This window comes from Nitrospirillum iridis, from assembly GCF_014205765.1.
Lineage (GTDB): Bacteria > Pseudomonadota > Alphaproteobacteria > Azospirillales > Azospirillaceae > Nitrospirillum > Nitrospirillum iridis.
In genome coordinates, this window is record NZ_JACIIZ010000004.1 from 1 (window position 1) to 114535 (window position 114535).

At 68.3% G+C, this 114535-nt stretch carries 100 protein-coding genes and 1 tRNA gene (1 of these 101 cut by a window edge); 59 read left to right on the top strand and 42 right to left on the bottom strand.

Features of this window, described 5'->3' with window-relative positions; translation table 11 throughout:
- Positions 1–76 precede the first annotated feature (76 nt).
- Positions 77–1069, bottom strand: a complete 993-nt coding sequence (locus FHS74_RS07650; protein WP_184799148.1) for a LysR family transcriptional regulator — start codon at positions 1067–1069, stop codon at positions 77–79.
- Complete coding sequence (locus FHS74_RS07655; RefSeq protein ID WP_184799150.1) at positions 1063–2010, bottom strand: LysR family transcriptional regulator; 948 nt, start codon at positions 2008–2010, stop codon at positions 1063–1065. The genes FHS74_RS07650 and FHS74_RS07655 overlap by 7 nt, the downstream gene beginning before the upstream one ends.
- 200 nt (positions 2011–2210) lie before the next feature.
- On the opposite strand from FHS74_RS07655, the gene FHS74_RS07660 reads away from it, so the two are divergent.
- The 10 genes from FHS74_RS07660 to FHS74_RS07705 all read left to right on the top strand — a co-directional run bounded on the left by FHS74_RS07660 (position 2211) and on the right by FHS74_RS07705 (position 14580).
- On the top strand, positions 2211–3320 hold the full coding sequence (locus tag FHS74_RS07660; RefSeq protein WP_184799152.1) for an S-(hydroxymethyl)glutathione dehydrogenase/class III alcohol dehydrogenase: 1110 nt from the start codon (positions 2211–2213) through the stop codon (positions 3318–3320).
- A 212-nt stretch (positions 3321–3532) separates the two neighbouring features.
- A complete protein-coding gene (gene fghA / locus FHS74_RS07665; RefSeq protein WP_184799154.1) occupies positions 3533–4381 on the top strand; it encodes an S-formylglutathione hydrolase in 849 nt (282 codons plus the stop codon).
- A gap of 184 nt (positions 4382–4565) precedes the next feature.
- Complete coding sequence (locus FHS74_RS07670; protein ID WP_184799156.1) at positions 4566–5315, top strand: DUF72 domain-containing protein; 750 nt, start codon at positions 4566–4568, stop codon at positions 5313–5315.
- Positions 5316–5319: 4 nt separating this feature from the next.
- Positions 5320–5973, top strand: a complete 654-nt coding sequence (gene alkB / locus FHS74_RS07675; RefSeq protein ID WP_184799158.1) for a DNA oxidative demethylase AlkB — start codon at positions 5320–5322, stop codon at positions 5971–5973.
- A gap of 269 nt (positions 5974–6242) precedes the next feature.
- Entirely contained in the window at positions 6243–7583 is a 1341-nt protein-coding gene (gene hisD / locus FHS74_RS07680) for a histidinol dehydrogenase (RefSeq protein ID WP_184799160.1), read from the top strand.
- A 3-nt stretch (positions 7584–7586) separates the two neighbouring features.
- A complete protein-coding gene (locus FHS74_RS07685; RefSeq protein ID WP_184799161.1) occupies positions 7587–8354 on the top strand; it encodes an SDR family NAD(P)-dependent oxidoreductase in 768 nt (255 codons plus the stop codon).
- Between the two features lie 31 nt (positions 8355–8385).
- Entirely contained in the window at positions 8386–9387 is a 1002-nt protein-coding gene (locus tag FHS74_RS07690; protein ID WP_184799163.1) for a fumarylacetoacetate hydrolase family protein, read from the top strand.
- Positions 9388–9511: 124 nt separating this feature from the next.
- On the top strand, positions 9512–10489 hold the full coding sequence (locus tag FHS74_RS07695) for an NAD-dependent epimerase/dehydratase family protein (protein WP_184799165.1): 978 nt from the start codon (positions 9512–9514) through the stop codon (positions 10487–10489).
- Between the two features lie 53 nt (positions 10490–10542).
- Positions 10543–11592 carry a substrate-binding domain-containing protein gene (locus tag FHS74_RS07700; protein WP_211106176.1) on the top strand — a complete coding sequence of 350 codons (1050 nt, stop codon included), beginning with the start codon at positions 10543–10545 and terminating at the stop codon, positions 11590–11592.
- A 366-nt stretch (positions 11593–11958) separates the two neighbouring features.
- A complete protein-coding gene (locus tag FHS74_RS07705) occupies positions 11959–14580 on the top strand; it encodes a TonB-dependent receptor (RefSeq protein ID WP_211106177.1) in 2622 nt (873 codons plus the stop codon).
- A gap of 189 nt (positions 14581–14769) precedes the next feature.
- Here FHS74_RS07705 and FHS74_RS07710 read toward each other — a convergent pair whose 3' ends face one another.
- From FHS74_RS07710 to FHS74_RS07765, 12 genes are all read right to left on the bottom strand, one after another.
- Positions 14770–15108 (bottom strand): NIPSNAP family protein, encoded by a 339-nt coding sequence (locus FHS74_RS07710; protein ID WP_211106178.1) that lies wholly within the window; start codon positions 15106–15108, stop codon positions 14770–14772.
- A gap of 30 nt (positions 15109–15138) precedes the next feature.
- Positions 15139–17544, bottom strand: coding sequence for a glycoside hydrolase family 2 TIM barrel-domain containing protein (locus FHS74_RS07715; protein WP_184799167.1), 2406 nt, complete (start codon positions 17542–17544; stop codon positions 15139–15141).
- Positions 17544–18932, bottom strand: coding sequence for a glycoside hydrolase family 53 protein (locus FHS74_RS07720; RefSeq protein WP_184799169.1), 1389 nt, complete (start codon positions 18930–18932; stop codon positions 17544–17546). The genes FHS74_RS07715 and FHS74_RS07720 overlap by 1 nt, the downstream gene beginning before the upstream one ends.
- Before the next feature lie 199 nt (positions 18933–19131).
- Positions 19132–20850 carry an alpha-keto acid decarboxylase family protein gene (locus tag FHS74_RS07725; RefSeq protein WP_184799171.1) on the bottom strand — a complete coding sequence of 573 codons (1719 nt, stop codon included), beginning with the start codon at positions 20848–20850 and terminating at the stop codon, positions 19132–19134.
- 82 nt (positions 20851–20932) lie between these two features.
- Positions 20933–22654: a flavin monoamine oxidase family protein gene (locus FHS74_RS07730; protein WP_184799174.1), complete on the bottom strand. Its 1722-nt coding sequence runs from the start codon at positions 22652–22654 to the stop codon at positions 20933–20935.
- A 110-nt stretch (positions 22655–22764) separates the two neighbouring features.
- The gene (locus tag FHS74_RS07735; RefSeq protein WP_184799175.1) at positions 22765–24228 is read right to left on the bottom strand and encodes an MFS transporter; all 1464 of its coding nucleotides are present in this window, start codon (positions 24226–24228) and stop codon (positions 22765–22767) included.
- 134 nt (positions 24229–24362) lie between these two features.
- Positions 24363–25730 carry a multicopper oxidase family protein gene (locus tag FHS74_RS07740; protein ID WP_184799177.1) on the bottom strand — a complete coding sequence of 456 codons (1368 nt, stop codon included), beginning with the start codon at positions 25728–25730 and terminating at the stop codon, positions 24363–24365.
- Positions 25727–27121 (bottom strand): TolC family protein, encoded by a 1395-nt coding sequence (locus FHS74_RS07745; protein ID WP_184799179.1) that lies wholly within the window; start codon positions 27119–27121, stop codon positions 25727–25729. The genes FHS74_RS07740 and FHS74_RS07745 overlap by 4 nt, the downstream gene beginning before the upstream one ends.
- Positions 27118–27363, bottom strand: coding sequence for a hypothetical protein (locus tag FHS74_RS07750; RefSeq protein ID WP_184799181.1), 246 nt, complete (start codon positions 27361–27363; stop codon positions 27118–27120). Before FHS74_RS07750 ends, FHS74_RS07745 begins: the two co-directional genes overlap by 4 nt.
- A 74-nt stretch (positions 27364–27437) precedes the next feature.
- Positions 27438–27812: a hypothetical protein gene (locus FHS74_RS07755; RefSeq protein ID WP_184799183.1), complete on the bottom strand. Its 375-nt coding sequence runs from the start codon at positions 27810–27812 to the stop codon at positions 27438–27440.
- Positions 27813–27879: 67 nt separating this feature from the next.
- Positions 27880–28068 carry a DUF3008 family protein gene (locus FHS74_RS07760; RefSeq protein WP_184799185.1) on the bottom strand — a complete coding sequence of 63 codons (189 nt, stop codon included), beginning with the start codon at positions 28066–28068 and terminating at the stop codon, positions 27880–27882.
- Between the two features lie 19 nt (positions 28069–28087).
- Positions 28088–28471 carry a hypothetical protein gene (locus FHS74_RS07765; protein WP_184799187.1) on the bottom strand — a complete coding sequence of 128 codons (384 nt, stop codon included), beginning with the start codon at positions 28469–28471 and terminating at the stop codon, positions 28088–28090.
- 327 nt (positions 28472–28798) lie between these two features.
- On the opposite strand from FHS74_RS07765, the gene FHS74_RS07770 reads away from it, so the two are divergent.
- From FHS74_RS07770 to FHS74_RS07785, 4 genes are all read left to right on the top strand, one after another.
- Positions 28799–29056: a hypothetical protein gene (locus tag FHS74_RS07770; RefSeq protein ID WP_184799189.1), complete on the top strand. Its 258-nt coding sequence runs from the start codon at positions 28799–28801 to the stop codon at positions 29054–29056.
- A 244-nt stretch (positions 29057–29300) separates the two neighbouring features.
- Complete coding sequence (gene egtB / locus FHS74_RS07775) at positions 29301–30587, top strand: ergothioneine biosynthesis protein EgtB (RefSeq protein WP_343066881.1); 1287 nt, start codon at positions 29301–29303, stop codon at positions 30585–30587.
- Positions 30584–31555 (top strand): L-histidine N(alpha)-methyltransferase, encoded by a 972-nt coding sequence (gene egtD, locus FHS74_RS07780; RefSeq protein ID WP_184799191.1) that lies wholly within the window; start codon positions 30584–30586, stop codon positions 31553–31555. Before egtB ends, egtD begins: the two co-directional genes overlap by 4 nt.
- A 151-nt stretch (positions 31556–31706) precedes the next feature.
- Positions 31707–33023 carry a GntT/GntP/DsdX family permease gene (locus FHS74_RS07785; RefSeq protein WP_211106179.1) on the top strand — a complete coding sequence of 439 codons (1317 nt, stop codon included), beginning with the start codon at positions 31707–31709 and terminating at the stop codon, positions 33021–33023.
- Positions 33024–33044: 21 nt separating this feature from the next.
- Here the strand turns inward: FHS74_RS07785 and FHS74_RS07790 are convergent, their stop codons facing one another.
- Positions 33045–35102 (bottom strand): M3 family metallopeptidase, encoded by a 2058-nt coding sequence (locus FHS74_RS07790; protein WP_184799194.1) that lies wholly within the window; start codon positions 35100–35102, stop codon positions 33045–33047.
- A 451-nt stretch (positions 35103–35553) separates the two neighbouring features.
- Between FHS74_RS07790 and FHS74_RS07795 the strand changes: the two genes are divergently transcribed.
- The 9 genes from FHS74_RS07795 to FHS74_RS07835 all read left to right on the top strand — a co-directional run bounded on the left by FHS74_RS07795 (position 35554) and on the right by FHS74_RS07835 (position 49629).
- Positions 35554–37344 (top strand): response regulator, encoded by a 1791-nt coding sequence (locus FHS74_RS07795; protein WP_184799197.1) that lies wholly within the window; start codon positions 35554–35556, stop codon positions 37342–37344.
- On the top strand, positions 37344–39398 hold the full coding sequence (locus FHS74_RS07800; RefSeq protein ID WP_184799199.1) for a response regulator: 2055 nt from the start codon (positions 37344–37346) through the stop codon (positions 39396–39398). Before FHS74_RS07795 ends, FHS74_RS07800 begins: the two co-directional genes overlap by 1 nt.
- Positions 39391–39942 (top strand): chemotaxis protein CheW, encoded by a 552-nt coding sequence (locus tag FHS74_RS07805; protein ID WP_184799201.1) that lies wholly within the window; start codon positions 39391–39393, stop codon positions 39940–39942. The genes FHS74_RS07800 and FHS74_RS07805 overlap by 8 nt, the downstream gene beginning before the upstream one ends.
- Entirely contained in the window at positions 39923–41404 is a 1482-nt protein-coding gene (locus FHS74_RS07810; RefSeq protein ID WP_184799203.1) for a CheR family methyltransferase, read from the top strand. The genes FHS74_RS07805 and FHS74_RS07810 overlap by 20 nt, the downstream gene beginning before the upstream one ends.
- A gap of 3 nt (positions 41405–41407) precedes the next feature.
- Entirely contained in the window at positions 41408–42052 is a 645-nt protein-coding gene (locus tag FHS74_RS07815) for a chemotaxis protein CheW (protein WP_184799205.1), read from the top strand.
- Between the two features lie 89 nt (positions 42053–42141).
- Positions 42142–43740 (top strand): methyl-accepting chemotaxis protein, encoded by a 1599-nt coding sequence (locus FHS74_RS07820; RefSeq protein ID WP_211106180.1) that lies wholly within the window; start codon positions 42142–42144, stop codon positions 43738–43740.
- 10 nt (positions 43741–43750) lie between these two features.
- Positions 43751–46003: a hybrid sensor histidine kinase/response regulator gene (locus FHS74_RS07825; RefSeq protein WP_184799207.1), complete on the top strand. Its 2253-nt coding sequence runs from the start codon at positions 43751–43753 to the stop codon at positions 46001–46003.
- 12 nt (positions 46004–46015) lie between these two features.
- Positions 46016–47077 carry a chemotaxis-specific protein-glutamate methyltransferase CheB gene (cheB, locus tag FHS74_RS07830; RefSeq protein WP_184799209.1) on the top strand — a complete coding sequence of 354 codons (1062 nt, stop codon included), beginning with the start codon at positions 46016–46018 and terminating at the stop codon, positions 47075–47077.
- Positions 47078–47079: 2 nt separating this feature from the next.
- Positions 47080–49629 (top strand): EAL domain-containing response regulator, encoded by a 2550-nt coding sequence (locus FHS74_RS07835; protein WP_184799211.1) that lies wholly within the window; start codon positions 47080–47082, stop codon positions 49627–49629.
- On the opposite strand, the gene FHS74_RS07840 is transcribed toward FHS74_RS07835, so the two are convergent.
- The gene (locus FHS74_RS07840; RefSeq protein WP_184799212.1) at positions 49622–50650 is read right to left on the bottom strand and encodes an AraC family transcriptional regulator; all 1029 of its coding nucleotides are present in this window, start codon (positions 50648–50650) and stop codon (positions 49622–49624) included. The genes FHS74_RS07835 and FHS74_RS07840 overlap by 8 nt on opposite strands.
- Positions 50651–50784: 134 nt before the next feature.
- On the opposite strand from FHS74_RS07840, the gene FHS74_RS07845 reads away from it, so the two are divergent.
- The 3 genes from FHS74_RS07845 to FHS74_RS07855 are packed head-to-tail and all read left to right on the top strand — an operon-like array spanning position 50785 to position 53614.
- Positions 50785–51912 carry an acyl-CoA dehydrogenase family protein gene (locus FHS74_RS07845; RefSeq protein WP_184799214.1) on the top strand — a complete coding sequence of 376 codons (1128 nt, stop codon included), beginning with the start codon at positions 50785–50787 and terminating at the stop codon, positions 51910–51912.
- Positions 51913–51923: 11 nt separating this feature from the next.
- Positions 51924–52673, top strand: coding sequence for an electron transfer flavoprotein subunit beta/FixA family protein (locus FHS74_RS07850; protein WP_184799216.1), 750 nt, complete (start codon positions 51924–51926; stop codon positions 52671–52673).
- 2 nt (positions 52674–52675) lie between these two features.
- Positions 52676–53614, top strand: coding sequence for an electron transfer flavoprotein subunit alpha/FixB family protein (locus FHS74_RS07855; RefSeq protein ID WP_184799218.1), 939 nt, complete (start codon positions 52676–52678; stop codon positions 53612–53614).
- Between the two features lie 64 nt (positions 53615–53678).
- Here FHS74_RS07855 and FHS74_RS07860 read toward each other — a convergent pair whose 3' ends face one another.
- The 7 genes from FHS74_RS07860 to FHS74_RS07890 all read right to left on the bottom strand — a co-directional run bounded on the left by FHS74_RS07860 (position 53679) and on the right by FHS74_RS07890 (position 58597).
- Complete coding sequence (locus FHS74_RS07860) at positions 53679–54098, bottom strand: hypothetical protein (RefSeq protein WP_184799220.1); 420 nt, start codon at positions 54096–54098, stop codon at positions 53679–53681.
- 12 nt (positions 54099–54110) lie between these two features.
- Positions 54111–54500, bottom strand: a complete 390-nt coding sequence (locus FHS74_RS07865; RefSeq protein WP_184799222.1) for an ACT domain-containing protein — start codon at positions 54498–54500, stop codon at positions 54111–54113.
- Between the two features lie 119 nt (positions 54501–54619).
- Positions 54620–54919: a putative quinol monooxygenase gene (locus FHS74_RS07870; RefSeq protein ID WP_184799224.1), complete on the bottom strand. Its 300-nt coding sequence runs from the start codon at positions 54917–54919 to the stop codon at positions 54620–54622.
- Positions 54920–54931: 12 nt separating this feature from the next.
- Complete coding sequence (locus tag FHS74_RS07875; protein ID WP_184799226.1) at positions 54932–56032, bottom strand: NADH:flavin oxidoreductase/NADH oxidase; 1101 nt, start codon at positions 56030–56032, stop codon at positions 54932–54934.
- 29 nt (positions 56033–56061) lie between these two features.
- Positions 56062–56742, bottom strand: a complete 681-nt coding sequence (locus FHS74_RS07880; protein ID WP_184799228.1) for a type 1 glutamine amidotransferase domain-containing protein — start codon at positions 56740–56742, stop codon at positions 56062–56064.
- 112 nt (positions 56743–56854) lie between these two features.
- On the bottom strand, positions 56855–57490 hold the full coding sequence (locus tag FHS74_RS07885; protein ID WP_184799230.1) for a TetR/AcrR family transcriptional regulator: 636 nt from the start codon (positions 57488–57490) through the stop codon (positions 56855–56857).
- Between the two features lie 93 nt (positions 57491–57583).
- A complete protein-coding gene (locus FHS74_RS07890) occupies positions 57584–58597 on the bottom strand; it encodes an NADPH:quinone oxidoreductase family protein (RefSeq protein ID WP_184799231.1) in 1014 nt (337 codons plus the stop codon).
- A gap of 208 nt (positions 58598–58805) precedes the next feature.
- Between FHS74_RS07890 and mce the strand changes: the two genes are divergently transcribed.
- Complete coding sequence (mce, locus tag FHS74_RS07895; RefSeq protein ID WP_184799233.1) at positions 58806–59222, top strand: methylmalonyl-CoA epimerase; 417 nt, start codon at positions 58806–58808, stop codon at positions 59220–59222.
- 22 nt (positions 59223–59244) lie between these two features.
- Here the strand turns inward: mce and FHS74_RS07900 are convergent, their stop codons facing one another.
- On the bottom strand, positions 59245–59778 hold the full coding sequence (locus FHS74_RS07900) for a methylated-DNA--[protein]-cysteine S-methyltransferase (protein ID WP_184799235.1): 534 nt from the start codon (positions 59776–59778) through the stop codon (positions 59245–59247).
- A gap of 438 nt (positions 59779–60216) precedes the next feature.
- Here FHS74_RS07900 and FHS74_RS31395 point away from each other — a divergent pair, with 438 nt between their 5' ends.
- The 6 genes from FHS74_RS31395 (at position 60217) to FHS74_RS07925 (ending at position 66957) form a co-directional block, all read left to right on the top strand.
- Entirely contained in the window at positions 60217–60810 is a 594-nt protein-coding gene (locus FHS74_RS31395; protein ID WP_484549471.1) for a hypothetical protein, read from the top strand.
- Between the two features lie 12 nt (positions 60811–60822).
- Complete coding sequence (gene fdnG / locus FHS74_RS07905; RefSeq protein ID WP_484549472.1) at positions 60823–63345, top strand: formate dehydrogenase-N subunit alpha; 2523 nt, start codon at positions 60823–60825, stop codon at positions 63343–63345.
- Positions 63345–64259, top strand: coding sequence for a formate dehydrogenase subunit beta (fdxH, locus tag FHS74_RS07910; protein ID WP_184799239.1), 915 nt, complete (start codon positions 63345–63347; stop codon positions 64257–64259). Before fdnG ends, fdxH begins: the two co-directional genes overlap by 1 nt.
- Positions 64256–64930, top strand: a complete 675-nt coding sequence (locus tag FHS74_RS07915) for a formate dehydrogenase subunit gamma (RefSeq protein WP_184799241.1) — start codon at positions 64256–64258, stop codon at positions 64928–64930. The genes fdxH and FHS74_RS07915 overlap by 4 nt, the downstream gene beginning before the upstream one ends.
- A gap of 78 nt (positions 64931–65008) precedes the next feature.
- Positions 65009–65935 carry a formate dehydrogenase accessory protein FdhE gene (fdhE, locus tag FHS74_RS07920; RefSeq protein ID WP_184799243.1) on the top strand — a complete coding sequence of 309 codons (927 nt, stop codon included), beginning with the start codon at positions 65009–65011 and terminating at the stop codon, positions 65933–65935.
- 107 nt (positions 65936–66042) lie between these two features.
- Positions 66043–66957, top strand: a complete 915-nt coding sequence (locus FHS74_RS07925; RefSeq protein ID WP_184799245.1) for an alpha/beta fold hydrolase — start codon at positions 66043–66045, stop codon at positions 66955–66957.
- Positions 66958–67032: 75 nt separating this feature from the next.
- On the opposite strand, the gene FHS74_RS07930 is transcribed toward FHS74_RS07925, so the two are convergent.
- Positions 67033–68085 (bottom strand): permease, encoded by a 1053-nt coding sequence (locus FHS74_RS07930; RefSeq protein WP_184799247.1) that lies wholly within the window; start codon positions 68083–68085, stop codon positions 67033–67035.
- 270 nt (positions 68086–68355) lie between these two features.
- Between FHS74_RS07930 and selD the strand changes: the two genes are divergently transcribed.
- A complete protein-coding gene (gene selD, locus FHS74_RS07935) occupies positions 68356–69402 on the top strand; it encodes a selenide, water dikinase SelD (RefSeq protein ID WP_184799249.1) in 1047 nt (348 codons plus the stop codon).
- A 230-nt stretch (positions 69403–69632) separates the two neighbouring features.
- On the opposite strand, the gene FHS74_RS07940 is transcribed toward selD, so the two are convergent.
- The 12 genes from FHS74_RS07940 to FHS74_RS07995 all read right to left on the bottom strand — a co-directional run bounded on the left by FHS74_RS07940 (position 69633) and on the right by FHS74_RS07995 (position 83778).
- Positions 69633–69911: a type II toxin-antitoxin system prevent-host-death family antitoxin gene (locus FHS74_RS07940; protein ID WP_184799251.1), complete on the bottom strand. Its 279-nt coding sequence runs from the start codon at positions 69909–69911 to the stop codon at positions 69633–69635.
- A 116-nt stretch (positions 69912–70027) separates the two neighbouring features.
- A tRNA-Sec gene (locus FHS74_RS07945) sits at positions 70028–70123 on the bottom strand.
- A 13-nt stretch (positions 70124–70136) separates the two neighbouring features.
- Positions 70137–72089, bottom strand: a complete 1953-nt coding sequence (gene selB / locus FHS74_RS07950; RefSeq protein WP_184799253.1) for a selenocysteine-specific translation elongation factor — start codon at positions 72087–72089, stop codon at positions 70137–70139.
- Entirely contained in the window at positions 72086–73456 is a 1371-nt protein-coding gene (gene selA / locus FHS74_RS07955; RefSeq protein WP_343066883.1) for an L-seryl-tRNA(Sec) selenium transferase, read from the bottom strand. Before selA ends, selB begins: the two co-directional genes overlap by 4 nt.
- 523 nt (positions 73457–73979) lie before the next feature.
- Entirely contained in the window at positions 73980–74714 is a 735-nt protein-coding gene (locus FHS74_RS07960) for a SapC family protein (protein ID WP_184799257.1), read from the bottom strand.
- Between the two features lie 271 nt (positions 74715–74985).
- Positions 74986–76329: an LLM class flavin-dependent oxidoreductase gene (locus FHS74_RS07965; protein ID WP_184799259.1), complete on the bottom strand. Its 1344-nt coding sequence runs from the start codon at positions 76327–76329 to the stop codon at positions 74986–74988.
- Positions 76330–76347: 18 nt separating this feature from the next.
- A complete protein-coding gene (locus FHS74_RS07970; RefSeq protein WP_184799261.1) occupies positions 76348–76704 on the bottom strand; it encodes a 4Fe-4S dicluster domain-containing protein in 357 nt (118 codons plus the stop codon).
- Positions 76705–76718: 14 nt separating this feature from the next.
- On the bottom strand, positions 76719–78341 hold the full coding sequence (locus FHS74_RS07975; protein WP_184799263.1) for an FAD-dependent oxidoreductase: 1623 nt from the start codon (positions 78339–78341) through the stop codon (positions 76719–76721).
- Positions 78342–78366: 25 nt separating this feature from the next.
- Positions 78367–79254, bottom strand: a complete 888-nt coding sequence (locus FHS74_RS07980; protein WP_184799265.1) for an NADPH-dependent oxidoreductase — start codon at positions 79252–79254, stop codon at positions 78367–78369.
- A 34-nt stretch (positions 79255–79288) separates the two neighbouring features.
- Positions 79289–80227, bottom strand: coding sequence for an ABC transporter substrate-binding protein (locus FHS74_RS07985; RefSeq protein ID WP_184799267.1), 939 nt, complete (start codon positions 80225–80227; stop codon positions 79289–79291).
- A complete protein-coding gene (locus tag FHS74_RS07990; protein ID WP_184799269.1) occupies positions 80214–81104 on the bottom strand; it encodes a TauD/TfdA dioxygenase family protein in 891 nt (296 codons plus the stop codon). The genes FHS74_RS07985 and FHS74_RS07990 overlap by 14 nt, the downstream gene beginning before the upstream one ends.
- Positions 81105–81258: 154 nt before the next feature.
- Positions 81259–83778: a TonB-dependent receptor plug domain-containing protein gene (locus FHS74_RS07995; RefSeq protein WP_184799271.1), complete on the bottom strand. Its 2520-nt coding sequence runs from the start codon at positions 83776–83778 to the stop codon at positions 81259–81261.
- A gap of 343 nt (positions 83779–84121) precedes the next feature.
- Here FHS74_RS07995 and FHS74_RS08000 point away from each other — a divergent pair, with 343 nt between their 5' ends.
- On the top strand, positions 84122–85006 hold the full coding sequence (locus tag FHS74_RS08000; RefSeq protein ID WP_184799273.1) for a LysR family transcriptional regulator: 885 nt from the start codon (positions 84122–84124) through the stop codon (positions 85004–85006).
- A gap of 85 nt (positions 85007–85091) precedes the next feature.
- Here FHS74_RS08000 and FHS74_RS08005 read toward each other — a convergent pair whose 3' ends face one another.
- Entirely contained in the window at positions 85092–85883 is a 792-nt protein-coding gene (locus FHS74_RS08005) for a class II aldolase/adducin family protein (protein WP_184799275.1), read from the bottom strand.
- Positions 85884–86123: 240 nt separating this feature from the next.
- Between FHS74_RS08005 and FHS74_RS08010 the strand changes: the two genes are divergently transcribed.
- The gene (locus FHS74_RS08010) at positions 86124–87089 is read left to right on the top strand and encodes an ABC transporter substrate-binding protein (protein ID WP_184799277.1); all 966 of its coding nucleotides are present in this window, start codon (positions 86124–86126) and stop codon (positions 87087–87089) included.
- A gap of 2 nt (positions 87090–87091) precedes the next feature.
- Here the strand turns inward: FHS74_RS08010 and FHS74_RS08015 are convergent, their stop codons facing one another.
- Positions 87092–88648, bottom strand: coding sequence for a sigma 54-interacting transcriptional regulator (locus tag FHS74_RS08015; protein ID WP_184799279.1), 1557 nt, complete (start codon positions 88646–88648; stop codon positions 87092–87094).
- 190 nt (positions 88649–88838) lie between these two features.
- Between FHS74_RS08015 and FHS74_RS08020 the strand changes: the two genes are divergently transcribed.
- Positions 88839–91055: a serine/threonine-protein kinase gene (locus tag FHS74_RS08020; RefSeq protein WP_184799281.1), complete on the top strand. Its 2217-nt coding sequence runs from the start codon at positions 88839–88841 to the stop codon at positions 91053–91055.
- A complete protein-coding gene (locus FHS74_RS08025; RefSeq protein WP_184799283.1) occupies positions 91045–91782 on the top strand; it encodes a hypothetical protein in 738 nt (245 codons plus the stop codon). The genes FHS74_RS08020 and FHS74_RS08025 overlap by 11 nt, the downstream gene beginning before the upstream one ends.
- Before the next feature lie 244 nt (positions 91783–92026).
- Here the strand turns inward: FHS74_RS08025 and FHS74_RS08030 are convergent, their stop codons facing one another.
- Together FHS74_RS08030 and FHS74_RS08035 are read right to left on the bottom strand one after the other, a co-directional pair.
- Positions 92027–92866: a glycosyl hydrolase family 18 protein gene (locus FHS74_RS08030; protein WP_184799284.1), complete on the bottom strand. Its 840-nt coding sequence runs from the start codon at positions 92864–92866 to the stop codon at positions 92027–92029.
- Positions 92867–92947: 81 nt separating this feature from the next.
- Positions 92948–93424 carry a hypothetical protein gene (locus FHS74_RS08035; RefSeq protein WP_184799286.1) on the bottom strand — a complete coding sequence of 159 codons (477 nt, stop codon included), beginning with the start codon at positions 93422–93424 and terminating at the stop codon, positions 92948–92950.
- 412 nt (positions 93425–93836) lie between these two features.
- Between FHS74_RS08035 and FHS74_RS08040 the strand changes: the two genes are divergently transcribed.
- The 11 genes from FHS74_RS08040 (at position 93837) to FHS74_RS08090 (ending at position 107253) form a co-directional block, all read left to right on the top strand.
- A complete protein-coding gene (locus tag FHS74_RS08040) occupies positions 93837–94697 on the top strand; it encodes an ABC transporter permease (RefSeq protein ID WP_246462992.1) in 861 nt (286 codons plus the stop codon).
- A 3-nt stretch (positions 94698–94700) separates the two neighbouring features.
- Positions 94701–95648 (top strand): ABC transporter ATP-binding protein, encoded by a 948-nt coding sequence (locus FHS74_RS08045; protein ID WP_184799287.1) that lies wholly within the window; start codon positions 94701–94703, stop codon positions 95646–95648.
- Positions 95648–96847 (top strand): acyl-CoA dehydrogenase family protein, encoded by a 1200-nt coding sequence (locus tag FHS74_RS08050; RefSeq protein WP_184799289.1) that lies wholly within the window; start codon positions 95648–95650, stop codon positions 96845–96847. Before FHS74_RS08045 ends, FHS74_RS08050 begins: the two co-directional genes overlap by 1 nt.
- A gap of 45 nt (positions 96848–96892) precedes the next feature.
- Entirely contained in the window at positions 96893–98008 is a 1116-nt protein-coding gene (locus tag FHS74_RS08055) for an LLM class flavin-dependent oxidoreductase (protein WP_184799292.1), read from the top strand.
- Positions 98005–98970 (top strand): D-isomer specific 2-hydroxyacid dehydrogenase family protein, encoded by a 966-nt coding sequence (locus FHS74_RS08060; protein WP_184799294.1) that lies wholly within the window; start codon positions 98005–98007, stop codon positions 98968–98970. The genes FHS74_RS08055 and FHS74_RS08060 overlap by 4 nt, the downstream gene beginning before the upstream one ends.
- Positions 98971–98986: 16 nt before the next feature.
- Positions 98987–99976: an ABC transporter substrate-binding protein gene (locus FHS74_RS08065; RefSeq protein ID WP_184799296.1), complete on the top strand. Its 990-nt coding sequence runs from the start codon at positions 98987–98989 to the stop codon at positions 99974–99976.
- A 230-nt stretch (positions 99977–100206) separates the two neighbouring features.
- Positions 100207–101112 carry an NADP-dependent oxidoreductase gene (locus FHS74_RS08070; protein WP_184799807.1) on the top strand — a complete coding sequence of 302 codons (906 nt, stop codon included), beginning with the start codon at positions 100207–100209 and terminating at the stop codon, positions 101110–101112.
- 134 nt (positions 101113–101246) lie between these two features.
- Positions 101247–101726, top strand: coding sequence for a carboxymuconolactone decarboxylase family protein (locus FHS74_RS08075; RefSeq protein WP_184799298.1), 480 nt, complete (start codon positions 101247–101249; stop codon positions 101724–101726).
- Positions 101726–102634 carry an RNA polymerase sigma factor SigJ gene (locus tag FHS74_RS08080; RefSeq protein ID WP_184799300.1) on the top strand — a complete coding sequence of 303 codons (909 nt, stop codon included), beginning with the start codon at positions 101726–101728 and terminating at the stop codon, positions 102632–102634. Before FHS74_RS08075 ends, FHS74_RS08080 begins: the two co-directional genes overlap by 1 nt.
- A gap of 165 nt (positions 102635–102799) precedes the next feature.
- On the top strand, positions 102800–104824 hold the full coding sequence (locus FHS74_RS08085) for a type II and III secretion system protein (RefSeq protein WP_184799302.1): 2025 nt from the start codon (positions 102800–102802) through the stop codon (positions 104822–104824).
- A 188-nt stretch (positions 104825–105012) separates the two neighbouring features.
- Complete coding sequence (locus FHS74_RS08090) at positions 105013–107253, top strand: TonB-dependent receptor (RefSeq protein ID WP_184799304.1); 2241 nt, start codon at positions 105013–105015, stop codon at positions 107251–107253.
- Here FHS74_RS08090 and FHS74_RS08095 read toward each other — a convergent pair.
- Positions 107250–107807 (bottom strand): RNA 2'-phosphotransferase, encoded by a 558-nt coding sequence (locus tag FHS74_RS08095; RefSeq protein ID WP_184799306.1) that lies wholly within the window; start codon positions 107805–107807, stop codon positions 107250–107252. The genes FHS74_RS08090 and FHS74_RS08095 overlap by 4 nt on opposite strands.
- Positions 107808–107916: 109 nt before the next feature.
- Between FHS74_RS08095 and FHS74_RS08100 the strand changes: the two genes are divergently transcribed.
- The 10 genes from FHS74_RS08100 to FHS74_RS08145 form a co-directional block, all read left to right on the top strand.
- The gene (locus FHS74_RS08100; RefSeq protein ID WP_211106181.1) at positions 107917–108063 is read left to right on the top strand and encodes an AbrB/MazE/SpoVT family DNA-binding domain-containing protein; all 147 of its coding nucleotides are present in this window, start codon (positions 107917–107919) and stop codon (positions 108061–108063) included.
- A gap of 230 nt (positions 108064–108293) precedes the next feature.
- Positions 108294–108770 (top strand): rubrerythrin family protein, encoded by a 477-nt coding sequence (locus FHS74_RS08105; protein WP_184799308.1) that lies wholly within the window; start codon positions 108294–108296, stop codon positions 108768–108770.
- Between the two features lie 24 nt (positions 108771–108794).
- The gene (locus tag FHS74_RS08110) at positions 108795–109085 is read left to right on the top strand and encodes a PepSY domain-containing protein (RefSeq protein ID WP_184799310.1); all 291 of its coding nucleotides are present in this window, start codon (positions 108795–108797) and stop codon (positions 109083–109085) included.
- A 16-nt stretch (positions 109086–109101) separates the two neighbouring features.
- A complete protein-coding gene (locus FHS74_RS08115) occupies positions 109102–109650 on the top strand; it encodes a cytochrome b/b6 domain-containing protein (RefSeq protein WP_246462993.1) in 549 nt (182 codons plus the stop codon).
- Between the two features lie 11 nt (positions 109651–109661).
- Positions 109662–109967, top strand: a complete 306-nt coding sequence (locus FHS74_RS08120; RefSeq protein WP_184799312.1) for a PepSY domain-containing protein — start codon at positions 109662–109664, stop codon at positions 109965–109967.
- On the top strand, positions 109967–110626 hold the full coding sequence (locus tag FHS74_RS08125; protein ID WP_184799314.1) for a response regulator transcription factor: 660 nt from the start codon (positions 109967–109969) through the stop codon (positions 110624–110626). The genes FHS74_RS08120 and FHS74_RS08125 overlap by 1 nt, the downstream gene beginning before the upstream one ends.
- Positions 110623–111981 carry an ATP-binding protein gene (locus FHS74_RS08130; RefSeq protein WP_211106182.1) on the top strand — a complete coding sequence of 453 codons (1359 nt, stop codon included), beginning with the start codon at positions 110623–110625 and terminating at the stop codon, positions 111979–111981. Before FHS74_RS08125 ends, FHS74_RS08130 begins: the two co-directional genes overlap by 4 nt.
- Positions 111982–112003: 22 nt before the next feature.
- The gene (locus tag FHS74_RS08135; RefSeq protein ID WP_184799316.1) at positions 112004–112699 is read left to right on the top strand and encodes a VIT1/CCC1 transporter family protein; all 696 of its coding nucleotides are present in this window, start codon (positions 112004–112006) and stop codon (positions 112697–112699) included.
- A 123-nt stretch (positions 112700–112822) separates the two neighbouring features.
- Entirely contained in the window at positions 112823–113467 is a 645-nt protein-coding gene (locus FHS74_RS08140; RefSeq protein WP_184799318.1) for a cysteine dioxygenase family protein, read from the top strand.
- A protein-coding gene (locus FHS74_RS08145; protein WP_184799320.1) for a rhodanese-like domain-containing protein crosses the window boundary here: on the top strand, positions 113467–114535 show its 5' portion. Its footprint extends 572 nt past the window's final position; only the first 1069 of its 1641 coding nucleotides appear in the window; its start codon is at positions 113467–113469; its stop codon lies beyond the right edge, outside the window. The genes FHS74_RS08140 and FHS74_RS08145 overlap by 1 nt, the downstream gene beginning before the upstream one ends.

Below are 114535 nucleotides of genomic sequence, written 5' to 3' on the forward strand. Positions count from 1 at the left end.
AACTCCATCAAACCCCACCAGAGGTGGCATGGCCACACCGGCCCCCGCGGGGGCCGGTGTGGCCGGGACTGTCAGGTCAATACTCTCTCAGCACACCCTGATAGCCGCCACTTGCCTTGTCTCTCGCGGCAGTGCCAATAATCGTCGGCTCACTCGCCACCGCCCAGCACGGATCGGCCTTCAGTTCCGCCGACAGGAAATCCAGGAAAGCGCGCAGCTTGGCGGCGGTGTGGCGGCCGGCGGGGTAGACGGCCTGGATGGCCGGGGCGGGGGAGCGGTACTTGGGCAGCAGGCCCTTGAGGCGGCCGGCGGCCAGGTCGTCGCCGATGTCCCAGACGGATTTCAGCGCGATACCGGAGCCGGCCAGCGCGGCGGCGAGCCCGACCTCGCCGTCGTTGGTCTGGATCAGGGGGCGGATTTCCACGGCGATGGGATCCGCGTCGGCTTCGCGGCACTGGAAGCGCCAGGTCGCCATGGGCGGATCGCCCAGAACGATGCAGTGGTGGCGCAGCAGGTCCTGGGGCGTCTCTGGCTCCCCATGCTGGGCCAGATAGCTGGGCGCGGCGCAGGGGACGCGGTAGTTGGGTGCCAGCCGGCGCACCATCAGGGTGCTGTCGGGCAGAGCCGCCTGGCGGATGGCGACGTCGATGCCGGCGTCCACCAGATCCAGCACCGTGTCGGTGACCAGCACGTGCACCCGCACGTCCGGGTATTGGGCGTGGAAGCGGGGCAGGCGGGGGGCGATGTGGCGGCGGGCGAAGGCGGCGGTGGCCGTCACCCGCAACAGGCCGGTGGCGGTCCGCCGACGGCTGGCCACCAGATCCTGCGCCTCCTCCAGGTCAGCGACGATGCGCACGCAGCGCTCGTGGAACTCCACCCCCTCGTCCGTCAGGCTGAAGCGCCGGGTGGTGCGGTTGGCCAGGCGCACGCCCAGCCGTTCCTCCAGCCGGGCCAGGCGCTTGGACACCACCGCCAGCGACAGGTCCAGTTCCCGCGCCGCCGCCGACAGGCTGCCGGTGGCGACCACGCGGATGAAGATGGTGATGTCGGTGAGGTTCTCGATCAGCATGAATGCAGCCCCGTGCCGACGCGCCGCGCGCCCACCGTATCGGGTGGCGCGTCGTCGTCGCCGGCGGCGCCCTCCTCCAGCTGGTTGCGCAGGAACTCGATCAGCAGGCTGACCTTGGGCGACAGGTGGCGCCGGTGGGGATAGACGGCCCAGACCCCCTCGTCGGGGGGGCGCAGCCCGTCCAGCAGGGGCACCAGCCGCCCCGCCGCCAGGTGATCGGCGACGTAGAAGTCCGGCAGTTGGCAGATGCCCAGGCCCTGCAGGGCGGCGTCGACCACGGCCAGGCCGCTGTTGCAACGCCAGCTGCCCTGCGGCCGGATGTCGACGTCCTGCCCGCCGGCGCGGAACTGCCACACCTCGGTCGTGCCCACCAGGCAGCGATGATGGGCCAGATCGTCCAGGCTCTCCGGCATGCCGTGGCGGGCGAGATAGGCGGGGGCGGCGCAAAGATGGCGGGTGCGTGACGCCAGGCGGGTGGCGATCAGCCGGCTGTCGTGCAGGTTGCCGGTGCGCACCGCCAGGTCGAAGCCTTCGCCCACCAGATCCACCACCCGGTTGCTGAGGTCTATGGTGACGGCCAACTGCGGGTGGTCGGCGGCGAAGCGGTTGACCAGCGGCACGATGTAGCGCTCGCCATAGGCGATGGAGCAGGTGAGGCGCAGATGGCCCTTGGGCGCGCCATCCTGCTCGCTGACGGCGGCGTACATGTCCTCGCGTTCATCCACCAGGCGGCGGCAGCGGTCGAGGAAGGCGCGGCCGGCGTCGGTCAGGCTGACATGGCGTGTGGTGCGGTACAGCAGCCTTACCTGCAGCCTGTCCTCCAGCCGCGCCACCTCGCGGCTGACGTGCGAGGTGGAGATGCCCAGCCGACGGGCCGCGCGCGAGAAGCTTTCCGTTTCCCCCACGGCGATGAACTCGTCGATCCCGTCCCAGCGTGCCATCGCAAAGGCGCCCTTTGATTGTTGCCTGCCAACAACAATCATTTGCCGACTGGGGCCGGCCATTGCCAGGAAAATCGATACTATAGTCGCGCGGACGGGGCCGCCCCGCCTGTCGTAAGGTGGCGGCTCACGGGCCGGAAGAGCCGCCTCAAGGGCGGGGATTCCGGCTGACAATCCTGCACCAGATAGGAAACGCACCCATGAAGACCCGTGCCGCCGTGGCGTTTGAGGCGAAGAAGCCGCTAGAGATCGTGGAAGTGGACCTGGAAGGCCCGAAGACGGGCGAGGTTCTGGTCGAGATCATGGCCACGGGCATCTGCCACACCGATGCCTACACGCTGGATGGCCTGGACAGCGAAGGGCTGTTCCCGTCCATCCTGGGCCATGAGGGCGCCGGCATCGTGCGCGAGGTGGGGCCGGGCGTCACCAGCCTGAAGCCGGGCGACCATGTCATCCCCCTGTACACGCCGGAATGCCGCCAGTGTAAATCCTGCCTGTCGGGCAAGACCAACCTGTGCACGGCCATCCGCGCCACCCAGGGCAAGGGCCTGATGCCCGACGGCACCAGCCGCTTCAGCTACAAGGGCCAGCCGATTTTCCATTACATGGGCTGCTCCACCTTCTCCAACTTCACGGTGCTGCCGGAAATCGCGCTGGCCAAGATCCGGGATGACGCGCCCTTCAACACCTCCTGCTACATCGGCTGCGGCGTGACCACGGGCGTGGGCGCGGTGGTGAAGACGGCGAAGGTGGAACCAGGATCCAACGTCATCATCTTCGGCCTGGGCGGCATCGGCCTGAACGTCATCCAGGGGGCCCGCATGGTGGGCGCCGACAAGATCGTCGGCGTCGACATCAATGACAGCAAGGAGGAATGGGGCCGCCGTTTCGGCATGACCCATTTCGTGAACCCCAAGAAGGTCGAGGGCGATATCGTCCAGCACCTCGTGGCCCTGACCGACGGCGGCGCCGACTACACCTTCGACTGCACCGGCAACACCGTGGTGATGCGCCAGGCGCTGGAAGCCTGCCATCGTGGCTGGGGCGTGTCCGTCGTCATCGGCGTGGCCGAGGCTGGCAAGGAAATCTCCACCCGTCCCTTCCAGCTGGTGACGGGCCGCGTGTGGAAGGGTTCCGCCTTCGGCGGCGCCAAGGGCCGGACCGACGTGCCGAAGATCGTCGACTGGTACATGAACGGCAAGATCCAGATCGACCCGATGATCACCCACACCCTCAGCCTGGAGGAGATCAACAAGGGCTTCGATCTCATGCACGCCGGCGAAAGCATCCGGTCGGTGGTGGTGTACTGATCATCCTCGCACAGGACCGGGCGCGGCCGTCGCGCCCGGTCCTGTGACGCGGCATTTGAAATGCCCCCTCAGACGCCGGGCGTCGCCATCCGGCGACTTGGCTTCCTCGCGTTTCAGTCCGCTGACGCTCCCCAAAACGCTGCGGCGGACGCGGTCGCGTCCTACAGCGGCATGACTCATGCCGCCGTTACCAACTTTGTCTGGAGCCAGCCATGACCCATGAGACCGTATCGACCAGCCGCAGCCACGGCGGGACCCAGGGCGTCTACCGCCATGCCTCGGCGGAGACCGGCACGCCCATGGTGTTCAGCGTCTTCCTGCCGCCTCAGGCGATGGAGGGGGACGGCGCCAAGCTGCCCGTGGTCTGGTACCTGTCGGGCCTGACCTGCACCCATGCCAACGTGACCGACAAGGGTGAGTTCCGGCAGGCGGCGGCCGAGCTGGGCCTGATCATCGTCTGCCCCGACACCAGCCCGCGCGGCGAGGGCGTGGCCGATGATCCCGCCTGGGACATGGGCCAGGGGGCGGGCTTCTATGTCGACGCGACGGAGGCGCCGTGGGCGCCGCACTTCCGCATGTGGTCCTACGTGACCAAGGAACTGCCGGAGGTGGTGGCCGCCAACTTCCCGGTGGACATGGACCGCCAGGGCATCACCGGCCATTCCATGGGCGGGCACGGTGCCTTGACCGTGGCGTTGCGCCATCCCGGCCGCTTCAAGTCCGTCTCCGCCTTCGCGCCCATCGTGGCGCCCACCCAGGTGCCCTGGGGGCAGAAGGCCCTGCCGGGCTATCTGGGAGAGAACCCGGCCGCCTGGCGCCAGCACGACACCGTGGCCCTGATCGAGGGTGGCGCCCGCGTGCCCGACCTGCTGGTGGACCAGGGGACGGCTGATAATTTCCTGGAGAACCAGCTGCGGCCGGAGCTGCTGCGCCAGGCCTGCGCCGACGCCGGCATTCCCCTGACCCTGCGGCTGCAGCAGGGCTATGACCACTCCTACTACTTCATCTCCACCTTCATGCGCGACCATCTGGAATGGCACGCGGAGCGTCTGAAGGCGTAAGGCGCTTTCCTTTCCAGCGGCCTCCCTGGCCGACCCGACAGTCGCCGTGACCGGCGGTTGACGGGAAGCCGGGCGTGCCCCACCTATGGCGGGCCGCCCGGCTTTGATGCCGGGAAACGGGAGGCCGGGCGAGCCTGGAGCCGCCAGGATCATCGGCCTTGGAAATGGGAGGGGAGGTCGTTCGATGGCGAAGCAGGGTCGCATCCGCGTGGGCATCGGCGGTTGGACGTATGAGCCTTGGCGGGGCACCTTCTACCCCGACGGCCTGACGCAGAAGCGCGAGCTGGAATATGCCAGCGGCAAGCTCAGCTCCATTGAGATCAATGGCACCTACTACGGCTCCCAGAAGCCGGAGAGCTTCGCCAAATGGCATGACGAGACGCCGGACGACTTCGTCTTCTCGCTCAAGGGCCCCCGCTTCACCACCAACCGCCGCGTGCTGGCGGAGGCGGCGGAGTCGGTGCAGCGCTTCATCGACGGCGGCCTGCTGGAACTGAAGGACAAGCTGGGCCCCATCAATTGGCAGTTCATGCCCACCAAGAAGTTCGATCCTGAGGATTTCGGCGCCTTCCTGGCGGCCCTGCCGGCCACGGCGGGCGGTCGCGCCCTGCGCCACGCGGTGGAGGTGCGGCACGACAGTTTCCGGGCGCCGGAGTTCACCGATCTGGCGCGGAAGCACGGCGTGGCCGTCATCCACGCCGCTGACAGCGACTATCCGGAGATCGAGGTCGATACCGCCCCGTTCACCTACGCCCGCATCATGGGGACGACGGAGGGGCACGAGAAGGGCTACAGCGAGGCGGCCCTGGACGCCTGGGCCCGGAAGGCCAAGGACTGGGCAGCGGGGGGCAAGGACGTCTATCTCTACGTCATCAGCGGCCACAAGGTGCGCAACCCCGCCGCCGCCATGGCGCTGATCGAGCGGCTGGCCTGACATCATGACGGGCGACCTGCTGGCCGGGTTGGCGCCGCCCCCGCCAACGCGGGAGGAGATAGGGCCCGGCGCCGTGCGGCTGCGCGGCTGGGCCCTGCCGCGCGCCGTTGAGCTGCTGGCCGCGGTGGAGGCGATCGCGGCCGCCGCGCCCTTCCGGCACATGGTGACGCCCGGCGGCTTCGAAATGTCGGTCGCCATGACCAATTGCGGCGCCGCCGGCTGGGTCACGGACCGCGCCGGCTATCGCTATGCCCCCGACGATCCGCTGACGGGCCGGCCCTGGCCGCCCTTGCCGGTGGCGTTCGGCGACCTGGCCCAGGCGGCGGCGGGGGCGGCGGGCTACAGGGACTTCCAGCCGGACGCCTGCCTGATCAACCGCTACGAGCCCAGGGCGCGTCTGACCCTGCACCAGGACAGGGATGAGCGGGACAAGGGCCACCCCATCGTCTCGCTCTCCCTGGGCCTGCCGGCGATCTTCCAGTTCGGTGGGCTGAAGCGGGCCGACCCTGTGCGCCGGGTGACGCTGCTGCATGGCGACGTCGTCGTCTGGGGTGGGGCCGCCCGTCTGTTCCATCACGGCGTCCTGCCGCTGAAGGACGGGACGCACCCGCTGCTCGGCAAGCGGCGGGTCAACCTGACCCTGCGCCGCGCCTGGTAGCCGCCCAGGCGGCGGCGAGACGGCAATAATTTGCATAGGTATGAATTCGAATTCATTCTGGATTCAAGGTCGGTCGAGATGGTCGGCTCCGCGATTGTGCTCAAGCGTTAGCCGACATTTTTTGACATGGGCGGTGTTTTGGCTTTTGGCCGCGCGTGGGGTGCACGAGACGTCTTGACGGGGTTCTGCATTCGCATGCATATAGTGGCGCATTCGAATTCATCGGCGGGCCCGCCTGGGGTCAGGCCGCGATAAGGGAGGGGATCAAGATGGCGCAATGGCTGAAGCGCGGCGCGGACGCGGCCGTGGTCGCGGAGACCGATCGCAAGGTCCGGGACGCGGTGGAAGGTATCCTGGCGGACATCCAGGCGCGCGGCGACGCCGCGGTGCGTGACCTTTCGATCAAGTTCGACAGGTGGGATCGCGACAGCTATCGCCTGACCGACGCGGAAATCCAGGCCTGCATCGACAGCCTTTCCCCGCAGGACATCAAGGATATCGAATTCGCGCAAACCCAGGTGCGCAACTTCGCCCAGCACCAGCGCGACGCGCTGCGGGATGTGGAGGTGGAGACCATTCCGGGCGTGGTCCTGGGTCACAGGAACGTGCCCGTCAACGCCGCCGGCTGCTATGTCCCGGGTGGGAAGTACCCGTTGCTGGCGTCGGCGCACATGTCGGTGCTGACGGCCAAGGTGGCGGGGGTGAAGCGCGTGGTGACCTGCGCCCCGCCCTTCCACGGCAAGCCGGCGCCCGCCATTGTCGCGGCCCAGGCCATGGCCGGGGCGGATGAGATTTACTGTCTGGGCGGCATCCAGGCGGTGGGCGCCATGGCGCTGGGCACGCAGAGCATCGCGCCGGTGGACATGCTGGTCGGTCCCGGCAACGCCTATGTGGCGGAGGCCAAGCGCCAGCTGTTCGGCCGGGTTGGCATCGACCTGTTCGCCGGCCCGACGGAGACCCTGGTCATCGCCGATGAGACGGTGGACGGCGAACTGTGCGCCACCGACCTGCTGGGCCAGGCGGAGCATGGCCCCGACAGCCCGGCCGTGCTGCTGACCACCTCGGAAAAGCTGGCGCGCGAGACGATGGCGGAGGTGGAGCGCCTATTGGGTATCCTGCCCACGGCCGACATCGCGCGTCAGGCCTGGGCGCGCTATGGTGAGGTCATCGTGGCCGACAGCGATGAGGAAATGGTGCGTATCGCCGATCAGATCGCCTCTGAACACGTTCAGGTCATGACCCGTGATCCGGACTATTTCCTGACCCACATGACCAACTACGGCGCCCTGTTCCTCGGGCCGCGCACCAACGTTTCCTTTGGCGACAAGGTCATCGGCACCAATCACACCCTGCCGACCAAGAAGTCGGCCCGGTACACCGGCGGTCTGTGGGTGGGCAAGTTCATCAAAACCTGCACCTATCAGCGGGTGCTGACGGACGAGGCCTCCGCGCTGGTGGGTGAGTATTGTTCGCGCCTGTGCGCGCTGGAGGGCTTCGCCGGCCATGGCGAGCAGGCCAACATCCGCGTGCGCCGCTACGGGCACCGCAACGTGCCCTACGCCGGCGCGGCGCAGCCCCTTCCCCTGTCCGAAGCGTCGGTGGCGGAGTAAGCCATGGTCACCCTGCCGCGCACGCCCGCGTTTTCCCTGGAGGGCAAGCGCGCCTTGGTCACCGGCGGCGGCCGGGGCATCGGCGCCGCCTGCGCCGCCGCCCTGGCCCAGGCGGGCGCCCATGTCATCGTCTCCGCCCGTTCCATGGCGGAGATCGAGGCCGTGGCAGCCGCCATCCGGGAGGAGGGCGGGTCGGCCGAGGCCCTGGCGCTGGATGTGGGCGACGCGCCGGGCACCCGCGCCGCCCTGGCCGGCATCCCGTCCGTCGACATCCTGGTCAACAACGCCGGCACCAACCGGCCCAAGCCCTTCACCCAGGTGACGGAGGAGGACTACGACGCCGTCCTGGGCCTGAACCTGCGGGCGGCCTTCTTCGTGGCCCAGGCGGTGGCGGAGGGCATGGTCGCGGCCGGCCGGGGCGGGTCGTTGATCCACATGTCCTCGCAGATGGGGCATGTGGGCGGGCCCAACCGCACGCTCTACTGCGCCTCGAAATGGGGGCTGGAGGGCCTGAACAAGGCCATGGCGCTGGACCTCGCCCCCCACGGCATCCGCAGCAACACCATCTGCCCCACCTTCATCGAGACGCCCCTGACCCGGCCCTTCTTTGAGAACCCGGACTTCCTGGCCAGCGTGCTGGCCAAGATCAAGCTGGGGCGCCTGGGTCGGGTGGAGGACCTGATGGGGGCGGTGGTCTTCCTGGCCTCCGACGCCTCCTCCCTCATGACCGGCACCTCGATGGTGATCGATGGCGGCTGGACCGCCGATTGAGCGTGTCCGCCGTTCCAGAAGGAGCATATCCATGAAGCTCGCAACCTATTCGTCGGCGGACAGCCGTGACGGCCGCCTTCTGGTGGTGTCGCGCGACCTTGCCCGCGCCGCCGACGCCACCACCATCGTTCCCACCCTGCAGGCGGCGCTGGATCGCTGGGACGCGGTGGCTCCCCGCCTGGCCTCCCTCTATGACGCGCTGAACGCGGGCGACCTGGACGGGACCTTCCCCTTCGACCCGGTGCTGGCGGAATCGCCTCTCCCGCGCGCGTATCAATGGCTGGACGGTTCCTCCTACCTGGCGCACGGTCGCTTGCTGGACCGGGCTTTCAACATCCCGCCCATTCCCCAGGCGGACGTCATCCCCATCATGTACCAGGGCGGGTCGGATGATTTCCTGCCGCCCCACGGCGACGCGCCTTTCGCCAGTGACGAGGACGGCATCGATTTCGAGGCGGAGTTCGCCATCGTGGTGGGCGACGTCCCGATGGGCGCCGATGAGGCCACGGCCCGGGATTCCGTGAAGCTGGTGCTGCTGGCCAATGACTGGAGCCTGCGCGCCCTGCAACCATGGGAGATGAAGCGCGGCTTCGGCCTCATCCACTCCAAGCCGTCCACGGCCTTCGCGCCGGTGGCGGTGACGCCGGACGAGCTGGGCGGCGCCTGGCGGGACGGCATCATCGACCTGCGCGTGCTGACGGCCTGGAACGGCCAGCCGTTCGGCCGGCCCAGCGGCGGGGCGATGGACTACCGCTACGCCCAGCTGCTGACCCACGCCGCCCGCACCCGCCGTTTGCGCGCCGGCACCATCGTGGGTTTCGGCACCACCTCGGAAGGCCAGCCGGATGTCGTGGGCTCCGCCTGCATCACCGAGCGGCGGGGGTTCGAGATCATTCAGGAGGGGGCGCCCAAAACCCCGTTCATGAAGTTCGGCGACACCGTGAAGATCGAGGTGCTGGACGCCGATGGCCGTTCGGTGTTTGGGAGCATCGAACAGCGGGTGGTGCCGGCGCAAGGGGCTGCGACACCCTGACCGTTGGGCGCCCCCGACCGTTCGATGCCGTCAATACCACGCCTCCGCCCTATCGCTTATGCGCGCCGGCGGGGGCGGGCTATCGTGGCCGGCCCAGAAGACCTAAGCAGGAAAGACACGCCCCATGAGGATCATCCTGACCGGCGCCGGCGGCTTCGTCGGCCGGCACCTCGCCCACCGGCTGTTGTCCCCGGGACCGAATGGGGGGCTGAACGGCCGGCCGGTGACGCGGCTGGTGCTGGCCGACCTGGAACTGGCCGACCCGGAATTGGCCGCCTTCGATGACGCCCGCGTCGTGCGGGTGGCGGGCGATCTGTCGGATGCCGACGTGCGCGCCCGGCTGGTGGCGGGGGGCGCCGATGTGCTGTTCCATCTGGCGGCCCTGCCGGGCGGGGCGGCGGCCCGTGACCCCGGCCTGTCGCGCAAGGTGAACCTGGATGGCACCCTGGACTTGGTGGAGGCGTTCGCCGCGGCCAAGGATGCCGCGGCGCCCCCCCCGCGCGTGGTCTACACCAGCACCATCGCCGTGCTGGGCCACCCCATGCCGGCGACGGTGGACGACGCGACCCCCCTGCGGCCCGCCATGACCTATGGCGCGCACAAGCTGATGGTCGAACTGGCGCTGGCCGACTATCGCCGCCGGGGCCTGGTGGATCCCGTGGCCATCCGCTTGTCCGGCATCCTGGCCCGGCCGGGCGGCGCCACCGGCCTTAAGTCCGCCTTCATGAGCGACGTGTTCCACGCCCTGGTGGCGCGGCGGCCCTACACCTGTCCAGTCTCGCCGGCGGCCACCATCTGGGCCATGTCGCTGGATCGCTGCGTCGACAACCTTGTGCACGCCGCCGTGATGGAGTCCGGCCTGATGCCGGCGGGCGGGGCCGTCACCCTTCCGGCCCTGTGCTTTTCGATGGAGTCCCTGGTGGGGGCGATCGCCCGCCTGGCCGGGGCTGACCCCGCCCTGGTGAGCTATGCGCCTGATGCCGGACTGGAAGCCGCGTTCGGTGCCCATCCGCCATTGGAGACGCCGGCGGCCGACGCGGCGGGCTTCCGCCACGACGGGACGGTGGACGCCCTGGTGGAATCCGCGCTGGCAACCCTATAAGGTCGGGGCCGCGACCGGGGATCGGGCCCCGGCGGAACGGCGTTGGGGGCAGCGTGGCGAAGCAGCCAGGTCGGGGGTTCGAGGGGGTGGCGCTGCCCACCGCCTATGATGTCGCGACGCGGGCGGGGGTATCCCAGTCCGCCGTGTCGCGGGCCTTCACCGAAGGCGCCAGCATCGCCCCGGCCACCCGCCAGCGCATCCTGAAGGCGGCGACGGAACTGGGCTACCGCCCCAACAACATCGCCCGCTCCCTGATCACCCGGCAGTCCAAGACCATCGGCGTGGTGGTCGGCTATCTGGAAAACCAGTTCTATCCCCAGCTGCTGCAGGCGCTGTCCTACGCCTTCCAGGCGGAAGGCTACCGCCTGCTGCTGTTCACCAATCCCCCCGGCGGCGCCCCTGGCGGTGACGAGCCGGTGGTGGAGGACATGCTGAACTATCGGGTGGACGCGGTCATCCTGGCCTCGGTCATGCTGTCCTCCCATTTCGCCGACGAATGCCGGGCCGCCGGCATTCCGGTGCTGTTGCTGAACCGCAAGACGGACAGCCCGGCGGTGTCCAGCGTCACCGGTGACAATGAGGCGGGCCCCCGGGCCATCGCCAACTATCTGCTGGCCATGGGGCACCGTCGCTTTGGCTATGTCGCCGGGCTGGAAAGCTCCTCCACCAGCCGCGACCGCGAGGCGGCGTTCCGCGCCGTGTTGGAGCCCCAGGGCTTCCAGGTCGTCCGCGCCGTCGGACATTACGACTTCGCCGCCGCCAAACTGGCCACCCGCGCCCTGCTGGCCAGCGGCCAGGCGCCGGACGCCATCTTCTACGCCAACGACCACATGGCCCTGGCGGGGCTGGAGGCGGCGCGGTTCGAGTTTGGCCTGGTCCCGGGCCAGGATCTGTCCATCGTCGGCTTCGACAATGTGGGCGCCGCCGCGTGGTCCAGCTTCGACCTCACGACATATTCCCAGCCCATCGACCGTATGGTGCCGATCGTCGTCCGCGCCGTCCTGGACCAGATGGCCAATCCCCAGGGCGAGCCGGTGCGCGCGGTTGTGGAGGGTGGGCTGATCATTCGCGGCAGTAGCCGGGGCCCCAAGCCCCGGGCTTGAGCCATAGGCCTGATTTTCCAACACGATTCAGCACCCTTCATTCGTTTCGCCGACAGGCCTGCCACCGCCCGCGCACAGCGTCGCGGGCGGTGGCGCCCTTTCCTGCGACCGTCCCGCGCAAGCGCGCAAATCCGCATGGAATTTTCTGTGACGGAAGCCTTGACGATGATTAAGACTATTAATATGATAAAAACATCACGCGACGGTTTGCCCGTCCGACGGCTCGTATCCCCATCCGCCTTTTCGCGGTTTGGTCCGGGCCGGAGGAGTGGCGCCGTCACCTGACGGGGGCGAAGGGGAAACACCCGCGCTCACCAAAGGTGGTCCGGACAGGACCCGCCAAAAGAACGCAAAAGGGGGAGGGATATGCAGAAGCAAATCCAGAGAGTCCATTTCCGTCCATACAGCGCCCGCATGCGCGGCGGCGTCAGCGCCGTGGCCCTGTGCGCGTTGGCCGCCCTGCTCGCCCCCGGTGCCGCCCGGGCGCAGAGCGCGGCCGCCAACGATGATTTGCAGGAAATCGTCGTCACCGGCCTGCGCGCCAGCCTGCGCGACGCGCTTGATCAGAAGCGCAGCACCGACGTGGTGTCGGAGGCCATCTCCGCCAAGGATATCGGCCAGTTGCCGGACGTCACCATCGCGGAGGCGCTGGTGCGCCTGCCCGGCATGAACGGCACCCGCGACCGCGGCAATGAAAGCCAGGCGGTCATCCGTGGCCTGGGTCCGCGCCTGGCCTTCGGCACGGTCGACGGGCGTGAGGTCGCGTCCAGCGAGCCTGACCGCAATATCCGTTATGAACAGTATCCGTCGGAACTGCTGACCGGGGTGCAGGTCTACAAGGCGCAGTCCGCCGACCTGATCGCCGGTGGCATCGCCGGCACGGTCAACCTTCAGACCATCCAGCCGCTGGATTACACCGGGCCCCAGTTCGTCGGCCGTTTCGGCGCCGTCTACTACGGTGCCGCCGCCGATCTGCCCAGCTACAGCCCGGTGGGCTATCGCGGCAGCGCCACCTATGTCGGCAAGATCAACGACAAGGTGGCCTTCGCGCTGGGCGGCACGGTGCAGCAGCAGAAGAACGGCTACGCCTCCATCCAGGGCTGGGGCTACAACTCCGGCGCCGATGCCGGCGACCTGAACGGCGATGGCGTCAAGGACCCCACGCCGTGGGGCGCCCAGACCGCCGTCACCCGCATCGACGAGCTGCGCAAGGGCGCGTTGGGCGTGCTGCAACTGCGGCCCACCGACAGCCTGGAAATCAAGATCGACGCCTTCTATTCCAAGTTCCACATCGTCGAGAACCAGAACCAGCAATGGTTCCAGAACTGGGGCAACTGGGACAATTCCAACGCCGGCAACTACAGCAACGTCAAGTATGAGAACGGCGACGTCGCCGGTGGCACGGTTGCCTGGAACTATCTGCGCAACGTCATCGCCCGCTACGACCAGGACAACTCCGTCTTCAACACCGGCACCAACGTCAAGTGGACGGCGGACAAGTGGACGGTCACGGGGGACGTCTCCTATAGCTACGCCAGCCGCGACAACGTCTGGAACGCGCTGTACATCGACAGCACCAGCCCGGTCACCAGCACCTTCGACTTCCGCTCCGGCGTGACGCCGTCGCTGTCGGTCGTCGGCAGCCCGCTGGCCAATGGCCAGCTGTCGGTGGCCCAGGGCAACAACACTGGCCCGGACCACCTGCGTGACAGCCTGGGCGCCGGCCGCCTGGACGTCAGCCGGGACATCGACAGCAGTGTGCTGAGGTCGTTGGATTTCGGCGTCCGCGTCGCCAACCGCACCAAATGGTACAGCGCCTACAACTGGACGCAGAGCCCGACCAGCACCACCATCCCCGCCAGCATGCTCAGCACCTTCACCGTGCCGGGCTACACCATGCCGGCGCTGCTGGACGGCGACTTCGACAGCCTGGTCAAGCAGACCCTGGGTGGTCTGAACAGTAGCCTGGCGACGCAGGACCTGTCGCAGAAGTGGCATGTCAACGAGAAGACGGAGGAGGGCTACGCCAAGCTGCGCTATGACACCGCGCTGTTCGGCGTGCCGGTCAGCGGCAATGTCGGCGTGCGGGTCATCCATGTGGACACCGACAGCGGCGCCTTCCAGTCGGTCAATGGCGGCCCCTACAGCCCGGTCAGCGTCGATAACAGCTATACCGAGCCGTTGCCCAGCCTGAACATGAACTTCCAGCTGGCCCCGGACCAGACCCTGCGCCTGGGCCTGTCGCAGGCCATTTCCCGCCCGCCGCTGGATGAGCTGCGCGCCAGCCGCAGCCTCGACACCACCGGCAACACCCCCACCGGCAGCGGCGGCAACCCGAAACTGCAGCCCTACAAGGCCAAGCAGGTCGACCTGTCCTACGAATGGTACTTCCGGCCGGAGGCGCTGGTCGCCGTCGCCGGCTACTACAAGTTCCTGGACAGCAATGTCGGTTACAAGACCGACACCCAGGTCATCAACGGCGTCGCCTATCAGATGATCAGCCCGTTCAATGGCAGCGGCGGCTTCATCCGCGGCACGGAGCTGACCTTCCAGACGCCGTTCTTCTTCCTGCCCGAAGCCTTCCAGAACTTCGGCATCTACTCCAACTATGCCTATGTCGACAGCAATGTTCATGAGTACGCGCCGGTGAACAACCCGCTGGCGGCCAACGGCCTGGCCAAGCACACGGCGACGGTGGACCTCTGGTACAACCATGCCGGCATCGAGGCGCGGCTGGGCTACAAGTACCACAGCCGCTTCACCACCATTTACGGCTGGGACGCCACCCAGCTGACGACGCTGGAGGCGGAGAGCACGCTGGACTTCAGCGCCGCCTATCAGCTGAACGACAATTTGGGCTTCCGCTTCCAGGTCAACAACCTGACGAACGAACCGCTGCGCCTCTACTTCGACAACATGCCGGACCGCCTGGCCCGGTATGAGAAGTATGGCCAGCGCTACTCCTTCGACGTGACGTTCAAGTACTGAGTTTTTTCCCGCTCACCGTTCCGCTTCTCTCTACTCCCTCCCGGCCGGGGCTTCTCACCGCCCCGGCCGTTTTTTTGTTCGCCAGCGCCGTGGGGCTGCTCGTGGATAGACTCATCTATAGCCGGCTGTGGTTCCGGTTAAACGCCGCCGGCGATAGAGGGGAAGGCTGGGGTGGCGGTGACGTGGTCTTCAGTCCAGCACCGGGCGCATGAAGCTGCGCTCATAGCTCAGGATGCTGCGATTGCCCGCCTCCAGCGCGAAGGCGGCCTGGCAATCGGGGTCCTCGGCCGATTGGCGGCGGTACTCTTCGTAAGCGGCCAGGCTGGGGAAACTGAACAGCGCCACCGCGATGTTGTTCGCCCCTTCCGACGGCAGGAAATAGCCATGGTGGGTGCCGCCCATACGGTTCACCAACGGGATCCATAGGCGGGCGTATTCCTCGAACGCCGCCAGCTTGTAGGGATCGAGAACATAGCGGATGTGGCAGGTGATCACGCGATAACTCCTGGCCTGGGGAACACGCGCCATACTTCGCCCCAGTGCCCCCGGTGTCCAGCCTCACCGAACGGGCATGCTCACCGCCGCCAGGCCGGCACCATCCGCCGTGATGGTGGCGCCCGTCAGGCTGTCGCCGATGCGGATGAGGAAGCTGGCGGTGCCGGCCTCCGTCTGCACATGGTCGGGGCTCATCAGGGCGATGTCGCCGGACGACGCCAGGTGGATGTCGGTGCCCGTAGTGGGCACCGTGGTGCCGTTCGCGTCCACCAGGCGGGCGCGGACGAACAGCACGTCGTTGTGGCCGGTGGCGGGCGCCACGCCTTGGGTGTCCAGCGACAGGTCCAGGTGATGGGCGGCACCGGGGGTGCGGACCTGCTGGCGGGCCACGGCGCGATCGCCGACATAGGCCACGGCCTCCAGCGTTCCGGCCTCGAAACGATCCAGTTTGAACGTGAAGGGCGGGTGGCGCAGATGGGTGGATAGGCGATCCCGGTCCGGCGCCTGGCGGGCGATCAGCCGGCCGTTCAGGCGCAGTTCCACCGCCTCCGCGTTGCTGAACACCCGCACGGACGGGCTGCTGTCTGCGGTCCAGCGGGTGGCGACATGGACCAGGGCGCCGGTGCTGTCGGCCTTCATGTCGCGCTGGCTCATGAAGAAGAAGGCGGCCTCCTTGGGCAGCCGGTCGATGCTGTGGACGCCTGAGGTTTCCAGGTCCGGGGCGTAGCCGCGGTTGTAATCGAACATGGCCCAATAGCCGTCGCCCACGGCGGGCAGGGCCAGATTGTCGTTGTGGGCCTCCTGCACATTGGTCGCCTGTTGCAGCAGGCCCTTTTCCGGACCGCCCAGGTCCTGGCGGCTGCTGCGCTCCTGCGGTAGCAGGTCACCCCATCGGCCCTGCTGGAAGCCGGCGTTCATGGCGTAATATTCCCAGTCGCCATATTCCGAGACGATCAGGGGCTTGTCCGGTGCCGCGGCCGGCGCCTCCTTGCCCGTCTCCGGCAGGCGGTGCTGGCGGGCCTGAAGGTAGACATCATAGGCGCGCGGCATCCAGCCGGCGGAATAGACCCCCGGGCCCGGCAATTCCTCGTGCACGGCGGCGTGCAGCGCGTCCACCAGGCTGTCGGCCATGGGGGATTCGTTGAGGGAGCATTCCCAGGCCAGCACGGAGGGATGGTTGCGGTCGCGGCGGATCATGTCGCGGCAGGTGCGCACCACCTGGGCGGCGAAGGCGGGGTCCTGGGGCGCATACTGCCAGCCGGGGATGCCATCCAGCACCAGCAGGCCCACTTCGTCCGCCGCGTCCAGGAAGGCCGGGTCCTGGGGGTAATGCGACAGGCGGATATAGTCGAAGCCGGCCGCCTTGATCAGGCGGGCCTCACGCCGGCTGGCTTCCGGTGACAGGGCATAGCCGACATAGGGGTATTCCTGGTGGCGGTTGACGCCGCGCAGGAAGGTCTTGGCGCCATTCAGCCACAGGCCGTCCCTGGTCATGACGATGTCGCGCAGGCCGATGCGGGTGCGGCGGCTGTCCACGGTTTCGTCGTCGGCCGCCACCGCCGTCTCCAGATCATAGAGGGCGGGGTCGTCCAGGGACCATAGATGGGGCTGGGCCACCGTCAGTTCCTGGGGCAGCGACAGCGCCGCGCCGGCCTCCAGGGTGATGGGCTTGCTCCTCACTTGCGTTACCGCCTTGCCGTCGCGCAGCAGGCGCTGGGTGAGGGTGAAGCGCCGGGCGGCGGGGCCGTCGTTGCGCACCTCCGTCGTCACCGTCAGGTCGGCGCGGTCGTGGTCCACCCGCGTCTGACGCACGACGATGCCGCCGCCAGCCACATGGCCGGCCAGCATCTCATCGCTGATGTGCAAGGGGGGCCGGACACTGAGGGTGGCGCCGCGGTACAGGCCGCCATAGGTATTGAAATCCAAATCCTTCAGTGGCTTCGGGCCGGTCACCGCGTTGTCGCGGTTGTCCAGGTGCACCACCACCTCGTTCTCGTCGTCCGGCTTCAACCCGTCCGTCAGGTCCAGGGTGAAGGGCAGGAAGCCGCCCAGATGGGTGGTCAGGTGCCGGCCGTTCAGCCAGACGTCGGCCACGTTCATCGCCGCCTCGAACCGCAGGGTCACCCGCTGGCCCGCCCAGGCCGGCTTGGTCCTGAAGCGCTTCACATAGAAGGCGTCGCCCTGCCACTGGGCCTTGCCGTCGGCCTGGACGATGCGGGCCTCCACCTTCGTGGTGTGGGGCAGGCGCACCGCCTCCCAACTCCAGCCCGCCAGGGGCAGGGCCTCATGCCCCAAGGGGCCCCCGCTTTCCACCCGATGGAACCGCCAGTCATCGTTGAAGGGCAGATCGGCGAAGGGCAGATCGGCGGCGCCTGCGGACAGGGCGAGGGCGGAGGCGGTGGCGGCCAGCAGGGCGCCCAGGCGGAATCGGGCGCGACAGGGGGCGCGGAACGGGGCGGGCAGGCGCATCAGGGGCGGGCTTTCATCTCGATGGTGGCGGGTTGGGCCACGGCGCGCTCGACCAGACCGTCGCGGCCGCCGGCCAGCAGGGGCTTAGACAGGTCGGGTCCGTCGAACAGCTGGAAACGCAGCGGCATGTCGGCCTGGACGGTGGTGTGGATCTCAACGGCGCCGCCGTTGTTCCGCACCGGAAAGGCGCCATCGCCATTGTCCAGGTTTTCCGCCCAAAAATAGGGCTTGGCCCCCGGCGGCACGGTGAACCGCAGGGTGACGGGCACCGGGGCCGGATAGCGCTGGCCCAGATAGTCCAGTCCCGGCAGCGCCGCGTGTTGGGCGTCATAGGCGAACAAGGCGGCGTTGCCCCAGGTGCTGCCCTGGCCCCACCGGGTGCGGCATCGGGTGGAGACCCAGTCCGGCGCCCAGTAGACCATGCCGATGCCGCCATTCTCGATGACCGTGCGCGTCACGTCGATCAGATAGGCCCGCTGTCCGGCCGGCGAGGCGGGATAGGCGGCGTCCAGGCTATCCTCGCCCAATACGCTGGGGGAGGCGCTGCTGGGCTCCAGCGTCCAGGGGTAGGCCGTCTCCACCAGCAGCACCTGCTTGTCGAAGCGGGTGGCCATGCGGTTCACGGTGCGCCCCATCACCGCCATCGGCTGGCGGGACCATTTGCGGTAATAGCTGAAGCCGATGATGTCGAAGTCGGTGACGCCGGCGGCCTCCGCGTCGGCGAACCAGGCCTCCAGGTTCTCCGGCTGGGCGACGTGCAGCATGATGCGGATGGGGTGGCCGGTGGCCGCCGCCGCCTCCCGCACCGCCCGGATGCCGGCGTTCAGCAGTCCGGCGTTACGGGCCCACTGGATGGGTTTGCCCTCGGTCTTCGCCGCCCGCAGGATGTCGCCGTTGGTCTCGTTGCCCACCTGCACCATGTCCGGGGCCAGGCCCTCGGCCGCCAGCGTCGCCAGGGTGTCGCGGGTGAAGTCGTGCAGCGCCTGTTCCAGATGCGCCTGGTCCAGCCCCGCCCAGGCCTTGGGGATCACCTGGTTGTCGCCATCCGCCCAATCGTCGGAATAGTGGAAATCCAGCAGCACCCGCAGGCCGGCCTCATGCGCCTGGCGGATGCTTTTCTTCACGTCCGCCAGTGTGCTGTAGGTCGTCCAGTCGGGGTTGTTCCACAGGCGGATGCGGGCCAGGTTGCCGCCATGGCGGCGCAGGATTTGAAAGGGGTTGGCTGCCTCCCCGCCATCGGTGTAGACGGCGCCGCAATCGGCCATCTCATTGGCGAAGGACAGGTCGGCGCCCAGATAGGGCCCCTGCGGCGGCGGCGGTGCCGCCATCGCCGCGGACGACGACAGGGCGACCGCCAGGGCGGCAGGGATCAGGCGGGACAGGCGCATGGCGAACAGCCTCACTTCCGGGCTTGGGAACCCCCCTCCCAGGGGTGCTCATTCTTCTAAGGCCCGGCACGGGGCGCGGGCATCCCGCTCAGGGGACGCCTTTTTATCATATAAATAAGTTCGTCCTGTCAATCGCCGTGGCACCCCAACGGAAACGGGGCGGACATCGCTGCCCGCCCCGTCCCAACGCGCCGTGTCGTCACTCCCCCGGCGTCGGCGGGGTATTGGTGGCCAACCGCAGGATTTCCGAGGGGATGTCGCGTTCCGGCAGCACCACCTGCACCAGCCAGACGCTCTCCCGGTCCGCCTTCACCTCGGCCAGCACCGTATCCAGATGCTCCAGCGTCGAGACACGGGCGGCCTTTGCGCCCAGGGCGCGGGCGAACGCCGCATAGTCCCACTTGGGGATCTTGTTATAGGCGTTGAAGGGTTCGTCATCGGTATAGGTGGCGGAGTTGGTCAGCGCCTGCTCGATGCCATAGATGGCGTTCTCCATGACGAAGACGACCGGGTTGCGGCCGTAATGCGCCATGCTGGACACCGTCTGCGCCACCATCTGGAAGCCGCCGTCGCCGGCGAAGACCACCGGCCGGGCGTTGGGATCGGCCACCGACAGGCCGAAGCCAGCGGCCGAGGCATAGCCGATGGCCCCCCAGGCCGCCTGGCTGACGAAGCCGTTGGCCCGGTTCACCGGGATGTTGCAGCTGACATACATGCTGCTGCTTTCGTCCGGCACCAGGGTCATGTCAGCGTCCACCCAGGTCTCCATGCGCTGGAAGAAACGGGCGTAGGTGACAAGCTCCGGCGGGAAGGGCTTGTAGTCCGGGTCGATGGTGGCGGGGCCCTTGGTGGCCCAGGGCTCCCGTGCCGGCTGGTCCTTCAGCGCGTCGGCCAGGGCCGTCAGGAAGGCCGCCAGCGGCACCGCGCTGTAGGTGGCGGCACCGATGCGCACCGTGTCGTCATAGGCGACGATCATGGTGTCGAAGTCCGCCTCGACGATGCCCTCATAGTCGTCGGTGAGCAGGTCGCCCGTCACCAGCAGCAGGTCGGCCGAGCCCACCGTCTGGTATGTCGTATAGTCCGACGACGGGCCGGTATAGGTACCGACGAAGCCCTCCGCCGTTTCCGGCAGCACGCTCTTGGCCAGCAGGCTGGTGACGTAGGGCAGGCCCGTCTGGTCGCGCAGGGCCTTGAAGGCGTCCTGCAGGCCGAAGCGCTGCAGTTCGATGCCGGCCCAGAACAGGGGCTGCTTTGCGGCCTTGATGGCGGATGCCGCCGCCGCTGCGGCCTGGGTCACCGCTGCCTGGTCGGTGGCCAGCTTCGGGACGGCCAGGGCGCCTTGCGGCCGGGCGCATTCCGCGTCCCACAGGTTGCGCCAGAACTCCAGATAGATCGGCCGCTTGTGGGCCAGCGCCAGGCCCAGGGCGCGGTCGATCTCCGCCGGGGCGTGGGCGGCGTCGCGGATGATCTCCGCCGCCACGGTGATGTGCTGGTAGGCGTCGCGGTCGGCGCGATAGTTGCCGGTGGCGTGATGCAGCAGGATCTTGTAGGTGCGGGCGAAGGGCCGGTCGGTGGATGACGTGCCCGGGCTACCGGAAATGGCCACCACCGGCAACCGCTCCACATAGGAGCCCGCCACCGGGTTGACCAGGGAAAAGGCGCCGACACCATAGGTGACGGCGGCGCAGCCCACGCCGCGCAGGCGGGTGTAGGCGTCGGCGGCGTACCCGGCCTCCAGTTCCGACCGGCAGCCGATGCGGGTCAGGGGCGTGTCGGGATTGCGGGCCTTGTCGTCGATATAGTCGAACCAGCGGGCGACATAGTCGCCGGGCACGGTGAAGACGTCGCGCAGGCCCACCTCATACAGGCGCTGGATCAGATAGTCGCTGACGGTGAAATGATCGGGCAACGGGCTCATGGCTTGATGCTCCCGGATGGAGAGGGCGGGCAGGGGAAAGGGGCCGCGGGCGTGGCGCCGGCGGCCCCGGTGCGCCATGGGGTCAGGGGCCGAGGACCTTTTCCGGCGGCAGGCCGGTCAGATATGTTGGCCATGGCAGCTTGAACTTGTCGCGCAGGACGTGTTCGGCCGTTTGCAGGCAGCCTTCCACCCAGCCCTGGTTGTTGGAATAGGCCTCGCCACAGATGTAGACCTTCTCCGCCGCCAGCGGCTGACGGATCTTGGGCATCAGCAGGTTGTAGCGGAAGCCGGCCTTCCATTCGTGCCAGCCGCCGCCGTAGGGGTCGCCCGACCAATCCTGATAGATGGCGGAATAGGGCTTATCCACGTCCACCAGGCCGTGCACCTCCAGGATCTGCTGGTGGGCGCTGGCCACCATGGCGTCGGTGGCGACACAGTCGGCCAGGGGCACGACGCGCTGGTCGTCGCCGGTGGCGCCGGCCTCCTCCTTGGCCAGGGGCTGCACGTCCTTGGGACGGCGACCGACGAAGGGCGGGCCATGCTCCAGGCCCTTCCAGAAGGGCACGGTGGTGATGTCGTTGTATGACGCCATCATCAGCGACCGGGTGTTGCCCTTCTCCCCGCCCGGTTGGTCCTCCTCCGTCCCGAAATAATAGACCTGGCGGACGGGCAGGTCGGTGATGGAACGGCCGGCGACCAGGTTCATCGCCCGCCACCAGGGATAGTCATAGGCCAGCAGCAGCTTGAAGGCGTCCTGGATCAGGACGCTGGACAGCATCTCCTTGACCTCTTTCTGTTCCCAGCCTTCCCAGTCGATCAATTCCAGCGAGCGGCGGGGCAGGCCCAGGATGATGTCGCGGGCGTGGACGATTTCGGGCGGCGCCCCGTCCTTGTCCTTGGTCTCCTCATGCACGCCGCCGAAGGTGGTGTCGACCAGGCGGGTCTCGGTGACGATGAAGGTCAGCTTGTAGAGGCCGTCGGCGCCCTTCTCGATCTTGGCCAGGCGCCGGTTCATGTGGATCTGGGCGCCCTGCTCGGCCGCCTGCCGCGCCAGGGTCAGGGGTAGGCGCTGATAGCCGCCGGTGATGGCGCGGAAGCCGTCGGTGTTGGCGTATTCCGTGGCCGGCAATTGGGCCACGGCGTTGGCGTTGGCGACGTTGGCGTCATAGCCGCCGGCGTCCTTCATGAACTGGTAGGCCTCGGAACTCAGCGTCTGCGACATCAGGTTCCAGAAGCCATAGGTGTACAGCGGGTGGCCGTAGACCTTGGTGTCCATCCACTGTTCCAGCGAGAGGTTCTGGTTGTTGGGCACCAGCAGGTTCATGGCGAAGACCTGCAGGTCGTTCACCGTCTTGCCCCGCTCGTTCCAGCTGAGGTTGTAGGGCACCTGGGCGGGGTCGGACTGCTGCTTCACCAGCAGGTGCTTGCCCCGCAGGTACAGGATGTTCTCTTTCTCGCCGATGGGCTTGCCATCCGCCCCCGGTTCGGGATTGCCCATGAGGAAGACGTGGCTGGGCAGATCCAGGGCCTCGATCAGGTTGCTGACCATGGGCTGGTTGGAGGTGGGGTCGTCCTTCTCCGGGATGATGTAGCGCATGCCGCCCAGCTCCGCCGCCACATTGGGCATGCCGGGAAACGTCTTGGTGTAAAGCCGGCCGCCGATGCGATCGCTGTATTCGAACAGGGCCACGCGCTTGTCGGCCCCGCCGTCCGCGGTCAGGCCCTGCGGCCCGGTCAGGCGCCATGCGCAGTAGGTGCCGGCGACGCCGCCGCCGATCACCGCCACGTCCAGGATTTTGCTCATCGGATCATTCTCCCCAAGGGCGCCGGCTGTCGTTGCGCGCCGGCGAACCGTTGGGGAAGATACTCGTTATACGCGTGCAATGTTAATAAACGCTTCATTAACGCGCAAATTTAATCTTTGTGATCATTCCTGATGGTTTTGGATCCCGGGATCCGCTGGTGGCCGCTGACCGCCTGTCCGGCGTCGGGGGCCAGTTTCCAGGCGTCGGCCAGGCTGACCAGGACCAGGGCGCCCATCACCAGGAAGGCGTTGCGAAAGTCGATGAGGTCGGGGCTGCCCTGGGCGTGACCCCGGATGAAGGCGCCCAGGTTCAGCGCCAGCGCCCCGGCCACCACGCCCAGGCCCGATGTCAGCTGCCCCAGCATGGCGGCCAGGGTGTTGGCGGCCGACACCTCGTTCTGGGGCACGTCGGCGAACTGGATGGTGCCCAGGCTGGTGAACTGCATGGACCGGAAGGCGCCGCCCAGGAACAGCAGGGCGGCGATCACCGCCTTGGGCGTGTCGACCGTGAACAGGGCGCAGGCCGCCAGCGACAGCGCGACCGCCGTGCCGTTGACCACCAGCACCCGGCGGAAGCCGAAGCGGCGCAGCACCTGGTTCGTCACCAGTTTCATCAGCAGGTTGCCGGCGAAGATCCACAGCACCAGGGACCCCGCGGTGACGGCGCTCATCCCCAGCACCGTCTGGAACAGCAAGGGCGTCAGGAAGGGAACGGTGCCGATGGCCACCCGCTGCACCGATCCGCCCCAGACGGTGACGGCATAGGTGGGCAGGCGCAGCGCATCCAGGCGGAACAGTGGCTGGGGATGGCGGCGGCAGTGGCGCACGGTCAGGGCCGCCAGCGCCAGGCCCAGGGCGATGCCACCCAAGGCCTGCCCCGCTGTCGCCGCCCCCTGGCCCAGCGTGTCCAGACCGTAGACCAGCGCCACCAGCGCGCCGCCTGACAGCAGGAAGCCGGTGACGTCCAAGGGGCGCGCCCCGGCCGGCCGGTCATTGGGAACCCAGGCGATGGTCAGGGCCAGGGCGATCAGCCCCAAGGGCAGGTTCAGGAAGAAGATCCAGGGCCAGGAGGCGTAGGTCACCAGCAGGCCGCCCAGGGGCGGGCCCAGCACCGGGGCCACCAGCCCGGGCCAGACCGTGGTGCCCAGGGCCCGCATCAGGTCCTTCTTCTCGGTGATGCGCAGGATGATCAGGCGTCCCACCGGCACCATGGCGGCGCCGCCCAGGCCTTGCAGCACGCGGGCGGCGGTGAAACTCCACAGGCCGGGGCTCAGCGCGCAGAGCAGGGAGGATAGGGTGAACAGGGCGATGGCGCCGCCGAAGACGGTGCGCGGCCCCAACCGGTCGGCCACCCAGCCGCTGATGGGGATGAAGACGGCCAGCGCCAGCAGGTAGGCGGTCATGCCGATGTTCATGTCCACCGGCGCCACGCCGAAGGATCGCGCCATCTGCGGCATGGCGGTGGCGATGACCGTGCCGTCCAGCAACTCCATGAAAAAGGCGCCGGCGACCAGATAGGTGACGGCGCGGCTCTGCCAGGCGGTGCGGGGGCGGGCGGGGAGTGTGTCGGGCATGGGCCGGCTGACGGTGCGGGGGAAGGGGGCCGGGGCGACTATGGCCGCTCACCCCGGTCCCCGTCCCGCGCAAAGGCGGGGCATCAACTATCCGTGCGCCTTTGGACGGTTTCCCCCGCGCCCCCCGTTCCGCCTCAGCCCACGCGCCAGGCCAGGGTGCCCTTGGGCGCCTGGTACCAGCCGGGGTCGCGGTAATCATCGGCCAGCGAGTCGCGCACCTTGATCACCGTCACCATCCCGCCCATGTCCAGGCCGCCATAGGGGCCGGTACCGGTCATCATCGGCGGCGTGTTGCGGGGGCCGGGCATCATGCCGGCCATCTCGGCCATGGCGCCCATCCCCGTTTCCCCCATCGGCATGTAGCCCGGCAGTTGCGCCGCCAGGCGTTGGGCCACGTCCTGCTGGCCGACACCCAGGAAGTTGGGGATGTCATGGCCCATGGTGTTCATGGCGTGATGGCTCTTGTGGCAGTGGAAGGCCCAGTCGCCGGGGTTGTCGGCCACGAACTCCACCGTGCGGGTCGTGCCCACCGGCACCTGGATGGTCGTCTCCGGCCAGCGGGCGCTGTCCGGCAGCATGCCGCCGTCGGTGCCCGTCACCCACATGTGGTGGCCATGGATGTGCATGGGGTGTTCGTGCATGGAGACGTTGCCGATACGCAGGCGCACCCGCTGGCCCGTCTTCACCACCAGATGTTCCACGGCGGGGAAGACGCGGCCGTTGATGGTCCAGGTGTCATGCTCCAGCATCACCGCCGGGTCGGGGCGTGAGGTGCCCGGGTGGATGGCCCAGGCGTGCAGCATCATGGTGTAGTCGCGGTCCACGCGATGCGCGTCCGCGTCCCGGGGGTGGATGATGAACATGCCCATCATGCCCACCGCCATTTGCAGCATCTCGTCATAATGCGGGTGGTACATCTGGGTCCCGTGCTGGCGCAGCGTGAACTCGTACGCCCAGGTTTCGCCCGGCGGGATAGGGGGGGCTGACAGCCCGCTGACCCCGTCCATGCCCGACGGCAGCAGCACGCCATGCCAATGGATGCTGGTCGCCTCCGGCAGCTTGTTGGTCACCAGGATGCGCACCCGGTCGCCTTCCACCGCCTCGATGGTGGGGCCGGGGCTGCTGCCGTTGTAGCCCCAGACCTTGACCTTGAAGCCGGGGGCGAACTCCTGCTCGAACTCATGCGCCGTCAGGTGGAACTCCTTGACCCCGTCTTTCATGACGAAGGGCAGGGTGGTGCCGTTCAGCGTGATGGTGGCCGGCCGGTTGGTGCCGGGCACCAGCCGGGTGGGGCGCGGCGGGGTGACGCCGGCGGCCACCACCTTCTTGTCCCCGCCCGCCATGGCGGGGGGCATGGCCGGGCGGGTGGGGGTGGGTGACGCGGCGGCATGCGCGTGCTCCTGCGCCGCCGCCGGCCGGCCGGCCAGCAGGGCGCCGGCCCCGCCCAGCAAGGCGGCCGACTTGAGGATTTGGCGTCGGGCCCAAGGCGTGGATGCGGTCATGATTGGCCTCCCGGCCGGGTGGTTTCCATCATCGGGGCGTGACCGCCGGCCAGGCGGTCCAGGTCGCCGGCGGCCAGCCAATAGTCGCGCACCGTGGCGATGTAGCGGCGGTAGGCGGCGCTCTCCGCCTGGCGGGCGGCCAGCACCTCGAACGGGCTGGTCAGCATGTAGTTGTATTCGGCCATGCCCAACCGCACGACGCGTTGCTGCAGGGGGATGACCGTTTCACGGTAGTGCTGGGCCAGGTCGTGGGCGCGGACCAGGCGGTCGCGCGCTTCCCGCGCCTGGCTGCGCAGGTCGATGGCCAGTCGCTGGGCCCGCCGCGCCTCCTGCCGGTATTCCGCCGCCGCCTTGGCCACGGCCGGCTGGCCCTGGTCGAACAGCGGCAGGGCCAGTTCCAGCGACGGGCCCAGCAGCCAGGATCGGTCCGTCTCCCGCTCCCCGCTGACGCCGGTGCTGATGTCGGACCACAGCCGGCTCGCATCCGTCAGCCCCAGGTCCGAGGCCTTGGCCGCGACGGCCTGGCGGGCCGCCGCCAGCTTCAGGTTGCCGGCGATGACCGCCGTTTCCACAGCGCCCAGATCCGGTTCCTGCGGCGGGACGGGGGGCAGGGTGTCCGCCACCGTCCAGGCGGCCTGGTCGCCCCAGACGCCCATGAGGCGGGTCAGCGTCTCCCGCGTCGCCACCACCTCGCCCTCGGCGTCAGCCTGTTCAAGCCGGGCGTCTTCCAGGGCCGCCTGTTCCATGGCCAGGCGCCGTTCGTTGACGTTGCCCGCCCGCTCCAGCCTGGCCACCAGGTCATAGGAGGCCTGGGCCAGGGCGGTCATTTCCGCCAGCGCCTTGGCCGTCTGCGCCGCCGCCTGGTGACGCAGGTAGGCGGCGCGGGTCTCGGCCGCCAGGTCCACCACCTCGGCGCTGACGGCCAGCTTCACCTCCGCGAAGCGGTCGGCCGCCACCCGGCGCCGGGCCGGCAGCCACAGCAGGTCCAGGAAGTTGGCGACCAGACCGAACTCAAGCTTGGGGGGCTCGGCACCCTGCGTGGGCAGCTTGCCCGCCAGGGACAGCACGGGATTGCGCAGCAATCCGGCCTGCACCAGATCGGCCTGGGCGACGCCGAGATCCTCATACATCGCTTGCAGGCCCGGATTGCCCAGCAAGGCCACCTGCACGGCGCCGTCGGCCGTTAGCGGCTGGGCCAACAGCGCCTGGACCGCTTGGGCCGCGGCGTCGTCGGCCGCACTGTCCCGGTTCCAGGACAGGCGCTGGGGCACCCGGTCCGCCAACTGCTGCCGCACATCGGGGAAGCCCGCCTCGGGCGGGACGGTGGCGCAGCCGGCCAGCGTCCCGGCCAGCAGCAGCGGCGCCAGCCGCCGCAGAAGGGCGGGGGTCATGGCGTACCCTGCCCGTGGTGGTGGGTATGGTCCATGCCGGGCATGGCGGCGTCATCGCTGGCCGGCGTTTCCACCAGGACGACGGGCAGGATGGCTGGGCGCGTCCAGGCGGTGATGGGGGCGGCGGGGTCCACGGGGCTGAGGGCCTGGCTGGCGCCGGCCGGTGGAAAGGCGGGCGGCGCCAGCGGCACGCACCCGCCGGTGGCCGCCAGAAGGGCGGCCCACGCGAGATGTCTGAACATGGGGGAACACTCGAAGACAGGGAAACCGGTCGCGAAATGAGACCTCCCGAGTGGCCAGCGGGCCCGCCGGGATGTCAGGCGAGGGGGTCGTGTCTGGGGGGCCCCAAGGCGGGGGCCAGCGCCAAGCCCGCACCCGCCGTGTCCCCGGCGGGCAACAGCCCCAGGGCGGTGGCCAAACGCCCGGTCGACGGCACGGCGCCGGGCACCAGGGCGCCGGCGCAAGTCATGGCGCAGCCCGCCATGCCGCCGGCGCAGCAGCAATCCACCGCCGCATGGCAATCGGTGGCGGCGGTCGCCACCAGGGTGGGGGTGGTGGCCGCGTGGGCGGATGCCGCGGTCGTCACCGTCCCCGGCCCGCACTCATGCGCCCGCGCAGCCGGCGACCACCCCGTGACCAGGGCCACGAGGGTGAGGAAAGCCAGCAGCGAAAGCAGGGGCAACCGGACCATGCCGCCAACTATAACGCCCCGGGCGGCCGCGGCAAGGGGCGTGGTGCGTCGGATATCCCCCCGAAGGTCATTGGGCCGGGGCGCGCTCCGGCTTGCCCTTGCGCTTGGTGGCCGCCAGGTCGCGCAGTTCCGTCTCGCTCATGGATTTTTCCATGGAGCGCGAGGCGCCTTTCAAGTCGCTCTTCTTGATGTCGCCGCGCTTGGCGGCCAAGGCGGCGCCAGCCGCCTTTTGCTGGGCTTTGGATTTGGCGGGCATGGGGACACCCTCCTTTCCGTCAGATGCCGATGGTGGTTTCCAGGTGGCGGGGGCCGGTTGGCCGAACGGCGGCAGTGGTGGAGCTTTCCGGCTGTTCCGGCGCGTTTTCCAGGGTGCGGGCCTCATAGTCGCGCAGCAGGCTGCTGCCCCAGTAGGCGGCGATCAGGACGGCGTATAGCGTCGCCATGGCGGCCGCGATGCCGAAGGTGGCGTACAGCACCGTATGCAGGAAGATCGGCGCGCTGGCCGGTACGCCCAGGCCGCCGAAGAAGAAGACGCCCATGACGGCGCCGATGGCGCCCAGCAGGGCCTCCACCGCGAAGAATCCCGGCCGGCCATTGACGACCCTGCCGCAGACCATGCCCAGGACAATGCCGAGACCGATGCAGAACAGCAGTTGCATGACGATTTTCCTCGATCCGCGCCCCCCACACCCAAGGCGGCGCCGGATGGCACGGGCTGATTGGGCGGACGGGGCAATGAGCCTGGCGTGACAGTTTCGCACTGCCCCGTCTGAAGGACGGCCCTCGCTTCCGTTCCCCCACTCAATCGGCGGCGGTCGCGTTTGTTCCGATCCCTGGGAGGACTTCTTCCGGCGCGGGTGGTCCCGTCGCGGCCAAGGGTCAGACCGGCCGGAACAATCCGGCCCCTGTATCGGTTGACCGCCACTATCCCATTCCCGGGAGAACCTCGGGAGAGAACCCCGGTAGAGAACAAGGAGATCCGCCTCATGACCAACATCAATATGGACCACGTCGCCGACAAGGCCTCCGACATGATGGCCGAAACCGCCGCCGCCGCCCAGCGGGCCGGGCGCACCGCATACGACGCCCTGCGGGAAGGCGCTTATGCCGCCGCCGATCTGGCCAAGGCCAAGGGCGATGTGGCGGTGCAGGAGGTCAGCACCCGTGTCGCGTCCCGTCCGCTGACCGCCATCGCCATCGCCGGCGCCGCCGGCTTCGTCCTGGCACGGCTGTTGACCCGATAATCACCGCGCGGGGGGCGGCTCGGGGCTATTCCCGGGGCGGCCCCCTCGTTTGATCAGGCCATACGCCGTGGGCCTTTTTTCCATCGCGGATTGTCTGTGGATGCCGGCGTCCTATTTTTCATCGTGCGGCCACCACCCATCCGTGCAACCCCGTGCGTGCCGACCAGTACGGGCCCGGTGATGGGTGGACTTGCTGCCGGCCCACACGGGGGGGGCGCTGTCATTTCCATGGGGGAATTTTGTCGTGCCTTCCGCCGTTCCCGCCGACGCTGTGGCGTCGGCCCACAGCTTGCGCCATTGGCCGATCGACGCCCCAGCGCGCTACCGCGCCGTCCGGCAAGAGACGCTGGACCGGGTCCGTGGTCTGACGGCGGAGGACCAGACGCTGCAGTCCATGCCGGACGCCAGTCCCACCAAATGGCACCTCGCGCACACCACCTGGTTCCTCGAGACATTTTTGCTGGGCCCGCTCGCGTCCGGGTATCAGCCCTTCGATCCCCACTTCCGCTATCTCTTCAATTCCTATTACGAGGGCGTGGGGGAGCGATGGCCCCGCGCGGCGCGCGGTCAGCTATCCCGTCCCACGGTGGCGGCGGTGCTGGAATACCGCGCCCATGTCGATCGCGCCATGGAGGCCTGGCTGGCCCGGGGCGTGGGCGGCCGCGCCGCCGCCCTGCTGGAACTGGGCCTGCAGCATGAGCAGCAGCACCAGGAACTGATCATCACCGATGTCAAGCACGCCCTGTTGCAGCACCCCTTCCCCCCGGCCGTCTTCCCAGCCCCCGCCGCGCCGTCGGCGCCGGTGGCGGAGATGACCTGGCGCGGGGTGCCGTCCGGCCTGTACGCCATCGGCGCCACCGGGGAGGAAGACTTCATCTTCGACAATGAGGGTCCCCGCCACAAGGTCTGGCTGGAGGCGTTCGAGATATCGTCCCGCGTGGTGACCAACGCCGATTACCTGGAGTTCATGGCCGATGGCGGCTATCGCCGGGCGGAGCTGTGGCTGTCCGACGGCTGGGCCACGGTCCAGTCCCAAGGCTGGCGGGCCCCGCTCTACTGGCTGCAGGGCGAGGAGGGGGCGTGGCAGGTCAAGGCCCTGCACGGCTGCCAGCCGGTGGACCCCAACGATCCCGTCTGCCATGTCAGCCAATATGAGGCCGACGCCTTCGCAAAATGGGCGGAGACGCGCTGGCCCGGCGCCCGCTTGCCGACGGAGGCGGAGTGGGAGATCGCGGCCGGTGAACCGGGGGCGGCGCGGGCGGACGACCGCAGCTTTCATCCCCGCGCGGTGGCCGGATTTTACGGGGATGTCTGGGAATGGACGGCCAGCGCCTATGCCGGATATCCCGGCTACCGCCCCTCCGACGGCGCCATCGGCGAATACAACGGCAAGTTCATGAGCGGGCAGATGGTGTTGCGCGGCGGCTCGCGCGCCACCCCGGCCGGCCATGTCCGCAAGACCTATCGCAACTTTTTCCCGCCGGCGGCGCGCTGGCAATTTTCCGGCATTCGACTTGCGAGGACGCCATGACCGTGACCGACATGTTCGACCGCGTCAGCTTCATGGATTTCGAACCGGCCGCCGCCAGCTTCCGCGAGGATGTGCTGGCCGGCCTGTCGCATCCCATCCGCCGCATTCCCTGCAAATATCTGTACGATGCCGCAGGGGCGGCACTGTTCGAACGTATCTGTGAACTGCCCGAGTATTATCCCACGCGGACGGAACTGGCGATGCTGCGCCGCCATGGGCCGGAGATCGCGGCGCTGGCGGGGCCTGAGGCGCAGGTGGTGGAGTTCGGCACCGGCGATGGCCGCAAAAGCCGCCTGTTGCTGAACGCCCTGGAACGCCCAGCGTCCTACGTGTCCATCGACATTTCCCGCGATCAACTGATCCGCGCGGCGGCGGCGCTGGCCATGGACCTGCCACAAGTGGACATCACGGCCGTCTGCGGCGATTACACCCAGCAGGCCCTGCCGCTGCCCGCCGTGGGCAAGCGCCGCGTGGGCTTCTTCCCTGGTTCCACCATCGGCAATTTGACGCCGGTGGCGGCCACCGCCTTCCTGGCGCGCTGCGCCCACATGCTGCCGGGCGGGGCCATGCTGGTGGGGGTGGACATCCCCAAGGACGTTGCGGTGGTGGAGGCCGCCTATAACGACAGCGCCGGCGTCACCGCCGCCTTCTCCTTGAACCTGCTCGCCCGCGTCAACCGCGAGCTGGGCGGCACCTTCGACCTGTCGGGCTTCCGCCACCACGCCCACTTCAATGAGGACCAGTCGAAGATCGAGATCTTCCTGATCAGCCAGCGCGAGCAGCGGGCCGCCGTGGCCGGCCGCTTCTTCCACTTCCGCGCCGGCGAGCGCATCCATATCGAGGATTCCTACAAGCTGGCGCCCGCCACCTTCCGGAACATGGCCCGCGCCGCCGGGTTCGAACCGACGGCCGTGTGGGTGGACCCAGACGGCCTGTTCAGCCTGCACTGGCTGTCGGCGCCGCTATGACGGCGCCAGCCGCGTTCCCCAAGAGGGGAACCGGTGGACAAATCAGCTGCCGCCAGGGAAGCTCCGGGCCGGGAGAAATGGCCTGAGGGATGGCGATGGCGCAGGAGCATAGCGGTTTCCGGTTGGCCAAGACCACGGGCGCCGGCCGGTGGTGAACGCCGACCTCTGGCTGGTCCTGGCGGCGGCGGGCTGCATCGCCCTGGCCGTGGTCCTCATCATCCGGCTGCGGCTGCATCCCTTCCTGGCGCTGATGTGCGCGGCCCTGGCCCTGGCGGTGGCGCGGGGCATGGCGCCGGACCGGGCGCTGGGTGCCGTGCAGAAGGGCTTCGGCGACATCATGGGCGGGGCCGGGCTGGTGGTGGCCCTGGGCCTGACCCTGGGCGCCATGCTCAAGGTTTCCGGTGCCGCCGCGGCGTTGGCCGGCGCCACGGTCGGGGCGGTGGGGCCGCGCTGGCGCCCCTGGGGTTGTCTGCTGGCCGCACTGGTCCTGGGCCTGCCGCTGTTCTTCGAGACGGGGGTCGTGCTGCTGCTGCCCATCATCGCGGCGCTGCCACTGACGCGGAGCGGCGATGGGCGGGAACGGTTGTTCCTGATGCTGCCGGCCTTGGCCGGGCTGTCGGTGCTCCACGCGCTGGTGCCACCCCATCCCGGGCCTATCATCGCGGTGGAGCAACTGGGTGCCGGTGTCGGCTCGACGCTGGTGCTGGGCGTCCTGCTGGGCTTGCCCATCGCGGTGCTCGCGGGGCCGGTGTTCGCCGGCCTGATCGTGCCCCATGTCGCGGGTGCCGGCGACGCCATGGCGGAGCCTCCACGGGGGCCGTTGCCGTCGCCCTGGGCGGCGCTGGCCCTCGTCCTGCTGCCCGTGCTGCTGATCGCCGCCAAGGCGGTGCCGGCCTTGGGCCGTGGTCCTGTTCTTGCGCTGCTGGGCGCGCCGCCAGTGGCCCTGCTGTTGGCCAACCTGGTGGCGCTGGCGGTCTTTTTCACCCGCCGGCGCGGGGGCGGGAGGGTTGATTGGGACGCGCTGTGGCACGAGGCCATGGCGCCCGCCGCCTCCATCCTGCTCAGCATCGCCGCCGGCGGCGCGTTCAAGCAGGTGCTGGTGGAGGCGGGGTTGGCGGATACCCTGGCCCGCTTCGCCCAGCAGGGGACGGTGTCACCCATCCTGCTGGCCTGGGGCATCGCCGTCATGATCCGGCTGGCCACGGGTTCCGCCACCGTCGCCACCATCACCGCGTCCGGCGCGCTTTCCACCGTCGCCGGCACCTCCGGCGTGGCGCCGGAATGGCTGGTGCTGGCGGTGGGTGCCGGGTCGCTGTTCTTCTCCCACGTCAACGACCCGGGCTTCTGGCTGGTGAAGAACTACCTGGGCCTGTCCACCGCCGACACGCTGAAGACCTGGTCGGTGATGGAGACCATCGTCTCCGTCACCGGCCTGTTGCTGGTGCTGGCGGCCAGCCGCGTGTTTTGAAACCCGCCGCTTGGGAACAGGTCAGGCGGCGAGCCCATAACGCTTCAGCAACGCGTCGTTCTCCGGCTCCCGCCCGCGGAAGGCGATGTAGCTATCGAGCGCCGGGCGGGAGGATCCGACGGCCAGCACCTCGGCGCGGAAGGCCTCACCCGCCGCCGTCCTGTCGCCCTCGGTGAACTTGCCGAAGCCGTCCAGCGACAGCCGCTCCGCCCACAGATAGCTGTAGTAGCCGGCCGCGTAGCCGCCGGCGAAGATGTGGGTGAAGGCGTGGGCGAAGCGGTGCCATTCCGGCGGGGTCAGCACTGCCACCTCCGCCCGCACCTGGTTCAGCACGGCCTGGACGCCGGCGGCGTCGCTGATGCTGGAATCGAGGTGCATCCGCAAATCGAACAGGGCGAATTCCACCTGGCGCAGCAGGGCCAGCGCCGCCTGGAAGCGCTGGGCCCCCAGCATGGCGTCGAACAGGGCGTCGGGCAGGGGCTCGCCCGTATCGACATGGCCGGACATGGAGCGCAGGACCTGCCGGTCCCAGGCGAAGTTCTCCAGCAGCTGGCTGGGCAGTTCCACCGCGTCCCATTCGAAGCCGGTGACGCCGCTGATGGAGGGGTAGTCGACCTCGCTCAGCACGTGGTGCAGGCAGTGCCCCATCTCGTGCAGCAGGGTCACCACGTCGGCGTGGCTCAACAGGCTGGGCTTGCCGCCTGCTGGCGGGGCGAAGTTGCAGTTCAGGTAGGCGACCGGCAGCTGGGTGCCGTCCGCGCGGCGCAGGCGGGCGCGGCACACGGCCATCCAGGCGCCGCCCTTCTTGCCCGTCCGGGCGAACAGATCCATGTAGAGGCCGGCGAAGGGCACGCCCCCGCGCGACAGGGTGTAGTAGCGCACGTCCGGATGCCAGGTGCGCACGCCCTCCTCGGCCGTCAGCGTGATGCCGAAGACATCGCGCAGCAGGGCCAGCAGGCCGTCCAGCACGCGGGGCAGGGGGAAGTAGGCCTTGACCTTCTGGTCGTCGACGTTGTGCAGCGCCTGGCGCAGCTTTTCCGCCACATAGCCGTTGTCCCAGGGCTCCAGCGTCTCCAGGCCCAGGGTGTCGCGGGCGAACGCCTGCAACTGGGCCTTGTCGGCCTCCGCCGGCTGCCGGGCGCGGGCGGCCAGGTCGCGCAGGAAGTCCACGACCTCGGTTCCCGACCGCGCCATCTTGGTGGCCAGCGACAGGTCCACCGGGTCCTTGAAGCCCAACAGGGCCGCCGCCTCGCGCCGCAGCGCCAGGATGGCGCCCATGCGGGCGCTGTTGTCCAGGGCCTCCGGCCCCTTTTCCCGGTCACGGGGGCCCTGGTCGGAGGCGCGGGTGCCATAGGCGCGGTAGATGCGGGCCCGCAGGTCACGGTTGTCGGCATAGGTCAGGATGGCGCGCACGGAGGGCTGGTGCAGGGTGACGGCCCAGCCCGTCAGGCCACGCGCCGCCGCTAGGCTGGCCAGCATGGCCTTGTCCCCCTCCGGCACGCCAGCCAGCAGGGATTCATCCTCAATGTGTTCCACCCAGGCCTCGGTCGCATCCAGCACGGCGCTGCTGTAGGCGGTCTGCAGCCGGCCCAATTCCACCTGTAGCGCTGCGAACCGCTCGCGCTCCTCCGGCGGCAGGGCGACACCGCCCAGCTTGAAGTTGCGCAGGCTCAGTTCCACCAGGCGCCGCTCCGTCGGGCCCAGGGTGTCCTGGTCGATGGCGGCATAGGCGGCGTAGAGGTTCGCGTTCTGCGAGACGGCGGAGGAATAGCCGATCAGCCGCTCCAGCGAGGTGGCGTGGGCGGCGCGCAGTTCGGCCGTGTCGACCACGCTGTGCAGGTGGCTGACCGTGGCCCACAGGTCCGACAATTCGGCCTCCGCCTGTTCCATGGCCTGGCACACACCGGCGAAGCTGCGGTCGTCGCCCGTGACGATGGACTGCACCACGGCGTCATGCCGGGCGATGGCGGCCTCCAGCGCCGGGGCCACATGGTCGGGCTTCACAGCGTCGAAGGCGGGCAGGCCGGTCGGCACCAGCAGCGGATTGTCGGTGGCGGCGTCGGAACGAACGGTGCTCATGGATGCGCTAGGTCCTCATCAGGGCGGGCTCACAGGGTGCCACCGTCCCATATGGGGGCATGGGCGCGCAATTGTGAGAGGGGCCGGGCGGCGCGGCGGCCCTTGGTTCGGGTGCGCATTTGGCGATTTTTCCATCCCTGGTGGAACTCTATGCGGATGAACGCCCGTGGTCCGACCGTCCGGCCTTTATGATGGACGCTGGCGCCCCGATTTGCCGCAGGGGGTACCCATGACGCGTCAATCGACAGGGGATCGGCCACGGGGCACCGTTGGCCCCCGGGCCAACAGGGAATGGTGGTAAACGGTTTGGGAAACCGGCAATTTCCTCACTGAACCAAAAATCGGTGGGGACGGTCTGTAAAGGCGGTCTTTGGCGGTTGCCGGCCTGGAGGCAGAAAGTGATGGATCAGCACGCTACCGCTGGCGTCCCGGACATGGGGCGGTCCGGCCCATGACCGACGCTCCGGCGCACCGTATCCTGGTGGTCGAGGATTCGCCTACCCAGGCCTTGCAGCTGCAGATGACGCTGGAACGCCAGGGCTGGTCCGTCACCGTATGCGGTGACGCCGAAAGCGCGCTGGAGCAGCTGGGCCGGACGATGCCGGACCTGGCTATGGTCGACTATCACCTGCCGCGCATGAACGGGGATGAGTTCGTGCGCCGTGTCCGGCTGGACATGCGCACGCGCGGCCTGCCCGTCCTGATGCTGACCGACAGCCACGCCGCCGACCGGGAACGCCAGGGCTTCGACAGTGGCGCCGACGCCTATGTGCCCAAGTCGGTGGACACCGACATCCTGCTGAGCCGGGTGGGTGCCCTGTTGCGCAAGGGGGCCCTGCCGCGTCCGATCAGCCAGGCGCCGGTGGCTTTCCGGCAAAGCCGCCTGCTGGTGGTGGACGACAGTCCGACCTACCTGTTCTTCATCACCGCCCAGCTTCAGGATGACGGGCACGAGGTGGTGGGGGTGTCCAGCGGGCGTGAGGCCCTGGAAACCATCGCCAAGGAAAAGTTCGACTGCATCGTCGTCGACCTGGTGATGCCGGAGATGAGCGGGACGGAGCTGTGCCAGCGGCTGGACATGCTCCGTCGCCAGCACGATCGCCTGTTCCAGATCATCATCCTGACCTCGCGGGATTCGAAGGAAGACATGATGCGCGGCCTGGAGGCGGGGGCCGATGACTTCGTGGGCAAGGCCAGCGAGAGCGAGATCCTGAAGGCCCGCATCCGCGCCCTGCTGCGCCGCAAGTTCCTGCATGAGGAAAACCTGCGCATCAGCGGTGAGTTCCGCGACAAGGAGCTGGAGCTGGAGCGCACGCGCGACGAACGCCGCATCGCCCAGGAACGGGCGGCGATGACGGAGGCGCTGGAACGCTCCCACGCCGAGCTGGAGGCCGCCTACCGGGAATTGCAGGACACCCAGTCCCAGCTGGTGCAGGCGGCCAAGATGGCGTCGCTGGGCGCCCTGGTGGCCGGTATCGCGCACGAGCTGAACAATCCGCTGGCTTTCGTCGGCAACCATCTGGGCACCATCGCCCGTTGCCTCGACAATGTGGCGCCGGAGATGGAGGGACACCTCTCGGACAAGGGCGCCCGTGACCTGGACAAGATGCGCCAGCGTCTCGACGCCGTGCGGCTGGGCGTCGACCGGGTGGAAGACCTGGTGGTGAAGCTGCGCACCTTCTCCCGCCTGGATGAGGCGGAGGTGAAGGAGGTGGAGGTCGAGGAAAGCCTGGAATCGGTGTTGACCCTGTTGCAGCACAAGCTGTCCAGCCGAATCACTGTGGAGCGCAAGTTCAACGGGCCCAAGCGCGTCACCTGTCAGCCGGGACCGCTGAATCAGGTGTTGATGAACGTGGTGGGCAACGCCATCGATGCCATCGACGGGGCGGGCACGATCACGCTGGAGACGGCGCGGAACGGTTCCATGTTCCATCTGTCGGTGCGCGACACCGGCCATGGCATCCCGGCCGCCATCCGCGACCGCATCTGCGAACCGTTTTTCACCACCAAGCCGGTGGGCGCCGGGACTGGTCTTGGACTTTCAATCTCCTATAGCATCATCCAGCGTCACCGGGGGCGGTTGACCTTCCATAGTGAAGAGGGGCAGGGCACGGAAGTGGTGATCGAGATACCCATGGACGGGACTTCCGCCGCCGGGCCGGCCGCCGGCGAGGCGGGGCCTGTGTCCCCGGCGGACCCACGGACGGATACGGTGGCGCGACCGGCCTCGAGGAGTGTTTGATGATCGGCCATGAGCTGCCCACCGTCATGGTGGTCGATGATGAGCCGGAGGTGCTGACGGCGGTGGCCGACGCCCTGGAGGATGAGTTCAACGTCCTTACCAGCACCTCGCCGTTGGTCGCCCGGGCCATGCTTGAAGAGGACGACATTTCCCCCGTCGTCATCATTTCCGACCAGCGCATGCCGGAACTGGCGGGTCATGAGTTCCTGCGCTGGGCGCGGGAACTGTCGGACGCCACCCGTGTGCTGATCACCGGCTACACCGACATCGACGCCCTGGGCGCCGCCGTCAATGCTGGCCAGATTTTCGGCTATCTACCCAAGCCCTGGACGCCGGAGAAGCTGCGCCGCCTCATTCGTGAGGCGGCGGAACATTGCGCCGTCCGCCGCGCGTTGGCGGAAGAGCGGCGCCTGCTGTCCCATCTGATGAACAGCGTGCCGGACGCCATCTCCTTCAAGGACAGGAACCTGCGCTATCTGCGCAGCAACTGGGCCCATGCCGAAGCCCTGGGCGTGCCTGATCCCGCCGACCTGATCGGCCGCACGGATGCGGAGGTTGGCGCCGAGGGCGCGGCTGGTCGCGAAGCGGCCGACCGGGCGGCGCTGGCCGCCGGCATCACCGTCAGCGATACCGCGCTGGACGGGGCGGCCGGTCGCCGCTGGCATTCGGTGGTCCGCTCCACCTTCACCGGTGGGGATGGGGCGGTCGAGGGGCTGGTCACCATCGCCCGTGACATCACCCCCGCCAAGGAGGCGGAGCGGGCGTTGAGTGAGGCGCACGCCACGCTGGAACGTCGCGTGGCGGAACGGACGGAGGATTTGGCCGCCACGGCGCGCGACCTGCTGGCCGCGCGCAAGGCGGCCGACATCGCCAACGAGGCCAAATCCCGCTACCTCGCCACCGTGGCGCATGAGCTGCGCACGCCGTTGACCGGCGTCATCGGCTTTTCCGAACTGCTGCTGAAGGGCGGGGTCAGCCCGGGGGAATGGCATCGGCTGCTGACCTTGCAGGCGGAGGCGGGGCGCACGCTGCTCGGTCTGTTGGACGACATCCTGGACCTGTCGAAGATCGAAGCCGGACGCCTGACGCTGGAAATCCTGCCGCTGGATTTCCGCGCCTTGGTCGATGATTGCCTCGCCCTGGTTCGGCCGTCCGCCGCCGGTAAGGGCCTGTCGCTGACGTCTACCGTGTCCGGCGCCCTGCCGGGGCGGATCCTGGGCGATCCCACCCGGCTGCGCCAGGTGGTGCTGAACCTGCTGACCAACGCCGTGAAGTTCACCGCGGCGGGGGGCGTCAGCCTGGCGGCGGAGATCGATCCCGCGCCCGAAGGCCCGAACGGTGGCCCGTCGCGGCTGCGCGTGGTGATCACCGACACCGGCATCGGCATCCCGCCGGAGCGGGTGTCCGGCCTGTTCGAGGAGTTCAGCCAGGTGGATGAGAGCACGGCCCGCCGCTTCGGCGGCACGGGCCTGGGTCTGGCCATCTGCCGCCGTCTGGTGGAGCATATGGAGGGGCGGATCGGCGTGGACAGCACGCCGGGCCAGGGCAGCCGCTTCTGGTTCGACCTGCCGCTGGCGGTCCCGGTGGCGGCTCCGGTGGTGACCGTGGCGCCCCCGCCCGTCATCGAAGCGCCGGCTGCCGCCGGTGCGCGCCCGAAGGGCCGGCGCATCCTGCTGGTGGAGGATGACCGCTCCACCCAAATCCTGGTTTCCACCATCTTGCGCGGCGTGGGCCATCAGGTTGAGATCGCGGAGAATGGTGCTGCGGCCGTCGAGGCCGTCGACAAGGGCAGCTATGATCTGGTCTTGATGGACATGCACATGCCGGTGATGGGCGGGCTGGAGGCGACCGCCCGTATGCGCGCCTTGACGCGCACGCCCGACCGGCCGCTGCCGCCGCTGGTGGTGCTGACCGCCGGCGTGTCGGTGGAGGAGCGGGAGCGGTGCCGGGCCGTGGGCCTGGACATATTCCTCAGCAAGCCGGTGGATCTGGAAAAGCTGCTGCACGCCGCCGCCAACGTGGGTTTGCCCGCCGAGAATGGACCGCATGACTGATCCCGGACCCGCTTCTGGCCCCGCCGCCTTTCTTCTGCGGTTCGACCTGGACGGCCAGGCCTATGGCTTGCCACTGGCCATGGTGGAGCGGGCGGTGCGCGCCGTCGCGGTGACGCCGCTGCCGGGCGCCCCGGGCCTGGTGCGCGGGGTCATCAATCTGCAGGGCCAGGTGGTGCCGGTCATGGACGTGCGCCGCCGTTTCGGCCTGGACAGCCGCCCTCTGTCGCTGGCGGACCATATGATCGTGGCCCGTGGCCTGCGCCGCATCGTGGTGCTGCTCGTGGACAGCGTGGTTGGCACGGTGGCGGGCGCGCCGGTTGACTGGGTGTCGGCCCAGGGCGTGATCCCCGGGACGGATGACGCCATCGTGGGCGTGGTGCGGCTGTCCGACGGCCTGCTGCTGATCCACGATTTGGATCGCTTCCTCTCGGCCGCGGAAGAGGAACAGTTGGCCCAGGCCCTGGCGGAGGGGCACCTGAGGGCGGGAGCGCTGACGGAACGGGATGGTGGCGAAGGGGGGATGGATGCAACGGACCCTGCCTGATCCCTTGCTGGCCGCCATGTCCGACCGGCTGAGCGCCCGCATCGGGCTGTATTTCCCTGCCGATCGATGGAGCGACATGGAGCGCGGCCTGGAACGGGCGGCGGTGGAACTGGGCTATCCCAGCACGCTGGCCGCGGTCCAGAATTGGCTGTCGGCCGACCCGGACGCCACCCAGCTGGAAGCGCTGGTCGGTCAGCTCACCGTGGGCGAGACCTATTTCTTCCGCGAACCGAAAAGCTTCGAGGCGCTGGGCCAGAAAATCCTGCCCGACCTGATCGCCGAGCGGCGGTCCCAGGGGACGTTGGCGCTTCGGATGTGGAGTGCCGCCTGCTGCACGGGGGAGGAGGCGTACAGCCTCGCCATGCTGCTGGACATACTGCTGCCTGATCGCGCCGGTTGGACCATCACCCTGCTGGCCACCGACGTGAACCCCCGCTTCCTGCGCCGCGCCGCCGAAGGCGTCTATGGCGAGTGGTCCTTCCGCGGGGTGGATCCGGCGATGCGGGCCCGCTACTTCACGGCCTTGCCGGGTGGGCTCCACCGCATCAGCCCCCACATCGCGCGCATGGTCACCTTCGCCTGCCATAATCTGGTGGACGACCCTTATCCGGCGCTGGAAAGCAACACCAACGCCATGGACGTCATCCTCTGCCGCAACGTCCTGATGTACTTCAACGGCGATCAGGCCAACCGCGTGGTGCGGCGGCTGGCGCGGTCGCTGGTGGACACCGGCTGGTTGCTGCCCAGCTCGGTCGACGGGGCGCCACCCATGTTCGCCCCGCTGACCTTCGTGCCCTTCGACGGCGCCACCGTCTATCGCAAGCTGCCCGCGCCCGCGTCCCCGGGCGTGGCGCACCACGCTCCCGCCCCTCAGCCCTTCCCGTTCACGCCATCACCACCGGCGCGCGCCATGCCGGCGGCTCCACCGCCCACGGCCGTGGCACCGACGCCGACGCTGGATCATTGCCGCGCCCTCTACGATCAGGGCCGCTATGGCGAGGCGGTGGACGGGTTGGAGGCCCTGCTGGCTATGGCGCCGGCGGATGACGCCGCCATGTTGTTACTGGCCCGCACCTACGCCAACCAGGGCCGCCTGGCGGACGCCGCGCACTGGTGCCAGGGTGTGCTGGATCATAACCGCGTCAGCGCCGAGGCCCATCACCTGCTGGCCATGATCCAGCAGGAACGGGGCGATACCGCCGCCGCCGCGACATCGCTGCAACGCGCCCTGTTCCTGGCGCCGCACTCCATCGCCACGCATCTTGCCATGGCCAATCTGGCGCGGGGCGAGGGGCGCACGCGCGACGCGCGCAAATACTACCGCAACGTCATGGGGCTGCTGGAAGGGCGCCAGCCGGACGAAATCCTGCCGGAACTGGAAGGCATGACCGTGGGACGGCTGTTGGACGTGGCCGCCCACGCCCACGCCGCGCTGGGGCAGGTCATTGGGGGGGAGTCCTAAGGCATGGCAGGGAACCAAGCCGCACCCGCGCGGGAAATCGACTGGGCCGGCATCCACCGCCGGCTGGCGGCCTGGTCGGTGGCGCTGGAGCGCGGCGGGACCCCGGATGAGGAGACGACGCGCCGCATCCTGCACCGCCGCGGCCTGGAGTTGGCGAAGCCCCCCGTGCGGGAGGATGACGGCGAACGGCTGGAGCTGTTGGAGTTCACGGTGGGGGCCGAGCGGTACGGCTTTGAGACCTCCGCCGTGGCGGAGGTGCTGGCGCTGAACGGCCTGACCGCCGTGCCCAAGGCGCCGGCCTTCATCGCCGGCGTCACCACGGTGCGCGGCCAGGTGCTGCCCCTGGTCGATCTGGGACGCCTGTTGGATTTGGGCGGTGTCGACCGGGCCGATCTGCGGCGCGTTGTCGTGCTGGGGCAGGCGCCTGGCCGCGATGGCGGCGCGCTGGGCCTGCTGGTCACATCCATCATCGGCGTAGCGTGGGTGCCGCGCGCCAAGCTGCAGGCCGCGCCCAGCGTCGTCACCGGGCGCCAGCGGCATTATCTCACCGGCATCGTGCCGCCCCATCTCGCCCTGCTGGACGCCCGACGACTTCTGGCCGACCCGGACCTCATCGTCGGCGGACGGCCGTCCGCCCAGTCGGGCTAGACCATCCGGTCCCACGCATCATCCTTCCTGTCCAATCCAAGCGTCCACGCACAGCCCCTCGGGAGCCGGTCATGAAGTACTCTGTCGGAATGAAAATCTGGATCTGCTTGTGCAGCGTCCTGTTCATTCTTCTGGTGGTGGCCGCCACGTCATATGGCAACATCCGCCAGCTGACGGACACCACCACCCTTCGCTCCCACTCCTACGAGGTGCAGGCGCGGCTTTTGTCCCTCCTGTCCGCCATCCAGGACATGGAAACGGGGCAGCGCGGCTATCTCATCACCGGGGAGGACCGCTATCTGGAGCCGTACCGCCAGGGCTTGAACGCCATGGAGCAGGCGCTGCAGACGGTGGCGACGCTGACCTTGGACAATCCGGTTCAGCAGCAAAACCTGGAACGCTTGCGAGGGCCGGTGAAGGAAAAGGCGGCGGAGCTGAAGGAAACCATCGATCTGCGCCGCGTTCAGGGGTTCGATCCGGCCCGCACCGTGGTGTTGACCGACCGGGGCAAGCAGTCGATGGACGACATCCGCCGTATCGTCGGCACGATGCAGGCGGGCGAGGCGGAATTGCTGCGGGGGCGGGAGGCTGCGGCCGCGGCCAGCGCGGAGAACACCATCCTGGTCATCGCCAGCGGCACCCTGGCGGCCGGCGCCTTCGTGATCATCGCCGGGCTGTTCCTGGGTCGCAATATCGCGACACCGCTCCGCACCCTCACCACCACGGCGGAGCGCATCGGCGCCGGCGATCTGACGGTGGCCAACGCGGTGGAGGTGAGCGACCGGGCCGACGAAGTCGGCATCCTGGGCCGCACCTTCCACGCCATGGCCGGCAACCTGCGCCAGCTGATGCGTGACCTGCGCGAGGGCACCAACGTCCTGGGCACGGCGTCCGGCCAGATCGTCACCATCACCGCCCAGGTGGCCGCCAGCGCGGCGGAGACGGCGACCGCCCTGGCCCAAACCAGCGCCACGATGGAGGAGGTCAAGAAGACATCGCAGATGTCCAGCGAGAAGGCCCTCTACGTCTCGCAGACGGCGCAAAACACGGCGCAAATCTCACAGAACGGCAAGCAGGCGGTGGAGCAGTCCATCGATGGCATCACCCGGGTGCGCGAGCAGATCGGCGCCATCGCCGAAGCGGTGATGCAACTGAGCGAGCAGAGCCAGGCCATCGGCGAGATCGTGGCCACGGTGAACGACCTGGCCGAACAGTCCAACCTGCTGGCCGTCAACGCCGCCATCGAGGCGGCGCGCGCCGGCGAGCAGGGCAAGGGCTTCGTCGTGGTGGCGCAGGAGGTGCGCAGCCTGGCCGAACAGTCCAAGCAGGCCACCACCCAGGTCCGTTCCATCCTGGGGGACATCCAGAAGGCCACGGCCACGGCCGTGCTGGCCGCCGAACAGGGCAGCAAGGCGGTGGACGCCGGGGTGAGGCAGTCGGTGGCGGCGGGCGAGGCCATCGACCGCCTGGCCCAGAGCATCGCCGTCGCCACCCAGGCAGCGACCCAGATCGCCGCGTCCAACCAGCAGCAGCAGGTGGGCATCGACCAGGTGGCGCTGGCCATGGAAAACATCAAGCAGGCCAGCATGCAGAACATGAACGCCACCAAGCAGGCGGAAACCGCCGCCCAGAACCTGAACGAACTGGGACACAAGCTGAAGACCATCACCGGCCAATACCAGGCCTGAGGACGATGGCATGAGCCAGCCGGACGATCAGCTGCTGAAAAGGCTGCTGGCCATGTTCGAGGTGGAGGCGGAGGAGCATCTCTCCGCCATCGCCGCCGGACTTCTGGCCTTGGAGCAGTCGCCGCCGCGCGACCGCGCGCAGGAGCTGGTGGAGACCACCTTCCGGGAGGTCCATACCCTGAAAGGGGCCGCGCGGGCGGTGAACCTGGGCGATGTCGTGGCCGTGTGCCATGCCATGGAAAGCGTCTTCGCGGCGCTGAAGGGCGGACGCCTGGCGTTGACGCCGGCTGGTCTGGATCTGCTGCACCAGGGCTATGCCCGGGTGCGCGGCCTGCTGGACGGCAGCGCCGCGGCCGGGCCTGACCAGGACGCGCTGGTGGCGGCGCTGGACGCCTATGCCGAGGGGCGGGAGCCGGCGTCAGCATCGGCGCCGGGCAGGGCGGCGCCCAGCTTTCCGGCCGCAGCCCCGGCGGACCCGATGGCGGAGACGGTGGCGGAGACGGTGGACGAGGCGCTGGTGGCTGAGGCGCCCCGCGCGGCGGGCCGCCCCACGCTGCGCATCGCCACGTCTAAGGTGGACGCGCTGCTGCGCCACGCGGAGGAGCTGGTGTCCGCCCGCCTGGCCGCCGGTCGCCAGGTGTCCGATCTTTGCGGCCTGGCGTCGGATGCCGCGGAGCGCGTGCGCGCGCATGAGCGCGCCCGGCGCCGGCTGGAGGAGGGAGGGGACAGCCCGGCGGCGCGCCTGCTGAAGCAGCAGGGCGACACCCTGCGCTGGCTATCCGGCCGTGTGGCGCAGCTGGCGAACGCCGGCCGCCAGGATCTGCGCATCCTGGGCAAGATGCTTGATAGCCTGCTGGATGAGGCCAAGCAGGTTCTGATGGTGCCGGTGGCGGCCCTGCTGGAGCCGATGGCCCCGCTGGTGCGGGACCTGGCGCGGGCCGAGGGCAAAGAGGTGGACCTGATCATCCGGGGCGGGGATCTGGAGATCGATCGCCGCATCCAGGAGGAGATGAAGGACGCGCTGCTGCATCTGGTGCGCAACGCCGTCGCCCACGGCATCGAGACGCCCGAGGTGCGCGCGGGCCGGGGCAAGCCCCGCCGGGGCACGCTCGCCATCACGGTGGGCCAGACCGAGGCCGGGCGGGCGGAGATCGCCATCGCGGATGACGGTGCCGGGTTCGATGTGGACGGATTGCGCCATGCCGCGGCGGACCAGGGGCTGATGTCGGCGGCGGCGGCGGCGGCGCTGGACGACGACGCGGCCCGGGCGCTGGCCTTCCGGTCCGGGCTCTCGACCAGCGGCCTGCTGACCGAAACGTCCGGCCGGGGGCTGGGCCTGCCCATCGTGCAGGATAAGGTGGAACGGTTGGGCGGCGGACTGGCGCTGGAATCCACGGTTGGCCTCGGCACCGTTTTCCGCATCCGCGTGCCGGTGACGCTGGCCAGTTTCCGCGGCGTGCTGGTGGAGGTGGAGGGCGCTTGCTTCATCCTGCCCACCGGCGGGGTGGAACGGGTGGCGCGCGTGGCGGCAAGCGCCATCGCCACGGTGGAGAACCGCGAGACCATCGTGCTGGACGGTCGCACCCTGGGTCTGGTGCGTCTGGCCGATGTGCTGGGCCTGGCGCCGGTCCGGCCCAACCGGGCGCCGCCAAGTCATCACACCGTGGCGGTGCTGAGCCGGGGCGGCCAGGCCATCGCCTTCGTCGTCGACCGTGTGCGCGACGAGCAGGAAGTGCTGATGAAGAACCTGGGGCCGCAGTTGGCCCGGGCCGCCTACGTGACCGGCGCCAGTGTGCTGGCCACGGGGGAGGTGGCGCTGATCCTGAACATACCGGATCTGTTGGCCGGCGCGGCGCAGGCGCCCATGGCCATCCGAACGACGGTGGCTGTTTCGCGCAGGAAGTCCATATTGATCGCCGAGGACAGCATCACCGCGCGCACCCTGTTCAAGAACCTGCTGGAGGCGGCGGGCTATCAGGTGCGCACGGCCGTCGACGGGGTGGACGCTTGGGCCGTCCTGACCGGCGGCGATGTTTTCGACCTGTTGGTTTCCGATGTGGAGATGCCGCGCATGGGCGGGTTCGAACTGACCACCAAGGTGCGGGGCCATCCCCAGCTGGCAGCACTGCCGGTGGTGCTGATCACCTCGCTGGGGTCGCGTGAGGATAAGGAACGGGGCGTGGATGTCGGTGCCAACGCCTACCTGGTCAAGGATAGCTTCGACCAGGGCAACCTGCTGCAAATCGTCAGTCATTTGGTCTGAGGGAAGCGTCCAATGATCCGGGTCGTCGTCGCGGAAGACTCACCCACCTTGCGGGAATATCTGGTGTCCATCCTGTCGGCGGAGCCCGGCATCGAGGTGGTGGCGATCGCCGTTGACGGCCTGCAGGCGGTGGAGGCGGTCGCCCGCCATCGGCCCGACGTCGTGACCATGGACATCCATATGCCGCGCCTTGGCGGCCTGGCGGCCACCCGCCGCATCATGGAGGAGACGCCCTGTCCCATCGTGGTGGTCAGCAGCACGATGAGCGACCATGTGGCCGCCACCTTCCGCGCGCTGGACGCCGGCGCCGTCGCTTTCGTCCACCGGCCGGTGGGCGTCGGCCATCCCCGCCAGGCCATCGAGGCGGCGGAACTGGCCCAGACCGTGCGCCTGATGGCCGAGGTCAAAGTGGTGCGGCGCTGGGCCTCGACATCCAGGCTGCCCCGGCCGGAGGTTGTGGTCCGGCCCATGCCGGAGGCCAGCCTGCCGGGCGGCACGCGGCCGGCGGTCATCGCCATCGGCGCCTCCACCGGCGGGCCGGTGGCTTTGCAGGCCATCCTTTCGCGGCTGCCATCGGATTTTCCCGTCCCGCTGCTGGCGGTGCAGCACATCTCCCCGGGGTTCGTGAGCGGGTTCGCCGAATGGCTGGCCGGCGGCTCGGCCCTGCCGGTGCAGGTCGCGAAGGCGGGCGATGCGCCCAGGCCCGGACACTTCTATCTGGCGCCGGACAACGCCCACATGGGCCTCGCTGTGGACGGGACGATCAAACTGGACCAGGGGGCGCCGGAGAACAGCGCCCGGCCGGCCGTGTCGCACCTGTTCCGGTCCGTGACGCGTGTCCATGGGGCCCGCGCGGTGGGCGTGCTGTTGTCGGGCATGGGGGTGGATGGCGCCGTGGAACTGCGGGAACTGCGGGATGCGGGCGCGGTTACATTCGCGCAGGACAAGGAAAGCAGCATTGTCCATGGCATGCCGGGGGCCGCCATCGCGCTCAGCGGCGCCACCGCCGTGCTGAAACCGGATGAAATCGCCGCCCGCCTTGTCATGCTGGCGCGCAAGGCGGAGGAAAAATAGCGATGCCCCGGCGCAAGGACGCGAAAACCATCCTCGTGGTCGACGATGAGCCCCAGGTCCTGGCGGCCATGGAAGACCTGCTGGAGGATGACTTTCGCGTCCTGCTGCAGACGTCGCCCCAAGCGGCGCTGAAATTGCTGGAGCATGAGTCCAGCCTGTCGGTGATCATTTCCGATCAGCGCATGCCCGGCCTGAACGGGCATGAGTTCCTGGGCATCGCCAGCCGCCTGTCCGACGCGCCCCGCATCCTCTTCACGGGATATTCCGACTTGGATGCCGTGGTGGCGGCGGTGAACAAGGGCCAGATCTTCGGCTATATCACCAAGCCCTGGAATCCCGAGGAACTGCGCCAGGTGGTGGACAAGGCGGTGGCCCATTGCGAGCTGCACCGCGCCCTGCTGGAGGAGCAGCGGCTGCTCCACCACCTGATGGACAGCGTGCCAGAGGCTATCTTCTTCAAGGACAGTTCCCACCGCTTCCAGCGCGTCAACGCGGTGGCCGCCCGTGAACTGGGTCTGGACAGTCCGGCCGCCGCCCTGGGCAAGCGGGTGGGGGATTTCCTGGACGCCGACCGGGCTGAGGCCGTCGAGGCGCAGGAGCGCCGTGTGCTGGAAACCGGGCTGCCGGTGATGGATCTGGTGGCACGGCTGGGCGAGCGTTGGGTGTCCGCCACGGTGGCGCCGGTGTTGGATGAACAGGGCGCCGGTGCTGGCCTGGTGGGCATCTCCCGCGACGTCACGGAGCGCATGCGTCTGGAAGAACGCATCGCCCGCCTGACCCGCGCCCACGCGATGCTGAGCGGCATCAATGGCCTGATCGTCCGCGTGCAGGATCAGCAACAGCTGTTCGTCGACGCCTGCCGCATCGCCACGGGCCAAGGGGAGTTCCGTCAGGCCTGGATCGGCCTGCTGGAAGATGGACTGGTCATGCCCGTGGCGGCCGACGGCGCCACCCTGGACACCTTGTCGCCGGTGCGGGTGGACGGGGGCCCGTCCAGCGGTGCCGGTCCGCTGGATCATATCGTCGTGTCCGCCTTGCAGGATAGGGTGCCGGTGGCGGCGGTGGAGGATGCGGATGGGCTGACCACGCTGGTGCTGCCCCTGGTGGTGGAGCGCGCGCCGGTGGGCGTCATGGCGCTGTCGGCCCTGGAAAACAACCGTTTCGACGCGCAGGAGGTGGCTCTGTTGCGCGAGATGGCGGGCAACATCTCCTTCGCGCTGGATCACCTGCTCAAGGCCCAGCGTTTGGATTATCTGGCGCTTTACGACGGCCTCACCGGCCTGGCCAACCGCCGGCTGTTCGCCGACCGCCTGGCCCAGCAGATCGCGCGGGCCGGGGCCAAGGGGCGGCTGATGGCCGTGATCCTGGTGGACCTGGAACGTTTCCGTAGCGTCAACGACAGCCTGGGTCTGGACATCGGCGATGAGGTGCTGCGTGAATCCGCCCGTCGCCTGTCCGCCGCCGCGGCCCATGCCGACACGCTGGGCCGCGTCGGGGCCGACTGCTTCGGCCTGATGGTGCCGGAGGTCAAGGGGGCCGCCGACGTGGCGCATCTGGTGCGGGAGCGCATCCTGCCCTGCTTTGAGACCCTGTTCGCGGCCGGCGGCGAACAGCTGCGCCTGTCCGTCCGGGTGGGCGCCGCCCTGTTCCCCGACGACGCGGCGGATGGCGAAACCTTGTTCGCCCACGCCGAGATGGCGTTGAAGAAGGCCAAGGACACGCGCGAGCGCCTGTTGTTCTACGCCGCCGGAATGAACAAGCGCCTGGCCCAGGCCGTGCGCCGGGAAACCCGGCTGCGCACGGCGCTGGAGAACCGGCAGTTCGTCCTGCACTACCAGCCCAAGATAGACCTGCGCGACGGGCGGATCACCGGGCTGGAAGCCCTGATCCGCTGGAACGAGCCCGGCGGCGGCCTGGTCGGTCCCAGCGAGTTCGTCCCGCTGGTGGAGGATCTGGGCCTGATCCACGACGTGGGCGCCTGGGTCATGAGCCAGGCGGTGACGGACTTCCAATGCTGGCGGGCCCAGGGCCTGAATCCGCCGCGCATCGCCGTCAACGTCTCGGCCTTGCAGCTGGAGCGGGAGGATTTCGTGGACGCCATGGCGGCGCGGCTGGGCCAGGACGAGGCGGCCCGCGCCTGCCTGGATCTGGAGATCACGGAAAGCGTGCTGATGCGCGACATCCAGGCCTATGTCCCCAAGATCGCCGCCCTGCGTGAGATGGGCCTGCAGGTCTATATCGACGATTTCGGCACCGGCTACTCCTCCCTGGCCTATATCGCCCGCCTGCCGCTAACCGCGCTGAAGATCGACAAGGCCTTCGTCGCCAGCATCGACAACAGTTCGGAGGACACCACCATCGTCTCCACCATCATCCAGCTGGCTCACAGCCTGGGGCTGAAGGTGGTGGCCGAAGGGGTGGAGACGGTGGGGCAAGCCAAGCTGTTGCGCCTGCTGCGCTGTGATGAGGCGCAAGGCTATCTGATCAGCCGCCCGGTGCCGATGATGGAGATCGAGGCCCTGCTGGCCCATCCACCCAAGGGCGTCATCTGACCGCCGCGGCGGCGCGGAAGGCGCCAGGGGCCGTGCCCGTCCATTTGCGGAAGGCGCGGTGGAAGGCGCTGGCCTCGGCGAAGCCCAGGCGGGCGGCGAGGTCGGGGATGGCCTCCCGCCCCTGGGCCAGGGAGGCCTCCGCCGCGCGGCGGCGCAGTTCATCCTTGATCGCCTGGAAGGGGCGGCCCTCCAGCCGCAGGCCCCGCCGCAGGGTGGCGGGGGAGCAGCGCAGGGTACGGGCGACGGCCTCGAAATCCGGCCAGGCGGTCGGCGGCTGGCGGTCCAGCAGGTGCGCCACGCGGCGGGCATAGCTGTCGGGGTTACGGTAGCGAACCAGGAAGTTCTCCGGCGCGCGGGTCAGGAAGGCGACGGCGGTGCGGGCGTCCTGCGCCACCGGCAGGGCCAGCAGGGCCGCATCGAACCACAGCCGCGCCGCGTCCTGGCCGAAGCGCAGGCTGGAGCTGTAGAGCACGCGGTATTCCTCCGCATGCGGCGGGATGGCATGGGCGAAGTCGGCGGCGTCGATGGGGATGCGCCGGCGCACCAGCCAGCAGGCCAAGCCGTGCAGGTAGGTCATCAGCGTTTCCTGCGCGAAGGGTGGCAGGGCCGGAGGGGGACGCAGCCCCGGCGGCACGGCGCGGATTTCCAGGCAGGCCTGCCGGCCCTGGCGCCGCACGGCCACCTGGATGCCGTCGAACACGCTGTTGTACCCACGGCAGGCCAGGTCCAGGGCACGGCCCAGGTCGCGTCCGCCCAGCGCCAGCAGGCAGATGACGGCGAAGGTGCCGACCTTCATGCGCCGGGTGTCCATACCGTAGAACTCGTCATCCATAACCTGGGCCAGCAGGCGCAGCAGGGTGCCGTATGTCGCCACCGGCACGCGGGCGCCGGGCGGGAAGGCGGTCAGCCCGGCCTTGCGCCGCAGGGCCCCGGGGTCGAGGCCCGCCGCCACCGCGCGATCCAGCGCCGCCGCCACGAAATAGGGTGACACGCTGTTCTTGTCCGACAGGATCTTTTCCATGGGTGTCAGCCGCGCGCCTGATTGACAAAAACGATCACGAAATTTGATCCGCTTGGTCATTTCAGATTGGATCGATCATGTCTATCGTGGCTGTCGCTGGCAAGCCGGCCCATAATCAGGAGGAAACGCGGCCCATGCTGATCACCGAAGAACAGGCCATGATCCGCGACATGGCCCGCGCCTTCGCCCGTGAGCGCCTGGCGCCAGGGGCGGCGGAGCGCGACCGGACCAGCCGCTTCCCGGCGGAAGAGCTGCGGGAGATGGGCGGGCTGGGCCTTCTGGGCATGCTGGTGCCCGAGGAGTGGGGCGGGGCCGGCACCGATGTCATCTCCTACGTTCTGGCGATAGAGGAGATCGCGGCCGGCGACGGCGCCATCTCCACCATCATGAGCGTGCACAACTCCGTCGGCTGCGCCCCCATCCTGAAGTTCGGGGCCGAGGCGCAGAAGGAACGCTATCTGCGCGCCATGGCGACGGGCCAGATGCTGGGCGCCTTCTGTCTGACGGAACCGCAGGCGGGGTCCGACGCGTCGGCCCTGAAGACCCGGGCGGTGCGCGACGGCGATCATTACGTCATCAGCGGCGCCAAACAGTTCATCACCAATGGCCGGCACGCGGGCGTGGCCCTGGTGTTCGCCGTCACCGACCCCGTGGCTGGCAAGAAGGGCATCTCCGCCTTCCTGGTGCCGACCGACACGCCCGGCTACACGGTCGCCCGGCTGGAACACAAGCTGGGCCAGCGCTGCTCCGACACCGCCCAGATCGTGCTGGACAATGTGCGGGTGCCGGCCGACGCCGTGCTGGGCGAACCGGGCCAGGGCTACCGCATCGCCCTGGCCAACCTGGAGGGCGGTCGCATCGGCATCGCCGCCCAATCCGTCGGCATGGCCCAGGCGGCGTTCGAGGCGGCTCGTGACTATGCGCGCCAGCGCACCAGCATGGGTGTGGCCATCATTGAGCACCAGGCCGTGGCCTTCCGCCTGGCGGACATGGCCACGCGTATCGAGGCGGCGCGCCAGTTGGTGTTGCATGCTGCCGCCCTGCGTCAGGCGGGCCTGCCCTGCCTGAAAGAGGCGTCGATGGCCAAGCTGTTCGCGTCCGAGATGGCGGAACGGGTCTGTTCCGACGCCATCCAGACCTTCGGCGGCTATGGTTACGTCGATGATTTCCCGGTGGAACGCATCTATCGCGATGTGCGCGTCTGCCAGATTTACGAGGGCACCAGCGACATCCAGAAGCTGGTGATTTCCCGCAACCTGTGAGGACTTGGGCGATGAAGATACTGGTCGCGGTCAAGCGGGTCGTTGACTACAACGTGAAGGTCCGGGTCAAGGCGGACGGCACGGGTGTGGAGACGGCCAACGTCAAGATGTCGATGAACCCGTTCGACGAGATCGCGGTTGAGGAGGCTGTGCGCCTGAAAGAGGCGGGCAAGGCGACCGAGATCGTGGTGGTGAGCGTGGGGCCAACCCAGGCGCAAGAGACGCTGCGCACGGCGCTGGCCATGGGTGCCGATCGGGCCATCCTGGTGCAGCACGATGGCGAGACGCAGTCGCTGGGTGTCGCCAAGGCGCTGAAGGCGCTGGCGGAGAAGGAACAGCCCGGCCTGGTCATCCTGGGCAAGCAGGCGATCGACGACGACGCCAACCAGACCGGCCAGATGCTGGCCGCACTCTTGGGCTGGGCCCAGGGCACCTTCGCCAGCAAGGTGGTGCCGGCCGAGGGCACGGTCGCCGTGACGCGCGAGATCGACGGCGGGCTGGAGACGGTGGAGTTGAAGCTGCCGGCGGTGGTGACCACCGACCTGCGCCTGAACGAGCCGCGCTACGCCTCGCTGCCCAACATCATGAAGGCGAAGAAGAAGCCGCTGGAGGTGGTGGACGCCGTCGGCCTGGGTGTGGACCTGACGCCGCGGCTGAAGACGCTGAAGGTGGTGGAACCGGCCAAGCGCGCCGGCGGCATCAAGGTGGGCTCCGTCGAGGAGCTGGTGGCCAAGCTGAAGACCGAAGCGCGGGTGATCTGACCATGACGACCATACTTGTTATCGCGGAACCCTCCGCTGAAGGTGTGAAGGCGCCGACGCTGACCACCCTGGGTGCCGCCGCCAAGCTGGGCGGCGCCGTGCATGTGCTGGTGCTGGGCCAGGGCGTGGCCGGTGTCGCCGACGCCACGGCCAAGATCGCCGGCGTCGCCAAGGTGCTGGTGGCCGACGCCGCCGAGCTCGCCCACGGCCTGGCGGAGAACGTGGCCCCGCTAGTGGTCGGCCTCGTGAAGTCCGGCGGCTACAGCCACGTGCTGGCCCCCTCCACCACCTTCGGCAAGAACGTGGCGCCGCGCGTGGCCGCCTTGCTGGACGTGGCGCAGATCAGCGACATCACCGGCGTGGAAAGCCCCGACACCTTCACCCGGCCGATCTACGCCGGCAACGCCATCGCCACCGTGCAGTCGCTGGACCCGGTGAAGGTGGCGACGGTGCGTGGCACGGCGTTCGAGGCCGTTCAGGCCACCGGCGGCAGCGCGGCCGTCGAGGCTGTGTCCGGCGCGGCGGATGCCGGCCTGTCCACCTTCGTGGGCAATGAGGTGTCGAAGTCCGAACGGCCGGAACTGACGTCGGCCCGGGTGATCGTCTCGGGCGGGCGCGGCATGCAGTCGGGTGACAATTTCCACCTGCTGGAGGCCCTGGCCGACAAGCTGGGTGCGGCGGTGGGGGCATCCCGCGCCGCCGTGGACGCGGGCTTCGTGCCCAACGACTATCAGGTCGGGCAGACGGGCAAGATCGTGGCGCCGGAACTGTACATCGCCGTCGGCATCTCGGGCGCCATCCAGCATCTGGCCGGCATGAAGGACAGCAAGGTCATCGTCGCCATCAACAAGGACGAAGAGGCGCCGATCTTCCAGATCGCCGACTATGGCCTGGTGGCCGACCTGTTCAAGGCCGTGCCGGAACTGACCGGCCAGGTCTGACGCCGCTCAAGGTTCCATAACACCGTGAACTGGCCGGGCCTCCGAGAGGGCGCCCGGCCAGTTTTTATATTCGAAGATCTTTTGAGATCTTTTTCCCAAGTTTAAGATGTTTCATTATATTCTGCCGTATTTCCCAATTTTCAGAACCGTATGGGGGCATCTGGGACAAAGTGATCAAATTTTCACCTGCAGGGCCTGGTCGCCAGGTCGTTTTGTGTATTGCCTTCATTATTATCTGATTTGAAATGACAAAGGCCTTTAGTTGAGATCCTACTTCAGAGAACGCAACATTTCGCGCTTTTATTGTGTCAGCCTCTGGAGTGTCCTCCTCCTCGTGTCCATGGTGATCATAGTTTTCGTATCTCGCCAATGCGACCGCCGCAGATTCGCGAAGACTTATTATTTTTATTAAAGGCTGACTAATGAAATTGGTGACAAACCAAGCAACTACGCCACCCAGAAATCCCCACAGGAGCGCGCTCATATTCCACCTTAATTAGTGAGGTTGCGTTGATACATTGTGCCCCGCCGCCGTCAGCAGCGACAGCGCACGGTCCCGGTTCTCCGCCTTCACCATCAGGTGGTCGGTATTAAAGGTTGAGGTTACGAAGACGCCGATGCCATCCTCTGACAGGGGCCGTATGACCGACAGTAGGATGCCCGCCTGATCGAAGGCGAAGGGGCCGACGAATTTCAGGCACATCCAGTCGTGGTCGGACTTCACGCCGGCTGGCACCCGTTCCTGCGGGCAGATCAGCGTCAATTCCTCGTCATTCCGCGCCAGGGCAGTGAAGCCCTCGCCATCCCACCAACTGGGGATGGGGGCGTCGGGCGGCAACTGGGCGATGGCATAGCGGCCGTTCAGGGGTCGCAGTGTGATGGCCATGGGATGCTTTCCATACAATATGATGTCATGCCGACGATGGGGGCATCCTACTGGAAAGTTTCCTATTGCGCGTGGTGAAGGTCGCGGTGGCCAAAGCCTGACCGCCGCGACCTTGGTCCTTATTCCACCGCGTCCACCGGCGTGGCCGCCAGCACCAGTGGCGGCTCGGCCAGCAGGTCGCCCAGCGCCGCGCGGAAGGCGGTGTAGTGGGGGCTGGCGCGGTGGGCGTCGATCGCCGCCTGGTCGGCGTACAGCTCGAACAGGTGGAAGCGGACGGGGCTGTCCGTGCCCCGGAACAAATCATAGCGCAGGTTGCCGGGCTCCGCCCGCGACGGGCCGGTCAGGCCGCGCAACAATTCCCCCACCTTGTCCACGGCCTCAGCCTTCGGGGTGATGGTGGCGAACAGGGAAATGCTCATGTTGTTTTCTCCTCAAACGTCGCTGCTATAGCGCTGCAGCCAGTGGGCATAGGGGGCGGGCAGCACCCAGGACGGACGCTCCACGCCCAGCTTCAAGGCGGCGGCATAGGGCCAATGCGGGTTGGCCAGGTGATTGCGGCCGACCAGCACCTGGTCCAGCTGCTCATCCCGCACAACGCGGTCCGCGACTTCCGGGTTGGCGAAGCCCCAGGCGGAGGACACCGGGATACCGGCTTCCTTGCGCACGCGGGCGGCGACCGGTGCCAGGAAGGCAGGACCCCATGGCACGTTGCCCTTGGGGGTGGAGAAGCCGACGCTGACGCTCAGCAGATCCAGGCCCTCTTGACGGAAACGGCGCACAAGGTCGATGGACTCCGCCAGCGTCTCCTCATCCCGGCCATCATATTCGATGACGCCGAAGCGGGCGGTCAGGGGCAGATGCGCCGGCCACACTTCCCGCACGGCCGCCAGCGTTTCCACCAGGAAGCGGCCACGGTTCCCGGCACTGCCGCCGTACTGGTCGGTGCGCTGGTTGGCGTCGCGGTTGAAGAAGCTCTGCGCCAGATAGCCGTGGGCGAAGTGCAGTTCCAGCCATTCGAAGCCGGCGTCCAGGGCGCGCTTGGCGGTGGCCACGAAGTCGGCGCGGATCCGGGCGATGTCGTCCAGGGTCATGGCCCTGGGCACCTTGGGCAGGTTGCCGCCGAAGGCGATGGCCGAGGGGGCGATGGTGTCCCAGCCACGCGGATCGCCCTCGGCGATGTGGTCATCGCCTTCCCAGGGGCGGTTGGCGCTGGCCTTGCGGCCGGCGTGGGCGATCTGGATGCCGGGCACGGCGCCCGCCGCCTTGATGGCGCGGACGATCGGGACGAAGGCCTGGGTCTGCGCGTCGTTCCACAGGCCGGTGCAGGCCGGGGTGATGCGGCCTTCCGGCGCCACGGCGGTGGCTTCCACCACCACCAGGCCGGCGCCGCCCCGGGCCAGGCCGGCGTAGTGGCTGAGGTGCCAGTCGTTGGCCAGGCCGTCGGTGGCGCTGTACTGGCACATCGGCGGCACGCCGATGCGGTTGCGTAAGGTCACGTCCTTGATCTTCAAGGGATCGAACAAGGTGGGCATGAAAAACTCCGGATCGTCGGGGCGTGGGGTCAGTGGGACAGCGCGGCCAGCAACAACTCGGCCGTCTTTTCGGAAGACGCCGGGTTCTGGCCGGTGATCAGCAGGCCGTCCCGCACGGCGTAAGGCTGCCAATCTCCAATCTTGGAATAGAGGCCGCCATTGGCCTTCAGCATGTCCTCCACCAGGAAGGGCACCACCTGGGTCAGGCCCACGGCCTCCTCCTCGGTGTTGGTGAAACCGGTGACGGATTTGCCCTTCACCAGGGGGCCGCCATCCGCCGCCTTCACATGGCGCAGGACGCCGGGGGCATGACAGACCAGGGCGACCGGCTTGCCGGCCGCCAGGGTGGCTTCGATCAGGCGGATGGAATGCTGATCCTCCGCCAGGTCCCACAGCGGGCCGTGGCCGCCGGGATAGAAGACGGCGTCGAAGCCCTCATGGCCGATATCGGCCAGCACACGCGTATGGGCCAGGGCGTCCTTCGCGCTGGCGTCCGCCTCGAACCGGCGGGTGGTGTCCGTCTGGAAAGCGGGATCGTTGCTCTTGGGGTCCAGCGGCGGCTGGCCGCCCTTGGGGGAGGCCAGTGTGACCTCGGCCCCGGCATCCGTGAAGGCGTAGTAGGGGGCGGCCAGTTCCTCCAGCCAGAAGCCGGTCTTGGCGCCGGTGTCGCCCAATTGGTCGTGAGAGGTCAGCACCATCAGGATTTTCATGACTCGGTTTCCTTACAGGGTTCACAAGATTGAAATAGACCAGTCGTCTAGTCGTTTGGTCGTGTAAACGGGTGGGGGCGTCGGGGACGACGGCGCCCATCCGGGGCGTGGGTCAGGGGTGGGTGTCGAGATGCAGCATGGCCCGGGTGGCACGCATCGCGGCCTCCAGCGGGGTGGCGCTGCGGGAAATCTTGGCCATCAGGCTGGCGCCCAGCCAAGTCTGGTACAGGGTCTCCGCCGTGGGGCAAGCGGCACCGGGGAGGTCCAGGGAACCGTCGGCGACGCCATCCTCCAGCGCCTGGCCCAGGCGCACGATGATGGCCTTGGTGCCACGTTCCAGCACGGCGCGCATCGCCTCCGAAAGATCCGCGACCTCGGCGCCCAACTTCACCGCCAGGCATTTGCCCTCGGTGTCGCTATCACCCTGGGTATCGATCCAGTTTTGCCAGTAGGCCAGCAGGCGGTCGGCCACCGGCCTGTCGGGGGCGGACAATTGCCGGTCCAGGTTGGTCAGGTAGGTATCGAAATAGCTTTCCAGAAGCGCCTTGCCGAAGGAATCCTTGGACTCGAAGTAATGGTAGAACGACCCCTTGGGCACGCTGGCCGCACTCAGGATCTCGTTCAGCCCGACGGCGGAAAATCCCTTGCCGCCGATGATGCGTTGGGCGGTGTCGAGGATGTGCTGCCGAACGTCTGTGGGACGGGTATCGGCAAGCCGGGTGTCGGGGGCATGGGGCTTGGTCGTCATGGGCCGGATATAAGCACGATTAGACCGGTCGTCTAGTGACGGTTGTCACCGGGGGGAGGGTTTTTTCGCGGTGGTTCCCAGCCGCGCCAACCCTCAGCCCACCTCCACCACGATCTTGCCCACCGCCTGGCGGGCGCCCAGGGCCTTCAGCCCCTCCGGCGCGCGCTCGAACGGCAGGCGCAGGCCGATATGGGGACGGATGGTGCCATCGGCCAGCCAGCCCATGATCTCGTCATTGTAGGCGCGGCGGAGCGCGGGATCGCGGCGTGAGAACTCGCCATAGAATACGCCCAGGATGGCGGCGTTCTTCAGCAGGGTCAGGTTCAGGGGCAGCTTGGGGATGCCGGCGGTGAACCCCACCACCAGATAGCGGCCCTGCCAGCCCAGCGCGCGAAAGGCCGGTTCGGCGTAGGCGCCGCCCATGGGGTCGTAGATCACGTCAGCCTCACCCCGGGGGGAGACGGCCTGGCAGGCGGCCCGGATGTCGCCCGTCAAGGCCTTGGCCGCCGCGGGGTCGTCCAGGCTGGTCGAATAGACCAGCACGGCGTCGGCGCCGTTCTTCTTGGCGATGGCGGCCTTGTCGGCGGAGGACGCGGTGGCCACGACATGGGCGCCCATGGCCTTGCCCAACTGCACCGCCGCCAGGCCCACGCCCCCGGCCGCCCCCAATACCACCAGGGTTTCGCCCGGCTGAAGTTTGGCGCGGTCGCGCAAGGCGTAATGGCTGGTGGCGAAGGTGATGCGCAGCGCGGCGCCGGCGGCGTCGTCCACGCCGTCGGGCAATTGGACGCAATCATCGGCCGCGGCCACCACCTGTTCCGACAGGCCGCCATGGGGCACCAGCGCGATGACGCGGTCGCCGACGGTGTAGCCCTCAACGTCGGCGCCCACGGCGACGACGACGCCCGCCACCTCCGATCCCGGGGCGAAGGGCCGGGGCGGCCGCGCCTGGTACAGGTCCTGGATCAGCAACAGGTCGGGATAGTTCAGGGCGGCGGCGGTGACCCTGACCAGCACCTGGCCGGGGCCCGCCACCGGCGGCGCCACGTCCGTGTCCAGCACCAGGGTGTCCGGTCCGCCCGTCTGATGGCTGCGCCAAGCCCGCATCGCTGTCCTCCCGTGACGGCATCTTCGTATCGCGCGCCAGAGTGGGGGAGGAAGGCGGGCGCGTCCATCCCCCGTTCATCCCCCCCGGGGCCATCCCCAATGCCATCATTCATATTGACCGGTCGCCGGCCCCTTCCCAGGATCGCGCCGTACAGGGCCGCCCGCAGTGCGCTGGTGGGCCTGGTTTTGAAAAAGGGAGTGTCCAGCCATGATCGGCCGCCTGAACCATGTCGGCATCGCCACCCCGTCGATCGAGGACGCCATCGCCGTCTATCGCGACCTCTTGGGCGCCACGGTGATTCGCGCGCCCTTTGATCTGCCGGCCCAGGGCGTGCGCGTCTGTTTCATCGACACGCCCAACAGCCAGATCGAGCTGATCGAGCCCCTGGGCGAGGCCTCCCCCATCCACGCCTTCCTGAAGAAGTTCCCGCAGGGGGGCCAGCACCACGTCTGTTTCGAGGTGCCGGACATCCATGCCGCCGCCGCCGACATGGCCGCCAAGGGCGCCACCGTGCTCGGGCAGCCGCGCATCGGCGCCCACGGCACGCCCGTCATCTTCGTCCATCCCAAGAGCATGGGCGGCGTGCTGGTGGAACTGATGGAGACGCCGAAGGATCCACACTGACCCGGGGCGGTGGAGCGGGGCGTCAATCCCCGTTCGAGGGTCGCCGTGACGCGGTTGGGTGGGGCAGGCCGCCCTCCAGCCCCAGCAGGTATTCCTTCGCCGCCAGCCCGCCGGCGAAGCCGGTGAGGGAGCCGTTGCCTCCCACCACGCGGTGGCAGGGGGCGATGATGGAGATAGGGTTGCGCCCGTTGGCCGCCCCCACGGCGCGCGCCGCCGTGGGCCTGCCGATCTGGTGGGCGATGTCGGAATAGCTGCGCACCGCCCCATAGGGGATGGTCAGCAGCGCCCGCCACACCTGCTTCTGGAAATCGGTGCCGATGAAGGCCAGGGGCACGGTGAAGGTTTGCAACGCCCCCCGGAAATAGGCGGCCAACTGCCACTCCGTTTCCACCAGCACCGGATGGTCGACGGCGGCGGTCAGCGGTGGCAGCTTGACCCGGCCCGGCCGCTCATTCTCCCACAGGATGGCTGCCAGACCTTCGGCACTGGCCACCAGGGTCAGCCGGCCAACGGGGGAGGGCAGATGCTTGAACGCATAGGTCGTGTCGCGGGACATGGGTGGGCTTCCTTCCCCTGGGGCCGGGGGGCTCAGACATGGGGAAGGTGGCAAATCGCCCGGCCCCCCGGCAACGGCGAAAATAGCCCGGGTCCAAGCTGGGGTCAGGCTGGGCTCTCAGGTCCGCCGACGCCCCGGGGACGCGCTATATTTCAATAAATATAGCGCCATGGATGGAGAAGGCTGGCGTGCGGGCAAAAACACCCCTGGTTGAGTAATAGATGGTGCGAATGGCGCAACAAATTTTCTGAATTTAGTTAATGCGAACGGTTATCGGCTGCACTTTGTTCATTCACCGCCTGAGAAATTCGCCGCCAATACCTTGACGGGTCCAGCCGGTGTCTTATGATATTGAACCCGTCTACCGGCGGCTGCTTGCCCTGCGTGGACAGCCCCGGTGCGCCGACGGGACCGATTTTTCACGGGAGCGTGTGAGACATGGATCTCAGTCGTCGCGGCTTTATCAAGCTGACCGGCGCGGGACTGGCGGCTTCCAGCCTGGGTGCGTTGGGCTTCGGCCTGGCGGGCACGGCGCTGGCGGCCTCCGTCCGGCCGTTCAAGCTGACCGCCGCCACCGAAACCCGCAACACCTGCACCTATTGCTCGGTGGCCTGCGGCATCCTCATCTACAGCCAGGGCGACCGCGCCAAGAACGTGCGGTCATCGGTCATCCATATCGAGGGGGATCCGGATCACCCGGTGAACCGTGGCACGCTGTGCCCCAAGGGTGCCGGCCTGCTGGACATCGTGCGTGCCCCGGGCCGACTGACCGTGCCGAAGTACCGCGCCGCCGGCGCCACGGAATGGACGGAAGTCAGCTGGGACTTCGCGCTGGACCGCGTCGCCACGCTGATGAAGCAGGACCGCGACGCCAACTTCATCGCCAAGAACGTGGCGGGCACGACGGTGAACCGCTGGACCAGCACCGGCATGCTGGCGGCGTCGGCGGCCTCGAACGAGGCGGCCTATGTGACCTTCAAATGGGCCCGCTCGCTGGGCATGGTGACGTTCGACAACCAGGCGCGTGTCTGACACGGACCGACGGTGGCCAGTTTGGCCCCAACATTCGGTCGCGGTGCGATGACCAACACCTGGCAGGACATCAAGAACGCCAATGTCGTGCTGGTGATGGGCGGCAATGCCGCCGAGGCGCATCCCTGTGGTTTCAAATGGGTGATCGAGGCCAAGATCGAGAACAAGGCCAAGCTGGTCGTTGTCGATCCCCGCTTCACCCGCACGGCGTCCGTCGCCGACATCTATGCCCCCATCCGGCCGGGCACGGACATCGCTTTCCTCAGCGGCGTCATCCGCTATCTGCTGGAGAACGACGCCATCCAGCACGACTATGTGCGGGCGTACACCAACGCCAGCCTGATCGTGAAGGACGGCTTCGCCTTCGAGGACGGCCTGTTCAGCGGCTATAACGAGGAAAAGCGCAGCTACGACAAGTCCACTTGGGACTATGAGCTGGACGAGCAGGGCTACGCCAAGGTGGACGACACCTGGCAGCACCCGCGCTGTGTCATGAACCTGCTGAAAAAGCATATCGATCGGTACACGCCCGAGATGGTGTCCCGCATCTGCGGCACGCCCCAGGACAAGTACCTGGAGATCTGCAAGCTGATCGCCACCACGGCGGAACCGGCCAAGGCCCTGACCAGCCTGTTCGCGCTGGGCTGGACCCAGCATTCCATCGGGGCGCAGAACATCCGCACCATGGCGATGGTCCAGCTGCTGCTGGGCAACATCGGCGTGGCGGGCGGCGGCATGAACGCGCTGCGCGGTCATTCCAACATCCAGGGGCTGACCGACATCGGCCTGCTCTCGGCATCGCTGCCGGGCTACATGAACATGCCGAAGGATGGCGAGGTCACCTTCGACAAGTACATGGAAACTAAGCTGTTCAAGCCCCTGCGCCCGGGGCAGACCAGCTTCTGGCAGAACTACCGCAAGTTCTTCGTCAGCTTCCAGAAGGCCATGTTCGGTGCGGCCGCCAAGGCGGAGAACGACTGGGCCTACGACTGGCTGCCCAAGCTGGACGTGGACGGCTACGACATCCTGCGGGCTTTCGAGATGATGAACAACGGGCAGATGAACGGCTACATCTGCCAGGGCTTCAACCCCATGCAGGCCTTCCCCGACCGGGGCAAGATCCGCCGGGGCCTGTCGAAGCTGAAGTACCTCGTCGTCATGGACCCGCTGGATACGGAGACGGCCAACTTCTGGCAGGACTACGGCCCGCAGAACCCGTCGAAGCCGGAGGACATCCAGACGGAGGTGTTCCAGCTGCCCACCACCTGCTTCGCGGAGGAGAACGGCACGCTGGTCAACTCCGCCCGCTGGCTGCAGTGGCACTGGAAGGCGGCCGACGCGCCGGGGCAGGCCAAGACGGACCTGTGGATCATCGCCGGCCTCTACAACCGCATGAAGACGATGTACGCCCGGGAAGGCGGGGCCTTCCCCGACGCGCTGCTGAACCTCACCTGGAACTACGCCGATCCGCATGAGCCGGAGCCGGAGGAAGTGTCCAAGGAGATGAACGGCCGCGCGCTGGCGGATGTCGCCGACCCGGCCACCGGCGCCCCGCTGCTGAAGGCGGGGCAGCAACTGGACGCTTTCGCCCAGCTGCGCGACGACGGCACCACCATGTCCGGTTGCTGGATCTTCGCCGGCAGCTTCACCGACAAGGGCAACATGACGGCCCGGCGCGACGCCTCGGACCCCAGGGAGGCGGGCATCGCCCCCAACTGGGCCTGGGCCTGGCCGGCCAACCGCCGCATCCTCTACAACCGTGCCAGCGCCAACCCGGAGGGCAAGGCCTGGAACCCGGGAAAGCCGGTCATCGAGTGGAACGGCAGCAAATGGGTGGGCGTGGACGTGCCGGATTACGGCCCGACGGTGAAGCCGTCGGATGGTGTCGGGCCGTTCATCATGAACGCCGAGGGTGTCGGGCGCCTGTTCGCCCGCACGATGATGAACGAGGGGCCGTTCCCCGAGCATTACGAGCCCTTCGAATCCCCGTCGGAGAATGTGCTGCACCCCAAGGTGAAGTCCAACCCGGCGGCCCGTGTCTTCGCCAGCGACCGGGCGCAGATGGGGGTGTCCAGCGACTTCCCCTATGTCGGCACCACCTATCGCCTGACCGAGCACTTCCACTACTGGACCAAGCATGCCCTGATCAACGCCATCCTCCAGCCGGAGGAGTTCGTTGAGATCGGCGAGGTTCTGGCCAAGGAGAAGGGCATCGAGCAGGGCGCCTGGGTCAAGGTGTCGTCCAAGCGCGGCCAGGTGATCTGCAAGGCCTTCGTGACCAAGCGCATCAAGCCGCTGATGGTGGACGGCAAGCCCACCCACGTCATCGGCTGCCCCATCCACTGGGGCTTCACCGGCGTGGCGCGCAAGGGCTACGGCGCCAACACGCTGACGCCCTCCGTCGGGGATGCCAACACCAACACGCCGGAGTTCAAGGCCTTCCTGCTGAACATCGAGAAGACCAGCCCGCCCCCGGCCATCGACGTGGCCCAGGGGCCCCGGAATGGTCCTCAGAAAAAAGGGGGGAGCCTGTGATGGCCGACCTTCAATCCCAAGACTACATCCGCCGGTCGGCCACCAACCTGACGCCGCCTTCGGTGCGCCACCATGAGCTTGAGGTGGCCAAGCTGATCGACGTCAGCCGCTGCATCGGCTGCAAGGCCTGCCAATCCGCCTGCATGGAATGGAACAACCTGCGGCCGGAGATGGAGGAGTTCCACGGCGCCTATGAGAACCCGCACGACCTCAACCCCGGCACCTGGACCCTGATGCGGTTCGCCGAGTATGAGGACGAGCAGGGGAACCTGGAGTGGCTGATCCGCAAGGACGGCTGCATGCATTGCGAGGATCCGGGCTGCCTCAAGGCCTGCCCGGCCCCCGGCGCCATCGTCCAGTACGCCAACGGCATCGTCGACTTCATCAGCGAGAACTGCATCGGCTGCGGCTATTGCGTGAAGGGCTGCCCCTTCGACGTCCCGCGCATCAGCCCGACGGACCACAAGTCGTACAAGTGCACCCTGTGTTCCGACCGGGTGGGCGTGGGGCTGGAGCCGGCCTGCGTGAAGACCTGCCCCACCGGCGCCATCATGTTCGGCTCCAAGGACGACATGAAGGACTGGGCGGGCGAGCGTATCGCCGAGCTGAAGGAACGCGGCTTCGCCAACGCCGGCCTGTATGACCCCAAGGATGTGGGCGGCACGCACGTCATGTATGTGCTGCACCATGCCGACAAGCCGTCGCTCTATTCCGGCTTGCCCGACAAGCCCCACATCAGCGCGCTGGTGGGGGCGTGGAAGGGCTTCCTGAAGCCGGTGGCGCTGGCGGGCCTGGCCTTCGCCGCCATCGGCGCCTTCGTCCATTCCGTCGTCGCCGGTCCCAATGAGACGACGGAGGAAGATGAGGCGGCGGCGCGGCGGGAGCTCTCCGGCAAGGGAAAGGACGCGCCATGAGCTATCCCAAGGGAACCATCGTCCGCAACGCCACCGTCACCCGCCTGAACCACTGGTTCACCGGCCTCTGCTTCGTGCTGCTGACCCTGTCGGGCCTGGCCCTGTTCCACCCCGTCTTCTTCTGGCTGTCGACCCTGTTCGGCAGCGGGCAGTGGATGCGGGCGGTCCATCCCTGGCTGGGCGTCTGCCTGGTGGTTAGTTTCGCCGGGCTGTTCGTCCAGTTCTGGCGGGACAATCTGTGGAACCGGGACGACACCGCCTGGGCCAAAAAGCTGGACAAGGTGCTGGACAACCGGGAGGAGGAGGTGCCGCCCGTCGGCCGCTTCAACGCCGGCCAGAAGGTGGTGTTCTGGGGGATGGTGCTCATCATCCCCGTGCTGTTCGTCACCGGCCTGCTGATCTGGGAGGTGTATTTCGGCGACGCGACCTCCATCGAGACGCAGCGCGTCGCCGTGCTGGTCCACAGCATGGCGGCCATCGGCGCCATCCTGATCTGGATCGCGCATGTCTATGCCGCGCTGTGGGTGAAGGGTTCCATGCGGGCCATGCTGCATGGCTGGGTCACGCCCGGCTGGGCCTACCGGCACCACCGCAAGTGGTTCAAATCACTGGCCGCCAGCGGCTCCCCCGGCCCGACGCCGGACAGCACGGCCAAATTCCGCGAGCATTGAGCGGTATCGGCGCCTATCTATCACGGGGCGCGGGGCCGAGAGGTCCGCGCCCCGACTGCTTTTCCAGGAGTTCCAACCATGAGACAGGGTGAAGTGGCGCCGAAGGCGCCGTGGATAGGGAACCCGCAGGGCGGCGTCAGCGCGCCCGACCCCGTGATCCTGCCCGATCCCGCCACCCGTTTCGCCCGCACCTCGGGCCGCCTGGGCGTGCTGGCCGTCGACCACCCCATGGGCGAATGGCTGAGCTTCCTGAGCGAGCTGTCACAGGCTCAGCATGAGGCCGCCGACATGATCGAGGTGCCCGAGCCGGACGCCGACGACGTCGCCAAGGCCACGGCTGCCGGCATGCCGCCCCTGGCCGCCGACGGACACGACCGCGACATGGCGTGGCGTGAGGCGCTGACCCTGATCCTGCGCTACTTTGATCGTTTACCCGACATGCCGGAACTAGTGGCCGCTGTCATCGACAGCCTGAACGACGTGGATGAGGAAACGCTGGAACGGCTGGCCGACGACTTCCTGCATGGTGAGGTCAATCCCGACGATGCCGGCCGCGCCGTCTTCATCGCCGCGGCGTTGCAGGTCTATTTCACCAAGCTGGCGGCCGGCCTGGAAGCGGCCGAGGTGCCCCTGCTGCCGGAGCGCAACCTGTGCCCGTGCTGCGGTTCCACGGCGGTGGCGGGGGTGATCACCGCCTCGGGCAAGACGCCGGGCGTGCGCTACCTGTTCTGCTCCCTCTGCTCCACCGCCTGGAACCATGTGCGGGCGGTGTGCATCACCTGCGGCCAGTCCGCCCACCTGTCGCTGAAAAGCGTGGAGGGGGAGAATGGTGCGGTGCAGGTGGAGACCTGCGACGACTGCCACACCTACGCGAAGATGCTGTACGCGGGGAAGGACCCCAAGCTGGACCCCTACGCCGACGACCTGGCCAGCCTGGGCCTGGACCTGATGGTGGCCGAGGTCGGCTGGCTGCGCCACGCGCCCAACCCGCTGCTGCTGGCGTAAACGGTCCCCCCCCGTCCACGTGGTGGTGAGGCGGTGGCCAAGGGCATGCCTGGCCGGTCCTGGCGGACCTATGGTGGCGCTTCATGGCAACAAGGGAGAAGCGCCCCATGACCGCCGATGCTGTAGGCCGCCGTCAGATGTTGGCAGGGATTGCCGTCGCGGGCTTCGCCGCCAGCGTTCAACCATCGGCGGCGGCGGGGACGACGCCACCGTCGGCCACGCCCGGCGACGTGCGGCAGGACATGGCCTCCTGCCGTTTCGGTGTCATCCATTACCGCTTCGTCAAACCCGCCACGCCCACGGGCAAGGTGCCGGTTCTGTGCCTGCATGCCTCGCCAGGGTCTGGGGTGGGGTTCAGCCGGTTCCTGCCGATCCTGGGGACGGACCGGATGGTGATCGCCGCCGATAATCCCGGCTTCGGCCTTTCCGACCGTCCGCCCCAGCCATCGACCATCGCCGATTTCGCCGGCGCCATGGCCGATCTTCTGGATGCGCTGCAGCTGACGCGGGTGGATCTGGTCGGCAGCCATACGGGGTCGGCCACGGCGGTGGAACTGGCGCGGCAACGGCCCAGGGCGGTGCGGCGCATCGTTCTGCATGCGGCCCCGCTATTCACCCCGCAGGAAATCGCTGATTACAAGTCCCGCCTCGCGGCGGACCATCCCGGCAGCCTGGATGAGGCCGCCGCCAAGCTGCCCGAGGTGTGGGCCAAATTCGGGCGCATGCGTCAGGATTTGGGTGACGACCTGGCCTGGCAGCTGTTCTGGGAGATGAACCGTGACCCGCTGCACCGGGGATGGGGCCACGATGCCGCCTTCGCGTATGACTATGCCGGCGGGCTGCGCCAGGTGACACAGCCGACCCTGGTGCTGAATCCGCAGGAGGCGATGTCGGCGGTCACCGCGCGGGCGCGCGGTGTCGCGTCCAATATCCAGGTCATGGACCTGCCCTGGTCCGGCGGCCTGTTCAGTGGCCATGCCGAGGACGTGGCCCCCCTGATCCGCGCCCATCTGGATGCATGAACCCGGGGTGCGACCGCTTCAGATGGACGTGTCTGAGGCGATCGCACGGCGGAACAAATCGATCTGTCCCCACCCTCAGAACAGCGCCACCGCCAGATAGCCGCTGACGATGCCCAGGATCACCACGCCGGCGGCGACGGCGGCCAGCGCCTTGGGCGGGAAGGTGCGGGCCAGCATGGCGACCGACGGCAGGCTGATGGGCGGCAGGGTCATCAGCAGGGCGCCGGCGGGCCCCACGCCCATGCCCAGCGACAGCATGGCCTGGATGATGGGCACCTCACCCGCCGTGGGGATGACGAACAGGGTGCCGGCGATGGCGAAGGCGGCGATCCAGGCGAAGCTGTTGCCGATCTCCGGCCCGATGGTGGGGAACAGCCAGGCGCGCGCCGCCCCCAGCAGCAGCACGATGACGATGTATTCCGGGATCAGGCGCAGGGACATGCGGCCCAGGATGCGCAGCCAGCGGGCGAAGGGGTTCTCGGCCTCCGCCTCGGCCTGAAGCGCCAGCAGGGCGGCCTGCTGGTCGGGGATGGGGCTGAGGCGGTTGACCAGCATGCCCAGGCCCAGGACCATCACCAGGCCGAGGCCCAGGCGCAGGCCCGTCCACTGCCACCCCAGGACGAAGCCGATGAAGACCAACGCCGCCGGGTTCAGGATGGTGTTGCCCAGCCAGAAGGCCATGGCCGCCCCGGGGGAGGCCTGCTGCCGCCGCAGGCCCAGGACCACGGGGGCCGCACAGCAGGTGCACATCATGCCGGGCAGGGACAAGAGGCCCCCGGCCAGCACGCTGCCGAAGCCGGTGCGGCCCAGGGTGCGGGCCACCCAGTTGACCGGCAGCAAGGCCTGGATGGCGGAGCCCAGCAGCAGGCCCAGCACCATGGCCTGCCAGATGGCCTTGCCGTAGGCCAGCGCATAGGCCACCGCCGTCTCCCACGACGGGGCGGGGGCGCTGGCCTCCGTTCCCATCAGGATGGATTTGCCGATGGCGTGGTTGGTCGCCGCCACGAAGGCGCGGGCGTAGTAGGGCGACCATTTCACGTAGAACAGGCCGGCCACGGCGATCAGCGCCACGAGGGCGGGCCCCACCCAGGGGGGAAGCTTGTGCGGCTTGGGGGATGTCAATTCCATGGGGATCCGCGTCCGGGGCATAAATTAGGGGGCGACGGACGGCAAGCCCGTCCGCGCTTCGGACCCAACCGGGCCACGGTTCGGCGGCAAGACGCCCTGTCATGGGACACCCCGCCTTTTGGCGGCGCCCCTCTTGATAGGCGTCATCGGCCGAACAAATATAGGCTTAACGCCGCGCCCCATTGTTGGCAATGTCGCCGGGTTGATGGGTCATATGCTGCCATCAAACGGTACAAAAACGGCGTTTTTCTACAATCAAAGGCGATGACGATGTCCGACATGCGCGTGCGTTTGACCGACCTGGCCCATGGCGGCGGCTGCGGCTGCAAGCTGGCGCCGGCGGTGCTGCAACAGCTGTTGGCCGGTCAGCCGCAGACGGCGGCGTACGCCAACCTGCTGGTGGGGACGGAGACGGGGGACGACGCCGCCGTCTGGCAACTGGACGAGCGCCACTGCATCATCGCCACCACCGACTTCTTCATGCCGGTGGTGGATGACCCGCGCGACTTCGGCCGCATCGCCGCCACCAACGCCCTGTCCGACGTTTACGCCATGGGCGGCCGGCCCCTGTTCGCGCTGGCCATCCTGGGCATGCCGCTGGGCAAGCTGGCGCCGGAGGTGGTGCGGGAGATCCTGGCCGGGGGCGCCAGCATCTGTGCCGAGGCCGGCATCCCCGTGGCCGGTGGCCATTCGATTGATAGTGGGGAGCCGATCTACGGCCTGGCCGTCATCGGCGTCGCCCCGCCCCAGGCCATCCGCCGCAACGCCACCGCCCGGGCCGGCGACGCCCTGATCCTGACCAAGGGCCTGGGTGTCGGCGTCTATTCCGCCGCCTTCAAGAAGCAGGTGCTGGACGCCGCCGGCTATGCGGAGATGGTGGCCAGCACCACCCTACTGAACAGCGTCGGCGCCACCCTGGCGCAAGATCCGGACGTTCACGCCCTCACCGACGTCACCGGCTTCGGCCTGCTGGGCCACGGGCTGGAGATGGCGCGGGGGGCGAAACTGACGCTGGAGGTCGAGTGGGACCGCCTGCCTTTCCTGTCGCAGGCGGCGGCCCTGGCCCAGGCCGGCCACATCACCGGCGCCTCCCACCGCAACTGGGCCAGCTATGGCGAGGAGACGCGCTTGCCCGCCGACCTGCCCCCCTGGCAACGCGCCCTGCTGACCGACCCCCAGACCTCCGGCGGCCTGCTGGCGGCCGTGGCGCCGGAGCGGGCGGAGGACATCTGCCGCCAGATCGTGGAAGCGGGGTACCCGCTGGCGCGTGTTATTGGGCGGGTGATGGAGGGGGAGCCGGTGGTGCGGGTGGGGTGAGGCGCGGGGCGGTCGCAAAATATATATGCGGGCGAATGTTCACCGTGTGGTCTTTTCGTTGCACGCTGGACAGGGCTGTCGGCGGCGTTCCGTCGATGTCAAGTTGTCGATCCACCCGCGATCATGGCCGCACCGGTCACAGGCCAGATGCACTCTCGGGCCCGCGACGCCCACCACCCGAAGCATGATCATCAACGGGCGCACCCGATTACGAAGGTGAGATGGAAAGCTCATTGGTTCAACTTGGGTCTCTTGGTACAAAACCGCGGCTGGGCGATATCGGCGATCCGCTGCGGTGTGAAGTCGAAATCCGCCTCCGGTTCGTCCTGGCGGAGCGCGTTGAGGAAGGACGGTCCGCGATCACCCGCCAATCGCCGGTAAGCATCATAACGGATAAGGACGAATGCCGGCTCGCCATGGTCCGTGACGATCACCGGCCCCTGCTCGGCCACCCGCGTCGCTTCAACGGGGTTCTGGTTGAACTCCCGACCAGAAATCATCGTGACCATGATAGGGCTCCTTACCATTGCTTGATGGTGCGATCCCTCAAATTGGGGGTGATCAGCGGCCAACGATACCACATGCTTTCCGGCGGTTCTTCACGGTGTGGTCGGCGCTAAAAAGTTGGCGGAAGGGAATGGGAGTCGAACCCACCCGGGACAGTCTCGCTGCCCCACCCGGATTTGAAGTCCGGACGCCCCACCAGGGGCGATTCCCTTCCGTCTTGATAACTCTCACAAAACCATAGGCGGGCCGAACAAGTCCAGCCGGTGCGGGTTGATGCGGCGCAGGTCGCCCCGGCGCAGGGTGATGCCGTGGCGGTCGAAGAAATCCAGGATCTGGATGGCGACCTTGCGGCCGTTGTCCATGCGGTCGCGGAAGGATGCCGCGACGAAGGTGCCGTCGGGGGCCTGGACGGCCACGTCCACCGCCAGGGCCACCATCTCCCGCACCGTGTCGCGCAGGAAGAAATGGTCGTGCGCCACCTGGTCGGCCCAGCCCATGCGGCTGGCCAGTTTCAGGATGCGCCGCACCTCCGTCTCCGCCCGGCCGGTGTCGGTGGCGATGTCGCGCACCCGGGGCGGGCGGAAGCGGACCTCCCCGCCCAGCAGGGGCGCTAACGCTGCCCACGCGGCCTCATCCTCCGGCGCCAGGCGCACGGTGTGGCCGGACAGGCGGATGAAGGCGCCGTCCAGCGCCACCAGGCCCTGGGCCACCGCCCGCTGGACGGCCACGGCGAACAGGGGGGCGGGCAGGCGGGGCAGCACGCTCAAGCGCAGCTTCTCCCGCCCCATGCCTTGCAGGTCCGGGTTCTCCGCGTGATAGGCGGTCAGCCGCTCGGTTAGTTGGGCCAGGAAGGCCGCCCAGTGGTCGGCCGACAGGGCGGTGCGGCTGTCGCCCTGTTCCAGCACCACCAGATCCAGGTCGCTGGCCAACGTCTCCGCCCGGTCGGCCGGTAGGGCGTGGTCGCGGACGAAGGCGGCGAGGTCCACGGCGTAGGGCGGGACGGCCAGCAGGGCGGCCAGGGCCGCCGCCGGCTCCGCCAGGGCCAGGGCGGCGCGCTGGGCCACGCGCTCCGCCGTGCGACGGCGGCGGGGCGGGGGGCGCAGGTCGAGGAAGCGGCCGCCGCCCAGGGTGTGCTGGGCGGAGACGTCACGGATGACATAGCGGTCGCCCACCGCCGCGGCGATGGGGCGTTCCAGCACCAGTTGCACCTGTGTCGCCTCACCGCCCGCCAGCGCCTCATCCGCCAGCAGCACGACGCGGGCGCCCACCTCCGCCGCCGCATGGTGCAGGCGCACGGGGAACCATTGGCCCAGCGGCTTGGCCCCGGCCTCACGCGGCAGCAGGCGCAGGCTGGCGTCGATGCGGTCGGTGGGGGCGTGCAGGGCCGGGGCCAGCACCATGTCGCCCCGGTGCAGGGCGCCCTTGGTGATGTCGGGGCCGGCCAGGTTCAGGGCGCAGCGGTCGCCGGCCCGGCCTTCCTCCGCCACCCGGTTCTGGGCATGCAGGGAGCGGACACGGGCGGGCAGGCCGGACGGACTGACGGTGACGCCGTCGCCCACCCGGACGCGGCCGGACAGCACGGTGCCTGTGACCACCACACCCACGCCGCTAAGGGTGAAGGCACGGTCGACGGACAGGCGGAAGGCGCTGGCCTCGGCGGCGGCCCTCTCGCCGGTCAGCGTGCGGGCGGTGGCGGCCAGCCGGGCGCGCAGGGCGTCGATGCCCTGGCCGGTATGGGCGGACACGGGCAGGATGTCGGCGCCGGCCAGGCTGGTGCCGTCCAGCGCCGCCGTGATCTCCGCCGGCACGGCGCGCAGGCGGTCGGGGGTGGCCAGGTCAGCCTTGGTCAGGGCCACCAGCCCGTGGCGGATGCCCAGCAGGTCGATGATGGCCAGATGCTCGCGCGTTTGCGGCATGATGCCGTCATCGGCCGCCACCACCAGCAGGGCGAAGTCGATGCCGCCGGCCCCGGCCACCATGGTGTGGACGAAGCGCTCATGCCCCGGCACGTCGACGAAGCCCAGGGTCGGCCCGTCAGGGACCGGCAGATAGGCGAAGCCCAAATCGATGGTGATGCCCCGGGCCTTCTCCTCCTTCAGGCGGTCGCCGTCGATGCCGGTCAGGGCGCGGACCAGGGCGGTCTTGCCATGGTCGATATGGCCGGCGGTGCCGATGATCATGGGAGGGCGGCCAGCGTGGCGATGAAGCCCGCCTCATCGCGCAGGCAGCGCAGGTCCAGCACCAGGCGGCCATCCTCGATGCGGCCGATGATGGGGCGGGGCAGGGCGCGGAAGCGAGCCGCCAGCCGGTTCAGCGCGGCGCCGCCGGCGGCCACCGCCAGGCCGGCGCTGGGCAGGGTGTCCAGCGGCAGGGCGCCGGAGCCGATCTGGCTGTCGCAGGCGCAGATATCGACGGCGTAGTCGGGCCCCAGGGCCGCCGCCAGCACGGGGGCCAGGCGCCGGGCCTGGTCCTCGATCTCCGCCCTGGGGCGGGACAGCAGGGCCAGGGTGGGCAGGCGCTGGGCCAGGCGGTCGGGGTCGCGGTACAGCTTCAGCGTCGCCTCGATGGCGGCCAGCCGCACCTTGTCCACGCGCAGCGCCCGCTTCATCGGGTTGCGGTTGACGGCGGCGACCAGGTCGCGGCGGCCGACAATGAAACCGGCCTGCGGCCCGCCCAGCAGCTTGTCGCCGGAGAAGGTCACCAGGTCCGCCCCCTCCGCCACCGCCTCGCGCACCGTGGGCTCGCGCTTCAGGCCATAGGTGGAGAGGTCCACCAGGGTGCCGGACCCCAGATCGTTCAGCAGGGGCACGCCGCCGCCATGGGCGATGGCGGCCAGGTCATGCGCCAGCACCTCTTTGGTGAAGCCCTGGATGCGGTAGTTGCTGGTGTGGACCTTCAGGATCACGCCGGTCTCGGCGTTCAGCGCGGCCTTATAGTCCTTGGCGTGGGTGCGGTTGGTGGTGCCCACCTCCACCAAGGTGGCGCCGGCCTGGGCCATGATGTCGGGCATGCGGAAGGCGCCGCCGATCTCGATCAACTCCCCGCGCGAGACGATGGCGCCCCGGCCCCGGGCCAGGGTGTTCAAGGCCAGCAGCACGGCGGCGGCGTTGTTGTTGACGATTGTGGCGTCCTCCGCCCCCGTCAAATCGCACAACAGGGCGCGGACATGGTCGTCCCGCTCCCCCCGGCCGCCGCTGTCCAGGTCGAATTCCAGGGCCACCGGCTCGCCCATGGCGGCCAGCGCCGCCGCCTGGGCCTCCTCCGCCAGCAGGGCGCGGCCCAGGTTGGTGTGCAGCACCGTGCCCGTCAGGTTGAACAGGGGGCGCAGGCCGGACTGGTTCGCGGCGTCCAGCCGCGCCAGGGCCAGGGCGGCCACCGTGTCCGGGTCCGGCACGACGTCACCGCCGGCCAGCAGGGCGGTGCGCGCCTCCGCCAGTTGGGCGCGGATGGCCTCGGTCGCGGCCGTCCGGCCGTGCCGGTCCAGCAGCGCCTGGGCGGCGGGGCGGGTGAGGACGGCACTGATGGAGGGCAGGTCACGCAAGCGCACGGGAGGGGATGCCTGGGCTGTCATAGGGATGCCCTCCGTTGTGGCGGCATTTAAAAACTTGGTCAATCGCCACCGATGTAGGGCGCCACCACACTGCCTGGCATGCCCGGCCGAACCCTCCGTCCGGCAAGGTGGCAGATTAATAACTATAAAATAATGTACAATATATGTTATTGACGGATGATGTCGGCGGTGTTTGAAATTATCCACCGAACATGAGTGACCAAGTGAGGGTGAAATGACGGCGATGGCCAAGGCGGAGCGACGCGCGCATCTGTGGGTCGAGGCCTGTCTGCCCCTGTTGGCGCTGCTGTCCCTGATGATCGTCGGCCAGATCGGCGCCGTCATCCAGTGGTGACGGACTGCTGGTGATAGGCCGGCGGTGAATCACCAGAAGTTCGCGTGAAATAGGGGCGGCACCCCGGACATGAAAACGGCGGCCACGGAATGACCCGGGCCGCCGTTCGTACTTCCCCGTTGGTGTGTCAGGGCGGGAAAGCCCCCTTGCCGAGGGGCCCTCTTGTCAGTTGGTCGCCGGGTGCTGCGCCGTGCGATCCACCAGCCCGCCCCAATTGCTGATCGAGATCAGGTGGCAATAGACCAGGTGCAGCCAGCCGCGCTCGCGCCAGCGCAGGAGTTCCTCGGCCGGCAACTGGTTGAACTTCGCCTCGTCGATGACCTTGAAGCCCGCCAGGCTCAGCTTCTGGCCGTCCTTCAGGGTGATGTCGGCGCGGTTTTCCACCAGCAGGTCGGCCTTGGACAGGGCCTCGACGAACTCGGTCGTCGCCTTGTAATGGCCCTGGTAGTCGCTGCAGAAGGCCAGCGCGTTGCGGGTGACGTCGGTCGGCTGGCCGCCGTCGAACAGCTTGTTGGCGCCGCCCTGGTTGACCGTGGGGGCCGCCTCGTCGATGCACAGGGTGAATTCCCCGCGCTCGCGGTTTTCCAGGAAGATGAAGGGATAGCGGCGGACATAGGCCGGGATGTAGGAGCCGGCCGCCCACGTGCCGTCGGCGTCCACGAACAGGTTCTCACCGTTGCGCAGGCCCAGCAGGGCCACCGCCTGGGGCGGGGCGCCGTCCAGGAACAGGATGGGGTAGTGCTTGCACGCCAGCGTCATTTCCGCCCCGATCACGGGCACGGAATTGGCGCCCGAGGCGAACTGGTAGTCCGTGATGGGGGCCAGCGACATGTCGCCGTCACGTTCTGCGGCCAGGGGGCGGGGGCGCAGATAGAAGGCGGGAAGGGTTTGCGTGCTCATCTCTGTTCCAAATCCCGGATCATGGGGGTGTTTCGTCGTTGCCGCTGTGGGTTGCCGCCGTCGCGCCCCTGGTTGGGCCGGCACCGTCCCGGCTGGGACGCGGGGTGCCGGCACCCCCAAGTGCCAACGGCGAGGGTGCGGTCATGCCCTCGCCGCCACGGTACCACCAACGGTGGCGGCAAGGGCACCGCTAATCGGCATTGTTGACCAAACCTATCCCGCCGGGCACCCCACCTCATCAGAAGGGGGCACCCGGCCGATCCGGGAATGACTACTCGGCCGCCTGCCCGAGGGTGCGGGCCACGGCGTGGCGGTTGGCCGGCACGGGTAAGCCCAGGTGCCCGCGCAGGGTCTGCGCTGTGTACTCTGTCCGGAACAGGCCGCGCTGTTGCAGGATGGGCACCACCTTTTCCGTGAACTGGGCGAAGGCGCCGGGCTTGGAGACGTGGATGTTGAAACCATCGGCGGCCCGGCCCACGAACCAGCGCTCGATCTCATCGGCGACCACCTCCGGCGTGCCGACGAAGCCGGAGCGCCAGCGGCCGAAGCGCCAGGCCGCCTCGCGCAGGGTCAGGTTCTCCTCCCGCGCCGTGCGCACGATGCGCTCGGCATGGCCCTTGTAGCCGTTCAGGCTGACATGGCTGAGGTCGGGGAAGGGGGCGTCGAGGTCGTACTGGCGGAAGTCGTGGTAGTTGAAGGGGCGGCCCAGCTGCACCAGCAGCTTGTCGAGGTCTAGTTCCGCCTCATGCTGGGCCGCCAGCCGCTCCGCCTCCTCCTGGGTGTCGGCCAGGGTGACGACCACTCCGGGGAAGACCTTGATCTGTTCCGGATCGCGGCCCTTGGCCTTGGCGCGGGCCTTGAGGTCGGCGTAGTAGGCCTGGGCCGCTTCGAAATTTTCGGCGCTGGCGAAGGTGGCGTCGGCGATGGTGGCGCCCAGGTCGCGGCCGGCGTCGCTGTCGCCCGCCTGGAAGATGACCGGCTGCCCCTGGGGGCTGCGGGTCAGGGCCAGGGGGCCGGCGACGGAGAAGAAGCGGCCCTTGTGGTTCAGGGGGTGCTGCTTGCCCTTGTCCAGGAACACGCCGGCCGCCTTGTCGCGGGGGAAGGCGTCGTCCTCATAGCTGTCCCACAGGCCCTGGACCACGGACACGAACTCGGCCGCGCGCTGATAGCGCTCCGCATGGTCGAAATGGTCGTCGCGGCCATAGTTGCGGGCGGCCCCCTCCAGCCCCGTGGTCACCACGTTCCAGGCGGCGCGTCCCCGGCTGATATTGTCCAGCGAGGCGAACTGGCGGGCGACGTTGTAGGGCTCCCAGTACGATGTCGTCAGCGTGGCCACCAGGCCGATGCGCGACGTCGATACCGCCAGCGCCGACAGCAGGGTCAGTGGTTCCAGCCGGTTCAGGAAATGCGGGGCGCTGTCGGGGGTGATGTAGGGGCTGTCGACGATGAACACCAGGTCGAACTTGGCGGCCTCGGCCCGGCGGGCGGCGTCGATGTACCACTGGATATCGACGCTGGCGTCGCCGGGCAGGTCGGGGTCGCGCCAATCGTCATGGGTGGTGCCGACGCCGGCCAGGATGGCGCCCAGGTGCAGGGTACGGGCGGGTGCGCTCATGGGTGGGTTCTCCGTTGATCAGGGGGTGGGGGCGGCGACGGGCTTGCGCCCGCGGGCGAACAGCTCGCCCATGCGCCAATGCAGGTTGGGGGACTGGCCGGCCCATTCGTGCCAGCCGGAATCACGGCGAAACTGGCCCAGCAGGCCGGAGGCGACGATGGCCTCGGCATCCACGGCCACCGGCTCATCGCAGTTGGGCGCCACGTACAGGGCGTCGGACTGGCAGTAGAGCTCGCACAGGAAGCAGGTCTGGCAATCCTCCTGCCGGGCGATGACGGGCGGGCCGCCGGGCTGGGCGTCGAAGACGTTGGTGGGGCAGACCTGGACGCAAGTGTCGCAGTCGGTGCAGCGGTCGGCGAGGACCAGTTCGATCATGGACGGTCCCTTTCTCAGGCGACTTGGGTGGCGGGGGCGGCGGCAGGGGCGGTGATGGCGGGTACGGTGATGTCGGCGGCCACCCACACCTCGTCCAGACCGCCGCTTGACAGCCGGTGGGCCAGGGCGGGGTCCGTCGTCGCCACGTCTTCACGCCGGTGCAGGCCCCGGGTCTCGGGCCGGGCCAGGGCGGTGGCGGTGGACCAGCGGGCGCAGGCCACCAGGGCCGCCGCCTCCCGCGCCCGCACGCGGGCGGTGGCGTCGGCACCGGGCGCCAGATGGTCGCGCGCGTCCCGCCACAGGCCGTCCAGCGTGGCCAGCGACCGGGCCAGGACGGGGCCGCGGCGGAACAGGATCTTGTCGTAGGGCAGCATCTCGGCCCGCACCCCGTCGGTCAGCAGGCGGCTGAGGTCGGCTGTGGCCGGTGTGCCGCGCGGGCGCAGGCCGGCACCGCCCGCCGCCTCCACCGGCGTTTCCGCCCGGCGGCCCCGGTCGTGGGCCAGGCGGGCGACGGCCTGGCCGGCCCAGGTGCCGGACGAAACGGCCCAGGCGGAGTTTTGCGCCCCGCCGCCGGAAATGGCGCCGGCGATCAGCTCCCGCGTGGCGGCGTCGCCGGCGGCGTAGAGGCCGGGCACGTCGGTCTGGCAATCCTCATCCGCCAGGCGCAGGCCACCGGTGCCGCGCACCGTGCCTTCGCCCTGCAGGGTGATGGTGAAGCGCTGGGTGAAGGGGTCGATGCCCTGGCGCTGGAAGGGCAGCAGGATGGCCGGCTGGATCTGCGGCAGGATGGCGCGCAAATCCACCGGCATGCGGGCCAGCGTGGCATAGACCGGCCCGGCCAGCAGGGCGCGGGCCAGGGGCAGGGTGACGTCGGGATCCCCGCCCGTGTCGATCTCCCGCCCCGCCGCGTCGAAATAGTCGGCGAAGGCGTAAGAGGCCGAGCGGGTCTGGGTGGAATGCCGCTCCGCCACCGTATGGTATGTCGAGAATTCCATGCCCGACAGCCGCGCCCCGGCCTCGGCGGCCATCAAATGGCCGTCGCCGGTGTTGTTGCGGCTGCCCAGCAGTTTGGCCAGGAAGGCGCAGCCCCCGGTGGCGACGATGACGCCGGCGGCGCGCACGGTCCAGTCACGGCCCGCCGGGGGCCCCTCCTGCCGCCGCACCCCCCGGGCGCCGGCCGCCGACCCGTCGGCGTGCAGCAGCAGTTCCAGGGCCGGGCTGTGGTCCAGGATGCGGACGCCCCGGGCCTCGGCATAGCGGCGCAGGGCGCGCAGATATTCCGGCCCGCGCAGCGACTGGTAATGCGGCACGCCGCCCGCCGTGATCGAATGCTCGTAATAGGCGGCCAGGGTGGGCAGGGTGCGCCAGGTCGTGTCGATGATGCGCGCCATCCAGCGCGGATCGGCCAAGCCCAGGGCGCGGGCGTTGCGCTCGCGCACCGCCTGGGCCCGCTTCTCCGGATCGGGCGGCACCCACCAATGGTTGGGGCCGGCGGTAGCGGTGACGCCGCTGGTGCCGCAATAGCCCTTGTCGGCCAGGATGACCTCGGCGCCGGCCTCCGCCGCGGCGATGGCGGCCCAGCACCCGGCCAGGCCACCGCCGATGACCAGCACGTCGGTTTCAAGCGTCAGGGTCATCCCTTACATCCTCAACGAAGCGGGCTCAACGAAGCGGGAAGCCGAAATCGGCCAGGATTTGCCGCAGGCGGTGGCGCCCGGCCAGGGCGGCGGGACCGCGCACCCGGGCCGTCACCGTGTCGCTCCAGTCCGGGGCGGTGATGCCTTGATCGGCGTAGAAGGCGCGGATTTCGCCGTCATAGGCGGTGATGGCCGCATCCGATGCCGTGGCGTCGTAGCGCTCATGGTGCAGCACCACGCTTTGGGGCAGGCGGGGCTTCACGCCCGCCGGCCGGGCCGGGTCGGGATAGCCCACGCACAGCCCGAACAGCGGCAGCACCTTGGGCGGCAGGTTCAGCTCCGCCGCCACCGCCTCGGTCTCGTTGCGCAGCGCGCCGATATAGACGGTGCCAAGCCCCAGGGATTCGGCGGCGACCACGGCGTTCTGCGCCGCCATGGTGGCGTCGGTCACGGCCACGATCAGGGTTTCCAGATAGTCCAGCCCGGCGGCGTCGCCCACCTTGGCCCGGGCCAGCGTGTCCAGGCGCGACAGATCGGCCAGCCAGACCAGGAACAGCGGGGCCTGCTCAATATGCGCCTGGTTCTGCGACCAGGCGGCGAAGCGGCTCTTGCGGGCGGGGTCGGTCACCGCCACCACGCTCCACGCCTGCAGGTTGGAGGAGGTGGCGGCCGACTGCGCCGCCGCCACCAGGGTTTCCAGCGTGCCTTCCGGCAGCGGGTCGGGGCGGTAGGCCCGCACGGACCTGTGTGACAGCAGGCCGGTCAGCACCTCATTCCACTGGTCCGGACCCAGGGCGGCCGGGTCGAGCGGGCGGCGCGCGCCATAACGGCGGGCCAGCAGCTCGGCCGCGGGATGGGGACGGTCGTGCGCGGGACGGGTGGCGAAGGCCGGGACGACGGCGGCAAGCGTCATGGGTCGGGTCTCCGAATGGGTGGGGGGGCGGGGATCAGCGGGGCAGGGTGAAGCTGCGGTCGTAGGTCGCGGCGACCTCCACCCGGCGGGGGATGACACCGGCCTCGAAATAAAGGTCGGCGACCGCCTGGTGCACGGTGATGGCGTCATCCGTCACGGCGGGCAGCACCGTCACCTGCTGGCGGGAAAAGGTCAGGGTGGCGACGTCCAGGGGGGTGCCGGTGTCGCGGGCATAAGCCTCCGCCTGTTCCTGGCGATGGGCTTGCGCCCACTGGTAGGCGCGGCGGACGCGGGCGATGAAGTCGGTCAACTGGGCGCGCTTGGTGGCGATGGCGCTGTCGCTGGCGACCCCGCATTCCACCTCGCGCACGGTGCCCTGGCTGCCCACAAGGATGCGCATATGGTCCTGGATCTGGGCGGCGGCGACGTAGGGGTCCCAGATGGCCCAGGCGTCGATGGCGCCGCTGCCCAGCGCCGCCTTGGCATCGGCGGCCGACAGGAAGACCAGCGTGACATCGGATAGGGGCACGCCCGCCTGTTTCAGCGCGGCCACCACCAGCAAATGGCCGGGGGAGCCGCGCACCAGGCCGACGCGGTGGCCGCGCAGGTCGGCCACGGTGCGGATGGGGGCCTTGTCGGGCACGATGACGGCCGCCCCGCCCTGGCCGAAGTCCCACACGTTGATGGTCTTCAGCTTGGCGCCGGCGGCCAGCGCGAAGGTGGTGGTGGCGTCGCCGACATAGCCGAAGTCGATGGCGTCGGCGTTCAGCGCCTCCACCAGCGGGGCGCCGACGGGGAACAGGGCCCAGTCGATGCGATAGGGCACGTGGTCCAGCTCCCCCGCCGCCTTCAGCAGCACCTGCACCGCCCCGCGCTGGTCGCCCACGCGCAGGGGGGCCAGGCTTTCCGCCCGGGCCTGCGCGGCCAGGACGGAAAGTGCCAAGGCGGCGATGACGGCCTTAAAGGTCGGCATAGTGGGCCTGGTCGGCGATCAGCACCCGCTCCACCACGCGGGGGAAGTCGCCATAGTTGCGCACGGCGTAATGCACGGCGGCGCGGTTGTCCCAGAAGGCCAGGGAGTTGGGGCGCCAGGAGAAGCGCACCTGGTACTCCGGCCGTTTGTACTGGTTCAGGATCAGGGTCAGCAGTTCCCGGCTTTCCGCCAGTTCCACGCCCAGGATCTGGGGCTTTTGCGAATAGTTGACCCACAGGATGGTGGCGCCCGTCTCCGGATGGCGGCGGGCGACCGGGTGGGCGACGATGGGATAGTCCCGGCCCACCTTGTTCAAGGCCTCGCGGAAATCGTGGGTGACGTGCAGGCCTTCCAGCCGGCGCTTCACGTCGTCGGGCAGGCCGTTGTAGGCGGCCTCAGCGTCTACCCAGATGGTGTCGCCGCCCACTTCCGGGATGGTGACGCCGCGCAGCACGGCGCCCCAGGCCGGCACCAGGCGCCAGCTGGTGTCGGTGTGGTACTTGTCCTCATGCGCGGTGTCCGGCTGGCCGGCCTTGGCCGCCGCCTCCTTCCGCGCCTGTTCGTGCTTGGCGAAATCCGCCGCCGTGATGCCGTGGATCTGGGGGTGATGGTCCACGCCGGTGGTGGTGGGGTGGGTGTAGATCGGCCCGAACTGCCGGGCGAAGGCAAGGTGCTGGTCGCGGGTGATGTCCTGGTCGCGGAAGAACACCACCTTGTGGCGCAGCACGGCGGCCCGGATGGCGTCGCGCGTGGCGTCATCCAGGGGGCGGGTCAGGTCCACACCGCTGATTTCCGCCCCGATGGTGGGCTGCAGGCGGCGGATGCTCAGCGTTTCCGCCCGGGTGCTGTCGGCTTGCTTCAGTGATACCACGCCCATGTCATGCCTCCGGCTTGTCCGGCGGCAGGGGCTGCCGCCGGCGGTGAGATGTCGGGAAAAGGGGCTGTCTCGTGGCCAAGTGTAGCGCGGAAGGATCAGCCGGAAATTTTAGAAATCGTGCTGATTCCCTTTTGGCGCGCGCATGAATGAACCGTCAGAACTTCACGGAAACGCGGCTGTAATAATAGCCGCCGGTAATGCCGAATGGAGAGAACAGGCCATATTTGTTCAGGCCCGTCTTGGCGTCGACGATGCCGATGGCGTCGGGATAGACGTCGAACAGGTTGTTGGCGCCCAGGCTGAGGGTCAGGCGGTCGCTGAGCTCGACGCCCACATCCAGGTCGGTGATCCATTTGGCGCTGAAGGTCCGGTCGTTGGCGGCCACGGTGCCGGCCTCGGTATAACTGCCATAGCGGGTCACGCGGCTGCCGACACGCAGGCGGTCCCAGTGCCAGTCGGCGGACAGGATGGCCTTGCCGCGCGGCGTGCCGTCGGTCAGGTCGGCCTGCTTCTGTCGGTCGAACAGGGCGTAGCCCAGGCTGGACAGTTGGGTGGGGGTGGGCTTGATGTGGGTGATGGTGGTGCGCGTCCAGCTGTAGGCGGCACCCAGGCGCACGTCGCCGGCCCCGCCCAGGTCCACCAGGTAGTTGGCCACCGCGTCCACCCCGTCGGTGCGGGTGTCGACGGCGTTGGTGTAGTACTGCGCCGACAATCCCGGGGCATAGCCGGCGGCTTGCAGGATGGAGGAGACGGTGCTGCCCGTCAGCAGGCCGGTCTGGACGATGCGGTCCTTGATGTCGATGCGGTAGGCGTCCAGCGTCAGCTGCAGGCCGTGCGCCGGCTCCGCCGTCACGCCGACGCTGTAGTTGGTGGACGTCTCCGGCGTCAGCGGCGTGGCGCCCAGGGCCTTGGCCTGGCCCGAGCTGGCGGGCAGCACCTTGATGGGCAGGGTGATGTAGTTGCCCGCCGCGTCCACCGTGCCGGTGAAGGTGGAAGAGGCGTAGATGGTCTGCGCCAGCGACGGTGCGCGGAAGCCATTGCTGACCGTGCCGCGCAGGGCGTAGCCGGGCGCCAGCTCATAGCGCGTGGCGACCTTGCCGCTGGCGGTGTCGCCCACGCTGCCGGTGTAATGCTCCACCCGGCCGGCGGCGTCCAGGGACCAGGTGGGCGTCAGGTTGGTCCCCAGGTCGATGTAGGCGGCGCCGTTGTTGCGGGCGATGGCCCCACTGTCGGCGGGCGAGGTGCCGGAGTAGGAGGCCAGGCCCGGCGCCGGATGCTGGCCGGCATAGTAGCCGGAGGGGATGACATAGCTGCCGATGGCGTAGCTGGCGGGGTCGCCCGGGCCGATCTCATAGCGTTCGTACCGGTGTTCCAGGCCCCAGGCCAGGGTGACCGGCGCGCTCCAGCCCACATCCAGTGGGCGGCTGACATCCAGGTTGGTGGTCACCTGGTCGAAGGTCTGGTCGGCCAGGTGGAAATAGGTCGGGCTGGTGGGCCCCAGCGAGGCGTTCAGCGTGTTCTCGCCGTCCAGCTTCGCGGCGTCCCGGCCATAGGTGGTGCTGAGGTCCCAGGACCAGGGGCCGATATCCCCCCGGCCGCCCACCGTCGTCTGGAAGTCCGTCTCCCAGATGCGGCGCAGCGCGTTGAAGCCGTTGGGGTAGACCTCGGCCAGGGAATTGATGTTGTTGGGCAGGAAGCTGCCGGTGTTCTTGCGTGACCGCCGCTTGGAGACGGTGGAGAAGGAATAGACGGTGACGTCGTCGCCCAGGGGCAGTTCCGCGTTGTAGGAGCCGCTGTAGATGGTTTCCTGCCCGGGGCCGTAGCCGCCGCCGTAAAAGGTGCGGTCGGCCGTGGCCTCGCGCGGGTCGCGGCCGCCCCCGGGCAGGGGATTGTACAGGTTGGCGACGCTGGTGGGGGCGGCGCGGCTGGCCGACTGGTTGTCCTTGTAATCGGCCGACAGGTTGATGAAGCCCTGGCGGGGCAGGTCCAGGCCGTAATTGGCGGCCACATGCTTGGTGAAGCCGTCGCCGCCGTAGTTCTGGCCCAGGCTGCTCTCGACGCTGCCGCCTTCGGGCTGCTTTTTCAGGATGATGTTGATGACGCCGGCGATGGCGTCGGACCCGTATTGGGCGGCGGCACCGTCGCGCAGCACCTCGATATGGTCGATGGAGCCGACGGGGATGAGATCCAGGTCCACTGGCACGCCGCCGTTGGCGATGCGCGCCAGGTTGTTGATCAGCGCCGTGTTGTGCCGACGCTTGCCGTTGACCAGCACCAGCGCCTGATCGCCGTTCAGGCCGCGCATGGTGGTGGAGCGCACGGTCCAGCTGGTACCGCCGCCATTGACACCCGGCAGGTTGAAGGAGGGCACCAATTGGTTCAGCAGTTCCTTCAGGCCCACCTTGCCGGTTTCCGCCAACTGTGCGGCCCCCACCACGTCGATGGGGGAGGGGCTGTCGATGGCCGCCCGGCGCACCCCGCCGCGCAGGCCCGTCACCACGGTTTCCTGCACGGCGTCCAGGTCGGCGCTGGCGGCGGCGGCGTCGCCGGCGGGGGCTGGCTGGTTCGCGGCCGGCTCCCCCGCCTGGGCCCCCGCCTGGGCGCAGACGGGCAGGGCCAGGGCCGTGGCCACCAGCAGGACCTTGTGACGGTTCAGAAGCGCGGCGGCACGCATGGTAAAACCCCCTTGGGTCCGGCTTGGCGTACCTGCCGGACTTCCCCGATGTTGAATAAAGCGGTGGGGTTTTTAGACAGGGCGGTGCCACATCCCGTAAATCGACTTATCCTTGAGGGATTTATGAGGGGACTAAATTGGTAGTCCGCTCGCCTATCCTTGTGATGGGCGGAGCGTCGCCGGACCTTGGAAAGGCTGGAAACTTATAATGCGATAAATAAGTGTGAAATAGCGAGCTATGCGATATATTGTACATCGCTATGTTGCAGAGTCTGGTTGCTGGCGCCCATGTTGCCGTGTGTAATTACGGCCAATGAGACCCCGGACAGTGAGGACCGCGCCCATGCCCCCCAATCTGCCCACCGAGCTATTGCGCACCTTCGTCGCCATCGTCGACGCCGGCACCCTGCAAAAGGCGACGGAGCGCATCTTCCTGACGCAGTCAGCCCTCAGCCTGCAGATCAAGCGGCTGGAGGATCTGTTGCAGACGCCGCTGTTCCTGCGGGAGGGGCGGCGCCTGACCCTGGCGCCGGCCGGCGTGACCCTGCTGGGCTTCGCGCGCAAGATCCTGGAAATGAACGAGCAGGCGGTCAGCGCCGTCACCTCCGGCGCCTTCGCCGGGCCGGTGCGGGTGGGCATGGTGCAGGACATGACCGACACGCTGCTGACGGGCGTGCTGGCCAGCTACGCCCAGATCCATCCCCAGGCGCAGTTGCACGCCCGCATCGCCGGCACGGCCGAACTGCTGGAATTGCTGACGGCCGACCGGCTGGACGTGGTGGCGGGCTTCGGGCCGGCGGGGGACCCCAACGGCGTGCTGACCGTGCCCGTGCGCTGGATGGGCAACCCGGAACTGCTGGGCGCCGACGTCCTGCCCCTGGCCGTGCTGGAAACGCCCTGCCGCTTCCGCGAGGCGGCGCTGTCCGCCCTGGACCGCATCGGCCGGCCCTACCGCATCGTGGTGGAAACACCCAACCTGTCCAGCCTGCGCGCCGCCGTGCGCGCCGGCCTGGGCCTGACCTGCCGCGCCATGGCCTTCGACCCGCTGCCGCCCCTGCCCGAGGGGGTCCTGCCGCCGCTGGCCCCGGTCAGCGTCACGCTGGCCCACCGCGCCAACCCGTCGGAGTCCATCGCCAGCCTGATCGGCCTGGTGCGCCAGGCGATCGCGGCGCAGGGCGAGGACGGGGACGATGGCGAGCAGGACGAGCCGCGGGCCAACGCTGCCTAAGCCTGCGATCGCTTGAATGCGAAAGGCCCGCGACATCGCTGTCGCGGGCCTTTGGTGTTTGGCTTTGGCGGGTTTTGGCGGCCGTTTACGCGTCATACCCCGGCGATTCCCGCGCCAGGCGGCGCAGCAGGCCGGCCCAGGGCAGCTTGGCGTGATCGGGACGGTGGTTGGCCACCTGCTGGCGCACCTCGGCCTGGGCGTGTTCGGGCGCCAGCAGGATGCCATCGCGTCCGGCGCTGAGGGTGCGGACCTGCAGGGTGGCGGAGCGTTCCAGGGCGTGGATGCCCAGGAAGGCGTGGGCGGCGGTGGGGCCCAGCGCCAGGGTGCCGTGGTTGCGCAACAGCATCAGGCTCTTGTCGCCCAGGTCGGCCACCAGCCGCTCCCGCTCATCCAGGTTCAGGGCGATGCCTTCATAGTCGTGATAGGCCAGGCGCGGGATGACGGTCAGCGAATGCTGGTTCAGGGGCAGCAGGCCCTCCCTGTGCGCCGACACGGCGATGCCGTCGGCGGTGTGCAGGTGGATGACGAACCTGGCGTCGGGCCGGGCGCCATGGATGGCGGAATGGATGGTGAAGCCGGCGGGATTGATGCCGTACTCCGTCTCCCCCCACACCGGGGCCTGCAGGATGTTCCCGTCCAGATCCACCTTCACCAGGCTGCTGGCGGTGATCTCATCGAAATACAGGCCGTAGGGGTTGATGAGGAAGTGCTCCTCCGGTCCCGGCACGCGGGCGGAGATGTGGGTGTAGATCAGGTCGGTCCAGCCGAACAGGGCCACCAGGCGGTACAGCGCCGCCAGTTCCACCCGCACCTGCCATTCCGCCTCGTCCACCCGTCCCTTCAGGGACTGGATGCCCAGATAGGATCCGTCCGCCATCCTCATTCTCCATCGCGTTGATTGGCCTTTACCGTCGATCCACAGGGCCCGCGCGTCAAATTGGAGTTTTTAAAGCATCGCTTGAGTGGTCCTGGGGGCGGTTTCGTGGGCGGCCCCGCTCAAGGCATACTTGAGACTTATCAAACAGTCGGCGGCGCGCCCGTCCGCTAGCCTGGGGCCCTTGGCGTGGGACAGGCGCCAGAGTGGACGATGGCAGAGTGGACCATGGCAGAGTGGACGATGGCATTCGGGGAACAATGGTCGCGGCGCGGCATCCTGCGGGCGGGTTTGGGGTTGGGCGTGGGCCTTGCGGTCCCACTGCTGACCGCCTGCGACGACAAGGCCAAGGTGCTCCCCATTCTCAAGGTGGGGGACCAGCGCGGCGGGTTGCAGGCCTTGCTGAGCGCCTATCCGGATGACAAGCCGGGCCTGCCCTACCAGGTGGAATGGGCGCAGTTCCCCAACGCCGCCCCGGTGATCGAGGCGCTGAACGCGCAGGCGATCGATGTGGGCGCGGTGGGTGACGCGCCCTTTGGCTTCGGCCTGGTGGGCAAGGCGCAGATCAAGGCGGTGGCGGCATATCGCTCCAGCGGCCAGGGTACCGCCGTGCTGGTCAAGGGCGATGGCCCGGTCAAGGCGGTGGCGGACCTGTCCGGCCGCACGGTCGCCACCAGCAAGGGCTCCATCGGCCATTTCCTGGTGCTGCGCGCGGTGGCGGAGGCGGGACTGTCGGCGGACAAGGTCACCATCGCCTTCCTGTCGCCCAACGACGCCAAGGCGGCCCTGCTGGCCGGCAGCATCGACGCCTGGGCCACCTGGGACCCCTACACCGCCCTGGGCCAGTTGCATGACGGCCTTAAGGTGCTGGTGGACGCCCAGGGCCGCATGCCCGGCCTGTCCTACCTGTTGTCCACGCCGGCGGCCCTGTCCGCCCGCCGCGACCTGGTGCGCGACTTCGTGGGCCGCGTCAACCGCGCCCGCGACTTCACAAGGGAACAGCCCGACAGATACGCCGCCGTCTTCGCCGAACAGACCGGCGTGCCGGCCGAGGTGGCGGCCCTGATGATCCGCCGCACCAACTTCCAGCCGGTTCCCCTGGACGACGGCATCATCGCCGACCAGCAAAGCGTGGTGGACCAGTTCGCCAAGGTCGGCCTGGGTGGTGATGGCCTGGACGTGCGCACGGCGTTCGAGCGGTCGCTGTAGCGCTATCGCCCGTCGATACGGCGCAGATAGCGCTTGAGGCTGTCCTTGGGCACCTTCAGGTCCTGGACCCAGGCGTCCATGTCGCCGGGATGCCGGCGCATGACGTCGCGGATCCGCTCCTCCGGGATATCCTCGATGTCCTGAAGGATGCTCCACCGCTCCATCAGGCGGTACAGGCTGGTGCGCGACAGGTCCAGCAGTTCGGCGGCGGCCTTGACGTTCCAGCCGCTGGCGTCCAGCGCCGCGACCAGTTCCGCCTGGTCGACCGTCGCCGGGTCGCGGTGCTTGCGCTCTGCCGACCGCGTGGCGGACGAGGGGGCGCGCGGCGCGTCCCCGCCCCGCTCGTTCGCCCCGGTCGCGGCCGCCGAGGGGGCGGCCGCGCGGGACAGCGTCACCGGCGTGCCCAGGCGGATTTGCCGGGCGACGCCGATCAGTTCCCGGATGTTGCCGGGCCAGGGGTGCAGCAGCAGGGACAGCACCCGCGCCGCCGACAGCGTCGCGGGATCGTGGGGCGGCAGGTACGCCTCCTCCCGCGTCAGGAAATGGCGCAGCAGCGGGCCGATGTCGACCCGGCGTTCACACAGGGGCGCCAGGGTGATGACCACCCCCTCCAGCCGGCGGCGCAGCGGCTGGTTGAAGCCCGCGTCGTCCAGGGCCCTGTCCGTCGCCGAGATCACCCGGACATCCGCCTTCTGGTTGCGGGAATCGCCCAGCTTGCGGTATTCGCCGCATTCCAGCGCCCGCAGCAGCATGGGCTGCACCTCCTTGGGGGTGTCGCCCACCTCATCCATGAACAGCGTGGCGCCATCGGCCAGGGCGAACAGCCCGGCCCGTTCCCGGGTGGCGCCGGTATAGGCGCCGGCGGTGGCGCCGAACAGTTCCGCATGGGCCAGCGCCGGCGACAAGGTCGCCATGTTGACGGTGTGCAGCCGCTGCCCCGCGCGCATGCTCAAGGCGTGCAGGGCGGAGGCCACCAGTTCTTTGCCTGTGCCGGTGGGGCCGCTGAGGAACACCGGCAGGTTGGTGGGGGCCGCCTGGCGAACGAGGGCCCAGGCCCCCTGCACGGCGCGGCTGATGCCGATCAGGCCGTGTTTCGCCGCCTCCGTCCGCAGGGGCAGCGTCGCCTCGAAGATGGACAGGATGACACTGTCGGACAGGCAGATCAGGATGTCGGTCCCCAGCTCATCCAGGCTGGCGGTGGTGGGGCCGGTGACGGGGCGGCCGTTGACCGACACCGTCATCCGGCTGTCGGGCGGGGTGATGTCGAAGGTGCCGGCGCCCCGCCGGCGGATGTGCAGCGGCTGGCGCGAGATGTGGCGGTCGTCCAGGGCGCGCTGCTCCCGCCCGTCGGCGGAGCGGAACAGCGGCTCGAACCGGTTCAGGGCGAAGGTGCCGCCGGCCCCCCCGGCCGACAGCGGGGTGATCATGCCTATCATGCCGGGATCGGGGTGCCACACCACGCCCAGGCAGGCGACGGCATGGTCCTGGCCATTCCACGGCGCCGGGCCCTGCAACGTCGGTGACGCCGTCGCGTCACCCTGATGCCAAGTCGTCTGCATGCCCCCACCAAGTCCAAAAACTAACAAATTCTAACAGGACACCCTATCCACGTGCATCCGATGTTAACAGCGTGATAGAAATCGGTCCATGCCTTTAGAACATCAACGAAAGGGGATTACGGCTTGGGGGTGGCCCCTAATGGTAGTATTTATATCGTGATAACGCACGGAACGCGGTTGGGGATTCCGGATGCTCGCGCACAAGATCAGCAAGATCAGCAAGTATGAGATCGGGCCGGTCATCGGCTCCGGCTCCTACGGCACTGTCGTGCAGGCGACCGACCGGGTTTTGAACCGGACGGTGGCGCTGAAAATCCTGCGCCCGGGCGATTCCTCCGCCGGCGACCTGAAACGCCACCTGCGGGAGGCGCGGGCCCTGGCCCGGCTGCAACACCCCAACATCGTCGCCATTTTCGACCTGGAACAGGACGGCGACCAGACCTTCCTGGCCATGGAACATATCGAGGGGGAGACGCTGGCCCTGCGCCTGGCCCGTGGCCCCCTGGCCCTGGATGTGGCGCTGGACATGGCGGCGCAGCTGGCCGACGCCCTGGCGGCGGCGCACGGCCAGGGTGTCGTGCATGCCGACCTCAAGCCGGGCAATGTCATCCTGGACCGGGCGGACCGCCCCCGGCTGGTGGATTTCGGCCTGGCCCGCCTGTCCGCCCCGTCGGCGCAGGACACCCTGGCCGCCGCGACGGAGGCGGAGGGCCTGCGCGGCACGGTCGCCTACATGGCGCCGGAGCTGTTCATGGGGGCGGCCCCCGACACCCGCACCGACATCTTCGCCTTCGGCGCCCTGGTGTTTGAGATGCTGGGCGGCCGCCGCGCCTTCGACGCGCCCAGCGATGGCGCCGTGATGCAGCGCATCCTGAACGGCCGGCCGGAGCGCCTGTCCGCCGCCGTGCCGCCGGCGGTGTGCGACCTGGTGGAGCGCATGCTGGCCGCCGACCCCGCCGCCCGCCCCCCCGCCATGGACCAGGTGCGCGACACCCTGCGCGCCGCCGGGCGCGGCGCCGCCGCCCCGCCGCCCGCCGCCCGCTGGCGCTGGCCGACGGCCCCCGTCCACCGCCTGCTCCGGCGGCTGGTCGCCGCCGCGCCCGGCCTCGGCCAGCCGCGCGCCCGCCGCCGCCTGTGGGCGGCCGGCGGGCTGGCCGGCCTGCTGCTGGCGGCGGTGCTGGGCCTGGTCGCCGCCCAGGGCGGCCTGAACCGCCCCCCCGCCCCGCCCAGCCTGCAATCCATGATCGCCGCCGCCATGGATCGCCTGTATCACTCGGAGGACAAGGGCGCCATCGACGCCGCCGTCAGTGGCTTCCAACAAGTGCTGGCCCGCGACTCCAGCAACGCCGCCGCCACCGCTGGGCTGAGCCTGGCGCTGTTCCGGCGCTATTCGGATCAGCAGCCGGATCCTGTGATTTTGCAACAGGCGGATGCCGCCGCCCGTCTCGCTTTGTCCTTGGACGACCAATTAGCCTTGGCTCATGTCGCCGTGGGCTGGAGCGAATATCATGCCAATATTAAGGATGAATCGATCCGCCAATTTCAGAAGGCTTTAATTCTTGAAGAGGGCAGCGTATTTGCTATTGAAGGGCTGTCCTCAATATATAAAGCAAATGGTTTGCTGGGGTCGGCAATAGAGACGCTGCGGAATGGTCTGGAAAAGCATCCAGATTATTCTGAGTTTTACTTTAAATTGGGTGCTATTTACTTTTCCCAGACAGCCTACGCCCAAGCCGAGGCGATGTTCCGGAAAAGCGTGGAGTTGGCGCCGGACAGTGCCTATGGCTATGCCAACCTCAGCGCGGCGCAGCATATGCAGGGCCGTACGGTGGAGGCCATCCAGACGGTGCAGCGCGGGCTGCGCATCCGGCCGTTGCCGCAACTATACAACAACCTGGGCAATTATTTCTATTTCCTGGGGCAGTATCCCCAGGCGGCGGAGGCGTTTGAGCGGCTGACCCGGGTGGAGGGCTATAGCCAGCATTACATCACCTGGGGCAATTTGGGCGACGCGTATCGCTGGACCCCGGGCAAGGCGGCGGAGGCGGGGGACGCCTATCGCGTCGCCCTGCGCCATCTCGACACCCTGTTGGCCAGTACCCCCCAGGACCCGACCTACAATGTCAAGGCCGCGTTCTACCACGCCAAGCTGGGGGAGGGGGCGGCCGCCCTGCCGGCGCTGGACCGCGCCCTAGCGGGAAATCCAACGCCAAATGTCCTGTTCAATGCCGCCGTCGCCAACGAGGTGCTGGGCCGCCGGGACCAGGCGCTGGACCTGCTGGCCCGGGCGCGGGCGGGGGGCTATGCCGCCAGCGAAATCGACCATGAACCAGAACTGGCGCAACTGCGCCTGGACCGTCGCTATCAACTATCCCTGATCAAGAAGGATGATACCGGTGAGCAATGACAGCGATACCGCGCCAACCTTTTACACCATGAGGCTGGACTTCGATGTCGACCAGATCAGCACAGCGTTGCGCTTCAACCTGCTGCGAAACACAGGATCCGATCCCGGCATACAACCGAACGCTCCAGGAGCCATGCAGACCTCCGGATACGCCGCCGGCGCCTATAACTTGTTCACAAATGATGGCATCAACATCCTGCTCTGTGCCAGCTGCGAGAGAGATGTGGAGCCCGAGATTGACATCAACGGCTTGACCTTGGTGGCTATTCCCGCGCCCTATGGCACCACGGTCTCATCAAACACGTCCAATTCTTTACCGGCCTCCAACGCCTTCTCACCGGATGAGCCGCCCACCCCTCCTACTCCTGCCCCCTTGTGCCCCTATGATGCCGATTTCGCGACCTGTCACTTCGATGATTGGACTCGCTATCCCGTATCTCAGAACTCCAAAGAGCGCGGCGCTGAGTCCTCCACAGACGTGGACGATCCCGACCCAGCCGCATGGCGTCGTTACACGACGTCACTGTCATTCGGTGGGGCTTCGTCATCAACCGGCGAGGTCTTGGACACATCGCCTGAGCCAACCTCGAACCTGACCATCATCGCCAGCTCCGGCCTGTGGCAGATCATGGGCTTCCTCTCGGTGACGATCACAACCGCTGGGGTGGCCAAACACCGGGTCTATACCTTCGACCCGGATTTGATGGTGGGGGGGGTGACGCCTTGACACGCTGGTGGCGCTGGTCGTTCCCGCGACCGGTGCCACTCGCCTGCGTATTCGCGGGGGTGGTGGCTGCGACAACTTGCCAGGGCTGCCTTCGAGGGCTGTCGGACTGCCCGGCGGTGACGGTTGCCGGGCAATGGAGGGGGAGGCCGCCGCCCCATCCTATGGAAACCGCGGCGGTGGTCCATCCTTCTTGACGCGCGATTCCCATGCCGGGCGGGCACCCGGCATGGGATGGCGGCGCCGATCAGGAGCTGAATTTGGTCAGCGTGGGATAGTTCCACCAGGAGAAGCCGCCCCAAGGCACGGTTGAGGCCGTCATCTTCACGGTGAACGCGGCGATGGCGGCATAGCCCTCCGACGACCCGGCAACTGTGGGGGCGACGCCGACGTTCAGCATGGCCGAATTGTACGCGGTGCTGTTGCTGCTGTACCAGCCGCCGACCGTCGAGGAGATGGATTTGAAGGTGTCCAGCTTCAGCGATGCGCCATCGCCGTACCACTGGTAATTGTACCACTTGATGTACTGCGTGGTGTTGGCGCAGTCGAGCGCCGCCAGGGCGGCGTAGAAGTCGGTCGTCACGTCGTAGGGGGAGCCGGTGACGATCAGGCCGTCCACCAGCGACGCCAGGGACTTGATGAAAGCATAGACCTGGGTGGCCGTGGCGCTGTTCTCCATATCGATGTCGATGCCGGTGATGCCATAGTCATTCATGAAGGTGGCGAGGGCGGTGGCGCAGGCCGTGGGGTCGGCGTCGATGCTGGTCCAGTCATTCGGATTGTCCGCGCCCCCGATGGAAATCAGGAATTGGGTTCCGGATTTGGCGGCGGCGGAGACGGGCCCCATGTCGTTATCGGTGATTGTCGACGCGGGAACATTATTGATAACCAATTCATAGCCATTATTGGCCGACTTGAAATGGGCGAAACATAGAATGAACGTCGTGTCCGGCACCGCGAGCGGCACGGCGTAATATTTCTGCGCGGTCACCGTATTGCCGTTCAGCTGATAGGCGGCCGTGGAGCTGGTGTAATACGGCCCCTGGACATAGATCACGTTGCGGACGGGAAGATTGGTGTTGGTCATTTTCGTCTCCATGAGTCTTTAGATTGTGGATTGGGAGGGCCTCATGGCCATGCCGGGCTGGGGCTCTCCCCATGGTGCCGATCACTTCGTGATGGCGTTGCTCACACCGCTGAACGCGCCCGGCACCCGGGACTGCTTGCAGCCATAGCCCGGCCCCCACTGGGCGATGCCGTCCTTGCCGTTGACGTAGGCGATGTCCCACGGGCCCAGGGTGGGGCAGAGCTTCGCCGCCTCTTCCGGGGGCGCCAGGGTCACCACCTTGCCGTCGCTCTGGATGGCGTTCGCCACACCGCTGATGTCCGCCGGCACCGGCGACTGCTTGCAGTCGTAACCCGGACCCCACTGGGCGATGCCGTCCTTGCCGTTGAAATAGGCGATATCCCATTGGCCCATCTTGTTGGCGCGGCAGACTGCCAGGGCCTGCTCCTGGGGCGCGAGGGTGATCTCGCCAGCGGCGGCGGGCTTCGCCATGACGGGCCCGCCGACGGCGGCCAGGGTGGCGATGGACAGGGCGACGGCGCCGGCGGTGCGGAAGCGCGACAGATGGATTTTCTTCATGATGGTCCCCATTCGGATGTGTGTGGAGGAGGCCGGCCCGTGTGGTGTCAGACACGGACACCGGCCCCCGCCGGGTTTGTTGGTGGGCCCACTAACCCCAAGGTGGTGCCACCTTTGGGCGGAACGGCCCCGCTGAGGCCGGCCCGCGCCCAGACCCCAACAGCAACGCCCGTGCCAAGACAATTTTCTTTGAAATTCAAATGATTGTCGGACGGTGCGCCCCCTGTTCCGGCCCGGGCGGACATGTCGGACACGCCGAACACGCGATGATGGCGGCCCGCAGGCGGCCATCCTTGAGAATTATCAAACAATCACAGCACGAGAAGTCCATTGCCGCGATAAACTCCACGGCCTTTAATGGGGAATATCGATCGAAGATCACCACATTTCACATGTAGAATGAGGTGCGGCCTTGTCCCTGACCATAGACGACCCCCAGGCCGTGGCGCTGCCGTCGGCGCCGCGGCAGGCCGGAACGCTCCCAGAGCGGCGGGTGCTGGCCCGGCGGGTGTTGGCCCACCTGGGCAATTCCCGCTGGACGGTGCCGTTGGCCCTGCTGCTGGCCTGGGAAATCGGGTCCCGGGTGGGGCTGGTGCCGGCGCGGGTGCTGGCGGCGCCCAGCGCCGTGCTGACCACCTTCTGGTCCCTGCTGGTGTCGGGGGAGCTGCCGTCCAACCTGCTGGTGTCGCTGGCCCGCGTGGCCACGGGCCTGGGCATCGGCGTGGCGGTGGGCACGGGCCTGGCCGTGGTGGCCGGCCTGTTCCGCCGGGGGGAGACGCTGGTCGACCCGCTGATGCAGATGCTGCGCACCTTGCCCTTCCTGGCGCTGGTGCCGCTGTTCATCGTCTGGTTCGGCATCGGGGAGGTGCCCAAGGTGGCGCTGATCGCCCTGGGCGCCGCCTTCCCGACCTACCTCACCCTGTTCTCCGGCATCCGCGCCATCGAGGCCAAGCTGGTGGAGGCGGGGCGCAGCTTCGGCCTGTCGCGGCTGGAGCTGATCACCAACGTGGTGCTGCCCGGTGCCACCCCCTCCTTCCTGGTCGGCCTGCGCTACGCCCTGGGCCACGCCTGGCTGAGCCTGGTGGTGGCGGAGCAGATCAACGCCTCCGCCGGCCTGGGCTATCTGATCAACAACGCCCGCGACTTCATGCGCACCGACATCATCGTCGTCTGCCTGGGCGTCTACGCCGTCCTCGGTCTTGGCACCGATTTCCTCGTCCGCTTGCTGGAACGCCGCCTCCTGGCCTGGCGTCCCACTTTCCTGGAGCGCTGACCCATGGCTTCCACCGCCGCTTCCGCCGCCGCGTCCCTGACCGCGGGCACCCCCACCGTATCCAGCGACATCCCCACAGGCGGGACCACCACAGGCGGAACGGCCGTGCGGGTCCGGGGCTTCACCCGCAGCTTCGGTGACGTCACCGTGCTGCGCGACCTGGACCTGGACATCGCACCCGGTGAATTCGTCGCCCTGCTGGGACGCAGCGGGTCGGGCAAGACCACCCTGCTGCGCACCCTGGCCGGCCTGGACGCCGCCCCGGCGGAGCAGGTCTCCACCCCCGGCGCCCGCGCCGTCGTCTTTCAGGAGCCGCGCCTGCTGCCGTGGAAACGGGTATGGCGCAACGTCACCCTGGGCCTGAAGGGTGGGCGGGGCCGCGCCCAGGCGGCGGCGGCCCTGGAAGAGGTGGGCCTGGGCCACCGGGTCGACGCCTGGCCCGCCACCCTGTCGGGGGGGGAGGCGCAGCGCGCCGCCCTGGCCCGCGCCCTGGTGCGCGAGCCGCAATTGTTGCTGCTGGACGAACCCTTCGCCGCGCTGGACGCGCTGACCCGCCTGCGCATGCACCAGCTGGTGCTGTCGCTGTGGCGGGCGCACCAGCCGGCCGTGCTGCTGGTCACCCACGACGTGGATGAGGCCATCGCCCTGGCCGACCGCATCCTGGTGCTGGCCGATGGCCGCCTGGCGGTGGAGGAGAGGGTGACCCTGGCCCGCCCGCGGGAGGTGGGGCCGGAGTTCCAGGCCCTGCGCCGCCGCCTGCTGGGTCATCTCGGGGTGGAGCAGCCGGCGCCGCGCGACAGCGCGCCCCTGACCTTCATCCCGCCGGCCCCGCCCGCCGCCGGCATCCGCCGGACCTGGAACCGGCCGGCGCCGGTGAACGGCCATGGCGTTCCCCATAATGGCGCCAATGGCGCCCAGACCAATGGCGCGCAAGTCGCCGGGGGGCTGTGATGACCGCCGCCGCCCTGCGCCGCGTGCCGGTGGAAGAGGGGGAACGGCCGGCCCTGGACGGCCCGGAGCTGGATGCCGTGCTGGCCGGCCTGACGGCCGAGTTCGCCGCCGGCGCCGCCCAGCATGACCGCGACGGCAGCTTCCCCTTCGAGAATTTCGCGAGCCTGCATGCCAAGGGGCTGCTGGGTCTGACCGTGGGGCCCGCCTGGGGCGGTGCCGGCGCCGACCTCGCCACCGCCCTCAAGGTGGTGCGGGCGGTGGCCAAGGGCGACCCCGCCACCGCCCTGGTGGTGGTGATGCAGTACCTGTTCCACGCCTCCCTCTGGGCGTCGGTGGACCAGCGGGCGATCCCGGAGGCGCTGTACGCCCGGGTGGCGCGCGACGCGGTGGAGAATGGGGCGCTGATCAACGCGCTGCGGGTGGAGCCGGATTTGGGCACGCCGGCGCGCGGCGGCCTGCCGGCCACGGTGGCGCGGCGCACGGCCGACGGCTGGGCCCTCAGCGGCCACAAGCTCTATTCCACCGGCATCCCGGCGCTGACCTGGCTGGTGGTCTGGGCCCGCACCGATGAGGCGGAGCCGCGCGTCGGCGGCTTCCTGGTGCACCGCGACAGCCCCGGCATCCGCGTGGTGGAGACCTGGGACCATCTGGGCCTGCGCGCCAGCGGCAGCCATGACGTGATCCTGGAGGATGTGCCCACGCCCTTCGACCATGCGCTGGATTTGCGCAAGCCGGGGGAGCTGGCCCCGCGCGACGCCGTGTTCGGCGCCTGGGCCGCGGTCCTGACCGCCGGCATCTATGACGCGGTGGCGGAGGCGGCGCGCGACTGGCTGATCAGCTTCGCCCGCCAGCGGGTGCCCAGCAACCTGGGGGCGGCGCTGTCCACCCTGCCGCGCTTCCAGGACGCGGTGGGCACCATCGACGGCCTGCTGCTCAGCAACCGCGTCCTGCTGGCCGCCGCCGCCAAGGGCGAAACCAGCACGGTGGAATCCGGCCTGGTGAAGCACCTGGTGACGGAGAACGCCATCCAGGCGGTGGAAACGGCGGTGCGCCTGACCGGCAACCCCGGCACCACCCGCCACAATCCCCTGGAGCGGCATTACCGCGACGTGCTGTGCGGCCGCATCCACACCCCCCAGGCCGACGTGGTGCTGACCGGCGCCGGCCGCGCCGCCTTCGCCGCGGCCGCCGGCGCCTGAGCGCCCCCTTATCCCTTTTGGCCCCTTCCCGGAGGACCCATCCCCATGTCCCACACCCTGCAGTTCATCGGCTTCATCGGTTCGCAGGACGGCTCCGAAATCCGGCCGGCCAGCGGCCCGGTCATCGACCGCGACTATGTCGGCACCGTCGCCCGGGCCCATGAGTACGCCGGCTTCGACCGGGCGCTGATCGCCCATTCCAGCGCCTCGCCCGATGGCTTCCAGATCGCCGCCTATGCCGTGCAGCAGACGGAACGCCTGAAGGTCCTGCTGGCCCACCGTCCCGGCTTCGTGGCGCCCACCCTGGCCGCCCGCCAGCTGGCGTCGCTGGATCATTTCAGCCAGGGCCGCCTGGCCGTGCACATCATCACTGGCGGGTCGGATGAGGAACAGCAGCGCGACGGCGATTTCCTGACCAAGGCGGAACGCTACGCCCGCACCGACGACTATCTGGACGTGGTGCGCAAGGTGTGGACCAGCACGACGCCCTTCGACCATGACGGCCCATACTACAAGTCCCGTGGCTCGCACTCGTACGTGCGGCCGGTCAACGGCACGCTGCCGGTCTATTTCGGCGGGTCCTCGGACGAGGGCATCGCCGTGGCCGGCAAACACGCCGACGTCTACGCCCTGTGGGGGGAGCCGCTGGACGACGTGCGCGAGACCATCGCCAAGGTGCGGGCGGCCGCCGCCCTGCACGGCCGGCAGGACCAGATCGAATTCAGCCTGTCGCTGCGTCCCGTCCTGGGCCGGACGGAGGAGGAGGCCTGGGCCAAGGCCGACCGCATCCTGGAGGAGGCCAAGCGCTTGCGGGCCAGCCAGTCGACCTTCAAGCCCATCCGCGCCGGCGAACCGCAGAACGTGGGCTCCCAGCGCCTGCTGGCGGCGGCGGCCGGCGGCCGGGTGCGCGACAAGCGGCTGTGGACGGAAATCGCCGCCCTGACCGGGGCGCAGGGCAACTCCACCGGCCTGGTCGGCACGCCGGAGCAGGTGACGGAATCGCTGCTGGATTATTATGATCTGGGGGTCCGCACCTTCCTGATCCGGGGCTTCGACCCGCTGGTCGACGCCATCGAGTATGGCCGCGAGCTCATTCCCCGGGTGCGCCAGGCGGTGGCCGCGCGGGAGGCGGACGCCCGGACATCGGTGGCGGCCGAATGACCGCCATCCGTGTCGCCAGCCAGCTGACCGAGCCGATCAACGCCGAGGTGCTGCGCCGGGTGAGTGCCGAGACGGGGGAGGGGACGGTTGAGCTGATCACCCTGCCCCGGGGCGTGCCGGCGGACTGGCCGCGCGAGGCCGACGTCTTCGTCGCCGCCCCCTTCCGGCGGGCCGGCGGCGACCTGCCGGCCCAGCCGCCGGGCTGGCCCTTCAACCTGCGCTGGGTGCAGCTGATCTCCGTCGGCATCGACTTCTATCCCGACTGGTTGTTCGACGGCCCGGTGGTGACGGCGGCCAAGCGCTCCTCCGCCACGGCCCTGGCCGAGTTCTCCCTGGCGGCCATCTTCGCGGCGGCCAAGCGCTTTCCCGAGGTCTGGATCCGCCAGGCGTCGGACTGGCGGCCCACGCCCCTGGGGTTGGTGGAGGGGGCCACGCTGGGCATCGTCGGCTTCGGCGGCATCGGCCAGGCGCTGGCGCCCAAGGCCCTGGCGCTGGGCATGAAGGTGGTGGCCATCCGGCGCGGGCCCGGCGACCTGGGGGTTCCGGGCGTGGAGCGGGTGGACAGTGTCGCGGAGTTGTTCGCCCGGGCCGACCATGTCGTGCTGGCGGCCCCGGCGACGGCGGAGACGCATCACCTGGTCAACCGGGCGGTGCTGGCCCAGGCCAAGCCGGGCCTGCACATCGTCAACGTGGCGCGGGGCGCCCTGATCGATGACCAGGCGCTGTTGGAGGCGCTGGGCGACGGCCGGGTGTCGCTGGCCACGCTGGACGTCACTCATCCGGAGCCCCTGCCGGATGGCCATCCCTACTACAGCCACCCCCGGGTGCGCCTGTCGCCCCACACCTCCGTCTTCACGCCGGACACCCACGCCAACCTGGCGGCCCAACTGTCCCACAACCTCATCCGCTTCCGCCGGGGAGAGCCGCTGGAGGATGTGGTGGACCTGGCGCGCGGTTACTGACTGAAAGTATCGACGTATGACGCTGATTTCACGCCGTGCCGCCCTGCGGGGGCTGGCCGTGGGCGCCTTGTCCCTGGGACCGCTGGGTCTGGTTGGCTGCGGCCGCAAGAAGGATGCGGAGCTGGCCAGTGTCACCCTGCGGGCGGCCACTTACCGGGGCAACCCGGATTCCTTCTTCGAACAGGCGGGCGTGGCCGATACGCCCTACACCCTGGAAACGGCGCAGTTCGCCGGCGGCAACCTGATCGCCGAGGCCATCAACGCCCATTCGCTGGACGTGGGCGGCATGAGCGAGATACCGCCCATCTTCATCGCCGCCGCCAACCCCCTGGTCCGCATCGTCGCCGTGCTGCAAGGTGACGTGAACAACCAGGTGGTGCTGGTGCCGGCCGACAGCCCGGTGCGGACGACGGCGGACCTCAAGGGGCGGCGGGTGGGCTATGTCCGCGCCACCACCTCGCAATACATGCTACTCAAGATCCTGAAGGAACAGGGCCTGACCTTCGCCGACATCACGCCGGTGGCGCTGTCGCCGCAGGACGGCCTGGCCGCCTTCCAGCAGGGCAGCCTGGACGCCTGGGTCATCTACGGCGTGGTGGTGCAACTGGCCCGCCAGGCCGGCGCCCGGGTGCTGACCACCGGCCTGAACCGCCTGTCCGGCAACTACCTGGTGGCGGCGTCCAAGGACGCGCTGGCCGACCCGTTGAAGAAGCGGGCCATCGCCGACTATCTCCAGCGCTATGCCAAGACCCTGGCCTGGATCGAGGCGGATTACACCCGCTGGGCCCATATCCGCGCCCAGCTAACCAGCATCCCCGAGGCCGCCTACATCCAGGAATATCACGAGCGCAGCGCCGGCTACCGCCTTCTCCCCGTCAGCGACGCCGCCATCGCCTCGCAACAGGATGTGGCCGACACCTTCGCCGCCGCCGCCGTGATCCCGGCGCCGGTGGACGTCCGCCCGCTGTGGGATGACAGCCTGCACGACGTGCTGGCCAAACTCTGAGGGTGGCGGATGTCGGCAGAAATGTTGCTTCGTCCGGCGACCTGATCTAAGCCTACGCCATCGCGAAAAGCGACCGCTGGAAGCATGCCCCGCCTCCTGCCGGTCGAGTACACGTCAGCCCTGCTTTTTGGCATGGTTCGGCCAGCGTCTCCCAAACAGCTGCCAATAGCCTTCGGGCTAGCGGTGTTTGTCGGCATCGATCGATGCCAAGAGATGGTTGGAGCGCGATGATGAAGGCAATTCAGTTTAACGAGTATGGCGGCCCCGACGTGCTTCATGGCGTCGATGTCGAGGCGCCACATGCCGGCCCCGGCGAAGTCAGGATCAGGGTTCGTGCCGCGGGGGTGAACCCGTCGGACTGGAAGCGTCGCGAAGGCCAGTATCGCGCGTTCGAGGATGTCGACTTCCCCGCTGGGCTCGGCGTGGAGGGCGCTGGTGTCGTTGACGAGGTCGGACCCGGCGTGACGGGTGTCACCATCGGCGACAGAGTGTTCGGGTTCGGCCGGAACATGATGGCCGAGCAGGCGATCCTCACCCATTGGGCCAAGAAGCCCGATACCCTGTCGTTCGAGATTGCGGCCGGTCTGCCTGTCGTGTCGGACACCGCCACGCGGGCGCTGGATCAGGTCGGCGTGGCAGGGGGGCAGACCCTGCTGGTCAGCGGGGCCGCCGGGGGCGTGGGGACGGCGATCATCCAACTCGCCCGCCTGCGTGGCATCAGGGTGATCGGTACCGCGCGTGCGACGAAGCATGACTATCTGCGCGGGTTGGGCGCCGTTGCGATCCCGTATGGGGAGGGGCTGGAGGAGCGCGTGCGCGCGTTGATGCCGGACGGCGTCAACGCGGCGATCGATGTCGCCGGCTCCGGAATCATCCCCGAACTGATCCGGATTGTTAGGGATCCTGCGCGCGTCCTTTCCGTCGCCGACTTCTCGGCCGAGGAATATGGCGCCAAATTCTCGCATGGGCCGCCGGTCGATCCGGCACGCCTGTTGACTGCGATGGCCGAGCTGTGTGCGGCCGGGTCGTTTACGCTACACATCGACCGGACCTTCCCGCTGGATCGGGCGAAGGAGGCGCAGGAGGTCAGCCAGGCGGGCCGGGTCACCGGCAAGCTGGTCGTTTGTGTCGATTAGGGTGACAACCGACAGGGTGTGCCCCGGCACGGCTCCCTGGGCACCCGAAATTTTTTCTGCCCCCATGTCACACGCCCATCAGGCCATCTCGTCTTTGGGTCATGCGATGACGCATGATCCGGATGGAGATGAAGATGAGCACGCACACCCCCCGCCTGAACAACGCCTTCAAGCTGGCGCCCGACACGATCAAGGGCATGATAGCCGTTGAGGCCGCCATCCAGGCCAGCGGCCTGGAACCGGCACTGTTGGAACTGGTGAAGATGCGGGCGTCGCAGATCAACGGCTGCGCCTTCTGCCTGCACATGCACGCCACCGACGCCCGCAAGCACGGGGAGAGTGAGATGCGCCTGTACCTGCTGAACGCCTGGCGGGAGTCCTCGCTGTATTCCGAGCGGGAACGGGCGGCCCTGGCCTGGACGGAGGCGCTGACCCGCGTGGCCGACACCGGCGCCCCGGACGGGGACTACGCCCTGGTGAAGGCCAACTTCACGGACGTGGGGCAGGTGCAGCTGACCCTGGCCATCGGCGCCATCAACCTGTGGAACCGCCTGCAGGTCGGCTTCCGCGCCGCCCATCCGCCCGTGGTTCACGCCGGCGTGGCGGCCGCGTAGTGGGCGCGGGGGACGCCACCGCGATCTTCCAGGCGCAGCGGCCCCGGCTGGTGCGCCTGGCCTATCGCATGCTGGGCTCACTGGCGGAAGCCGAGGATGTGGTGCAGGACGCCTATCTGCGCTGGTCCCAAGCCGATCACGCGGCGGTGACCGTCCCCGCCGCCTTCCTGTCCCGCATCGTCACCCGCCTGTGCCTGGACACGCTGAAGTCGGCGCGGATGCGGCGAGAAACCTATGTCGGCGCCTGGCTGCCCGAACCGCTGGCCGGCAGCGATGAGGAGGGCGGCGAAGACGATTTGTCGCTGACGCTGATGATGGCGCTGGAGCGGCTGTCGCCCCTGGAGCGGGCGGCCTTCCTGCTTTACGACGTCTTTGGCGTGGCGCTGGATGAGGTGGCGGGCACCCTGCGCCGCGACGCGGCGGCGGTCCGCCAACTGGCTGTCCGCGCCCGCCGCCATGTCCAGGCGGCCCGTCCCCGTTATCCCGTGGCGCCGGAGGAGGGGGAGCGGATCGCCCAGGCCTTCTACGCCGCCTCTCACTTCGGCGATGTTGACACGCTGCGCGGCTTGCTGGCCCAGGACGTGGTGCTGCATGCCGACGGCGGCGGCAAGGTCCATGCCTTCCGCAACCCCATCCGCGGGCTGGAGCATATCGTCCGCCTGTTCGGCAGCCTGTTCCGCAAGGGGGCGTTCCAGTCCGCCGTGCTGATCCGCCCCCTGCGCATCGACGGACTGCCCGGCTATGTCAGTGTGGAGCGCGGGGCCGTGCTGCAGACCACCGCCTTCGCCATCGAGGATGGGCGCATCACCGCCATCTACGTCACCCGCAACCCCGACAAGCTGGCCCGCATCGCGGAAGGGGTGGGATTGGGTACAACGGGCCAGCCGGTTGCGGCGGTGTTCAATTGATCTCCCTGAAACAATGTTCTCAGGGTCGATAATATAATTTCCATTTGCTGGAGACAAAGACAGGAAGGCGTGGATCCTTTATCGTCCCGATACAGCACCGTGACTATCTGACGGAGCGCCAAATAAAACGCGCGACGCTTGGGATATAGGGATGGGGTGGGGGCGTTGACATCACATAAGTCAGGGCGGGGGGCTTCCCCTGCCACGCGGCCGTCGCGCAAGGCCTTCATCTCGCCTCGCCGGGCAACAACATCCCGCGCGCTGCTGGCCGCCTTGGCGCTGAGCGTCGCCGGCGTGGTCCTGTCCGCCTGCTCGATCGGTGGCGGGGCCGGGGATCGCGCCGTGGACGCCGCTGGCGGCGCGGCGGCGGGCCGGGGGGCGCAGGGGCCCTTGGCCCTGGCTATGCGGGCCGGCGTGGACGCCATCAATGAGGGCGACGCCCCCCGCGCCAACCAGGAATTCAACCTGGCCATCGCCCGTGACCTGAAGAATCCGGCCCTGCATGCCGCCAATGCCCTGGCCTATCAACTGCGCATGCGGGCGGGTGAGCGCGATCTGTTCGATTTGGCCGAAACCGGATACCTGATCGCGCTGGAGCAACGGCACGATTTCCAAAGTGCAGCCCTGCAACTGGCCCATCTGTATTTCGACAGCCACCGCTATCCGCAGGCCCAGCGGGCCGCCGCCTATGCCCTGAAGCTGGATGGTGGCAGCACCGAGGCGCTGTATCTGCTGGCCGGCGCCTCCTACTACCTGGGTGACGCCGAAATGGCGCTGTGGGCCATCGACCGGGCGCAGGCCCTGGCGCCGCAGGACCTCGTCGGCATCCGCATACTGCCCGCGATCTATGCCCAGGCCGGCCTGATCAGTGAGGCGCAATCCTTCCTGGACGCCCACCGCGATGTGCTCGGCACCCAGGGCGGGGAGAACTTGGGGCGCAGGGTGGGCGAGTGGAAGGTGGCGTATGAGACCGCCGTGGCCGCCGGCAAGCCGTCCGAAGCGCCAGCATCGGAGGCCAAAACCGCCGATGCGAAGGCCGCCAAGGCGGCGGAGGCCCCGAACCAGGGCCCCCTGGCCTATGCCTGGTCCGACTGTCCGCAGCAGGTGACCGACCGTGCCGCGTCGGCGGCGCCGGCTGCGGCGGGCGAGGGCAAGACCGCCGATGAAACGGCCGCCCTGGCGGCGCTGCCGTCGCCCTGCCGGGGGCGGGGCATGCCCCGGATGGCGGTCGTTGACGTCACCATCGTGCGCACCGACGACGTCGCCACCAGCAGCCATGGCATCAATCTGCTGGACAGCCTGGCCCTGACCGTCCAGCGCAGCGCCACGCGGACGGTGACCAAGACCACGGGCGAGCCCGACAGCACCACCACCGTCCTGACCAGCACCGTCGGCCTCGGCACCTCGGCGGCTGGCGCCATCGCCTATTCCCTGAACCTGGCCAATGTCGGCGGGCAGCGGGCGGAGGTGATCGCCAAGCCCAGCCTGATCATGCTGGACCGGCAGCCGTCGCAATTCTTCTCCGGTTCCAACGTTTCCATCGGCGTGGCCGCCAATTCCGGCGGCACCAGCTCGCTGGAGCAGATCAACATCGGTGTCAGCCTGTCGGTGACGCCGACCTTCATCAGTGACGACCAGATCCTGCTGAACGTGAAGGCGGTGCGAACCCTGTTCGAGCCGATCACCACCACTTCGTCCACCTTCTCACAATCGCTGGAGGTGTCGCGCAACATGGTGTCGGCGGCGGCCAATGTCCGGGTGAACGAAACCCTGGTGCTGTCGGGTCTCACCGCCCATGAAACCGCCAGGAACAAATCGGGCGTTCCCTTGCTGAAGGACGTGCCGGGGGTGCAGTACCTGTTTTCCAGGGATACGACGGAACTGGTCGACCAGACGGTGCTGATCCTCATCACGCCCCGGGCGATCACCAATTACGGGCAGGCGTTGGACCAGATCGACGCCCTGAAGGACGACGGCAAAACCGAACCCAAGCTGCTGCGGGAAACGCGCGCCCGCGCGCTGAAGGAGCTGGGCGGGCGCTGGCCCACACTGTACGAACTCATCCATGTCCTGGACCGGAACGCCCGGGCGTTCGACGTCAGAAGCACCGACATCCGCTTCGACGACTGGCAGAAGCCGCCGCACCTGCAGCGCGTCCTGAAGGATGTGGCGGATGCGCTATATTTCTAATTTCCACACAATGTTGACGTTCAATAACCGGTTGCTTGAGTGAAACTCGTTTTTATCGAACTGTGAAATCGGCGATCCCTGGGGGACAGGAACGGCGGTAGGCCGTTCCCCACACCATCCAGAGGCGCCCGATCCCTTACGGCCCATGCCGGGGGAAGAATGGGCGCCCAGTCGCGGAGCGTCATTCCATGGTTCGTCGGGCATCGCTTTCCCCCATCGCCGTCTCGTCCCTGCTGGTGGGGGCCGCGCTATGCGCCCTGTCGGCACCCGCCTTGGCCCAGGCCAATGCCGCACCGGCGACGCCGGACGCCGGCGCCTCCGCCGATCTGGAGGCGGGCGGCGGCATCGCCGACATCGTGGTGACGGCGGAAAAGCGGCAGACCCGTTTGCAGGAAACGCCCATCGCGCTGTCGGCTTATGGCGCCGACGCCATCCAGGACCAGCACATCAGCACGGTGCGCGACCTGGCGGGCCTGGTGCCGGGCCTGACCGTGCCGCGCGGCGGCATCACGCCGACGACGCAGCTGTTCTTCCTGCGCGGGATCGGTGAGACCGATCCGATCTTCGACCCCGCCATCGCCCAGTATGTGGACGACGTGTACATCCCCCGCTCCATCGCCGCCTCGCCCCTGCTGGCGGAGCTGGAACGGGTGGAGGTGCTGCGCGGTCCCCAGGGCACCCTGTACGGCCGCAACACCAGCGCCGGCGCCATCCGCTATATCACCCGCGACCCGAATGAGGAGGTGCGCCTGGCGGTGGATGCCGGCGTCGGCACCTGGGGCGCGTTCGAGAGCCACGGCTATGTCTCCGGCCCGCTGATCGACAACAAGCTCTATGCCAGCCTGGCCTATGGCCATGAGCAGCATGACGGCTACACCCGCGACCCCACCATCAACAAGGATGTGAACGACCTGAACGTGGACAGCGCCAGGGCCAAGCTGCGCCTGCAGGCGACGGAGGATCTGGACATCCAGTTGACCCTGGACGCCAAGCGCGACCGTTCCACCACCGCCTATTACACGCCCAAGAACCAGCCGGGTGGCGGCTTCGACCCGTCCCTGTCGTTCGCGGAGCCCAACCCGCAGAACAACTCCAACTCCGGCGGCGCCGCGCTGCGCATCACCCAGGCGCTGGGCGACACGCTCACGCTGAAATCCATCACCGCCTACCGCCTGTTCGGCCAGGCGCCGGTGGTCTACGACAATGATGGCGAGGCGGCGGTCAAGCAGGTCAACTACATCCATTATTATGAGAATGAACTGACGCAGGAGTTCCAGGCCAATGGCAGCTGGGGACCACTGGACTTCACCAGCGGCCTGTTCTACCTGCACGAAAACTTCTCCTCCGACCGTAACGGCTTCAGCTATCCCAGCCTGGCCAACCCGCCGCAGGACCAGGTGGGCAACACCAAGACCGACAGCTACGCCGCCTATGGCCAGGGCGATTACCACATCACCGACAAGCTGACGGGCACGGCGGGCCTGCGCTACACCATCGAAAGCCGCCACTTCACCTATCAGCAATTCGATGACGATCTGGCCGGCAACCGCATCACCGATGCCGCCGGCAACCCCATCGTGCCGGCCACCGCCACCAACAAGGCCGGCGCCTTCCAGACCAAGTCGGACGCCACCTGGTATTCGCTGACGCCGAAATTCGGCGCTTCCTACCAGTGGACGCCGGACCTGCTGACCTATGTCAGCATCGCCAAGGGCTTCAAGGCCGGCGGCTTCGATAACCGCGCCAGCGCGCTGATCAACGCCCAGCTGCCCTACCAGCCGGAAAAGGTGCAGACCTATGAGGTGGGCGTGAAAAGCCAGTGGTGGGAGCGGCGGGTGCTGGTCAACCTGGCGCTCTATTACAACGACTACACCGACCTGCAGGCGACGGCGACCGACCCCGCCACCCTGCGCTCCCGCCGCCTGAACGCGGCGTCGGCCCACACGGAAGGGTTCGAGCTGGAAACCACCCTGCAGCCCTTCGAGGGTTTCCGCTGGGACAACTCCGCCAGCTACACCCTGGCGCTCTATGACCAGTTCCTGAACTACGCCGGCATCGGCACCAGCGCCACGGGCAACCGCCTGCCCTTCGCCCCGCGCTGGACCTTCCGCACCGCCCCCACCTACACCCTGCCGTTGAAGGTGCCGGGGCAGGCCCAGGTGGGCCTGGACGCGCAATACCAGACCCAGTCTTACTCCGACATCGCCAATTCCTGGCAGGTGGCGATCCCGGCGCAGTGGAACGTCAATCTGTTCGCCAAGTACACGACGGAGGACGACCGCTGGACCTTCTCCGCCACCGTGCGCAACCTGGCCGACCGCCGTCTGCCCCAGAGTGGCAGCTATTCCGCCTCGGCCGCCGGCACCGTCTGGACCTATGTTGAAAGCCCGCCGCGCACCGTGTTCTTCAAGGTGGGGTATAAGCTTTAGGCGCCGCCGGGTGGCGCCAAGGTCAGGAAGTGGGGCGGCACATGGTCGGTCAGCCATACGCCGTTGTCCGCCTGATGGAAGGTCAAACCCTGGGTGTGCATGCCCAGGGCGTCCACCCTGAACAGGGCGGGCTTGCCATGCCGCTGCCCCACCTTCAGCGCCGTCGCCTCATTCGCCGACAGGTGAACCTGTTGGCGCGCCTGTGGCGTCAGGCCCTGGGCCAGGATGGCATCGACGAACCGGGTCGCCGTTCCGTGGTAGAGCACGGCCGGCGGCTGACGGGCGGAGAGGCCGAGATCAACGGTGACGGAATGGCCCTGCGCCGCCCGGATGCGCATGCCGTCCTCCGACAGGGAGAAGCGCTTCTTGTCGCTGGTGGCCACGGCCGCCAAGACGTCGTCGCGACTGAACGCGGTGCCGCTCGCATTGCCCTTGGTCACCAGTTCCTCGATCAAAGCCCAGCCTTGTGGATCCAAGGACAGACCGATGGCATCGGGCTTGTGCCGCAGGACGAAGCTCAGGAATTTGCTGAGATGGATGGGATCAGGGGCCATGACGGAGATTGTCCTACGCGTCGATGATACGGATATTCTCTTTTTGCAATCAATGTCATAGCATCGGCCTTTGAGCAATCTCGGGGGCGGGGTCATGCGTGGGCTGGCCATGTCCGGCTTCCGATTCGAGGATCCGCCTGTTGCGATCTATCGCTTCGATGTGACGGAGGTCTTCATCCGCAGGGGCACAGAGACGGGGGAGGTCATCCTGTCGCGCAAGTCCAGAGACTGGTCTGGATTCCGCGCCGCCCTTTGACGGTGTGGAGGTTCCGGCGGATTTCCTGTGAACAGGATCGCGATCCCTTGGCCGGATGGGATGAGCGACGCGGCTTCTGTTGCACGCGGCGGTTTCGAAGGGACCGATCCTGTCGGGCGTCATGCGAAGGTCGCGCAAAATATCCGACGCCGTTCAGGTGAGGTTCAGCGCCGGCGGTTATGCCTGTTCGGCCGCCATATCGAATGGCGGGGTTCCCACAGGAGACCGCAATGAAGCAGATATCTTTGCGTGCCGCCGTCATCGTGTTCGGAGCGGGCACGCTGACCTTGTCCGGCCTCGCCTACGCGGCCGGGTCGCTCAAGGCCTCGACGAACAAGGATCTTGTCGACGCGATGCATGGCGAGGCATTCGCCGCCTTCAAGTACCTCGCCTATGCGGATGCCGCCCGTGCCCACGGGCACCCGGAAGTGGCCGAGCTTTTCGAGCGAACCGCCAAGGTCGAGCGGGACGAGCATTTCGTGGAACACGCGAAACGCGTCGGCTTGGTCGGCACCGACGTCGAAAACCTCCGCGATGCCATCAAGGGGGAAAGCTACGAGACGAGCGATATGTACCCGGCGATGGCGCGGCGCGCCGAGGTCGTCGATGACAAGGACGCCGCTTGGCATTTCGAGGAAGTTGGCGGCGATGAAGCCAAGCATCGCGATGCGTTCCAGGCCGCCCTTGCCAAGATTTCCGCCAACTGAGCCTCCCTTCGAAGGAAATTCGCCATGATCATGATTCGAGTTGCCGTCGCATCCGTCTTGCTGACCCTAGCCGCTGGTACGGCGTTGGCCTCCGAGGAAGAGCGGAAGTCCTGCTCCATCCCCCCGAACGCCGCCAAGGTGGCGCCGTTGAGCAAGGATGAGATCCGGGCCAAGCTGGCGAACGAGGGCCTGACCGACATTCGCAGTCTCAAGGAAGAGAATGGCTGCCTGGAGGCCAAGGGCATCGACAAGTCCGGTAAACGGTTCGAGGTTTATGTCGACCCGGTGACCGGCGCGATCGTTGGTCGCGAGTGAACCGGTGGGGGACACCATGATGGACGCCACCGTGTCTCCGCGCGAAAAGCCAGCCACGGTTCCCGTATGGGACCCGCTGGTTCGATTGGGCCACTGGACACTGGTCGCGGGGTTCGCGACGGCGTTCATCGCCGAAGAGGGCAAGTCCCTCCACCAAGTGGCCGGCTACGTCGTCGCCTCCGTTGTCGCCGTGCGATTGGTGTGGGGCTTCATCGGGCCCGAAAGCGCGCGGTTTATCAACTTCGTTCCTGGCCCGAAACGTCTGATGGGCCATTTGCGCGATCTCGCTGGGGGACGGGAGCGTCGCCATATTGGACATAATCCGGCGGCCGGGGCCATGATAGTCGCGCTGCTGGGGCTGATGGCGCTGCTCTCCGTTACCGGATGGATGCTGACCAGCGACCGTTTCTATGGAGCGGAGTGGCTGGAGGAACTCCATGGTGGGGCGGCGAACCTGGCGCTGGGCTTGGTCTGCCTGCACGTCTTGGGCGCCGTATACGAAAGCGTCAGGCATCGCGAGAATTTGCCATGGGCTATGGTTACTGGACGAAAACGGGCCTCATGAGATGTGCCATTGTGGCGTTTCTCCTGTTCCTGCCCGTTCCTTCCAAGGCGCTGTCCGACAAGGAACAGGAAACAGCCCGTCGCGCGCTTCGGGCTGGTGAGGTCTTGTCGCTCGACCACATCCTTGACCGGGCCCGCGCCGAGCACCCCGGACAACTTCTCGGCGTTCATCTCGAGGAGGAGGATGGCCAACTTGTTTACGAACTCCGTGTGCTTGGGCCGGGCGGGCATATCGGCGAGTGGCTTTATGATGCGAGGACGGGTGCGCCGATTAAATCGGCGCACCCGGATACCCCTCCTTCCGACAAGGATGACTGATGCGACTGCTGCTGGTGGAGGACGAGCCCACGCTCGCGGCACAGATCCGCGGCGCGTTGTCGTCCTCCGAATTCGCCGTCGATCTCGTCGGTGACGGTGAGGACGCTTGCCTGCTTGGCGGCACCGAGCCCTACGATGGCGTGGTGCTCGACCTCGGGCTCCCGAAACTCGACGGCCTCGCCGTGCTCCGCCATTGGCGCCAGCACGGTATCAAAATGCCGGTGCTTGTCCTGACGGCACGGGCGGATTGGCACAGCAAGGTGGAGGGGTTGAACGCCGGGGCGGACGACTATCTCGGCAAGCCGTTCATCATGGAGGAACTGGTCGCCCGTATGCGCGCCCTGATCCGTCGCTCCATGGGCTTCACCGCGTCCGTAATCGCTTGCGGCCCGATCTCGCTCGATGCCGCCGCTGGCAGGGTCCTGGTTGACGGGAGTCCCGTCACCCTGACGGGTCGTGAATTCCGGCTTCTTGACTATCTCATGCACCGACAGGGCCACATCGTTTCGCAACGGGAACTCGCGGAGCATATCTATGACCTCGAAGACGAGCGGGAATCGAATACGATCGAAGTCTTCATCGGTCGCATCCGTCGCAAGCTCGGGGTTGATGTCATCAAGACCATCCGTGGCTTGGGCTACCGGCTGGAGGGAACTTGACCCCGCTGTCCCGTCTATCGTTGAAAACGCAACTGCTCACCGGCTCCATCCTCTGGATCTCGATGGCTTTGCTGGTCACCGGCTTCGTGTTGGCCTCGCTTTTCAGGTCTCATATCGAACGCCGGTTCGACGCGGAATTGTCCACCCATCTCGATCAGCTATTGGCGGGGCTCCAGTTACAGGACAAGGGCGGCTTCGCGTTGGGCCGTCCGATGACCGACCCGCGATTTGATCGCCCCTATTCCGCCCTCTACTGGCAGGTCGATGGGCCGGGCGGCTCCTTGCTGCAATCCCGGTCACTGTGGGACTGGACACTCGCCTTGCCCAAGGACTCGCCCGCCGATGGCGAGTTGCATCGCCACGTCCTGCCCGGCCCCAACGGTCAGCGCTTGGTCGCGGTGGAACGAAGCGTGACTTTCCCGGGACGGCGTGAGCCTGTTCGGGCCGCCGTGGCCGGTGACCTCGGCGTTGTCGAAAGGGCGACATCGGAGTTCGTCCGTATATCGGCCCTCGCGCTCGGTACGCTCGCCATCGGGTTGATGCTCGCGGCCGTGTTCCTGGTCCTTGCGACCCTGCACCCCCTGGGCCGGTTGCATCGGGCGTTGGCGCTTGTCCGGCAGGGACAGGCATCGCGGTTGGAAGGTCACTATCCCTCCGAGGTGCAACCGCTGGTCAATGACCTGAATGGCTTGTTGGCGCACAATGCCGGGCTTCTCGGCCGTGCCAGAACAGAGGCCGGCAACCTGGCCCATCAGATCAAAACACCATTGGCGATCATCGCCAATGCCGCCCGAGCCATGCCGCCGGGCGGACAGGCAAGTACGCTCCTGGAACAGATCGGCCTCATGGGGCGCAGAATTGACTATGCTCTCACCCGCGCTCGCGCGGCGGCATCCAGCATGGTCCTCGGTGCGGCAACCCCTGTTGAACCGAGCCTGACCAGGATGTCGGCCGCCATGCGAACCTTGTATGGGCCGCACGATGTCGAAATTTCCGTAAGCTGTCCGAACCACGTCGTGGTTCAGATGGAACCCCAGGATTTTGAGGAGGTGATTGGCAATCTTCTCGACAACGCCTGCAAATGGGCGCGGACCCAGGTCGATGTGACCGTGGGGGAGGACGCCCTGGCTGTTCGCATCGTGATCGAAGATGATGGTCCCGGACTTGCGGCGGCGCACTATGCGCGCGCCTTCGAGCGTGGCCTGAAGCTTGATGAAACAACTCCTGGTGCCGGACTGGGATTGTCGATCGTGCGGGATATCGTCGACGCCTACCGCGGGGACGTTCGCCTGGAAACCTCAGCGCTTGGGGGATTGCGTGTCGCACTGCGACTTCCAAGCACAAAACCCACATAAAATCAAAAAGGTAGCCTCAAGCATGAGCCGCTTACACAAGGAAGGCCATCTGGTCGAGCGTATCGGGTGGCTGCGGGCCGCCGTGCTGGGCGCCAACGATGGGATCATATCCACCGCGAGCCTTATTCTGGGTGTCGTGTCGGCGGCGCCGTCAAAAGAACAAGCGCTGATCGCTGGCGTGGCCGGCCTTGTCGCCGGAGCCATGTCGATGGCCGCTGGCGAGTACGTTTCCGTCAGCTCCCAGTCTGATACGGAGCAGGCCGATCTGGCCCGCGAAAGGGCGGAACTTGCGAACGATCACGATTTCGAAGTCGATGAGCTTGCCCAAATCTATGTCGGTAGAGGCGTCGAAAATGAACTTGCGCGCCAAGTCGCACGACAGCTCATGGCAAAGGATGCCATTGGCGCCCACGCGCGTGATGAACTGGGCATTTCCGACATCAGCACGGCGCGTCCGATACAGGCCGCGCTCACATCGGCCGCCACCTTTTCCATCGGCGCCCTCGCGCCGCTCCTCCTTACGGTCCTCTCGCCCCTGGGGTGGACCACTTGGGTTGTCGCAGCGGGCTCACTGCTCTGTCTGGCCTCTCTCGGCATGGTCGGAGCGAAACTGGGCGGCGCCAGTCCATTGAAGCCCACGCTGCGGGTGACGTTTTGGGGGGCATTCGCGATGATCCTCACAACGGCCATCGGCCTTGCCTTTGGTACGCTCGCGTGATGATCGATGCGGGCGCCACCCCGTGATGACCGGGCCTTGAGCCCCACTTCAGGGAAACTCGATTTTCCTGCGGGCGCCCCGGTCCCTATGGTTGCTGTCCACCCACCGACGGAGGGACCTTCGATGAGCGATATCGGCGACACCCCAGGCCCGGAGGCGCCGGCCCGGCTACGGGCCTTTATTGGCCGGCTGGAAGGCGTGCTGGCCCAGGGGCTGCCCGAGGGCGCCCTGCTGGATGGCGCGCGCGACGCGCTGGCGGAGCTGGTGGCCCAGGACGACTGGCTGCCGGGCGCTTACGCGGAGCCCGATCCCGTGCGCTATCGCCAGTTCCTGCTCTATGCCGATCCGGCGGGGCGGTTCTCCGTCGTCAGCTTCGTCTGGGGGCCGGGGCAGGAGACGCCGGTGCATGACCACACCGTCTGGGGCCTGGTGGGCATCCTGCGAGGGAGCGAATATTCCCAGCGCTTCGTCGTGGGCTCCCGCGATGAGCTGGTGGCCATTGGCCCCAAGCAGCGGTTCGAGGCGGGGGAGGTGGAGACCCTGTCACCCCAGACGGGCGACATCCACCGCGTCACCAACGCCCATCTGGACCGCACCTCGATCAGCATCCATGTCTATGGCGCCGACATCGGCCAGGTACGGCGCTGGGTCTATCCGGCGGAGGGGCCCCGCAAGCCCTTCATCTCCGGCTACAGCAACGCCGGCGCCACGCCCGCCTTCACCTTGTCCCGCACGCCTCAATCCTCTGACGTCCTGGAGCACGCCTGATGCCTTTCCCCGTCGCCACCCCGGCGCAAGTCCGCCTCAATCTGATCGCCCGGCGGGAATTGGCGTTGCTGGACCTGCGGGAGGAGGACCCGTACGCCCAGGCTCATCCCCTGTTCGCCGCCAACCTGCCCCTGTCGCGGCTGGAGCTGGAGGTGCTGGACCGCGTGCCCCGGCGCGACACCGCCATCGTGCTGTATGACGCGGGCGAGGGGCTGGTGGAGCGGGGGGCGGCCATCCTGGCGGCGCTGGGCTACACCGACGTGCGGCTGCTGGCCGGCGGGCTAGAGGGATGGCGGGCGGCGGGGTACGAGATTTTCCGCGACGTCAACGTGCCGTCCAAGGCCTTCGGCGAACTGGTGGAGACGGAGGCGCACACACCGTCCCTCGCCGCACCCCAGGTCAAGGCGTTGCTGGACGCGCAGGCCGATGTGGTGGTGCTGGACAGCCGGCGGTTCGAGGAATACCGCACCATGAGCATCCCCACCGGCACCAGCGTGCCGGGGGCGGAGCTGGTGTTGCGCGCCCGCGCCCTGGCGCCCGATCCCGCCACCACCATCATCGTCAATTGCGCCGGCCGCACCCGCAGCCTGATCGGCGCCCAATCGCTGCGCAACGCTGGGGTACCCAACCCCGTTTACGCCCTGCGCAACGGCACCATCGGCTGGACCCTGGCGGGCTTCACCCTGGATCACGGGCAGGAGCGGCGCTTCGGCGCCGTGGACAGCGCCCAGCTGGTAACCGCCCGTGCCGCCGCCCGCACCGTGGCCTACCGCGCCGGTGTCCGCCGCCTGCCCCATGCCGAGCTGGATGGGCTGGCTGAGCCCGGCCGCACCCTCTATCGCCTGGACGTGCGCACGCCGGAGGAATACCAGGCCGGCCACCTGCCAGACTTCCGCAGCGCGCCGGGGGGCCAGCTGGTACAGGAGACCGACCATTCCGCCCCGGTGCGCGGCGCCCGCATCGTGCTGTTCGACACCCTGTCGGTGCGGGCGGACATGAGCGCGTCCTGGCTGGCACAGATGGGGTGGGAGGTGCTGGTGCTGGACGACGTGCCCCCGGTGGCGCTGT

What these genes read in the sequence shown, in the direction of transcription:
- FHS74_RS07855 (WP_184799218.1), top strand. Translation starts at nt 52,676, where the DNA reads ATGACGACCATACTTGTTATCGCGGAACCCTCCGCTGAAGGTGTGAAG.
- FHS74_RS08010 (WP_184799277.1), top strand. Translation starts at nt 86,124, where the DNA reads ATGGCATTCGGGGAACAATGGTCGCGGCGCGGCATCCTGCGGGCGGGT.
- FHS74_RS07890 (WP_184799231.1), bottom strand. Translation starts at nt 58,597, where the DNA reads ATGCGGGCTTGGCGCAGCCATCAGACGGGCGGACCGGACACCCTGGTG.
- FHS74_RS31395 (WP_484549471.1), top strand. Translation starts at nt 60,217, where the DNA reads ATGGATCTCAGTCGTCGCGGCTTTATCAAGCTGACCGGCGCGGGACTG.
- FHS74_RS07975 (WP_184799263.1), bottom strand. Translation starts at nt 78,341, where the DNA reads ATGACCCTGACGCTTGAAACCGACGTGCTGGTCATCGGCGGTGGCCTG.
- FHS74_RS07740 (WP_184799177.1), bottom strand. Translation starts at nt 25,730, where the DNA reads ATGACCGCATCCACGCCTTGGGCCCGACGCCAAATCCTCAAGTCGGCC.
- FHS74_RS07885 (WP_184799230.1), bottom strand. Translation starts at nt 57,490, where the DNA reads ATGACGACCAAGCCCCATGCCCCCGACACCCGGCTTGCCGATACCCGT.
- FHS74_RS07860 (WP_184799220.1), bottom strand. Translation starts at nt 54,098, where the DNA reads ATGAGCGCGCTCCTGTGGGGATTTCTGGGTGGCGTAGTTGCTTGGTTT.
- FHS74_RS07820 (WP_211106180.1), top strand. Translation starts at nt 42,142, where the DNA reads ATGAAAATCTGGATCTGCTTGTGCAGCGTCCTGTTCATTCTTCTGGTG.
- cheB (WP_184799209.1), top strand. Translation starts at nt 46,016, where the DNA reads ATGATCCGGGTCGTCGTCGCGGAAGACTCACCCACCTTGCGGGAATAT.
- FHS74_RS07790 (WP_184799194.1), bottom strand. Translation starts at nt 35,102, where the DNA reads ATGAGCACCGTTCGTTCCGACGCCGCCACCGACAATCCGCTGCTGGTG.
- FHS74_RS07965 (WP_184799259.1), bottom strand. Translation starts at nt 76,329, where the DNA reads ATGAGCGCACCCGCCCGTACCCTGCACCTGGGCGCCATCCTGGCCGGC.
- FHS74_RS07735 (WP_184799175.1), bottom strand. Translation starts at nt 24,228, where the DNA reads ATGCCCGACACACTCCCCGCCCGCCCCCGCACCGCCTGGCAGAGCCGC.
- FHS74_RS07745 (WP_184799179.1), bottom strand. Translation starts at nt 27,121, where the DNA reads ATGACCCCCGCCCTTCTGCGGCGGCTGGCGCCGCTGCTGCTGGCCGGG.
- FHS74_RS07940 (WP_184799251.1), bottom strand. Translation starts at nt 69,911, where the DNA reads ATGGTCACGATGATTTCTGGTCGGGAGTTCAACCAGAACCCCGTTGAA.
- FHS74_RS07725 (WP_184799171.1), bottom strand. Translation starts at nt 20,850, where the DNA reads ATGAGCCCGTTGCCCGATCATTTCACCGTCAGCGACTATCTGATCCAG.
- FHS74_RS07715 (WP_184799167.1), bottom strand. Translation starts at nt 17,544, where the DNA reads ATGCGCCTGCCCGCCCCGTTCCGCGCCCCCTGTCGCGCCCGATTCCGC.
- FHS74_RS07870 (WP_184799224.1), bottom strand. Translation starts at nt 54,919, where the DNA reads ATGAGCATTTCCCTGTTCGCCACCATCACCCCGAAGGCTGAGGCCGTG.
- FHS74_RS07810 (WP_184799203.1), top strand. Translation starts at nt 39,923, where the DNA reads ATGCAACGGACCCTGCCTGATCCCTTGCTGGCCGCCATGTCCGACCGG.
- FHS74_RS07980 (WP_184799265.1), bottom strand. Translation starts at nt 79,254, where the DNA reads ATGACGCTTGCCGCCGTCGTCCCGGCCTTCGCCACCCGTCCCGCGCAC.
- FHS74_RS08030 (WP_184799284.1), bottom strand. Translation starts at nt 92,866, where the DNA reads ATGACCAACACCAATCTTCCCGTCCGCAACGTGATCTATGTCCAGGGG.
- FHS74_RS07815 (WP_184799205.1), top strand. Translation starts at nt 41,408, where the DNA reads ATGGCAGGGAACCAAGCCGCACCCGCGCGGGAAATCGACTGGGCCGGC.
- FHS74_RS07710 (WP_211106178.1), bottom strand. Translation starts at nt 15,108, where the DNA reads ATGGCGCGTGTTCCCCAGGCCAGGAGTTATCGCGTGATCACCTGCCAC.
- FHS74_RS07655 (WP_184799150.1), bottom strand. Translation starts at nt 2,010, where the DNA reads ATGGCACGCTGGGACGGGATCGACGAGTTCATCGCCGTGGGGGAAACG.
- FHS74_RS07650 (WP_184799148.1), bottom strand. Translation starts at nt 1,069, where the DNA reads ATGCTGATCGAGAACCTCACCGACATCACCATCTTCATCCGCGTGGTC.
- FHS74_RS07770 (WP_184799189.1), top strand. Translation starts at nt 28,799, where the DNA reads ATGACCAACATCAATATGGACCACGTCGCCGACAAGGCCTCCGACATG.
- FHS74_RS08090 (WP_184799304.1), top strand. Translation starts at nt 105,013, where the DNA reads ATGGTTCGTCGGGCATCGCTTTCCCCCATCGCCGTCTCGTCCCTGCTG.
- FHS74_RS08100 (WP_211106181.1), top strand. Translation starts at nt 107,917, where the DNA reads ATGTCCGGCTTCCGATTCGAGGATCCGCCTGTTGCGATCTATCGCTTC.
- FHS74_RS08125 (WP_184799314.1), top strand. Translation starts at nt 109,967, where the DNA reads ATGCGACTGCTGCTGGTGGAGGACGAGCCCACGCTCGCGGCACAGATC.
- FHS74_RS08050 (WP_184799289.1), top strand. Translation starts at nt 95,648, where the DNA reads ATGACCGCCGCCGCCCTGCGCCGCGTGCCGGTGGAAGAGGGGGAACGG.
- FHS74_RS08065 (WP_184799296.1), top strand. Translation starts at nt 98,987, where the DNA reads ATGACGCTGATTTCACGCCGTGCCGCCCTGCGGGGGCTGGCCGTGGGC.
- FHS74_RS08070 (WP_184799807.1), top strand. Translation starts at nt 100,207, where the DNA reads ATGAAGGCAATTCAGTTTAACGAGTATGGCGGCCCCGACGTGCTTCAT.
- FHS74_RS07760 (WP_184799185.1), bottom strand. Translation starts at nt 28,068, where the DNA reads ATGCCCGCCAAATCCAAAGCCCAGCAAAAGGCGGCTGGCGCCGCCTTG.
- FHS74_RS07850 (WP_184799216.1), top strand. Translation starts at nt 51,924, where the DNA reads ATGAAGATACTGGTCGCGGTCAAGCGGGTCGTTGACTACAACGTGAAG.
- FHS74_RS07800 (WP_184799199.1), top strand. Translation starts at nt 37,344, where the DNA reads ATGATCGGCCATGAGCTGCCCACCGTCATGGTGGTCGATGATGAGCCG.
- FHS74_RS08140 (WP_184799318.1), top strand. Translation starts at nt 112,823, where the DNA reads ATGAGCGATATCGGCGACACCCCAGGCCCGGAGGCGCCGGCCCGGCTA.
- FHS74_RS07985 (WP_184799267.1), bottom strand. Translation starts at nt 80,227, where the DNA reads ATGCCGACCTTTAAGGCCGTCATCGCCGCCTTGGCACTTTCCGTCCTG.
- FHS74_RS07825 (WP_184799207.1), top strand. Translation starts at nt 43,751, where the DNA reads ATGAGCCAGCCGGACGATCAGCTGCTGAAAAGGCTGCTGGCCATGTTC.
- FHS74_RS07660 (WP_184799152.1), top strand. Translation starts at nt 2,211, where the DNA reads ATGAAGACCCGTGCCGCCGTGGCGTTTGAGGCGAAGAAGCCGCTAGAG.
- FHS74_RS07805 (WP_184799201.1), top strand. Translation starts at nt 39,391, where the DNA reads ATGACTGATCCCGGACCCGCTTCTGGCCCCGCCGCCTTTCTTCTGCGG.
- FHS74_RS07880 (WP_184799228.1), bottom strand. Translation starts at nt 56,742, where the DNA reads ATGAAAATCCTGATGGTGCTGACCTCTCACGACCAATTGGGCGACACC.
- FHS74_RS07835 (WP_184799211.1), top strand. Translation starts at nt 47,080, where the DNA reads ATGCCCCGGCGCAAGGACGCGAAAACCATCCTCGTGGTCGACGATGAG.
- FHS74_RS07925 (WP_184799245.1), top strand. Translation starts at nt 66,043, where the DNA reads ATGACCGCCGATGCTGTAGGCCGCCGTCAGATGTTGGCAGGGATTGCC.
- FHS74_RS07990 (WP_184799269.1), bottom strand. Translation starts at nt 81,104, where the DNA reads ATGGGCGTGGTATCACTGAAGCAAGCCGACAGCACCCGGGCGGAAACG.
- FHS74_RS07840 (WP_184799212.1), bottom strand. Translation starts at nt 50,650, where the DNA reads ATGGAAAAGATCCTGTCGGACAAGAACAGCGTGTCACCCTATTTCGTG.
- egtD (WP_184799191.1), top strand. Translation starts at nt 30,584, where the DNA reads ATGACCGTGACCGACATGTTCGACCGCGTCAGCTTCATGGATTTCGAA.
- FHS74_RS08075 (WP_184799298.1), top strand. Translation starts at nt 101,247, where the DNA reads ATGAGCACGCACACCCCCCGCCTGAACAACGCCTTCAAGCTGGCGCCC.
- FHS74_RS08105 (WP_184799308.1), top strand. Translation starts at nt 108,294, where the DNA reads ATGAAGCAGATATCTTTGCGTGCCGCCGTCATCGTGTTCGGAGCGGGC.
- FHS74_RS07670 (WP_184799156.1), top strand. Translation starts at nt 4,566, where the DNA reads ATGGCGAAGCAGGGTCGCATCCGCGTGGGCATCGGCGGTTGGACGTAT.
- selB (WP_184799253.1), bottom strand. Translation starts at nt 72,089, where the DNA reads ATGATCATCGGCACCGCCGGCCATATCGACCATGGCAAGACCGCCCTG.
- FHS74_RS07685 (WP_184799161.1), top strand. Translation starts at nt 7,587, where the DNA reads ATGGTCACCCTGCCGCGCACGCCCGCGTTTTCCCTGGAGGGCAAGCGC.
- FHS74_RS08110 (WP_184799310.1), top strand. Translation starts at nt 108,795, where the DNA reads ATGATCATGATTCGAGTTGCCGTCGCATCCGTCTTGCTGACCCTAGCC.
- FHS74_RS08115 (WP_246462993.1), top strand. Translation starts at nt 109,102, where the DNA reads ATGATGGACGCCACCGTGTCTCCGCGCGAAAAGCCAGCCACGGTTCCC.
- FHS74_RS07765 (WP_184799187.1), bottom strand. Translation starts at nt 28,471, where the DNA reads ATGCAACTGCTGTTCTGCATCGGTCTCGGCATTGTCCTGGGCATGGTC.
- fdxH (WP_184799239.1), top strand. Translation starts at nt 63,345, where the DNA reads ATGGCCGACCTTCAATCCCAAGACTACATCCGCCGGTCGGCCACCAAC.
- alkB (WP_184799158.1), top strand. Translation starts at nt 5,320, where the DNA reads ATGACGGGCGACCTGCTGGCCGGGTTGGCGCCGCCCCCGCCAACGCGG.
- FHS74_RS07960 (WP_184799257.1), bottom strand. Translation starts at nt 74,714, where the DNA reads ATGAGCACGCAAACCCTTCCCGCCTTCTATCTGCGCCCCCGCCCCCTG.
- FHS74_RS07970 (WP_184799261.1), bottom strand. Translation starts at nt 76,704, where the DNA reads ATGATCGAACTGGTCCTCGCCGACCGCTGCACCGACTGCGACACTTGC.
- FHS74_RS07730 (WP_184799174.1), bottom strand. Translation starts at nt 22,654, where the DNA reads ATGAGCAAAATCCTGGACGTGGCGGTGATCGGCGGCGGCGTCGCCGGC.
- FHS74_RS07875 (WP_184799226.1), bottom strand. Translation starts at nt 56,032, where the DNA reads ATGCCCACCTTGTTCGATCCCTTGAAGATCAAGGACGTGACCTTACGC.
- mce (WP_184799233.1), top strand. Translation starts at nt 58,806, where the DNA reads ATGATCGGCCGCCTGAACCATGTCGGCATCGCCACCCCGTCGATCGAG.
- FHS74_RS07705 (WP_211106177.1), top strand. Translation starts at nt 11,959, where the DNA reads ATGCAGAAGCAAATCCAGAGAGTCCATTTCCGTCCATACAGCGCCCGC.
- FHS74_RS08060 (WP_184799294.1), top strand. Translation starts at nt 98,005, where the DNA reads ATGACCGCCATCCGTGTCGCCAGCCAGCTGACCGAGCCGATCAACGCC.
- FHS74_RS07720 (WP_184799169.1), bottom strand. Translation starts at nt 18,932, where the DNA reads ATGCGCCTGTCCCGCCTGATCCCTGCCGCCCTGGCGGTCGCCCTGTCG.
- FHS74_RS07755 (WP_184799183.1), bottom strand. Translation starts at nt 27,812, where the DNA reads ATGGTCCGGTTGCCCCTGCTTTCGCTGCTGGCTTTCCTCACCCTCGTG.
- FHS74_RS08135 (WP_184799316.1), top strand. Translation starts at nt 112,004, where the DNA reads ATGAGCCGCTTACACAAGGAAGGCCATCTGGTCGAGCGTATCGGGTGG.
- selD (WP_184799249.1), top strand. Translation starts at nt 68,356, where the DNA reads ATGTCCGACATGCGCGTGCGTTTGACCGACCTGGCCCATGGCGGCGGC.
- hisD (WP_184799160.1), top strand. Translation starts at nt 6,243, where the DNA reads ATGGCGCAATGGCTGAAGCGCGGCGCGGACGCGGCCGTGGTCGCGGAG.
- FHS74_RS08015 (WP_184799279.1), bottom strand. Translation starts at nt 88,648, where the DNA reads ATGCAGACGACTTGGCATCAGGGTGACGCGACGGCGTCACCGACGTTG.
- FHS74_RS08005 (WP_184799275.1), bottom strand. Translation starts at nt 85,883, where the DNA reads ATGGCGGACGGATCCTATCTGGGCATCCAGTCCCTGAAGGGACGGGTG.
- FHS74_RS07795 (WP_184799197.1), top strand. Translation starts at nt 35,554, where the DNA reads ATGACCGACGCTCCGGCGCACCGTATCCTGGTGGTCGAGGATTCGCCT.
- FHS74_RS08020 (WP_184799281.1), top strand. Translation starts at nt 88,839, where the DNA reads ATGCTCGCGCACAAGATCAGCAAGATCAGCAAGTATGAGATCGGGCCG.
- FHS74_RS07750 (WP_184799181.1), bottom strand. Translation starts at nt 27,363, where the DNA reads ATGTTCAGACATCTCGCGTGGGCCGCCCTTCTGGCGGCCACCGGCGGG.
- fghA (WP_184799154.1), top strand. Translation starts at nt 3,533, where the DNA reads ATGACCCATGAGACCGTATCGACCAGCCGCAGCCACGGCGGGACCCAG.
- FHS74_RS07845 (WP_184799214.1), top strand. Translation starts at nt 50,785, where the DNA reads ATGCTGATCACCGAAGAACAGGCCATGATCCGCGACATGGCCCGCGCC.
- FHS74_RS08045 (WP_184799287.1), top strand. Translation starts at nt 94,701, where the DNA reads ATGGCTTCCACCGCCGCTTCCGCCGCCGCGTCCCTGACCGCGGGCACC.
- FHS74_RS07915 (WP_184799241.1), top strand. Translation starts at nt 64,256, where the DNA reads ATGAGCTATCCCAAGGGAACCATCGTCCGCAACGCCACCGTCACCCGC.
- fdhE (WP_184799243.1), top strand. Translation starts at nt 65,009, where the DNA reads ATGAGACAGGGTGAAGTGGCGCCGAAGGCGCCGTGGATAGGGAACCCG.
- FHS74_RS08055 (WP_184799292.1), top strand. Translation starts at nt 96,893, where the DNA reads ATGTCCCACACCCTGCAGTTCATCGGCTTCATCGGTTCGCAGGACGGC.
- FHS74_RS07995 (WP_184799271.1), bottom strand. Translation starts at nt 83,778, where the DNA reads ATGCGTGCCGCCGCGCTTCTGAACCGTCACAAGGTCCTGCTGGTGGCC.
- FHS74_RS07930 (WP_184799247.1), bottom strand. Translation starts at nt 68,085, where the DNA reads ATGGAATTGACATCCCCCAAGCCGCACAAGCTTCCCCCCTGGGTGGGG.
- FHS74_RS08000 (WP_184799273.1), top strand. Translation starts at nt 84,122, where the DNA reads ATGCCCCCCAATCTGCCCACCGAGCTATTGCGCACCTTCGTCGCCATC.
- FHS74_RS07865 (WP_184799222.1), bottom strand. Translation starts at nt 54,500, where the DNA reads ATGGCCATCACACTGCGACCCCTGAACGGCCGCTATGCCATCGCCCAG.
- FHS74_RS07690 (WP_184799163.1), top strand. Translation starts at nt 8,386, where the DNA reads ATGAAGCTCGCAACCTATTCGTCGGCGGACAGCCGTGACGGCCGCCTT.
- FHS74_RS07900 (WP_184799235.1), bottom strand. Translation starts at nt 59,778, where the DNA reads ATGTCCCGCGACACGACCTATGCGTTCAAGCATCTGCCCTCCCCCGTT.
- FHS74_RS07695 (WP_184799165.1), top strand. Translation starts at nt 9,512, where the DNA reads ATGAGGATCATCCTGACCGGCGCCGGCGGCTTCGTCGGCCGGCACCTC.
- FHS74_RS08095 (WP_184799306.1), bottom strand. Translation starts at nt 107,807, where the DNA reads ATGGCCCCTGATCCCATCCATCTCAGCAAATTCCTGAGCTTCGTCCTG.
- FHS74_RS08035 (WP_184799286.1), bottom strand. Translation starts at nt 93,424, where the DNA reads ATGAAGAAAATCCATCTGTCGCGCTTCCGCACCGCCGGCGCCGTCGCC.